This window comes from Streptomyces sp. NPDC031554 (genome assembly GCF_055580685.1).
On sequence record NZ_JBVIKX010000001.1, the window covers coordinates 321,616 to 436,958 of the forward strand.

92 protein-coding genes and 2 pseudogenes are annotated in these 115,343 nt (G+C 72.3%); 42 read left to right on the forward strand and 52 right to left on the reverse strand.

The features are described from left to right. Window positions 1–415: 415 nt before the first annotated feature. From ACZ5FU_RS01375 to ACZ5FU_RS01415, 9 genes and pseudogenes are all read left to right on the forward strand, one after another. On the forward strand, window positions 416–1,183 hold the full coding sequence (locus ACZ5FU_RS01375) for an enoyl-CoA hydratase/isomerase family protein (RefSeq protein ID WP_451526167.1): 768 nt from the start codon (window positions 416–418) through the stop codon (window positions 1,181–1,183). A 430-nt stretch (window positions 1,184–1,613) separates the two neighbouring features. Beyond that, on the forward strand, window positions 1,614–2,117 hold the full coding sequence (locus tag ACZ5FU_RS01380) for an ATP-binding protein (protein ID WP_451526166.1): 504 nt from the start codon (window positions 1,614–1,616) through the stop codon (window positions 2,115–2,117). Window positions 2,118–2,362: 245 nt separating this feature from the next. Continuing rightward, window positions 2,363–4,288 (forward strand): ABC transporter ATP-binding protein, encoded by a 1,926-nt coding sequence (locus ACZ5FU_RS01385; RefSeq protein WP_469044089.1) that lies wholly within the window; start codon window positions 2,363–2,365, stop codon window positions 4,286–4,288. After that, window positions 4,285–6,144, forward strand: coding sequence for an ABC transporter ATP-binding protein (locus tag ACZ5FU_RS01390; protein ID WP_469044090.1), 1,860 nt, complete (start codon window positions 4,285–4,287; stop codon window positions 6,142–6,144). The genes ACZ5FU_RS01385 and ACZ5FU_RS01390 overlap by 4 nt, the downstream gene beginning before the upstream one ends. 146 nt (window positions 6,145–6,290) lie before the next feature. After that, window positions 6,291–7,883, forward strand: a pseudogene (locus ACZ5FU_RS01395) (ABC transporter ATP-binding protein); the annotation flags it as partial. Window positions 7,884–8,374: 491 nt separating this feature from the next. Next, window positions 8,375–10,192, forward strand: a complete 1,818-nt coding sequence (locus ACZ5FU_RS01400; RefSeq protein ID WP_468646852.1) for an ABC transporter ATP-binding protein — start codon at window positions 8,375–8,377, stop codon at window positions 10,190–10,192. Between the two features lie 261 nt (window positions 10,193–10,453). Then, complete coding sequence (locus tag ACZ5FU_RS01405; protein WP_468646850.1) at window positions 10,454–12,499, forward strand: M4 family metallopeptidase; 2,046 nt, start codon at window positions 10,454–10,456, stop codon at window positions 12,497–12,499. A gap of 310 nt (window positions 12,500–12,809) precedes the next feature. Next, on the forward strand, window positions 12,810–14,474 hold the full coding sequence (locus ACZ5FU_RS01410; protein WP_451526161.1) for a M4 family metallopeptidase: 1,665 nt from the start codon (window positions 12,810–12,812) through the stop codon (window positions 14,472–14,474). Window positions 14,475–14,556: 82 nt separating this feature from the next. After that, entirely contained in the window at window positions 14,557–15,075 is a 519-nt protein-coding gene (locus ACZ5FU_RS01415) for a DUF1990 domain-containing protein (protein WP_469044092.1), read from the forward strand. A gap of 94 nt (window positions 15,076–15,169) precedes the next feature. Here the strand turns inward: ACZ5FU_RS01415 and ACZ5FU_RS01420 are convergent, their stop codons facing one another. Both ACZ5FU_RS01420 and ACZ5FU_RS01425 read right to left on the reverse strand, forming a co-directional pair. Next, a complete protein-coding gene (locus tag ACZ5FU_RS01420; RefSeq protein ID WP_469044717.1) occupies window positions 15,170–16,768 on the reverse strand; it encodes an alpha-1,2-mannosidase in 1,599 nt (532 codons plus the stop codon). 189 nt (window positions 16,769–16,957) lie between these two features. After that, window positions 16,958–17,059, reverse strand: a pseudogene (locus ACZ5FU_RS01425) (IS5/IS1182 family transposase); the annotation flags it as partial. Between the two features lie 90 nt (window positions 17,060–17,149). Between ACZ5FU_RS01425 and ACZ5FU_RS01430 the strand changes: the two are divergent. Continuing rightward, complete coding sequence (locus ACZ5FU_RS01430) at window positions 17,150–17,911, forward strand: maleylpyruvate isomerase family mycothiol-dependent enzyme (protein WP_451777487.1); 762 nt, start codon at window positions 17,150–17,152, stop codon at window positions 17,909–17,911. Between the two features lie 336 nt (window positions 17,912–18,247). After that, window positions 18,248–18,856, forward strand: coding sequence for a YdeI/OmpD-associated family protein (locus tag ACZ5FU_RS01435; protein WP_451777489.1), 609 nt, complete (start codon window positions 18,248–18,250; stop codon window positions 18,854–18,856). 173 nt (window positions 18,857–19,029) lie between these two features. On the opposite strand, the gene ACZ5FU_RS01440 is transcribed toward ACZ5FU_RS01435, so the two are convergent. From ACZ5FU_RS01440 to ACZ5FU_RS01450, 3 genes are all read right to left on the reverse strand, one after another. Next, the gene (locus tag ACZ5FU_RS01440; RefSeq protein ID WP_451526153.1) at window positions 19,030–19,488 is read right to left on the reverse strand and encodes a PIN domain-containing protein; all 459 of its coding nucleotides are present in this window, start codon (window positions 19,486–19,488) and stop codon (window positions 19,030–19,032) included. Continuing rightward, complete coding sequence (locus tag ACZ5FU_RS01445; protein ID WP_451526152.1) at window positions 19,481–19,780, reverse strand: type II toxin-antitoxin system Phd/YefM family antitoxin; 300 nt, start codon at window positions 19,778–19,780, stop codon at window positions 19,481–19,483. The genes ACZ5FU_RS01440 and ACZ5FU_RS01445 overlap by 8 nt, the downstream gene beginning before the upstream one ends. Before the next feature lie 240 nt (window positions 19,781–20,020). After that, window positions 20,021–22,639 carry a glycosyltransferase family 1 protein gene (locus ACZ5FU_RS01450; protein WP_451526151.1) on the reverse strand — a complete coding sequence of 873 codons (2,619 nt, stop codon included), beginning with the start codon at window positions 22,637–22,639 and terminating at the stop codon, window positions 20,021–20,023. A 983-nt stretch (window positions 22,640–23,622) separates the two neighbouring features. On the opposite strand from ACZ5FU_RS01450, the gene ACZ5FU_RS01455 reads away from it, so the two are divergent. From ACZ5FU_RS01455 to glgB, 4 genes are all read left to right on the forward strand, one after another. Then, on the forward strand, window positions 23,623–25,740 hold the full coding sequence (locus tag ACZ5FU_RS01455) for an alpha-1,4-glucan--maltose-1-phosphate maltosyltransferase (protein WP_469044094.1): 2,118 nt from the start codon (window positions 23,623–23,625) through the stop codon (window positions 25,738–25,740). Next, a complete protein-coding gene (gene treS / locus ACZ5FU_RS01460; RefSeq protein WP_451775655.1) occupies window positions 25,737–27,437 on the forward strand; it encodes a maltose alpha-D-glucosyltransferase in 1,701 nt (566 codons plus the stop codon). Before ACZ5FU_RS01455 ends, treS begins: the two co-directional genes overlap by 4 nt. Before the next feature lie 84 nt (window positions 27,438–27,521). Then, complete coding sequence (locus ACZ5FU_RS01465) at window positions 27,522–28,901, forward strand: maltokinase N-terminal cap-like domain-containing protein (protein ID WP_468837866.1); 1,380 nt, start codon at window positions 27,522–27,524, stop codon at window positions 28,899–28,901. Between the two features lie 13 nt (window positions 28,902–28,914). After that, entirely contained in the window at window positions 28,915–31,749 is a 2,835-nt protein-coding gene (gene glgB, locus ACZ5FU_RS01470) for a 1,4-alpha-glucan branching enzyme (RefSeq protein ID WP_469044095.1), read from the forward strand. 60 nt (window positions 31,750–31,809) lie between these two features. Here glgB and ACZ5FU_RS01475 read toward each other — a convergent pair whose 3' ends face one another. The 4 genes from ACZ5FU_RS01475 to ACZ5FU_RS01490 all read right to left on the reverse strand — a co-directional run bounded on the left by ACZ5FU_RS01475 (window position 31,810) and on the right by ACZ5FU_RS01490 (window position 36,920). Next, on the reverse strand, window positions 31,810–34,041 hold the full coding sequence (locus tag ACZ5FU_RS01475) for a HelD family protein (protein ID WP_451525672.1): 2,232 nt from the start codon (window positions 34,039–34,041) through the stop codon (window positions 31,810–31,812). Window positions 34,042–34,296: 255 nt separating this feature from the next. Further along, window positions 34,297–34,629 carry a thioredoxin family protein gene (locus ACZ5FU_RS01480; RefSeq protein WP_451525633.1) on the reverse strand — a complete coding sequence of 111 codons (333 nt, stop codon included), beginning with the start codon at window positions 34,627–34,629 and terminating at the stop codon, window positions 34,297–34,299. Further along, window positions 34,626–35,054 (reverse strand): MerR family transcriptional regulator, encoded by a 429-nt coding sequence (locus tag ACZ5FU_RS01485; RefSeq protein WP_451525632.1) that lies wholly within the window; start codon window positions 35,052–35,054, stop codon window positions 34,626–34,628. Before ACZ5FU_RS01485 ends, ACZ5FU_RS01480 begins: the two co-directional genes overlap by 4 nt. Window positions 35,055–35,180: 126 nt before the next feature. Further along, on the reverse strand, window positions 35,181–36,920 hold the full coding sequence (locus tag ACZ5FU_RS01490) for an MFS transporter (protein ID WP_469044097.1): 1,740 nt from the start codon (window positions 36,918–36,920) through the stop codon (window positions 35,181–35,183). A 153-nt stretch (window positions 36,921–37,073) separates the two neighbouring features. Here ACZ5FU_RS01490 and ACZ5FU_RS01495 point away from each other — a divergent pair, with 153 nt between their 5' ends. Beyond that, window positions 37,074–37,706, forward strand: a complete 633-nt coding sequence (locus tag ACZ5FU_RS01495) for a TetR/AcrR family transcriptional regulator (RefSeq protein WP_451525630.1) — start codon at window positions 37,074–37,076, stop codon at window positions 37,704–37,706. Window positions 37,707–38,143: 437 nt separating this feature from the next. Here the strand turns inward: ACZ5FU_RS01495 and ACZ5FU_RS01500 are convergent, their stop codons facing one another. After that, window positions 38,144–39,577 carry a cation:dicarboxylate symporter family transporter gene (locus ACZ5FU_RS01500; RefSeq protein WP_451775705.1) on the reverse strand — a complete coding sequence of 478 codons (1,434 nt, stop codon included), beginning with the start codon at window positions 39,575–39,577 and terminating at the stop codon, window positions 38,144–38,146. A gap of 121 nt (window positions 39,578–39,698) precedes the next feature. On the opposite strand from ACZ5FU_RS01500, the gene ACZ5FU_RS01505 reads away from it, so the two are divergent. Both ACZ5FU_RS01505 and ACZ5FU_RS01510 read left to right on the forward strand, forming a co-directional pair. Further along, a complete protein-coding gene (locus tag ACZ5FU_RS01505; RefSeq protein WP_451525629.1) occupies window positions 39,699–41,345 on the forward strand; it encodes a sensor histidine kinase in 1,647 nt (548 codons plus the stop codon). Then, window positions 41,342–42,037, forward strand: a complete 696-nt coding sequence (locus tag ACZ5FU_RS01510) for a response regulator (RefSeq protein WP_451525628.1) — start codon at window positions 41,342–41,344, stop codon at window positions 42,035–42,037. The genes ACZ5FU_RS01505 and ACZ5FU_RS01510 overlap by 4 nt, the downstream gene beginning before the upstream one ends. A 392-nt stretch (window positions 42,038–42,429) precedes the next feature. Here ACZ5FU_RS01510 and ACZ5FU_RS01515 read toward each other — a convergent pair whose 3' ends face one another. Further along, complete coding sequence (locus ACZ5FU_RS01515; protein ID WP_451525627.1) at window positions 42,430–43,455, reverse strand: ATP-dependent 6-phosphofructokinase; 1,026 nt, start codon at window positions 43,453–43,455, stop codon at window positions 42,430–42,432. Window positions 43,456–43,666: 211 nt separating this feature from the next. Between ACZ5FU_RS01515 and pta the strand changes: the two genes are divergently transcribed. From pta to pyk, 3 genes are all read left to right on the forward strand, one after another. Further along, window positions 43,667–45,757 carry a phosphate acetyltransferase gene (gene pta, locus ACZ5FU_RS01520; RefSeq protein WP_469044099.1) on the forward strand — a complete coding sequence of 697 codons (2,091 nt, stop codon included), beginning with the start codon at window positions 43,667–43,669 and terminating at the stop codon, window positions 45,755–45,757. Next, entirely contained in the window at window positions 45,754–46,986 is a 1,233-nt protein-coding gene (locus ACZ5FU_RS01525; protein WP_451525625.1) for an acetate kinase, read from the forward strand. The genes pta and ACZ5FU_RS01525 overlap by 4 nt, the downstream gene beginning before the upstream one ends. An 89-nt stretch (window positions 46,987–47,075) precedes the next feature. Beyond that, window positions 47,076–48,506, forward strand: coding sequence for a pyruvate kinase (pyk, locus tag ACZ5FU_RS01530; protein WP_451525624.1), 1,431 nt, complete (start codon window positions 47,076–47,078; stop codon window positions 48,504–48,506). Between the two features lie 125 nt (window positions 48,507–48,631). Here the strand turns inward: pyk and ACZ5FU_RS01535 are convergent, their stop codons facing one another. The 4 genes from ACZ5FU_RS01535 to ACZ5FU_RS01550 all read right to left on the reverse strand — a co-directional run bounded on the left by ACZ5FU_RS01535 (window position 48,632) and on the right by ACZ5FU_RS01550 (window position 53,038). Beyond that, entirely contained in the window at window positions 48,632–50,038 is a 1,407-nt protein-coding gene (locus ACZ5FU_RS01535) for a hypothetical protein (protein WP_469044101.1), read from the reverse strand. Then, window positions 50,028–50,639: a DUF6114 domain-containing protein gene (locus ACZ5FU_RS01540; protein WP_469044102.1), complete on the reverse strand. Its 612-nt coding sequence runs from the start codon at window positions 50,637–50,639 to the stop codon at window positions 50,028–50,030. Before ACZ5FU_RS01540 ends, ACZ5FU_RS01535 begins: the two co-directional genes overlap by 11 nt. Window positions 50,640–50,784: 145 nt before the next feature. Beyond that, entirely contained in the window at window positions 50,785–51,366 is a 582-nt protein-coding gene (locus ACZ5FU_RS01545; protein ID WP_451525621.1) for a DUF6230 family protein, read from the reverse strand. A 697-nt stretch (window positions 51,367–52,063) separates the two neighbouring features. Beyond that, window positions 52,064–53,038: a tetratricopeptide repeat protein gene (locus ACZ5FU_RS01550; RefSeq protein WP_451525620.1), complete on the reverse strand. Its 975-nt coding sequence runs from the start codon at window positions 53,036–53,038 to the stop codon at window positions 52,064–52,066. A gap of 223 nt (window positions 53,039–53,261) precedes the next feature. Between ACZ5FU_RS01550 and ACZ5FU_RS01555 the strand changes: the two genes are divergently transcribed. Beyond that, window positions 53,262–53,903, forward strand: a complete 642-nt coding sequence (locus ACZ5FU_RS01555) for a TetR/AcrR family transcriptional regulator (protein ID WP_451525619.1) — start codon at window positions 53,262–53,264, stop codon at window positions 53,901–53,903. A 132-nt stretch (window positions 53,904–54,035) separates the two neighbouring features. Here ACZ5FU_RS01555 and ACZ5FU_RS01560 read toward each other — a convergent pair whose 3' ends face one another. The 3 genes from ACZ5FU_RS01560 to ACZ5FU_RS01570 form a co-directional block, all read right to left on the reverse strand. After that, on the reverse strand, window positions 54,036–55,736 hold the full coding sequence (locus ACZ5FU_RS01560; RefSeq protein WP_451525618.1) for an acyl-CoA mutase large subunit family protein: 1,701 nt from the start codon (window positions 55,734–55,736) through the stop codon (window positions 54,036–54,038). A gap of 75 nt (window positions 55,737–55,811) precedes the next feature. Then, on the reverse strand, window positions 55,812–56,150 hold the full coding sequence (locus ACZ5FU_RS01565) for a DUF3817 domain-containing protein (RefSeq protein WP_451525617.1): 339 nt from the start codon (window positions 56,148–56,150) through the stop codon (window positions 55,812–55,814). Between the two features lie 66 nt (window positions 56,151–56,216). Beyond that, window positions 56,217–56,726: a MarR family winged helix-turn-helix transcriptional regulator gene (locus ACZ5FU_RS01570; protein WP_451525616.1), complete on the reverse strand. Its 510-nt coding sequence runs from the start codon at window positions 56,724–56,726 to the stop codon at window positions 56,217–56,219. A 362-nt stretch (window positions 56,727–57,088) separates the two neighbouring features. Here ACZ5FU_RS01570 and ACZ5FU_RS01575 point away from each other — a divergent pair, with 362 nt between their 5' ends. From ACZ5FU_RS01575 to ACZ5FU_RS01585, 3 genes are read left to right on the forward strand one after another with little or no spacing between them, the layout of a single operon-like run. Next, window positions 57,089–57,841, forward strand: a complete 753-nt coding sequence (locus ACZ5FU_RS01575) for a hypothetical protein (protein ID WP_469044171.1) — start codon at window positions 57,089–57,091, stop codon at window positions 57,839–57,841. Next, on the forward strand, window positions 57,838–58,518 hold the full coding sequence (locus ACZ5FU_RS01580; protein WP_451525614.1) for a DUF4166 domain-containing protein: 681 nt from the start codon (window positions 57,838–57,840) through the stop codon (window positions 58,516–58,518). Before ACZ5FU_RS01575 ends, ACZ5FU_RS01580 begins: the two co-directional genes overlap by 4 nt. Continuing rightward, window positions 58,515–59,186, forward strand: a complete 672-nt coding sequence (locus tag ACZ5FU_RS01585) for a TetR/AcrR family transcriptional regulator (RefSeq protein ID WP_451775619.1) — start codon at window positions 58,515–58,517, stop codon at window positions 59,184–59,186. The genes ACZ5FU_RS01580 and ACZ5FU_RS01585 overlap by 4 nt, the downstream gene beginning before the upstream one ends. A 27-nt stretch (window positions 59,187–59,213) precedes the next feature. Here the strand turns inward: ACZ5FU_RS01585 and ACZ5FU_RS01590 are convergent, their stop codons facing one another. After that, complete coding sequence (locus ACZ5FU_RS01590; RefSeq protein WP_468646602.1) at window positions 59,214–59,516, reverse strand: MTH1187 family thiamine-binding protein; 303 nt, start codon at window positions 59,514–59,516, stop codon at window positions 59,214–59,216. Continuing rightward, window positions 59,513–59,860, reverse strand: a complete 348-nt coding sequence (locus ACZ5FU_RS01595) for a DUF3817 domain-containing protein (RefSeq protein ID WP_451775617.1) — start codon at window positions 59,858–59,860, stop codon at window positions 59,513–59,515. Before ACZ5FU_RS01595 ends, ACZ5FU_RS01590 begins: the two co-directional genes overlap by 4 nt. 345 nt (window positions 59,861–60,205) lie before the next feature. On the opposite strand from ACZ5FU_RS01595, the gene ACZ5FU_RS01600 reads away from it, so the two are divergent. From ACZ5FU_RS01600 to ACZ5FU_RS01615, 4 genes are all read left to right on the forward strand, one after another. Then, entirely contained in the window at window positions 60,206–60,838 is a 633-nt protein-coding gene (locus ACZ5FU_RS01600; protein WP_451525670.1) for an AIM24 family protein, read from the forward strand. Window position 60,839: 1 nt separating this feature from the next. After that, window positions 60,840–61,490 carry an AIM24 family protein gene (locus tag ACZ5FU_RS01605; RefSeq protein ID WP_451525610.1) on the forward strand — a complete coding sequence of 217 codons (651 nt, stop codon included), beginning with the start codon at window positions 60,840–60,842 and terminating at the stop codon, window positions 61,488–61,490. Window positions 61,491–61,528: 38 nt separating this feature from the next. Further along, a complete protein-coding gene (locus ACZ5FU_RS01610; RefSeq protein ID WP_451525669.1) occupies window positions 61,529–62,281 on the forward strand; it encodes an AIM24 family protein in 753 nt (250 codons plus the stop codon). A gap of 92 nt (window positions 62,282–62,373) precedes the next feature. Beyond that, window positions 62,374–62,850 carry a MarR family winged helix-turn-helix transcriptional regulator gene (locus ACZ5FU_RS01615; protein ID WP_451525609.1) on the forward strand — a complete coding sequence of 159 codons (477 nt, stop codon included), beginning with the start codon at window positions 62,374–62,376 and terminating at the stop codon, window positions 62,848–62,850. 391 nt (window positions 62,851–63,241) lie between these two features. On the opposite strand, the gene meaB is transcribed toward ACZ5FU_RS01615, so the two are convergent. Together meaB and ACZ5FU_RS01625 are read right to left on the reverse strand one after the other, a co-directional pair. Next, on the reverse strand, window positions 63,242–64,201 hold the full coding sequence (gene meaB / locus ACZ5FU_RS01620) for a methylmalonyl Co-A mutase-associated GTPase MeaB (protein WP_451525608.1): 960 nt from the start codon (window positions 64,199–64,201) through the stop codon (window positions 63,242–63,244). Between the two features lie 46 nt (window positions 64,202–64,247). Then, on the reverse strand, window positions 64,248–65,450 hold the full coding sequence (locus ACZ5FU_RS01625; RefSeq protein ID WP_451525607.1) for an acetyl-CoA C-acetyltransferase: 1,203 nt from the start codon (window positions 65,448–65,450) through the stop codon (window positions 64,248–64,250). Window positions 65,451–65,600: 150 nt separating this feature from the next. On the opposite strand from ACZ5FU_RS01625, the gene mce reads away from it, so the two are divergent. The 7 genes from mce to ACZ5FU_RS01660 all read left to right on the forward strand — a co-directional run bounded on the left by mce (window position 65,601) and on the right by ACZ5FU_RS01660 (window position 75,442). Further along, a complete protein-coding gene (gene mce / locus ACZ5FU_RS01630) occupies window positions 65,601–66,041 on the forward strand; it encodes a methylmalonyl-CoA epimerase (RefSeq protein ID WP_366057064.1) in 441 nt (146 codons plus the stop codon). A gap of 236 nt (window positions 66,042–66,277) precedes the next feature. Continuing rightward, window positions 66,278–70,159, forward strand: coding sequence for a polarized growth protein Scy (gene scy, locus ACZ5FU_RS01635; RefSeq protein ID WP_451775614.1), 3,882 nt, complete (start codon window positions 66,278–66,280; stop codon window positions 70,157–70,159). 242 nt (window positions 70,160–70,401) lie between these two features. Further along, window positions 70,402–71,337, forward strand: a complete 936-nt coding sequence (locus tag ACZ5FU_RS01640; RefSeq protein WP_451525605.1) for a coiled-coil domain-containing protein — start codon at window positions 70,402–70,404, stop codon at window positions 71,335–71,337. A gap of 118 nt (window positions 71,338–71,455) precedes the next feature. Then, on the forward strand, window positions 71,456–72,409 hold the full coding sequence (locus tag ACZ5FU_RS01645; RefSeq protein ID WP_451525604.1) for an ABC transporter ATP-binding protein: 954 nt from the start codon (window positions 71,456–71,458) through the stop codon (window positions 72,407–72,409). Between the two features lies 1 nt (window position 72,410). Next, entirely contained in the window at window positions 72,411–73,181 is a 771-nt protein-coding gene (locus ACZ5FU_RS01650; protein WP_451525603.1) for an ABC transporter permease, read from the forward strand. A gap of 111 nt (window positions 73,182–73,292) precedes the next feature. Then, a complete protein-coding gene (locus tag ACZ5FU_RS01655; protein WP_469044173.1) occupies window positions 73,293–74,576 on the forward strand; it encodes an ABC transporter ATP-binding protein in 1,284 nt (427 codons plus the stop codon). After that, window positions 74,573–75,442, forward strand: coding sequence for an ABC transporter permease (locus tag ACZ5FU_RS01660; protein WP_469044175.1), 870 nt, complete (start codon window positions 74,573–74,575; stop codon window positions 75,440–75,442). The genes ACZ5FU_RS01655 and ACZ5FU_RS01660 overlap by 4 nt, the downstream gene beginning before the upstream one ends. Before the next feature lie 115 nt (window positions 75,443–75,557). On the opposite strand, the gene ACZ5FU_RS01665 is transcribed toward ACZ5FU_RS01660, so the two are convergent. Next, window positions 75,558–75,890: an ATP/GTP-binding protein gene (locus ACZ5FU_RS01665; protein WP_451525600.1), complete on the reverse strand. Its 333-nt coding sequence runs from the start codon at window positions 75,888–75,890 to the stop codon at window positions 75,558–75,560. 219 nt (window positions 75,891–76,109) lie between these two features. Between ACZ5FU_RS01665 and ACZ5FU_RS01670 the strand changes: the two genes are divergently transcribed. Beyond that, window positions 76,110–77,138: an LLM class flavin-dependent oxidoreductase gene (locus ACZ5FU_RS01670; protein WP_468837845.1), complete on the forward strand. Its 1,029-nt coding sequence runs from the start codon at window positions 76,110–76,112 to the stop codon at window positions 77,136–77,138. A 71-nt stretch (window positions 77,139–77,209) separates the two neighbouring features. Here the strand turns inward: ACZ5FU_RS01670 and ACZ5FU_RS01675 are convergent, their stop codons facing one another. Next, window positions 77,210–77,602: an SCO5389 family protein gene (locus tag ACZ5FU_RS01675; protein ID WP_366057073.1), complete on the reverse strand. Its 393-nt coding sequence runs from the start codon at window positions 77,600–77,602 to the stop codon at window positions 77,210–77,212. 319 nt (window positions 77,603–77,921) lie between these two features. On the opposite strand from ACZ5FU_RS01675, the gene nucS reads away from it, so the two are divergent. Further along, window positions 77,922–78,593: an endonuclease NucS gene (nucS, locus tag ACZ5FU_RS01680; protein WP_363090937.1), complete on the forward strand. Its 672-nt coding sequence runs from the start codon at window positions 77,922–77,924 to the stop codon at window positions 78,591–78,593. Window positions 78,594–78,654: 61 nt separating this feature from the next. Here the strand turns inward: nucS and ACZ5FU_RS01685 are convergent, their stop codons facing one another. Continuing rightward, on the reverse strand, window positions 78,655–81,240 hold the full coding sequence (locus ACZ5FU_RS01685) for an ATP-binding protein (protein WP_469044177.1): 2,586 nt from the start codon (window positions 81,238–81,240) through the stop codon (window positions 78,655–78,657). Window positions 81,241–81,511: 271 nt separating this feature from the next. After that, the gene (locus ACZ5FU_RS01690; RefSeq protein ID WP_086770578.1) at window positions 81,512–81,835 is read right to left on the reverse strand and encodes an STAS domain-containing protein; all 324 of its coding nucleotides are present in this window, start codon (window positions 81,833–81,835) and stop codon (window positions 81,512–81,514) included. Between the two features lie 447 nt (window positions 81,836–82,282). On the opposite strand from ACZ5FU_RS01690, the gene ACZ5FU_RS01695 reads away from it, so the two are divergent. Then, window positions 82,283–82,855 (forward strand): cob(I)yrinic acid a,c-diamide adenosyltransferase, encoded by a 573-nt coding sequence (locus ACZ5FU_RS01695; protein ID WP_451525597.1) that lies wholly within the window; start codon window positions 82,283–82,285, stop codon window positions 82,853–82,855. Between the two features lie 121 nt (window positions 82,856–82,976). On the opposite strand, the gene ACZ5FU_RS01700 is transcribed toward ACZ5FU_RS01695, so the two are convergent. Next, window positions 82,977–83,579: a hypothetical protein gene (locus ACZ5FU_RS01700; RefSeq protein ID WP_469044179.1), complete on the reverse strand. Its 603-nt coding sequence runs from the start codon at window positions 83,577–83,579 to the stop codon at window positions 82,977–82,979. Window positions 83,580–83,731: 152 nt separating this feature from the next. Here ACZ5FU_RS01700 and ACZ5FU_RS01705 point away from each other — a divergent pair, with 152 nt between their 5' ends. The 3 genes from ACZ5FU_RS01705 (at window position 83,732) to ACZ5FU_RS01715 (ending at window position 87,611) form a co-directional block, all read left to right on the forward strand. Then, complete coding sequence (locus ACZ5FU_RS01705) at window positions 83,732–84,907, forward strand: sensor histidine kinase (RefSeq protein ID WP_469044181.1); 1,176 nt, start codon at window positions 83,732–83,734, stop codon at window positions 84,905–84,907. 103 nt (window positions 84,908–85,010) lie between these two features. Next, window positions 85,011–85,652, forward strand: coding sequence for a response regulator (locus tag ACZ5FU_RS01710; RefSeq protein WP_451775598.1), 642 nt, complete (start codon window positions 85,011–85,013; stop codon window positions 85,650–85,652). Window positions 85,653–85,790: 138 nt separating this feature from the next. Then, a complete protein-coding gene (locus ACZ5FU_RS01715; protein WP_469044183.1) occupies window positions 85,791–87,611 on the forward strand; it encodes a glycosyl hydrolase family 18 protein in 1,821 nt (606 codons plus the stop codon). Window positions 87,612–87,843: 232 nt separating this feature from the next. Here ACZ5FU_RS01715 and ACZ5FU_RS01720 read toward each other — a convergent pair whose 3' ends face one another. The 25 genes from ACZ5FU_RS01720 to nrtL all read right to left on the reverse strand — a co-directional run bounded on the left by ACZ5FU_RS01720 (window position 87,844) and on the right by nrtL (window position 115,249). Continuing rightward, on the reverse strand, window positions 87,844–88,290 hold the full coding sequence (locus tag ACZ5FU_RS01720; protein WP_451525592.1) for a DUF2550 domain-containing protein: 447 nt from the start codon (window positions 88,288–88,290) through the stop codon (window positions 87,844–87,846). A gap of 142 nt (window positions 88,291–88,432) precedes the next feature. Continuing rightward, window positions 88,433–88,807, reverse strand: coding sequence for a F0F1 ATP synthase subunit epsilon (locus ACZ5FU_RS01725; RefSeq protein ID WP_451525591.1), 375 nt, complete (start codon window positions 88,805–88,807; stop codon window positions 88,433–88,435). 133 nt (window positions 88,808–88,940) lie between these two features. Further along, a complete protein-coding gene (atpD, locus tag ACZ5FU_RS01730) occupies window positions 88,941–90,377 on the reverse strand; it encodes a F0F1 ATP synthase subunit beta (RefSeq protein WP_451525590.1) in 1,437 nt (478 codons plus the stop codon). After that, a complete protein-coding gene (locus tag ACZ5FU_RS01735; RefSeq protein ID WP_451525589.1) occupies window positions 90,377–91,294 on the reverse strand; it encodes a F0F1 ATP synthase subunit gamma in 918 nt (305 codons plus the stop codon). Before ACZ5FU_RS01735 ends, atpD begins: the two co-directional genes overlap by 1 nt. 20 nt (window positions 91,295–91,314) lie before the next feature. Then, window positions 91,315–92,904, reverse strand: coding sequence for a F0F1 ATP synthase subunit alpha (gene atpA, locus ACZ5FU_RS01740; protein ID WP_451525588.1), 1,590 nt, complete (start codon window positions 92,902–92,904; stop codon window positions 91,315–91,317). Between the two features lie 126 nt (window positions 92,905–93,030). Further along, window positions 93,031–93,846 carry a F0F1 ATP synthase subunit delta gene (locus tag ACZ5FU_RS01745; RefSeq protein WP_469044184.1) on the reverse strand — a complete coding sequence of 272 codons (816 nt, stop codon included), beginning with the start codon at window positions 93,844–93,846 and terminating at the stop codon, window positions 93,031–93,033. Beyond that, entirely contained in the window at window positions 93,843–94,391 is a 549-nt protein-coding gene (locus ACZ5FU_RS01750; protein WP_403573705.1) for a F0F1 ATP synthase subunit B, read from the reverse strand. The genes ACZ5FU_RS01745 and ACZ5FU_RS01750 overlap by 4 nt, the downstream gene beginning before the upstream one ends. 38 nt (window positions 94,392–94,429) lie before the next feature. Then, the gene (locus ACZ5FU_RS01755) at window positions 94,430–94,666 is read right to left on the reverse strand and encodes an ATP synthase subunit c family protein (RefSeq protein ID WP_015657805.1); all 237 of its coding nucleotides are present in this window, start codon (window positions 94,664–94,666) and stop codon (window positions 94,430–94,432) included. Window positions 94,667–94,735: 69 nt separating this feature from the next. Then, entirely contained in the window at window positions 94,736–95,503 is a 768-nt protein-coding gene (gene atpB, locus ACZ5FU_RS01760) for a F0F1 ATP synthase subunit A (protein ID WP_398097108.1), read from the reverse strand. A gap of 273 nt (window positions 95,504–95,776) precedes the next feature. After that, window positions 95,777–96,214 (reverse strand): hypothetical protein, encoded by a 438-nt coding sequence (locus ACZ5FU_RS01765; RefSeq protein WP_403573708.1) that lies wholly within the window; start codon window positions 96,212–96,214, stop codon window positions 95,777–95,779. A 311-nt stretch (window positions 96,215–96,525) separates the two neighbouring features. Then, a complete protein-coding gene (locus tag ACZ5FU_RS01770; RefSeq protein ID WP_451525586.1) occupies window positions 96,526–97,857 on the reverse strand; it encodes an MraY family glycosyltransferase in 1,332 nt (443 codons plus the stop codon). A 129-nt stretch (window positions 97,858–97,986) separates the two neighbouring features. Further along, the gene (locus tag ACZ5FU_RS01775) at window positions 97,987–99,225 is read right to left on the reverse strand and encodes a serine hydroxymethyltransferase (RefSeq protein WP_451525585.1); all 1,239 of its coding nucleotides are present in this window, start codon (window positions 99,223–99,225) and stop codon (window positions 97,987–97,989) included. Window positions 99,226–99,304: 79 nt separating this feature from the next. After that, window positions 99,305–99,982, reverse strand: a complete 678-nt coding sequence (locus ACZ5FU_RS01780; RefSeq protein WP_451525584.1) for an arsenate reductase/protein-tyrosine-phosphatase family protein — start codon at window positions 99,980–99,982, stop codon at window positions 99,305–99,307. Next, window positions 99,979–100,626 (reverse strand): L-threonylcarbamoyladenylate synthase, encoded by a 648-nt coding sequence (locus tag ACZ5FU_RS01785; protein ID WP_451525583.1) that lies wholly within the window; start codon window positions 100,624–100,626, stop codon window positions 99,979–99,981. The genes ACZ5FU_RS01780 and ACZ5FU_RS01785 overlap by 4 nt, the downstream gene beginning before the upstream one ends. A 79-nt stretch (window positions 100,627–100,705) precedes the next feature. Beyond that, window positions 100,706–101,545 carry a peptide chain release factor N(5)-glutamine methyltransferase gene (prmC, locus tag ACZ5FU_RS01790; protein ID WP_451525668.1) on the reverse strand — a complete coding sequence of 280 codons (840 nt, stop codon included), beginning with the start codon at window positions 101,543–101,545 and terminating at the stop codon, window positions 100,706–100,708. An 81-nt stretch (window positions 101,546–101,626) separates the two neighbouring features. Beyond that, window positions 101,627–102,703: a peptide chain release factor 1 gene (gene prfA / locus ACZ5FU_RS01795; protein WP_451525582.1), complete on the reverse strand. Its 1,077-nt coding sequence runs from the start codon at window positions 102,701–102,703 to the stop codon at window positions 101,627–101,629. Window positions 102,704–102,811: 108 nt separating this feature from the next. Beyond that, on the reverse strand, window positions 102,812–103,033 hold the full coding sequence (rpmE, locus tag ACZ5FU_RS01800) for a 50S ribosomal protein L31 (protein WP_451525581.1): 222 nt from the start codon (window positions 103,031–103,033) through the stop codon (window positions 102,812–102,814). Between the two features lie 251 nt (window positions 103,034–103,284). After that, window positions 103,285–104,439: an LCP family protein gene (locus ACZ5FU_RS01805; RefSeq protein WP_469044185.1), complete on the reverse strand. Its 1,155-nt coding sequence runs from the start codon at window positions 104,437–104,439 to the stop codon at window positions 103,285–103,287. 156 nt (window positions 104,440–104,595) lie between these two features. Beyond that, a complete protein-coding gene (locus ACZ5FU_RS01810; RefSeq protein WP_469044186.1) occupies window positions 104,596–106,371 on the reverse strand; it encodes a trypsin-like serine protease in 1,776 nt (591 codons plus the stop codon). Window positions 106,372–106,508: 137 nt separating this feature from the next. Beyond that, window positions 106,509–108,518: a transcription termination factor Rho gene (gene rho, locus ACZ5FU_RS01815; protein ID WP_469044188.1), complete on the reverse strand. Its 2,010-nt coding sequence runs from the start codon at window positions 108,516–108,518 to the stop codon at window positions 106,509–106,511. A 405-nt stretch (window positions 108,519–108,923) separates the two neighbouring features. Next, window positions 108,924–109,853 (reverse strand): homoserine kinase, encoded by a 930-nt coding sequence (gene thrB / locus ACZ5FU_RS01820; protein WP_469044190.1) that lies wholly within the window; start codon window positions 109,851–109,853, stop codon window positions 108,924–108,926. Window positions 109,854–110,197: 344 nt separating this feature from the next. Further along, on the reverse strand, window positions 110,198–111,256 hold the full coding sequence (gene thrC, locus ACZ5FU_RS01825; protein ID WP_451525576.1) for a threonine synthase: 1,059 nt from the start codon (window positions 111,254–111,256) through the stop codon (window positions 110,198–110,200). Window positions 111,257–111,262: 6 nt separating this feature from the next. Further along, entirely contained in the window at window positions 111,263–112,561 is a 1,299-nt protein-coding gene (locus ACZ5FU_RS01830) for a homoserine dehydrogenase (RefSeq protein ID WP_451525667.1), read from the reverse strand. 147 nt (window positions 112,562–112,708) lie between these two features. After that, the gene (gene lysA, locus ACZ5FU_RS01835; RefSeq protein ID WP_451525575.1) at window positions 112,709–114,100 is read right to left on the reverse strand and encodes a diaminopimelate decarboxylase; all 1,392 of its coding nucleotides are present in this window, start codon (window positions 114,098–114,100) and stop codon (window positions 112,709–112,711) included. A gap of 15 nt (window positions 114,101–114,115) precedes the next feature. Continuing rightward, complete coding sequence (gene nrtL, locus ACZ5FU_RS01840) at window positions 114,116–115,249, reverse strand: ArgS-related anticodon-binding protein NrtL (protein ID WP_469044192.1); 1,134 nt, start codon at window positions 115,247–115,249, stop codon at window positions 114,116–114,118. Window positions 115,250–115,343 lie beyond the last annotated feature (94 nt).

The following is a 115,343-nucleotide window of genomic DNA, read 5'->3' on the forward strand; positions in this document are numbered from 1 at the left end:
AGGACCCCCGGCCGCACCCGTGTGACCCACGGCACCGGCCCCGCCCCCGTCAGTGCCCGTGCAGCACCCGCCCGGGGGACGACCCCCGGACCCCCAGCCACACCCGTGTGACCCACGGCACCGACCCCGCCCCCGTCAGTGCCCGTGCAGCACCCGCCCGGGGGACGACCCCCGGCCCTCAGCCACACCCGTGTGACCCACGGCACCGACCCCGCCCCCGTCAGTGCCCGTGCAGCACCCGCCCGGGGGACGACCCCCGGCCCCCAGCCACACCCGTGTGACCCACGGCACCGACCCCGCCCCCGTTAGTGCCCGTGCAGCACCCGCCCGGGGGACGACCCCCGGACCCCCAGCCACACCCGTGTGACCCACGGCACCGACCCCGCCCCCGTTAGTGCCCGTTAACCTGCTGGGCATGACCGTGAATCTCGAAGTCTCCGAGGGCGTCGGCACGCTGCGCCTGGACCGCCCGCCCATGAACGCGCTGAACGTCGCCACGCAGGACCGGCTCAAGGAGCTCGCCGAGGAGGCGGGCCGTCGTGACGACGTACGGGCCGTCGTCGTGTACGGCGGCGAGAAGGTGTTCGCGGCGGGCGCGGACATCAAGGAGATGCAGCTCATGGACCACACGGCGATGGTCCTGCGCGCCCGCGCGCTGCAGGACGCCTTCACGGCGGTGGCCCGCATCCCCAAGCCGGTGGTCGCGGCCGTGACCGGATACGCGCTGGGCGGCGGCTGCGAGCTGGCGCTGTGCGCGGACTTCCGGATCGCCGCGGACAACGCGAAGCTGGGCCAGCCGGAGATCCTGCTCGGCCTGATCCCGGGCGCGGGAGGCACCCAGCGGCTGTCCCGGCTGGTCGGCCCGTCCAAGGCGAAGGACCTGATCTTCACCGGCCGCATGGTGAAGGCGGACGAGGCGCTGACGCTGGGGCTGGTGGACCGGGTGGTCCCGGCCGACGAGGTGTACGCGCAGGCGCACGCGTGGGCGGCGAAGCTGGCCCAGGGCCCGGCGCTCGCGCTGCGGGCGGCCAAGGAGTCGATCGACACCGGTCTGGAGACGGACATCGAGACCGGTCTCGCGGTGGAGCGGAACTGGTTCGCGGGTCTGTTCGCCACCCCCGACCGGGAGACGGGCATGCGCAGCTTCGTGGAGGAGGGGCCGGGCAAGGCGAAGTTCCGGTGAGACCGTTCCGCCGGCCCCGAGGGCGGGGCCGGACGCGGGAACGATGTGAGACGCGTCTCGCCCGAGGTCTTTGAAAGCCCTTGCAATTGACGGAGTGTCTCATCCGGGTCGCGGCAGGTCCCTCGCGCGGAAAGCCCCGTCCGGGACCCGGCCTGGCCCCGGCCGGGCTCTCTCCGGGGCTCGCCGGGAGGTCTCTCCGGGGCCCTCGACGGGGCGCTCCGTCGGGGCCGCGCGGCGGCGTCGGGGCGTCTCGCCGGGGAAGCGCGAAAGCACTTCTCGGCGAGGCGTCACCGCAGGTCGGACGGCGTTCACCCCTCATCCGAGCGCCCCTGGCGCACACCGGCCGGCGCGCGCGGAACGGGGGGCTTCCGGGGGGCGCATTCCCCCGGAACGGCCCCCGGCGGGGAGACGGGCCGCCATGATGGGGGGCATGGCGGGGCTGGAGGGTGACGAACAGCCGCGGGGGCACGGGCGTGTGGACGCGGCACGCTGGTCGCCCGCGGTCGAGGACGAACAGGCGCTCAAAGCACTGGAGTTGTTCGGCGACCCCACGGAGGCGGAGGTCCAGCTGGCGTCCCGCCCCGAATCCGCCGCCACGGCCCGGCGCCTCACCCAGGTCGTCCTCCTCCGCCACTGGCAGCTCACCCCCGCAATGACCGAGGACGCCGTCCTGCTCGTCTCGGAACTCGTCGGCAACGCCGTACGCCACACCGGTGCCCGTGTCTTCGGACTGCGCCTGCGCAGGCGGCGCGGCTGGATCCGCGTCGAGGTCCGGGACCCCTCGCGGGGGCTGCCCTGTCTGATGCCGGTCCAGGAGACGGACGTCAGCGGCCGGGGGCTGTTCCTCGTCGACGAGCTGTCCGACCGCTGGGGCGTCGACCTGCTGCCGCGCGGCAAGACGACGTGGTTCGAGATGCGCGTCACCGACCGCTGACCGGCCGGCCCCTCTCCGCCGGCGCCCCGGGTGCCGGTGCCCCGGGTGCCGGTGCCCCCGGGTATCGAGCCGGCCCGGGAGCGGCTCCGCGCCGCGTCGGCCGATCGGATGACACCGGCCCGTCGCCGGACCCCGGCCCGACCGGTTCGAGGGCCCGAACGCGCAGGTCGTAGCTCCGAGGGCGGAGCCCGGCCCGGCCGAAACTCGGTGGGCGTCGTCAGTGGCGTTCCGTAGGCTCGCTCCTGATGCCCACGACACCTGCCCCCACCAAGGATCGTTCCGCCGTGCGGACGTTGCTGCGCCTGTGGCCGTACGTACGGCCCGTCCGGGCGCGGTTGTTCACCGCCGCGGCCGTCGCGGTCATCGCCTCCTGCACGGGGCTGGTGATCCCGCTCGTCCTCAAGTGGCTGGTGGACGGGCCGGTCGCGGAGCGGGACACGACGGGCGTCTGGCTGGGCGCGCTGTACCTGCTGCTGCTCGGGATCGCGGAGGCGCTGCTGTTCGGGCTGCGGCGCTGGCTGGTGGCACGGCCGCTGTCGCACGTCGAGGCGGAGATGCGGGCCGGTCTGTACCGGCACCTCCAGCGGCTGCCGGTGGCCTTCCACGACCGGTGGGCGTCGGGGCAGCTGCTGTCCCGGGGCACCACCGATCTGATGCTGCTGCGCATGTTCCTCGCCTTCCCGCTGACGTTCCTCCTGGTCAACGGGGTGACGATCCTCGTCGGCGTGACCATCATGCTGCTCCAGGACTGGGCGCTGGGGCTGATCATCCTCGGGCCCGCGATCCCCGTGGTCGTCATGTGCGTGGTCTTCGAGAACCGGTACGCGCGCGTGGCGCGACGCGCCCAGGACCAGGTCGGCGACCTGACGACGGTCGTCGAGGAGAGCGTCCTCGGCATCCGCGTCGTCAAGGGCTTCGGCCGGCACCGCAGTCAGGCGCGGGTCTTCCACGAGCTGTCGTCGACCCTGCGCGGGACGGAACTGCACAAGGCGCGGCTGCTGGCGACGATCTGGGCGGTCATCGTGACCCTGCCCGAGCTGGCGATCGGCGCGGCGCTGGTGCTGGGGACGGTGCGGGTCGCGGACGGCGAGCTGTCCGCGGGCACGCTGGTCGCCTTCCTCTCCACGGCCCTCGCCCTGCGGTGGCCGGTGGACTCCATCGGCTTCCTGCTGGCGATGAGCCAGGAGGCGGCGACGGCCACGGAACGGTACTTCGAGGTGCTGGACGCGGAACCGGAGGACGACGGGCCCCCCGGCGGGCGGGCACCGGCCCCCGGCCCGGCCCCGGCCTCCGCTCCGGCCGCCGTCACGGAGGCTCCGGCTCCGGCTCCGGCTCCGGTCACGAAGGGCCCGCCGTCGGGCGCCGTCACGGACGGCCCGCGGCCGGTCCCGGTGGTCCCCGGCGGGTACGGGCCGCTCCCCGAGGGGGGCCTGCGGTTCCACGGGGTCACCTTCCGCTACCCCGACGCCGACCCCGGTTCCCCGCCCGTCCTCGACCGGGTCGACCTGCACGTCCGGCCCGGCGAGTCCATGGCGCTGGTGGGCGCCACCGGCAGCGGGAAGACCACGCTCACCGCGCTCGTGCCGCGGCTGCACGAGGTGACCTCCGGGTGGATCACCCTCGACGGGGAGGACATCACCGCGATGCCCCGCGAGGAACTGCGCGCGAAGGTGGCCGTCGCCTTCGAGGAGCCGACGCTGTTCTCGGCGAGCGTCGGGGAGAACGTGCTGATGGGCGCCGGCGACGGCGCGGACGACGGCGACCTGGAGCGGGCCCTGGCCGTCGCCCGGGCCGAGTTCGTGCACGCGCTGCCGCAGGGCACCCGCACCCAGGTCGGTGAGCAGGGGCTGAGCCTGTCCGGCGGGCAGCGGCAGCGCCTCGCGCTGGCGCGGGCCGTCGTGGGCCGGCCCCGGTTCCTCGTGCTCGACGACCCGCTGTCCGCGCTGGACGTCCACACGGAGGCCGCCGTGGAGGCCGCCCTGCGCCGCGTCCTCGCCGACACGACCGCGCTGATCGTCGCGCACCGGCCGTCCACCGTGCTGCTCGCCGACCGGGTCGCCCTGCTGTCGGGCGGCCGCGTCACCGCCGTGGGCACCCACCACGAACTGCTCCGCACCCACGCCGAGTACGCCCGTCTGATGTCCGGGGACCAGGAGGCCGACCGCCGATGACCGCGCCCACGACCGCCTCCCCCACCGCCGACGACGAGCGGGACCTGACGGCCGCCCCGGAGGACGCCGACGCCTTCGACCGGGACGTCCTGCCCAGCCCGCCGGGTGCCACCGGCACCCTGCTGCGCTCGCTGCTCGCCCCGATGAAGGCACGCGTCGCCCTCACCACGTTCCTGCTGCTGCTCCAGCAGGCGGCCGTGCAGGCGGGTCCGCTGCTGGTGGCGTACGCCATCGACCGGGCCGTGCCGGCGTTCCGGGAGGACGACCTGGGGCCGCTGGTCGCGGTGGGCGTCGGCTACCTGGGGTGCGCGCTGGCCGGCGGCGGACTCCAGTACGCGTTCCTGATCGCCTCCGCCCGCGTCAACCAGGACGTGCTGCTGGACCTGCGCGGCCGGATCTTCCGGCACGCGCAGGCGCTGAGCGTCGACTTCCACGAGCGCTACACCTCGGGCCGGCTCATCTCCCGCTCCACCACCGACGTGGAGTCGCTGCGCGAACTGCTCAGCGAGGGCCTGCAGGAGCTGGTGACGGTCGTCCTGTCCTTCCTCTACATCTCGGCGATGCTGCTCTGGCTGGACCTGGGCCTCGGCGCGGTGGCGGTGGCCTCGTTCGGGCCGCTCTACCTCCTCGTCCGGGTCTACCAGCGGCGCGCGGGCGAGGTGTTCACCGCCAGGTCCACGGCCATCGCGGCCGTGATCGTGAAGTTCGTGGAGACGGTGAACGGCATCCGGCCGGTGCGCGCGTTCCGCCGGGAGGCCGTCAACGAGGCCGGCTTCCGGGTCCTCAACCAGCGGCACGAGCGGAGCAACGGCGACGCGCTGCTGGAGATGGCCCGGTACGTCGTCGGTTCCCGGCTGGTCGCCAACACCGCCGTCGCGCTGATCGTGCTGTGGGGCGCCCGGCGGGTGGCGGACGGTTCGCTGGCGCTGGGCGTGCTGGCCGCGGCGGTGCTGTACCTGCGGCGACTGTACGACCCGATCGACCGGCTCGGCATGTTCCTCAACTCCTACCAGTCGGCGGCCGCCTCCCTGGAGAAGATCGCGGGGCTGCTGGCCCAGGAGCCGTCCGTGCCCGAGCCGGCCGCGCCGCGGGAGCTGCCGGCCCGCCGGTCGGGCCTGCCCGGCCGCGAGGTCGTCTTCGACGGCGTCGGCTTCGGCTACCGCACCGGCGGGGAGGTCCTGCCCCGCTTCGACCTCACCCTGCCCGCCGGACAGACCGTCGCGGTGGTCGGCTCGACCGGCGCCGGGAAGTCCACCCTGGCCAAGCTCCTCGCCCGCTTCTACGACCCGACGGCGGGCCGGGTGCTGCTCGACGGCGTCGACCTGCGCGAGCTGGCGACGGCCGAGCTGCGGCGCGGGGTGGTCATGGTGACGCAGGAGGCGTTCCTGTTCTCCGGGACGGTCGCCGAGAACATCGCGCTCGGGCGGCCGGACGCGAGCCGGGAGGACATCGAGCGGGCGGCGAGGGCCATCGGCGCGCACGAGTTCATCAGCGCCCTGCCCGACGGCTACGACACGGACGTGCGCAGGCGCGGCGGCCGCATCTCCGCCGGTCAGCGCCAGCTCGTCTCGTTCGCGCGGGCGCTGCTCGCCGACCCGGCGGTGCTGATCCTGGACGAGGCGACCAGTTCGCTCGACGTGCCCGGCGAGCGGGCCGTGCAGGCGGCGATGGCGACGGTCCTGAAGGGCCGTACGGCGGTGGTGATCGCGCACCGGCTGTCGACGGTGGAGATCGCCGACCGGGTGCTCGTCATGGAGCACGGCCGGATCGTCGAGGACGGCACCCCGGACGAGCTCGTCGCGGGCACCGGCCGGTTCGCGGACCTGCACCGCGCCTGGCGGGACAGCCTCGCGTGAGGGAGCGACGGGCGGGACGCCGGCCGATCGACGCCCACGCCGACCCCGGCACGCCCGACTGCCGCGGCGGCTGGTGGTACCTGTGGTGGCTGACCCGCCGCCAGCCGGGGCGGGCGGTGGCGGGAGCGGTGCTGTCCAGCGTCTGGATGGTGCTGATGGCGGTCGCGCCGTACCTGATGTCCCGGGCGGTCGACGACGGGCTGGAGCGGGGTGACACGGCCGCGCTGGCGGGCTGGACGACCGCGCTGGTGCTGGTGGGGGCGTTCAACTCGTGGGTGAGCATCATGCGGCACCGCACCATGACCCGGGTGCGCATGGACGCCAACTTCCGCACGGTGAAGGTGGTCGTCGGGCACATGGTCCGGCTGGGCGCCGCGCTGCCGCGCCGGGTCGGGGCCGGGGAGGTGGTCACGATCGGCGTCGGCGACGTGCAGCCCATCGCCACGGCCCTGACGGTGATCGGGCCGGGCGTCGGCTCGGTCGTCGTCTACGTCGTCGTCGCCGGGGTGCTGCTGTCGGTCTCGCCGCTGCTCGCGTCCGTCGTGGTGCTGGGGATGCCGGTGATCGCCGTACTGGTCGGCCCCCTGATGGGCCGGCTCCAGGGCGCCGAGGGCGAGTACCGGGAGCGGCAGGGGGTGCTCACCGCGCGGATCGGCGACCTCGCGGGCGGCCTGCGGGTGCTCAACGGCCTCGGCGGCAAGGGCCTGTTCGCGGAGGCCTTCCACCGGGACTCGCAGCGGCTGCGCGCCCAGGGCTACCGGGTCGGCTCGGTCACCAGCTGGATGCAGGCCCTCGGGGTGGGGCTGCCGACGGTGTTCCTCGCCGTGGTGACCTGGCTGGCGGCCCGGCTCGCGGCGCAGGGCGAACTGACGGTCGGCGAGCTGGTGGCGGTGTACGGCTACGTGGCCGTCCTGGTCGGCCCGGTCGCGTTCATCGTGGACATGGGCTACCAGCTCAGCCGGGGCGTGGTCGCCGCCCGCCGGGTCGTACGGCTGCTGCGGCTGGAGCCGGATCCCGGGACCGGTACCGCCGAGGCGCCCGCCGGGCCGGAGGTGCTGTACGACCCGGCCTCCGGTGTGCGGATCGCGCCCGGCCGGCTGACGGCGCTGGCCGGGGCGCGGCCCGCCGACACGGCCGCCCTGATCGACCGGCTGGGCCGGTACGGGCCGACCGACGTCACCTGGGGCGGTGTGCGTCTCGACGAGGTGGACCCGGCACGGGTCAGGGAGCGGATCCTGGTCGCCGACAACGAGGCGGACCTGTTCGCCGGCAGCCTGCGCGAGCTGGTGGGCGGGCGGCGCGAGGCGTCCGCCGCGGAGACCGACCGGGCGTTGTGGGCGGCTGCCGCCGAGGACGTCGTGCAGGGCCTGCCGGAGGGACTCGACTCCCCCGTGGCGGCGGGGGGCCGCAGCCTGTCCGGCGGCCAGCGGCAGCGGGTGCGGCTGGCGCGGGCGCTGCTCGCCGATCCCGAGGTGCTGCTCGCCGTCGATCCGACGTCGGCGCTCGACGCGCACACCGAGGCGGTGATCGCGCGGCGGCTGCGCGAGGCGCGCGCCGGCCGGACGACCGTCGTGACGACCACCTCCCCGCTGCTGCTCGACCACGCGGACCGGGTGCTGTACCTGGTCGACGGGAAGCTCGCGGCGAGCGGCCGGCACCGGGTGCTGCTGGAGACGGAGCCGGGATACCAGGCGCTGGTGGCGCGAGACGCTGAGGAACCGGTGGAACCGGCGGAACCGAAGATCTCTGGGGCCTCTGGGGGCCCGGGGGCCACGCGGGACGCACAGGACGCGCAGGCCTCACGAGCCTCGCAGGTCTCACTGGACACGCAGGACGCACGGGCCTCGCAGGGCACGCAGGACGCACAGGTCTTGCAGGGCACGCCAGTCGCACGGGGCACACGGGTCGCACCCGTCGTGCGGGACCCGCAGAACGCATCGGGCACGCGGGACGCAGAGGGCTCACCGACCGCACCGGGCACGTGGGACGCACAGGGCCCACCGACCGCACAGGCCTCGCGGGACACGCAGGGCCCACAGGACTCGCAATCCGCGCAGTCCTCGCAGGACCCATCGGTCACACGGAAACCGCAGGACTCGCAGGGCGCACGGGAACCGCAGGACTCGCAGATCGCGCAGGACTCGCAGCCCGCGCAGGGGACACAGGACGACGTGCAGAGCCCGCGGGACGGCGGCGGGGCAGGCGGCGGGGCCGCGGAGGAGGCTGTGCGATGACGTCGGACGGGAAGGTCCCGGCCGGGAACGGCGGGGAGGCGGGGCGGCTTCCGGTGGCCTCGCCGGCCGAGGTGCGGCGGGCCACCGGGCGTCTCGTGCGGGCCGACGGGCGGGCCTTCGGCGCCGTCCTGGCGCTCAACGTGCTGGCCGCAGCGGCCGGTCTGGCCGGACCCTGGCTGCTCGGCCGGATCATCGACGAGGTGGGCTCCGGCGGCGGGGTCGCGGCGGTGGACCGCCTGGCCGCGGCCATCCTGGTGTGCGCGCTGGCGCAGTTGCTGCTGGCCCGCTGGGCCCGGTACGCGGGGCACCGGTTCGGGGAGCGGACGCTCGCGCGGGTGCGGGAGGGCTTCGTCGAGCGGACGTTGGCGCTGCCCGCGTCGGCCGTGGAACGGGCCGGCACCGGCGACCTCACCACCCGCGGCACCGCCGACGTGGCGGCCGTGGGCACGACGCTGCGGGACGCCGGGCCCGAGCTGCTGGTCTGCGGCGTGCAGGCGCTGTTGTTGCTGGGCGCGGTGTTCGCGATCGACCCGCTGCTCGGTGCGGTCGGGGTGCTCGGGCTCACGCCGATCTGGTGGGCGCTGCGCTGGTACCTGCGGCGGGCGCGCGCCGGGTACCTCGCCGAGGGGGCGGCCACCTCGGAGGTCGCCGGCGTCCTCGCGGAGACCGCGGGCGGGGCCCGCACGGTGGAGGCGTTCCGGCTCCAGGAGCGGCGGACGGCGGCGAGCCGGGACGCGCTGGAGGTCTCGCGCCGTGCGCGGTTCCACACGCTGTTCCTGCGGAGCGTGTTCTTCCCGGTGGTGGAGGTGTCGTACTCCCTGCCCGTCGCGGGGGTCCTGCTGGTGGGCGGGACGCTGCACGCGCGGGGCGCGCTGAGTCTCGGGACGGTGGTGGCGGCGGCCCTGTACCTGCGGCAGTTCACCGGGCCGCTCGACGAGATCCTGATGCGCGTGGAGCAACTCCAGAGCAGCGGCGCCTCGTTCGCGCGGGTGGAGGGGCTGGCCGCGGCCCCGCGGTCCGTGCCGGAGGGGGAGGCGCCGGTCCCGGCGGACGACCGGATCGACGTGACGGGCGTGCGGTACGCCTACGACCGCGGCGGCGAGGTGCTGCGCGGGGTGGACCTGACGGTGCGGCCCGGCGAGCGGCTCGCGGTGGTGGGCCCCTCGGGTGCGGGCAAGACGACGCTGAGCCGGCTGCTGGCGGGCGTGGACGCGCCGACGGCGGGTTCGGTCACGGTGGGCGGGGTCCCGGTCGCGGACCTGGCCCCGGAGGCGCTGCGCCGGCAGGTGGTCCTGGTGACGCAGGAGCACCACGTCTTCCTCGGCACGGTCCGCGAGAACCTGCTGATCGCCGAACCGGAGGCCACGGACGAGGAGTTGTGGGCGGCGCTGGCCGCGGTCGGCGCCGCCGACCTGGTGCGGGAGCTGCCCGGCGGCCTGGACGCGGAGGTGGGCGCGGGCCGGCACCGCACCGACGGTTCGCAGGCGCAGCAACTCGCCCTGGCGCGCGTGGTGCTGGCGGATCCGCACACGCTGATCCTGGACGAGGCGACGGCCCTGCTGGACCCGGCGACCGCCCGGCACACCGAGCGCGCGCTGGCCGCCGTGCTGCGCGGCCGTACGGTCATCGCCATCGCCCACCGGCTGCACACCGCGCACGACGCGGACCGGGTCGCCGTGATGGAGGACGGCCGGCTGACCGAACTCGGCACGCACGAGGAGCTGGTGCGGGCGGGCGGGGCGTACGCGGCGCTGTGGGCGACGTGGCACGGGGAGCCGCGGCACGGCGGCTCCCGGCGCGCGCAGGACGCCTGACGGCGGTGTGCCGGGCCGTCGGCCCCGGATGATCCCTCCGTATATCGAACATGAACTCCCGGACAACGAACCGTTTCCAGCCAACTTCCTGACGCGCTCCTGACAGATAGCGCTGTCGGCTGCCACTCTTCCCACTGCTACTGCACAGCAACCCCACAGCTTCAACCGTTCTGCGTACGGCCCTAGTTGTGCCCGCGCGGCCCACCCGCCGCGCGGTCTCCCCCGGCCGCGTGACCCGCGGCCGCGCAGAAGGAGTCAGTGTTGAGCAGCAGTCCCTCTCGCAGACGCACCTCCCACACCCCCTCCCGCAGGGTCGCGGCCTTCGCCCTGGTCGGCGTCTCCGCGCTCATCGCCGCCGCCGTGCAGTCCGGTGCCGCGACGGCCGCCCCCGAGCAGTCGCCGCGCGCGGCCGGCCAGGCGACGCCCGGCTCCGAGTCGGTCCGGCTCACCCCCGCCCAGCGCGCCGAGCTGATCCGCGACGCGAACGCCGGCAAGGCGCAGCAGGCGAAGGACCTGGGCCTCGGCGCCCAGGAGGCGCTCGTCGTCCGGGACGTCGTCAAGGACGCCGACGGCACGGTCCACACGCGCTACGAGCGCACCTACGCGGGCCTGCCGGTCCTCGGCGGCGACCTGGTGGTCGAGTCCACCCCGGCCGGCGCGACGCAGTCCGTCGTCAAGGCGACCCGCGCCGCCATCAAGCCGGCCACCACCACGGCCAAGGTGCCCGCGGCCAAGGCCGAGGCGCAGGCGCTGTCGGCGGCGAAGGCGGAGGACGCCAAGAGTCCCGACGTCAACCGCGCGCCCCGCAAGGTGATCTGGGCCGCGAACGGCACGCCGACCGTGGCCTACGAGACGGTCGTGGGCGGTTTCCAGCACGACGGCACCCCGCAGGAGCTGCACGTCGTCACGGACGCCACCACGGGTGCCGAGCTGTACAAGTGGGAGGCCGTCGAGACCGGCACCGGCAACACGGTGTACAGCGGTCAGGTGACCATCGGCAGCACGCAGTCCGGGTCGACGTACAACCTGACCGACGGCGCCCGCGGCGGCCACAAGACGTACAACCTCAACCGCGGCACCTCCGGCACCGGCACGCTCTTCTCCGGCCCCGACGACGTCTGGGGCAACGGCAGCGCGTCGAACCTGGAGTCGGCCGGCGCCGACGCCGCCTACGGCGCCCAGCTGACCTGGGACTACTACAAGAACGTGCACGGGCGTTCGGGCATCCGCGGCGACGGGGTCGGGGCCTACTCCCGCGTCCACTACGGCAACAACTACGTCAACGCGTTCTGGCAGGACGCCTGCTTCTGCATGACGTACGGCGACGGCTCCGGCAACGCCAACCCGCTGACGTCGATCGACGTGGCCGCGCACGAGATGACCCACGGGCTCACCTCCAACACGGCCGGCCTCAACTACAGCGGCGAGTCGGGCGGTCTGAACGAGGCGACCTCCGACATCTTCGGCTCGACCGTCGAGTTCTACGCCAACAACTCCTCCGACGTCGGTGACTACCTCATCGGCGAGGAGATCAACATCAACGGCGACGGCACGCCGCTGCGCTACATGGACAAGCCGAGCAAGGACGGCTCCTCCAAGGACAGCTGGTACTCCGGCATCGGCTCGGTCGACGTGCACTACTCCTCGGGCCCGGCCAACCACTTCTTCTACCTGCTGAGCGAGGGCAGCGGCACCAAGACCATCAACGGTGTCACCTACAACTCGCCCACCTCGGACGGGCTGCCGGTCACCGGCATCGGCCGGGACAAGGCGGAGAAGATCTGGTTCCGCGCGCTGACCACCAAGTTCACCTCCACCACCAACTACGCGGGCGCCCGTACCGGCACCCTCGCGGCGGCCGGTGAGCTGTACGGCACGACGAGCGCCGAGTACACCGCGGTGCAGAACGCGTGGGCGGGCATCGCGGTCGGTACGCGGCCCGGTGGCGGCGGTGGCGGCACCTCCTTCGAGTCCACCACCGACGTGTCGATTCCGGACAACGGCGCGGCGGTCAACTCGCCGATCACCGTCTCCGGCCGGACGGGCAACGCGCCGTCGAACCTCGCGGTGGCGGTCGACATCGTCCACACCTACGTCGGCGACCTCCGGGTGCAGCTGGTCGCCCCCGACGGCACGGTGTACACGCTGAAGGCGTACGGCACCGGCGGCAGCGCGGACAACCTGAACACCACCTACACGGTGAACGCGTCCTCCGAAGTCGCCAACGGTGTCTGGACGTTGCGCGTCCAGGACAACGCGGCCGCGGACACGGGCTACATCAGCGGCTGGAAGCTGACCTTCCCGTAGGTCGTCGCCGGGGGCCGCGCGGCGGCCCACCCCCCACCCACAGGACGCCGTTCCAGGGCTCGAAGCCCTGGAACGGCGTCCTCTTTTTGCCATCCGATTGCCCGCCTGCTGTTGGCCCTTGACCCAGGTCACGCCCGTTCACACAGCGGAAACGTTCACCGGTTGGTCGATTTTCAGCCAACATCACTTCAGGGTCATGACATGTACGCGACCTGGATGCCAGTCTTCCTGTCACCTGCCGCACAACTTCACAGCCGTCACGGCCGGACACCCCATGCCGGCCGGACACCCCCACACCCAAGGAGCTTGTGTGTCCTCCCTCTACGCGCGTCACAAGCGCACCACCCTGGCCATCGCCACCGCCGTCGCGGCCGGGGCCCTCGTCACCACCGGACTCACCTCCGGCAGCGCCGCCGCCCAGACCTCGGCGGACGTGACGGCCGCCAAGCCCCTCGCCGTCCCGACCGCGCTGGCTCCGGCCGCCCGCACCGCCCTGATCCAGGACAAGCAGGCCGACGCCCCCTCCACCGCGCAGGAGATAGGCCTCGGCGCCCAGGAGAAGCTGGTCGTCCGGGACGTCGTCAAGGACGCCGACGGCACGGTCCACACCCGCTACGAGCGCACCTACGCGGGCCTGCCGGTCCTCGGCGGCGACCTGGTCGTCCACGAGTCGGCGGCCGGCGCGAACAAGGGCGTCACCAAGGCGACGACGGCCACCATCAAGGTCGCCTCGACCACCCCGGCCGTGGGCGCCGCCAAGGCCGAGAGCCAGGCGCTGTCGCTGGCGAAGGCGGCGGGTTCCGAGGACACCGAGGCCTCGCAGGCGCCCCGCAAGGTGATCTGGGCCGGCAACGGCAGCAAGCCCGTCCTGGCCTACGAGACCGTCGTGGGCGGCCTCCAGGACGACGGCACCCCCAACGAGCTGCACGTCATCACCGACGCGGCGACCGGGGCGAAGCTGTACGAGTACCAGGGCATCGAGACCGGCACCGGCAAGAGCCTGTACTCCGGCACGGTCACCATCGGCTCGACGCTGTCGGGTTCGACGTACCAGCTGTACGACACCTCGCGCGGCGGCCACAAGACGTACAACAAGGCGCGCAGCACCACCAGCGCGGCCGGCACGCTCTTCACGGACGCCGACAACACCTGGGGCACCGGCGTGGCCTCCAGCTCCTCCACGGACCAGACGGCGGCGGTCGACGCGGCCTACGGCGCCCAGACCACCTGGGACTTCTACAAGAACACCTTCGGCCGCAACGGCATCAAGAACAACGGCGTCGCCGCCTACTCCCGCGTCCACTACGGCAACGCGTACGTCAACGCGTTCTGGGACGACAGCTGCTTCTGCATGACGTACGGCGACGGCTCCGGCAACACCAAGCCGCTGACCTCGCTGGACGTGGCCGGCCACGAGATGAGCCACGGCGTCACCTCCAACACCGCGGGCCTGAACTACTCGGGCGAGTCCGGCGGCCTGAACGAGGCGACCTCCGACATCTTCGGCACGGCCGTCGAGTTCTACGCGGCGAACTCCTCCGACGTCGGCGACTACCTCATCGGCGAGAAGATCAACATCAACGGCAACGGCACGCCGCTGCGCTACATGGACCAGCCGAGCAAGGACGGCGCCTCGGCCAACTACTGGTCGTCGTCGCTGAAGAACCTGGACGTGCACTACTCGTCCGGCCCGGCGAACCACTTCTTCTTCCTGCTGTCCGAGGGCAGCGGTTCGAGGACGATCAACGGGGTCAGCTACAACTCCCCGACGTACAACGGCTCCACGGTCACCGGCATCGGCCGCGCCAAGGCGGCGCAGATCTGGTACAAGGCGCTGACCACGTACATGACCTCGACGACCAACTACGCGGGCGCCCGCACGGCGACCCTGAACGCGGCGTCGGCCCTGTACGGCTCCACCAGCACCGAGTACAAGACGGTCGCGGCCGCCTGGACCGCGGTCAACGTCGCCTGACGTACGCCACCGGCGTGAGTGACTGAGACGGGGCGGCACCCGGGAGGAGGACTCCCCGGGTGCCGCCCTACTCTTGGGTCCCATGTCAGTTGGGGACTTCACGTACGAGGACGTCGGCGCCACCCGCGAGCCCGGCTTCTGCCCGCCCGGCTTCCACGCCCTGCACGTGCGCACGCGGCTCGGCGAGGGCGAGGAGGTCTTCCGCCGCGCCGCCGAGGCGGTCCTCACCTGGGAGATGCACCGCGCCCTCGGCGTCGGCATCGTCACCGGCGCCGACCGCGCGGCCCCCGGCGTGGACGTCACGGTCACCCTGGCCGGCGTCGTCAAGGCCCCCTGCCGCGTCGTCTGGACGGCCGAGGAACGCCGCCGCGCCGGCTGGGCCTACGGCACGCTCCCCGGCCACCCGGAGTCCGGCGAGGAGTCCTTCGTCGTCGACCGCACCGGCGACGGCACGGTCTGGCTGACGGTCTCGGCCTTCAGCCGCCCCGCCAAGTGGTACGCCCGCGCGGGCGGCCCGGCGACCCGCCAACTGCAGCAGGCGTACGCCCGCAGGTGCGGGACGGTGCTGCGGGGGCTGGCGACGGCGGGGGTGAAGGAGTAGCCGGGACGGGCGTCCGGCGCACCGCACGTGCACCGCGGGCGGCCGTCCCGCACGCCGCCCCCCGACCCGCCCGTCACGGCGGGCCGCCGTGGCCTCAGGAGTTCTTCAGGTACGCCGCCAGCTTGCCGATGAGGCGGGCGGCGTCGTCCAGGCCGCGGGCCGTGTCGCCGAGGTCTCCGGCGAGCAGCTTCCGCAGGGCCTGCCCCGCTTCCTCGCCCCCCTCCTGGCCGGGGGCGTCGGACCAGGGGCCGGGAACGGCCGTGCCCCGGTAGCCGACGGGGTCGCCCCCGCGCGGCGTCCGGTGGCCGGTGAAGTCGGCGGCCCGCCGGGCCGTCCCGGCGGCCGGGGTCTCGCCCGCGAGGAACTGGACCCGGGAGAGCTGGGTCTGGTCGGAGCCCTGGTTGCAGGTGATGCTCAGGCGATAGTGGGTGTAGGACGCGGGTGAGGCGACGGCGTACTCCTTCGTCTCGTGGCGCTGCCGGAAACGCTCCCCGGTGCGGGAGTCCACGGTCGTCCAGTGGCCGCCGTCGTGCGACCCCTGGAGCTCCCAGTCCCGCGGGTCCCGCTCGGGGGCGTCGTTCGCCGAGGTCAGCCGGTACACGGCGACGGCGGCGGGACGTTCGAGGGTGAAGTCCAGCTCGGCGGTCTCGTCGTTGGCCAGCCACTTGCTCCAGGACTTGGTGAGCAGGTTCTCCGCGACCTCGCCCACCAGGTCGAACTCGTCGCTCGCCTCGACGTCGACGACCGTACGGGTGATGTCCCGCAGCTCACCGACGGGCTCCCGCGCGTCGGGCTGGCCGGCGGGGCCGAGGACGACCGAGGCGGTGGTGCCCCGCCGGTCGGTCCAGGACACGCGCCGCACGGGAGCCCCGCCGTCGTCGAGCAGCAGCCGCAGCTCGCCGGAGGGGGACCAGGTGCCGTCGTGCCCCTCCTCGGTGGAGAACCGGTGCAGGGGGGCGCCGGCCGTGCCCTCGGGATAGGCCCGGCGGTCGGCGAGGGTGCCGCGGTACTCGACGACCGCGCCGTCGGCGGTCGTGCGGTGTCCCAGGAAACCGGACAGGTCCGCGCGCAGCCCGATCGACGCCTCCGAGCCGTCCGCCCCGCGCCAGGCGAGATGCGCGGGCACGGCCCGCTCGCCGCTGTCGCCGTCGTCGATGCTGTCGACGTGGAGGAGCAGCCGGGGGCCGGCCTGCCAGGCGGCGCTGCCGGGGGCGCGGACCTCGGTGGTGAAGGCGACGACCGACCGCCCGGCCGTCCGGGCCGCCCTGGCGCGCTCCGACCGCTCCCGGTCGTGCGCGGGGTCCACGGTCACGGCCCGCAGCCGCAGCAGCCCTTGCGCGCCCTCGGGGTTGCGTATCTCGAGCAGGTTGTCCCCGGCCGCCAGGAGCTCCCCGGGCACGCTGAGGACGGTGACCCGGGGGTCGCCGTGCCCCCCGTCCTTTGGTGCGGCCAGCTCTTCCGCGAGGGCCTTGCCGTTGAGCAGGACGTCCATCGGGGCGCCCGCCCCGAGCACGGTCACCGCGACGACGGCCTCGGCGATCTCCTCCCGCTCCCCCACCGTGAAGTCCAGCCTGATGTGCCCGCCCGCACCCAGCGCGAGGTGCGAGGGGGCGATCCCGCAGCGGTGGTGGGCGACCACGGCGTTCGACAGCTGGGCCGGGTCGGTGGAGAAGTCGGCGAATACGGGTTCCATGGGTGTCCCTACGTCGTCCGGGGCATGCCGGTCGTACCGGCGCACGAGGTGCGCGCCGCGGCTGCGCGAGCCGCGACGCATGCAGAACGTATCGGGGACCACTGACAACAAGCCGCTCAAGTCACCTCGCGTACAAGGTAGTTGCCTTTCCGGTGACCGAAGGTGCTCAGTCTTCTCCACGCGTTCGGCCAGGGTGACGGCGAGCGGGGTGCCGCCTGCGTCGGTGACGACGTGGTGCTTCGAGCCGGGGCGGGCACGGCCGACCGGGCTCGGCCCGGTTCCTGGTGCGGCCGGTCCCCCACCCCTGCCTCGTGCCGGTCCCGCAGCCGGCGGTCCGAAAACGGGGTGCGGTCGGCCGAACTGGGGTGGTAGGCAAACGAGGTGACAGAGAGTCTTGAGTATTCCGCCCTGCTGCGACTGATCGACGAGCGGTCGGCCGCGTTTCGGAGTGCGGTTGCCGCCGCGCCCGCCCTTGACGCGCCGGTGCCGTCCTGCCCCGAGTGGACGTTGTTCGATCTGGTGCGGCACCTGGGTACGGGCCAGCGCTGGTGGGCCGCGATCGTCGCCGCGGGCCCGGCCGAGGCTCCGCCGGCCAAGGACGCCGTGGAGGCGCCGCGTGAACTCGAGGCGCTGCTGGCCTGGTACGCCGAGTCGAACGAGCTGCTGCTGAGTGCGCTGCGCGAGGCCGGCCCGGAGCGCGCGTGCTGGACGTGGTGGAGCGCCGGCGTGTCGCCGGCGAACGCCCGGGGCGTCGCCCGGCGCCGGGTGCACGAGGTGCTGGTGCACACCTACGACGCCCAGCTCGCCGCAGGCGCCGTGCGGCCGATGCCGGCGGACGTCGCGATCGACGGCGTGGCCGAGTTCCTCGACACCTGCAACTCCACCCCGGCGGCCTGGCCGCACGAGCCCGCCACCATCCACTACCACGCCACCGAGGGCCGCTCCTGGCTCCTCACGCTGGACGGCACCGGCGCCTGGCCCGCACCTCTCACGGCCGACGCCGCGCCCGCCTCCGCTTCGGCCACGGGCACGGCCGAGCAGCTGCTCCTCTTCGTCTGGGGCCGCCTCACGCTGAGCGACCTGAAGATCGAGGGCGACCGGCGGGTGTTCGAGCGGCTGATCGCCTGGGAACCCGAGGAGTAGCCGGTCGACACCGCCGGCGGACGACCGGTGCGGCCTCGTACGGCTCGGGCCCGAGCGTCTCCCGCAGCACTGCCGACTCGGCCGGGAAGGGGTGCGGCCACGACCGGGCTTCCCGTCAGGTGCTCCTGGTCGTCGAGGCCACACCCCGTCCCGCGCAGGGTCGCGCCGGTCTCCTCGTTCGTGGCGGCGGGCAGGTCGAGGCCGGGCAACACCCGGGATCGGTCGGCTGTTCCGCGACCCTGCCGGACCGGCCGAACGCCCGGAGCGGTTCGCCTTCGGACCGACTCGGGTCTGCGGCCGCGCCCGGAACGCACTACGGCGTCACCCGAATGCGTCATGCCGACCGGCCTCGTGTGGTTCGCTGCCGGGGTGACTCAGGACTTGGAGATCCTCGCGTTCGCATCAGCCGAGGCGTTCGAGGCGTGGCTCGGCGAGAACCACGCCGCCTCGCCCGGCATCTGGCTCAAGCTGCGCAAGAAGGGCCCCGGAATCGTCGCGCTGGACTACGCCCAGGCGCTCGACGTGGCGCTCTGCCACGGCTGGATCGACGGCCAGAAGGCGAAGTTCGACGACCAGTGGTGGCTTCAGCGGTTCACCCCGCGCACGCCGCGCAGCAAGTGGTCCAAGGTCAACCGGGACAAGGTGGCCGCCCTGATCGAGCAGGGCCGGATGCGCCCGCCGGGGCAGGCCGAGATCGACCGCGCCAAGGCGGACGGCCGCTGGGAGGCGGCCTACGACAGCGCGAGGACCGCCACGGTGCCCGACGACCTCGCGGCGGCCCTGGCCGCCGACCCGGCCGCGGCGGAGGCCTTCGGGACGCTGGACCGGCAGAACCGCTACGCGATCCTGTACCGGATCCAGGACGCCAAGAAGCCCGAGACCCGGGCGCGCCGGATCGAGAAGTACGTGGCGATGCTGGCGAAGGGCGAGAAGCCGTACCCGTAGTCGAAGACCGGAGCGTGCCCGCGTCGCCGCCTCCCCACCGGAACCGTCCACCTCTGCGAGACCGGTGAGCCGGACGTCGTCCTCACCACAGCGGCACCTGGCTCGTACACCCGGAAACACAGCCTTGAGGACCACCCAGGGCTGCGCGGACACCGAAGACGCCCCGTGACGCGTCAGCCGTCGAGATCGTCGGGCAAGAGCCGAAACGCGTCGTGTCGGGTCAGGGGGCGTACGACGCGGAAGTGTTTGTCCGTGGTGAGGACGGCGTCGGTCCGGTAGGCGGCGGCGAGGGCGGCGTTCATGGCGTCCGTCAGACCCACGCCCTTGCCGCCCCCGAGATCCTGATAGGCCTGAGACACGCTGACGGCCGTACGGAAGTGGGGGCCGACATCCGGAATCTCGAATCGCTGGAGATCCGCCTGCTTGCCGATGAAGTCGAGGGCGATGCCGGCCGCACGGCTCCCGCTCTTCTCGCTGATGAGGTAGTCCAGTTCGGCGAGGACGAGGGGCGAGATCACCAAGTGGCCGATACGGGCGAGCGCGGCGACGTGCTCGGCGTGACGCGGATCCTTCTTCGCGAGGACGCGGTAGAGGCCGTTGGTGTCGGCGATGGCGACCGGCACACTAGTCATCGAGGCCGCCTCCCATCCCGCGCAGGGTGACGCCGATCTCCTCGTCCGTGACGGCGGGCAGGTCGAGGTCGGGGATGTCCAGGTCCCCCATGGGGTCGGTGCGGAATTGATGGACAGGCTCGTCCAGACGCTCTATCGGGACGATGCCCATGATCGGCCGGCCGTTCCGGGTGACGATCAGGGTCGCCCCCGCTTCGACCTGCTCCGCGATCTTGCTGGGCTGGTTGAGCGCCCGGAGCGGTACGACTTCGGACTGCGGTACGACTTCGGACTGACTCGGGTCTGCGGCCATGACGCGAACGTACCACGACGTACCACGCAAGGGTGGGCGCCCTTCGAGCGGCCGCTTCCCAGCGCCGTTCCATGAAGGATCGACGGGTGTCGGCCGGCATGCTCGTCCGCCGGGCACGTCGGATGCGCCAAGGACACCGTGCCGATCGTGGACGGCAGCCTGCTGTCCGAAAGCGGCGGCGAACGGCCGTCGCCAGGGCTCCCCCGAGCCCCGGCGACGAAGAGACGGAGAGCCGGGCCCCTACCGCATCAGCACCCCCGCCCCCTCCACCAGTTCCTCCGACGGACCCGCCACCAGGCCCAGTTCCGCGCGGGAGGCGATCAGCGGGTGGTCGGGCAGGATGCGGACCGTGTAGCCGTACGGGCCGGTGCGGTCCAGCGAGAGAGGACCCTCGTAGGCCCAGCGGCCCTCCAGGTCGGGGCCGCCCAGCGGTTTCAGGGGGACCACCGTGGCGTCCGTGATGCGGTCCTCCGCGTCGACGCGGCCGGAGACGGCCTGGACCTCGACGTCGTCGGGGGTGAGGTCGCCCAGGGTCAGGCGGACCCGCAGGGCGAGGGTCGTGCCGAGTTCGGCGGTCGGGGCGGCCGCGGAGGTCTCGACGTGGTCGACGGCGACCGCGGGCCAGGCGGCGCGCACCTTCGCCTTCCAGGCGGCGAGGTCGCGGGCCGCGTCGGGGTCCAGGGCCCGGTGGGCCTGGGCGGCGGGGGTGTAGAGCCGTTCGACGTACTCGCGGACCATGCGGCCGGCCAGCACCTTGGGGCCGAGATGGGCGATGGTGCGGCGGACCATCTCGATCCAGCGGTCGGGCAGCCCGCCCGCGCCGCGCTCGTAGAAGCGCGGGGTGACGCGCTGCTCCAGGAGGTCGTAGAGCGCCGCCGCCTCGATGTCGTCGCGGTGGTCGGCGTCGGTGCCGGAGCCGTCGGCGGTGGGGACGGCCCAGCCGAAGTCGGGCTGGAACCACTCGTCCCACCAGCCGTCCAGGACGGAGAGGTTGAGGCAGCCGTTGAGGGCCGCCTTCATGCCGGAGGTGCCGCAGGCCTCCAGCGGGCGCAGCGGGTTGTTCAGCCAGATGTCGCAGCCGGGGTACAGCTTCTGCGCCATCCCCATGCCGTAGTCGGGGAGGAAGACGATGCGGTGGCGCACGCGCGGGTCGTCCGCGAAGCGCACCAGTTCCTGGATGAGCCGCTTGCCGCCGTCGTCCGCCGGGTGCGCCTTGCCGGCGACGACGATCTGGACGGGCCGCTCGGGGTGCAGGAGCAGTTCCGTCAGCCGGTCGCGGTCCCGCAGCATCAGCGTGAGCCGCTTGTACGACGGGACGCGGCGGGCGAACCCGATGGTGAGGACGTCGGGGTCGAGCACGTCGTCGATCCAGCCCAGCTCGGCCGTGCCGGCGCCGCGCTGCCGCCAGGAGGCGCGGAGCCGGTCCCGCACCTCCGCGACGAGCTGCCCGCGCAGGTCGCGGCGGAGGTTCCAGACCTCCTCGTCGGGGATGTCGGCGACGGAGTCCCAGCGGTCGGAGCCGCCGACGCTCAGCGCGTCCTCGGCCCGGCGGCCGCCGATCTGCCGGGCGCCGAGGCGCAGCACCTCGGGCGCGACCCAGGTGGGGGCGTGCACGCCGTTGGTGACGGAGGTGATGGGCACCTCCTCGGGGTCGAACCCGGGCCACAGGCCGGCGAACATCTCCCGGCTGACCTGGCCGTGCAGCAGCGAGACGCCGTTGGCGCGCTGGGCCAGGCGCAGACCCATCACGGCCATGTTGAAGAGGTTCGGTTCGCCGCCCGGATAGGTCTCCCGGCCCAGGGAGAGGACGCGGCCCACGTCGATGCGGGGCAGTTCCGCGCCGGGGCCGAAGTGGCGGGCGACCAGTTCGCGGTCGAAGCGGTCGATGCCGGCCGGGACGGGGGTGTGCGTGGTGAAGACGGTCCCGGCCCGGACCGCCTCCAGGGCGGAGTCGAAGTCGAGCCCCTCGTCGCACAGCTCGGCGATCCGCTCCAGGCCGAGGAACCCGGCGTGCCCCTCGTTGGTGTGGAACACCTCGGGCGGGGCGTGCCCGGTCAGCCGGCAGTACGTGCGCACCGCGCGGACACCCCCTATGCCGAGCAGCATCTCCTGGAGCAGCCGGTGCTCGCTGCCGCCGCCGTAGAGCCGGTCGGTCACCCCGCGCTCGCCGAAGTCGTTGTCCTCGGTGTCGGAGTCGAGCATCAGCAGCGGCACCCGGCCGACCTGGGCCAGCCAGATCCCGGCGTGCAGCTGTTTTCCGCCGGGGAGGGCGAGGGAGACCCGGGCGGGGGTGCCGTCGTGCTCCTCGAGCCGGGTCACCGGCAGTTCGTTGGGGTCGAGGACGGGATAGTGCTCCTGCTGCCAGCCGTCGCGGGAGAGGGTCTGGCGGAAGTAGCCGTGCCGGTAGAGCAGCCCGACCCCGACGAGGGGGACGCCCAGGTCGCTGGCGGCCTTGAGGTGGTCGCCGGCGAGGATGCCGAGGCCGCCGGAGTACTGGGGCAGGGCGGCCGTGACGCCGAACTCCGGGGAGAAGTAGGCGACGGCGGCGGGCAGCTCGGCGGACTGCCGCTGGTACCAGCGGTCGCCGGTCAGGTAGGCGTGCAGGTCGTCGGCGGCGGCGGTCAGCCGGCCCAGGAAGCGGTCGTCGGCGGCCAGCTCCTGCAGGCGTGCCGCGTGCACGCCCCCGAGCAGCCGCACGGGGTCGCCGCCCGAGGCCGCCCAGTGGTCGGGGTCGACCTGCCGGAAGAGGTCACGGGTTTCCGCGTGCCATGACCAGCGCAGGTTGCGCGCGAGGTCGCTGAGCGGCCGGAGGGGTTCGGGGAGAAGGGGTCGGACAGTGAATCGACGGATCGCCTTCACATTCCACCTCGGCGTGCGTGAGGAAGTGGCGCACGGCAGTGTGCGCCGACGTCTCTGACGACGGTACCGGCGTCGGCGCCGGACTTGCTGGAGGCCACTGCCTCCGGACCCGTACTTTCGGCCGTCGACGGGCCTTTTCGCGCCACGCCGGACGACGGCGTCCGGCATCGGCCGACGTCGGGGAGGCCCGGCCGGGCCGGCCGGGTCCCGCCGCCGCCCTGCCCGGCGCCCTGCCGCCCCCGAGTGCGCCCCTTTATGGCCGGTTACACACCCACGGGCCACCTTGTGACACTTCGCGCCGCACGAGAGGCTGCGGGGGCGCACCCGCCACCGCCGTCACCCACCGAGCCGAGGAGGGGAACCGGACCATGGATCGGCGCTCGTTCCGTTCGTCCCGGGGCGCCCCGGAGTGTTCACCGGCGCGACGGGCACACGAGCGACACGGGACGCGCGACCCGTTCCGGTACGGCGGCTCCACCCCCGTGGGTCGCGGACGCGACCGCGCCGGCTTCGGCCGTGTGTCCGGGGGCACCTCGGCGCCGACGGAAAAGGCCTGGCCACAGGGGTCGCGGACGACAAGGTGTCCGGCCGGGTCGCCGTCCCACCGGACGAACTCCGGCGGGCGTCGCGCTCGCCGGAACCACCGCACGGAAGAGGCAGGACGTGATGAATACATGCGCGCGACTAGTTAACAACGTGCCGGATTGCTCACCCGAATAGGGTGGGAAGGCTCCTCCGGTACAGAACCCGTGCGACCCGTACGACGCCGTACAGGTCGTCCGCCCCGCACACCCGGAGCACGCCGTGCGACGAGAGCGCGCCGTGCGACGTGCCCGACCCCGGCAGCCGGCTGCCGGACCGCGCCCCGGCGCGCCCGGTTCCGGCACACCCCCGCACCACCCGGCACCACCCCGTACGCATGTCGCAGGACCCACCTCCCCACATCCATCCGCCCACCCTCGTTGATGCGGACAGGAGCGGTCATGCCCGCCACGCACCACTCGTCAGCACCCCCGACACCCCCGCGCACCGCGGCACCGCCCCCCGTGCGTCCCGCGACCGCCGGACCGCCGGCCCCGGAGCGGTCCTCCGCGGGTGACGGGACGGCCGTGGGGCGGATACCCGTCCTCGACGTCCGGCCGGTCGTCCAGCGCGGCCGCCGCCCGGCCAAGGCGGTCACCGGGGAGACGTTCCAGGTCTCGGCCACCGTGTTCCGCGAGGGCCACGACGCCGTCGCCGCCAACGTCGTGCTGCGCGGCCCCGACGGCCGTCCCGGCCCGTGGACGCCGATGCGCGAGCTGGCTCCCGGCACCGACCGGTGGGGCGCCGACGTCACCCCGGACGAGCCGGGCCACTGGACGTACACCGTGGAGGCCTGGAGCGATCCGGTGAGCACCTGGCGCCGGCACGCGCGCATCAAGATCCCCGCGGGCATCGACACCGACCTGGTCCTGGAGGAGGGCGCCCGGCTGCACGAGCGCGCCGCCGCCGGGGTGCCCGAGGCGGACGCGGACGCCCGGGCGGAGCGGGAGGTCCTGCTCGCCGCGGTCGCCGCCCTGCGCGACGAGGCCCGTCCGGCGGCCTCCCGGCTGGCGGCGGCGCTGACCCCCGAGGTGGACGCGGTCCTGGCCCGCCGTCCGGTGCGGGAGCTGGTCACCGAGTCGGAGACGCTGCCGTTGCTGGTGGAGCGGGAGCGGGCGTTGTACGGGTCGTGGTACGAGTTCTTCCCGCGGTCGGAGGGGACGGCCGAGCGGCCGCACGGGACGTTGCGGACGGCGGCGCGGCGGTTGCCGGCGATCGCGGCGATGGGGTTCGACGTGGTCTATCTGCCGCCGGTCCATCCGATCGGGACGACGTTTCGCAAGGGCCGCAACAACAGTCTCGATCCCGGGCCCGAGGACGTGGGGGTGCCGTGGGCGATCGGTTCGCCGGAGGGCGGGCACGACGCGGTGCACCCGGAGCTGGGCACGCTCGAGGACTTCGACTGGTTCGTGCAGCGGGCCCGGGAGGAGGGCCTGGAGGTGGCCCTGGACTTCGCGCTGCAGTGCTCGCCGGACCATCCCTGGGTGCACAAGCACCCGGAGTGGTTCCACCACCGCCCCGACGGCACGATCGCCTACGCGGAGAACCCGCCGAAGAAGTACCAGGACATCTACCCCATCGCCTTCGACGCGGACATGGACGGCATCGTCGCCGAGACGCTGCGGGTGCTGCGGCACTGGATGGACCACGGGGTGCGGATCTTCCGGGTGGACAACCCGCACACCAAACCGGTCGTGTTCTGGGAACGGGTGATCGGGGAGATCAACGGGTCCGACCCGGACGTGATCTTCCTGGCCGAGGCGTTCACCCGGCCCGCGATGATGCACACCCTGGCCCAGATCGGCTTCCAGCAGTCCTACACCTACTTCACCTGGCGCACCACCAAGGAAGAGCTGACGGAGTACCTGACGGAGCTGTCGGGCGAGGCGGCGAGCTACATGCGGCCCAACTTCTTCCCCAGCACCCCCGACATCCTGCACGCCTTTCTCCAGCACGGCGGACGCCCCGCCTTCGAGGCCCGCGCGGTACTGGCCGCCACCCTCTCCCCCACCTGGGGCCTCTACAGCGGCTACGAACTGTGCGAGAACACCCCCCTCACACCCGGCAGCGAGGAGTACCTCGACTCCGAGAAGTACCAGCTGCGCCCCCGCGACTGGGACGCCGCCGCCCGCGAGGGCCGCACCATCGCCCCCCTCATCACCCGCCTCAACGAGATCCGCCGCACCCACCCGGCGCTTCGGCAACTGCGGAACCTGCACTTCCACCACGCCGACCAGGAGGCGGTGATCGTCTACTCGAAGAGGAGCGGTTCGAACACGGTTCTGGTGGTCGTCAACCTCGACCCCCACCACACCCAGGAGGCCACGGTCTCGTTGGACATGCCGCAACTCGGCCTGGACTGGCACGAGTCCGTGCCGGTGCGCGACGAACTCACCGGCGAGACCTACCACTGGGGCAGGGCCAACTACGTGCGTCTCGAACCGGGCACCCGGCCCGCGCACGTCCTGACCGTCCTGCGACCGTCCACCCCGCAGATCGGAGGGTCACCCACACGATGATCGTCAACGAGCCCGTTCACGACACCTTCGAGGACACCCCGGCCAAGGACCGCGATCCCGACTGGTTCAAGCGTGCCGTCTTCTACGAGGTCCTCGTCCGCTCCTTCCAGGACAGCAACGGCGACGGCGTCGGCGACCTCAAGGGCCTCACCGCCAAACTCGACTACCTCCAATGGCTCGGCGTCGACTGCCTGTGGCTGCCGCCCTTCTTCAAGTCCCCCCTGAGGGACGGCGGTTACGACGTCTCCGACTACACCGCCGTGCTGCCCGAGTTCGGCGACCTCGCCGACTTCGTGGAGTTCGTCGACGCCGCCCACCAACGCGGCATGCGCGTCATCATCGACTTCGTCATGAACCACACCAGCGACCAGCACCCGTGGTTCCAGGAGTCCAGGAAGGACCCCGACGGGCCCTACGGCGACTACTACATGTGGGCCGACGACGACAAGCAGTACGCCGACGCCCGCATCATCTTCGTCGACACCGAGGTCTCCAACTGGACCTTCGACCCGGTGCGCAAGCAGTACTTCTTCCACCGCTTCTTCTCCCACCAGCCCGACCTCAACTACGAGAACCCCGCCGTGCAGGAGGAGATGATCTCCGCGCTGCGGTTCTGGCTGGACCTGGGGATCGACGGCTTCCGGCTCGACGCGGTGCCCTACCTCTACGCCGAGGAGGGCACCAACTGCGAGAACCTCCCGGCCTCGCACGCCTTCCTCAAGCGGGTCCGCAAGGAGATCGACGCCCAGTACCCGGACACCGTGATCCTGGCGGAGGCCAACCAGTGGCCCGAGGACGTCGTCGACTACTTCGGCGACTACGCCTCCGGCGGCGACGAGTGCCACATGGCGTTCCACTTCCCCGTCATGCCCCGCATCTTCATGGCCGTCCGCCGCGAGTCGCGGTATCCGGTGTCGGAGATCCTCGCCAAGACGCCGGCGATCCCGTCCGGCTGTCAGTGGGGCATCTTCCTGCGCAACCACGACGAGCTGACCCTGGAGATGGTCACCGACGAGGAACGCGACTACATGTACGCGGAGTACGCCAAGGACCCGCGCATGCGCGCCAACATCGGCATCCGCCGCCGCCTCGCCCCCCTCCTCGACAACGACCGCAACCAGATCGAGCTCTTCACCGCCCTGCTGCTCTCCCTGCCCGGCTCGCCGATCCTCTACTACGGCGACGAGATCGGCATGGGCGACAACATCTGGCTCGGCGACCGCGACGCCGTCCGCACCCCCATGCAGTGGACACCGGACCGCAACGCGGGTTTTTCGTCCTGCGACCCCGGCCGGCTCTTCCTGCCGACCATCATGGACCCCGTCCACGGCTACCAGGTCACCAACGTGGAGGCGTCGATGGCGTCGCCCTCCTCGCTGCTGCACTGGACCCGCCGCATGATCGAGATCCGCAAGCAGAACCCCGCCTTCGGCCTAGGCTCGTACACCGAACTGCCCTCCTCCAACCCGGCCGTCCTCGCTTTTCTCCGCGAGTACGAGGACGACCTGGTGCTGTGCGTCCACAACTTCTCCCGCTTCGCCCAGCCCACCGAGCTGGACCTGAGCCGGTTCGGCGGCCGCCATCCCGTCGAGCTGTTCGGCGGGGTCCGTTTTCCGGCCGTGGGCGACCTGCCATATCTGCTCACCCTCGGGGGACACGGCTTCTATTGGTTCCGACTGCGCAGGGAGACCGTCTGAGAACCCGGGCGGGGCGGTTTCTCCCGCCCCGCCCGGGGCACGCATCAGTAACACCCCGACCCCCCGGGGAAAGGACGTGACGCCATGGCGGAAACGGTCACACTCTCCGGCACGACCAGCCCCGGCCTCCTCACGTCACTGGCCCCCCTGCTGCGCGAGTGGCTGCCACGGCAGCGCTGGTTCGCCGGCAAGGGGAGTCCGGTCACGGGATTCTCGCTGGTGGCGGGCACCGAACTGGTACCCGCCACGTCCAGGCTGGGCCTCTACCACCTGCTGGTCCGCGCGCACCAGGGCGCGGTGCCGGGCGACTGCTACCAGCTCCTGATAGGAGCCCGCGAGGCGCTGCCGCCCCGGCTGGCGCCCGCGCTGATCGGGCACGTACCGGACGGACCGCTCGGCGGCCGGACCGTCTACGACGCCCTGTACGACACCCGGCCCGCCGAGGTCCTCCTGGAGGCGCTGCGCACCGAGGCCCGGATCGGCGTCCTGCGCTGCGAGCGGGACCCCACGCAGGAGATACGCGCGGGTCTGGTGCCGCGCCGGCTGACCGCCGAGCAGTCGAATTCGTCGGTCGTCTTTGGAGATACGTTCATTCTCAAGCTGCTGCGCCGGGTCGTCCCCGGCGTCAACCCCGACCTGGAGCTGCCGCTGGCCCTGGCCCGCGAGGGGTCCTCCCGGGTGCCCGCGCCGACGGCGTGGCTGCACGCGGACCTGGAGGACGGCACCGGCGAGTCGTACGTCCTCGGCGTCCTCCAGCCGTTCGTGCGGGGCGCGACGGACGGCTGGGAGCTGGCGCTGCGGGAGCTGGCCAAGGGCGAGGACTTCGGCGCCGAGGCCCGGGCGCTGGGCCGGGCCACCGCCGAGGTGCACACCGCGCTGGCCCGGGCGCTGCCCACCGCCACCCTCGGCCACGCCCAGCTCGGACCGCTGGTCGACGGCATGACCGAGCGGCTGGAGGCGGCGGCCCAGGCCGTGCCCGCCCTGCGCCCCTACGCCCCCGGTCTGCGCACCGCCTTCTCGGCGCTGGCCGACCTCGCGGCCGAGGGGCGGACCTGGACCGCCCAGCGCGTCCACGGCGACCTGCACCTCGGGCAGTGCCTGCGGGCGCCCTCCGGCGCGTGGTCGCTGATCGACTTCGAGGGCGAGCCGGCCCGCCCGCTCGCCGAGCGCCGGATGCCCCAGCCGGCCGTCCGGGACGTGGCGGGCATGCTGCGCTCCTTCGACTACGCCGCCCTCTCGGCCGTCCCCGCGGCGCCCGGCTGGGCCGAGGTGTGCCGGGCGGCGTACTGCTCCGGCTACGCCGAGGCGTCCGGCACCGACCCCCGCACCGATCCCGTACTGCTGCGGGCCTACGAGACGGACAAGGCCGTCTACGAGGTCGTCTACGAGGCCCGGCACCGTCCCGACTGGCTCTCCGTCCCGCTGTCCGCGATACGTCGGCTCGCCGCATCCGACCCGTCCTGAGGAGGCTTTCCCCGTGACTCCCAGCCCCCCGTCCCCCCACGGTTCTGACCCCGGGGACCCGAAGGACCCGAAGAAGGCCCCGGTCCCGAAGACCGCGACCGAGAAAACGGTGGCCGAGAAGACGGTGGCCGAGAAGACGGTGGCCGAGAAGACGGCGGGAAAGAAGGCGGCGGGCAGGAGGACGGCGGCCGCCGTGAAGGCCTCCGGGCCGGGGGGAGCCCTCCAGGAGGCCGCCGGGGGGAAGGGCACCGCCGAGGAGACCCCGGCGCGGAAGGCCGTCTCGAAGAAGGCCGTCACCAAGAAGGCCGCGGCCGGGAAAGCTGTGGCCAAGAAGGCCGTGACCAAGAAGGCGGTCGCGGCGAAGGCGGTCACGAAGAAGGCCGTGGCGAAGAAGACCGCGGTCGCGGCGGAGACGGCCGGGGTGGAGGCGGCCGTCGCGAAGAAGGCCGTCGCCAAGAAGGCCGCTTCGAAGAAGGCCGTCCCGGTGAGGGGCACCGCGAAGGGCACGGCCGGGGAGAGCGCCGCGAAGAAGGCTCCCGCCTCCGTGTCCGACCCCTCGAAGGACCGCGCGCCCCGGCCCTCGGCCCCGCCCCCGGCCGGGCCCGCGGCAGCCGGACCCCTGCGGGACGGCCCCCTGCGGGCCGGGTCCGTGGAGGCCGCCCTCTCCCCCGCGCTGGACGGCGGCGACCGTGAGCGGCTGCTGCACGGCACCCATCACGACCCGCACGCCGTGCTCGGCGCGCACCCGGCGCCCGGCGGGATCGTCTTCCGGGCCTTCCGCCCCCACGCCCTGTCGGTCACCGTCGTCACCGGCGACCTGCGGGCCGGGCTGCACGACGACGGCGACGGCTTCTTCTCCGGCCTGCTCCCCCTGGGCGAGGTTCCGGCCTACCGTCTGGTCGTCGCGTACGAGGGGACGGTCCAGGAGACCGAGGACCCGTACCGTTTCCTGCCCACGCTCGGCGACCTCGACCTGCACCTGATCGGGGAGGGCCGGCACGAGGAACTGTGGAAGGTGCTCGGCGCGCACCCGATGGTCCACGAGGGGGTGGGCGGCACCCGGTTCACCGTGTGGGCGCCCAACGCGCGCGCGGTGCGGCTCGCGGGCACCTTCAACTTCTGGGACGGCATCGGGCACCCGATGCGGTCGCTGGGTTCCTCCGGGATCTGGGAGCTGTTCGTGCCCGCGATCGGTGAGGGCGAGCTGTACAAGTTCGACATCACCCGGCCCGACGGTTCCCGCACCCTGCGCGCCGACCCGATGGCCCGCCGCACGGAGACGCCGCCGGCCACCTCGTCGGTGGTGGAGGCCTCGCACTACGAGTGGGGCGACGCGGAGTGGCTGGCGGGCCGCGGGGAACGCCCGGCCCACGAGGCGCCCTTGTCGATCTACGAGGTCCATCTGCCGTCCTGGCGGCCGGGGCTGACCTACCGTCAGCTAGCGGAGCAGCTCCCGGCGTACGTCAAGGAGCTGGGCTTCACGCACGTGGAGCTGATGCCGGTCGCCGAGCATCCCTTCGGCGGCTCGTGGGGCTACCAGGTCACCGGGTTCTACGCGCCCACGGCCCGGCTCGGCACGCCCGACGACTTCCGCTTCCTGGTGGACTCCCTGCACCGGGCGGGCATCGGCGTCGTCATGGACTGGGTGCCGGCGCACTTCCCGCGCGACGCGTGGGCGCTGGCGGAGTTCGACGGGCGGCCCCTCTACGAGCACGAGGACCCGCTGCGGGCCGCGCACCCCGACTGGGGGACGCTGGAGTTCGACTACGGGCGGCGCGAGGTGCGCAACTTCCTCGTGGCCAACGCCGTGTACTGGTGCGAGGAGTTCCACATCGACGGGCTGCGGGTCGACGCCGTCGCCTCCATGCTCTACCTCGACTACTCGCGGGATGCCGGGCAGTGGACGCCGAACGAGCACGGCGGCCGGGAGAACCTCGACGCGGTGGCCTTCCTCCAGGAGATGAACGCCACCGTGTACCGGCGCGTCCCCGGTGTCGTGACCATCGCGGAGGAGTCCACGGCCTGGGACGGCGTGACGCGCGCGACGCACCACCGGGGGCCGAGCGGCTTCGGCGGCCTCGGCTTCGGCCTGAAGTGGAACATGGGGTGGATGCACGACTCGCTCCAGTACATGAGCCACGAGCCCGTCCACCGCAGGTACCACCACGGCGAGATGACTTTCTCCATGGTGTACGCCTACAGCGAGAACTACGTGCTGCCCCTCTCGCACGACGAGGTCGTGCACGGCAAGAAGTCGCTGGTGTCGAAGATGCCGGGCGACTGGTGGCAGCAGCGCGCGAGCCTGCGGGCCTACCTCGCCTTCATGTGGGCCCACCCCGGCAAGCAGCTCCTCTTCATGGGGCAGGAGTTCGCGCAGGGCGCCGAGTGGTCCGAGGAGCGCGGGCCCGACTGGTGGCTGCTCGACCCCGCCTACGGGGCGGAGGCCGACCACCGGGGCGTGCGGGAACTGGTCCGCGACCTGAACTCCGTGTACCGGTCGACGCCCGCGCTGTGGGAGCGCGACACCGTCGCCGACGGCTTCCGGTGGGTGGTCGGGGACGCCGCCGACGACAACGTCCTGGCGTTCCTGCGGTACGACGCCGACGGCACGCCGCTGCTGGCGGTCTCGCACTTCTCGCCGGTCGTCCGCGAGGACTACCGGCTGGGGGTGCCGGACGACATACCCGCCTGGTTCGAGGTGCTCAACACCGACGCCGGACGGTACGGCGGCGGCGACGTGTTCCACTCCGACCCGGTGAAGCCGGAACACCAGCCGTGGCACGGCCATCCGGCGTCCGTCCGTCTGACGCTGCCCCCGCTGTCGACGGTGTGGCTGCGCCCGGCGTAGAGGTGGTCCGCCCGGGGAGCCCGGGTCCGTCCGGGCTCCCCGCCCCGGTCGGGCCCGGGGCTACCCGAGGGACTCCGCGAGGGACGGCGGCAGGGTCCCCGTGTGCAGGACGCCCAGGCGCTGGGTGGCCCGGGTCAGGGCGACGTACAGGTCGCTCGTGCCGTAGCGGGACGGCTCCACCACCAGGACCGAGTCGAACTCCAGGCCCTTGGACTGGCGGGGGTCCAGCAGGACGACCCGGCGGGTGAGGTCGGGCTCCGCGTCCGCGGTGACCCCGTCGAGGCGGGCCGCCAGCCGGCGGTGCAGGTCACGCGGGGCGATCACGGCGAGCCGGCCCTGCGCGGGGGTCAGCTCGGCCACCGCCCCGGCGATCGCGCCGGGCAGGTCGTCGACGGCCCGCGCCCAGGGCCGGGCGCCGGTGGCCCGTACCGAACTCGGCGGCACGAAGTCCGGCCGCTCCGCGCGGACGACGGCCGCCGCCACGTCCATGATCTCCGCGGGGGTGCGGTAGTTGACGCCCAGCCGGGTGTGCTCCCACCGGTCCCCGACGTACGGTCCGAGGATGTCCGACCAGGAGCCGACGCCCGCCGCCTCCGCGGTCTGCGCCGGATCGCCGACCAGGGTCATGGAACGGGTCGGGACGCGCCGCATCAGCAGCCGCCACGCCATCGGCGACAGCTCCTGCGCCTCGTCGACGATGACGTGCCCGAACGCCCAGGTCCGGTCGGCCGCCGCCCGCTCGGCGGCGCTGCGGTGGTCGTCCTCCTCGTGGCGTTCGGCGAAGCGTTCGGCGTCGATGACGTCGTGGGCCGACAGGACCTCGCCGGCCTCGGGGTCGTCGTCCTCCTTGTCCTCGAACTCGAACGTCCGGGAGGCGTAGGAGACGTCGAGGACGCCCTGCGCGTAGGCGATCCGCCGTTCCCGTTCGCGCTCGGCGCTCTCGCGCACCGCCCGGTCGTCCTCGCCGAGGAGTTCGGCGGCCTCGTCGAGCAGCGGCACGTCCGCGACCGTCCAGGCCCGGGTGACCGGGCGGCGGACCGCGGCGGCGTCCTCGTCGGGGAGGTACCCCTCGGGGGCGGCGAGGAAGTCGGCGACCACCCGTCGCGGGGAGAGCACCGGCCACAGCCGGTCGACGGCCGACCACACCTCGGGGTTCTCGGCCAGCTCGTCGCGGATCTGGGTGAGGTCGCCGGCGTCGAGGAGGCTGGAGCCGTCGTAGGGGTCGGTGCCGACGCGTTCGGCGTACAGCTCGGTGAGGGTGTTGAGGATGTGGCCCTCGAAGTGCTCGCGGGCGACGTTGTGCGGCAGCCCGGTGGCGCGGGTGCGGTCGCGGGCGACCCCCACCAGCCCCTCGTCGAGCATGAGAACCTCCCGGTCGTGCTCGATCGCGATCACCGGGTCGGGCAGCGCCTGCCGGTCGCGTACGACGGCGGCGAGGACGTCGGCCATGTCGGCGCGGCCCTTGACGACGGCCGCCTCCGGGGTGTCGCCGGCCGTCGCCCGCACGCCCGGGTACAGCTCGCCGACCGTCGCCAGCAGCACGCCGGTCTCACCGAGGGCGGGCAGCACCTCGCCGATGTAGCCGAGGAAGGCGGGGTTGGGGCCGACGATCAGCACGGCCCGCTTGGCGAGCAGTTCGCGGTGTTCGTAGAGGAGGTAGGCGGCGCGGTGCAGGGCGACGGCCGTCTTGCCGGTGCCGGGGCCGCCCTCGACGACCAGCACCCCGCGGTGCGGGGCGCGGATGATCTCGTCCTGCTCGGCCTGGATGGTCTGCACGATGTCGTGCATGCGGCCCGTGCGGGCGGAGTCCAGGGCGGCGAGCAGGACGGCGTCGCCCGCGGGGTCCTCGTGGCCGGTGCGGGTGGCGTCGCCGAGGTCGAGGAACTCGTCGTGCAGGGCGGTGACCCGCCGGCCGTCGGTGCTGATGTGCCGGCGGCGGCGCAGGCCCATCGGGGTGTGGCCGGTGGCCAGGTAGAAGGGGCGGGCGACGTCGGCCCGCCAGTCGACGAGGACGGGGGTGCGCTCGGGGTCGTCGCGGCGCAGGCCGATCCGGCCGATGTGGTGGCCGGCGCCGGAGGACAGGTCGATCCGGCCGAAGCAGAGCGAGCCGTCCACGGCGTTCAGCGCGGCGAGCAGTCCGGAGCGTTCGGCGACGAGGACGTCCCGCTCCAGGCGGGCCTGCATGGGGGTGTGGCCCTGGGCGAGGGCGCCGGTGACGGCGGCCTCGGTGGCGCCGCGCAGCGCGTCCACGCGCGCGTACAGCCCGTCGATGAATTCCTGTTCCTCGCGCATTTCACCGTCGGTGAATCCGGTGTTCACCTCGGTGCTCTCATCGATGTCCACGTCATTGCCCGTGTCGATACTGGCATGAGTGCTTGCGCCGGTGTTTGACAATTCCGCTCCCGCCCGGATATACTGCGTTCATCGAACTTCTCCGCGATTTGATTTCCAGAATCGCGAATCATCGAATATACGCCGCGAAAACCCCCGGACGCAATTGCCCGGGGGTTTTTCCGTGGAGCCCGCGGAAAGCGGGCGGGGCAGGCGTCAGATGACGTCCGAGAGTTCCTCCAGCAGCCGCCGCTTCGGCCGGGCCCCCACCATCGCCTTCACCGGCTCGCCGGCCCGGAACACCATGAAGGTCGGCATCGACAGCACCTTGTAGTGGTTCGTCGTCTCCGGATTGCGGTCCACGTTCAGCTGCACCACCTTCAACCGCTCGCCCTCCTCCGCGGCGAGCGCCCCGAGCACCGGTGCCATCTGGCGGCACGGCGGGCACCAGTCGGCGGTGAACTCCACCAGCACCGGCAGATCCGCCGCGAGCACCTCCGACCCGAAGTCCGCGTCGGTCACCTCGTCCACTCCGGCCACCTCGGTCATGACTGTTGCCCTCCCAGTTCGCACACGGGCTCCGGACCCCCCGGAGCCAGCGCCTCGGCGGCCAGCTCGTCACGTGCCCGCTCGGCCCGCACGAGCTGTCCGGCGACCTTCTCGCGGACCGCCGTCAGCTCCCCGAGGAGCGCGTCCAGCTCGTCCAGCTTGCGCCGGTACACCGCGAGCGAGGCCGGGCACGCGTCGCCCTCCGGGTGCCCGGCCCGCAGGCACTCCACGAAGGGCCGGGTCTCCTCCAGCTCGAAACCGAAGTCCCGCAACGTCCTGATCTGCCGCAACGCCCGCAGGTCACGCTCGTCGTAGGCGCGGTGCCCCAGCTCGTCGCGCCGCGCGGGCAGCAGCCCCCGCGACTCGTAGTACCGCAGCGTCCGCGTCGTGGTCCCGGCCCGTGCGGCCAGCTCGCCGATTCGCATGCCCACGAACGTACGGCTTGACCCCGACGTCAAGGCAAGGGGCGGCGGAGGTCGCCGACGGCGGGTGCCACCGACGGCGGGTGCCGCCGACGCGCTCCGGCACGTCGGCGGCGCCCCTTCCGGGGTTCAGCGTCCCCGGCCGGACACCCGCTCCCCGCCCTTCGCCTTCTCCGTCTGTTCCGTCTGCTCGGTCTGCTCGGTCTGCTCGGCCTGTCCCGTCCGCTCCGGTGCGGTCGGCAGCGGCTCGCCCTTGCCCTTGCCCGGCAGCAGTGCCGCCACCAGGACGGTGCCGACGCCGAGGACGGCCGCGCCGACCAGGCTGGTGTGGGCCACCGCGTCGGCGAAGGAGGAGCCGACCGAGTCGGCCGTCCGCCGGGCGCTCTCGGCGAGTTCGGCGGCCTGTGCCTTGAGCTGCGCGGCCTGCTGCGGGTCGCCGGCCCGTGCGGCCTGCGCGGCGAGCCGGCCGGCCCTGTCGGCGACGCCCTGCGCGACGGCGTACCCGGCGCCGACCGAGTCCTGGGCGGTGGCGAGGACGCCGGCCGGGAGACCGCTGCCCGACGCCGCGTCCCCGAGGCGGTCCGCGTACGACGTGCCCAGCAGCGAGCCGAGGATCGCGATGCCGAGGGAGCCGCCCAGTTCCAGCGAGGTGTCGTTCACCGCGCCGCCCACGCCCAGCTCGGACTCGGGGAACGCCCCCATGATGGCGTCCGTGCAGGGTGACAGCGCGAGTCCGATCGCCGCGCCGAGCACGACGAGGGGCGCCACGAAGTCGCCGTACGACGACGTGGCGTCGATCCGGGTGAGGAGGGCGAGGGCGGCCGTGCCGCCGGCCATGCCCGCGGTGACCGTCCACCTCATGCCGACCCGCGGGGTGAGCCAGGCCGTCAGGGCCGAGCCGGCGAAGACCGCGCCGGCCAGGGGCAGCATGCGCAGACCGGTGTCGAGGGCGTCGAGGCCGAGGACGAACTGGAGGTGCTGGGTGAGGTAGTAGAAGGCGCCGAAGACGGCCAGGAAGAACAGGGCCACGGCGAGGTTGGACCCGGCGAAGCGGCGGTCGGAGAAGCGGCGCACGTCCAGCACCGGGTGCGGGTGGCGCAGTTCCCACAGCACGAAGGCGAGCAGGGCCGCGGCGGCGACGGCGGCCGCGCCGATCGCCTTGGGGCCCCAGCCGAAGTGCGGCCCCTCGATGATCATGTAGACGAGCGCGCCGATCCAGACCACCGACAGCAGTCCGCCGACGTGGTCGACGCGGTCGTGGTGCCCGGCCCTGGACGGCGGCACGAGCACGAGGGCGCCGACGAACGCGACGGCGGCGACGGGCACGTTGATGAGGAACGTCGACGACCAGCCGTGGTTCTCCAGCAGGGCGCCGGCGACGAGCGGACCGGCCGCGATGGCGAGGCCCGCGGTCGCCGTCCACAGGGTGATCGCCTTGGCGCGTTCGGCGCGCGGGAAGGTCGCGGCGAGCAGCGACAGCGTCGCGGGCATGATGAGCGCCGCGCCCACGCCCATCACGGCGCGGCCCGCGATCACGGTGCCGGCGCTGTCGGCGAGGTAGCCGGAGACCGCGCCGGCGGCGAACACCACGAGTCCGAGCAGGAGCGCCCCGCGCCGGCTGTACTTGTCGCCGACGGCGCCGAGCAGCAGCATCAGCGCCGCGTACGGCACCGTGTAGCCGTCGATGACCCACTGGAGGTCGGCGCTGGTCAGGCCCAGGTCGTCGGTCATGGCGGGCGCGGCGACCGTGAGGGCGGTGTTCGCCATCACGATGATCAGCAGGCTCAGGCACAGGACGAGGAGCGCCCACCAGCGTCGGTGGTAGGGCCCCGCCGTCCGTTCCACCGGTTCGGTCATGACGAGTCGCATACGGGGATCGCCTTCCTCGGGACGTGTCCGGCGGCGCCCAGGACTCGGTCGCACGACGCCGGAGCAATTGCACAACGATGTGCAATGTAGGTCCGCTGCACAGTCATGTGCAAATCAGGGGAGCGGAACGCGCCACGCCCGAAGGCAGGCACAATGGCCGCCATGACCACGGGTAACAGCAGTCGCGCGGAGGCAAACCGACGCCGCATCCTCGATGTGGCCCTCGCCGAGCTGTTGCGCGACCCGGACGCGTCCATGAACCACATCGCCCGCGCCGCCGGTGTCGTACGGCGCACGGTGTACGGGCACTTCCCCAGCCGTGAGGCGCTGATCAGCACGCTGGTCGACGAGGCGGTGGAGGTGCTGGCCGCCGCCCACGAGTGGGAGGCCGAGGGCGGCGGGGACCCGGCGGAGGAACTGGCCCGTTCCGTGCTGGCCGTGTGGCGGATCGCCGACCGCTACCGCCTGCTGGTCGCGCTGGCCCAGCGCACGGTCACCGTGCAGGGCATCCGGGAGCGGCTCACCCCGGTGCGCCAGGACGCGATCCGGCTCCTCCGGCGCGGCCTGGAGGAGGGGACGTTCACCTCACCGCTGCCGGCGCCGGCGCTGGCGTACGTGCACGAGCAGATCGTGTTCGCGCTGATGGAGGCCGTCAACGACGGGCTGCTGAGCACGCACGAGGCGGGCCGCTCGGCCGCCGTCACCGCGCTGGCCGCGGCCGGCGTGCCCGCCACCCTGGCCACCGCCCTGGTGACGAAGGTGAGCGGATCCGGCGAGCCCGGCTGACGGGCGCGCCCGGCGGACCGGCGCGTGCGGCGGAACGGCGCGCCAGGCGGACCGGCGCGTGCGGCCGGACGGCGCGTGCGCCCGATGAGCCCGGCTGACCTGCGCGTCGGTCCGGTCGATGCGCCGACCGACACCCCGGGCCCATCCAGCCGGTGCGCCCGCCCGGCCGGTGCGTCCGACCGGCCTCCGAGCCCGCCCGACCGGTGCGCCCGCCCGACCGGTGCGCCGGGCGGACCGGCGCGACCGGCCGGCCTGCGCGTCACCGCAGGGGAAACGTCGCGGGCCCCCGGTGCGGGGAGCACCGGGGGCCTGCCGGGGAAAAGCGAGGACCGGGCGGCCGAGCCATGGGTGAGTGGTCGGCCGCCCGGCGTTCGGGGGGGGTACCGGGTGCCCGGCCCGGGTTCAGGCGGGGCCGGGCACCCGGAGCACAGGGGGTGTCAGGCCTTGGCGAGTTCCTTCTCGCCCTCCTCGCGTCGCTCGGGCACGTCCACCACCGGGGCGTCCTGGGCGGCGGCGTGGCCGTCGTCGAGCAGGGTCTTCTCGTCGAAGGGCACCTCGCCCGCGAGCACCCGGTCCACGCGCTCCTTGTCGATCTCCTTGGTCCAGGTGCCGATCAGGACCGTGGCGACGGCGTTGCCCGCGAAGTTCGTCAGGGCGCGGGCCTCGCTCATGAAGCGGTCGATGCCGACGATGAGGCCGATGCCGTCCACCAGGGCCGGCTTGTGCGACTGGAGGCCGCCGGCCAGCGTCGCCAGACCGGCGCCGGTGACACCGGCCGCGCCCTTGGAGGCGATCAGCAGGAACAGCAGCAGCGGGATCTGCTCGCCGACCGACATCGGCGTCCCCATGGCGTCGGCGATGTAGAGGGAGGCCATGGTCATGTAGATCATGGTGCCGTCGAGGTTGAAGGAGTAGCCGGTCGGGACGGTGATGCCGACGACGGGCTTGCTGACGCCCAGGTGCTCCATCTTCGCGATGAGGCGCGGCAGCGCCGACTCGGAGGAGGAGGTGGACAGGATCAGCAGGAACTCGCGGCCCAGGTACTTGCACAGGGCGAAGATGTTCAGCCCCGCGACGATCCGCAGCAGCGCGCCGAGCACGATGAAGACGAACAGGAAGCAGGTGACGTAGAAGCCGAGCATCAGGACGGCGAGGCTCTTGAGGGCGTCGACGCCGGCCGAGCCGGTGACCGCGGCGATGGCGCCGAAGGCACCGATCGGGGCGGCCCACATCACCATCGCCAGGATGCGGAAGACCAGCCGCTGGATGTGCTCGACACCGCGCAGCACCGGCTGTCCGGCCGGGCCCATGGCCTGGAGGGCGAAGCCCGCGAGCAGCGCGACGAGCAGCGTCTGGAGCACCTCGCCGCCGGTGAAGGCGGAGACGATCGTGGTCGGGATGACGCCCAGCAGGAACTCGGTGGTGTCCTTGGCCTCCGCCGACACCTGCGCCTGACCGGTCTCCTTGACCGCGTCGGTGAGCGCGAGGCCGGTGCCCGGCTCCAGGACGTTGCCGACGACGAGGCCGATGGCGAGGGCGACCAGCGACATGACCGTGAAGTAGGCCAGGGCGATGCCGCCGACGGCGCCGACCTTGGCTGCCTTGCGGACCGATCCGATGCCGAGCACGATCGTGCAGAAGATGATCGGCGAGATCATCATCTTGATCAGGTTCACGAAGCCGGTACCGATCGGCTTCAGCTCGACCGCGAAGTCGGGAGCGATCAGGCCGACGGCGATACCGATGGCCACCGCGACGATCACCGCGATGTACAGATAGTGCGTGCGGTCCCGCTTGGCGGCGGGTACGGCGGATGCCGTATCGGGGGTGCTGGCGGCCACGGCTGCCCTCCTTGACGTCTTCGTCGGCATCACCGGCGTGCGGCTCACGTCCGGGGGTTCGGGGGATGCCGTGACTATCCCCCCGCGCTGTGAGGGCGGTCACCCTTGCGTTCATTTAGTTCACGTCCGGGGCGGGAGGCACACTGACGGCATGCGCATCCCCGTCCCGAGACCCCGCAGCCTGGCCGGCCAGCTGTTCGCCATGCAGGCCGTCCTGATAGCGGTGGTCGTCGCGGGATACGCGCTGTTCACCTACCTCAGCGACCGCAGCCAGGCCGAGGAGGCCGCGAGCCGGCAGGCCGCGGCGGTGGCCCGCTCGGTCGCCGACTCCCCCTCGGTGCGGGAGGCGATCGCCACCCCGGACCCGACCGCGGAACTCCAGCCGTACGCGCTGCGGATCATGCACGACACCGAGGTCGACTTCGTCACGATCATGAATCCGGCGGGGATCCGCTGGACCCACCCGGACGAGAGGCAGATCGGGCTGCACTTCCAGGGCAACACCGCGCGGGCCCTGGAGGGCGAGACCTTCACCGAGACCTACACCGGCACCCTCGGCCCGTCCGTCCGCGCGGTCGCCCCCGTCGAGGCCGCCGACGGCCGGGTCGTCGGCCTGGTCAGCGCGGGCATCAAGGTCGAGGCGATCACCAAGCGGGTGCAGGACCAGGTGACGGCGCTGTTCGGCGTCGCGACGGCCGCGCTCGCCCTGGGCGCGATCGGCACCTACGTCGTCAACGCCCGGCTGCGCCGCCACACGCACGGCATGAACGCGGCCGAGCTGAGCCGGATGCACGACTACCACCAGGCGGCCCTGCACGCGGTGCGCGAAGGGCTGCTGATGCTGGACGGCCAGTACCGGGTGGCGCTGATCAACGACGGCGGCCGTGAACTGCTGGGCGTCTCGGGGGAGGTGGTGGGCCGCTCCGTCGCCGACCTCGGCCTGCCCGCCCCGCTGACGGGCGCCCTGCTGTCCTCCGAACCGCGCGTGGACGAGGTGCACCTGACCGCGGACCGGGTGGTGGCGGTGAACACCTCGCCGGTGTCCGGCGGAGAGCGCCGGGGCACCGTGGTCACCCTCCGCGACGTCACCGAACTCCAGTCCCTGATGGGCGAGCTGGACTCGGAGCGCGGCTTCACCCAGGCCCTGCGCTCGCAGGCCCACGAGGCGGCGAACCGCCTGCACACCGTCGTCTCGCTCATCGAACTGGGCCGCGCCGAGGAGGCCGTGGACTTCGCGACCGCCGAACTGGAGCTGGCCCAGGCGCTGACCGACCAGGTGGTGGCGGCGGTCAGCGAGCCGGTGCTGGCGGCGCTGCTGCTGGGCAAGACGGCACAGGCCAACGAGCGGGGCGTGGAACTGGTGGTGTCGCGCGACAGCGGGCTCGACGACGGGCTGCTCCCCGAGTCGCTGCCCGCCCGGGACCTGGTCACCATCCTCGGCAACCTCATCGACAACGCCGTGGACGCGGCGCAGGGCAGCGTGCGGGCGCGGGTCACGGTGACCGCGTCCACCGGGCACCGCGCGCGGGGCGGCGGCGAACTGGTGCTGCGGGTGGCGGACACCGGCGCCGGGGTGGAGCCGGCCCTCGTCGATCAGGTCTTCGAGCGGGGCTTCTCCACGAAGCCGTCCGGCCCCGGCGGGCGCGGTCTCGGTCTGGCCCTCGTCCGGCAGGCCGTGCACCGCCACGGCGGGACGCTGTCGGTCGCGGAGGCCGAGGGCGGCGGGGCCCAGTTCACGGTACGGCTCCCCCTGCGCACGGCGGTCGCCGCCGTGCCGGCGTCGGGAGGCGGGCGATGACGGGCGCGGGAGGCGGGCCGATCCGGGTCCTGGTGGTCGAGGACGACCCCGTGGCGGCCGACGCGCACGTCCTGTACGTCGGCCGGGTGCCGGGGTTCACGGCGGTGGGCAAGGCGCACACCGGCGCGGAGGCGCGGCGGATGCTGGACCGCACACCGGTGGACCTGCTCCTGCTCGACCTGCACCTGCCGGACGGGCACGGGCTCCAGCTCGCCCGTTCGCTGCGGGCGGCGGGGTACCACGCGGACGTGATAGCGGTGACCTCGGCGCGCGACCTGACGGTGGTGCGGGAGGGCGTGTCGCTGGGCGTCGTCCAGTACGTGCTGAAACCGTTCACCTTCGCGACCCTGCGGGACCGCCTCGTGCGGTACGCGGAGTTCCGCGGGGCGGCCGGCGAGGCGAGCGGCCAGGACGAGGTCGACCGCGCCCTGGCCGCCCTGCGCGCGCCGGGTCCCGCCGCGCTGCCCAAGGGGCTGAGCGGCCCGACCCTGGAACGGGTGACGGGGGCCGTGCGGGAGGCGGCGGAGGGACTGACCGCCGCGGGGGTGGCCGAGGCGGTGGGGATCTCCCGCATCACCGCCCGCCGCTATCTGGAGCACCTGGTGGAGGCGGGAAGGGCGGAACGCAAGCCGCTGTACGGGCAGGTGGGCAGGCCCGAGCTGATGTACCGGTGGGTGCCGGCCGGCCGGTGAGACGCCCGCGGGCGCCGCACGCGGAGCCGCCGGCCTCCCGGCACGGCCGCGCGGACGTGCCCCGCGCCACCGGCCACGGCGTCCCGGCCCACCCGCTCCCGGAGCGGACCGGCCGGCCGGCCGCGCAGGGGGCCGACGGACCCGGAGCCCGTGGATCGACGAACGGAACGCACGACCCGGTGGACGCGCGCCCCGACGACCGGGGGACCCGCGGCCCGGCAGACCCGCGGGCCGACGGCCCGAACGGACCCGGAGCCCGGCGGTCGGCGGTCGGCGGTCGGCGGTCGGCGGACCCGAAGCCGGCGGACCCGAAGCCGGTGGACCGGCCCTCGGGTGGACCGAAGCCCGTGAACCGGTGGCCCAGACGGGCCCGGAGCCCGTGGGGCGGTCGGCTAGAAGACCGACTCCGCCTCGTCCATGCGGTTCTTCGGCACCGTCTTCAGCTCGGTCACCGCGTCCGCGAGCGGCACCATCCTGATGTCGGTGCCGCGCAGCGCGGTCATCATGCCGAACTCGCCCCGGTGCGCGGCCTCCACCGCGTGCCAGCCGAAGCGGGTGGCCAGGACGCGGTCGTACGCCGTCGGCACGCCGCCGCGCTGGACGTGGCCGAGGATGACCGGGCGGGCCTCCTTGCCGAGCCGCTTCTCCAGCTCGTACGCCAGCGCGGTGCCGATGCCCTGGAAGCGCTCGTGGCCGAACTGGTCGATGGCGCCCTTGCTGTAGTCCATCGTGCCCTCGGCGGGGTGGGCGCCCTCGGCCACGCAGACCACGGCGAACTTCTTGCCGCGCGCGAACCGTTCCTCGACCATCTTCACGAGGTCGGCCGGGTCGAAGGGGCGCTCGGGCAGGCAGATGCCGTGGGCACCGGCCGCCATGCCGGACTCCAGGGCGATCCAGCCCGCGTGCCGGCCCATGACCTCGACGACCATCACCCGCTGGTGGGACTCCGCCGTCGTCTTCAGGCGGTCCATGGCCTCCGTGGCGACGCCGACGGCCGTGTCGAAGCCGAAGGTGCGGTCCGTGGAGGAGATGTCGTTGTCGATGGTCTTCGGGACGCCGACGACCGGCAGACCCGCGTCGGACAGCATGCGGGCGGCCGTCAGCGTGCCCTCGCCGCCGATCGGGATCAGCGCGTCGATGCCGAACTGGTGGATCATGTCCGAGGCGTTGTCGCAGGCCTCGCGCAGACGGTCGCGCTCCAGCCGTGAGGAGCCGAGGATCGTGCCGCCCCGGGCGAGGATGCCGCTCACGGCGTTCAGGTCGAGGGGCCGGTGGTTGCCGTCGAGAAGACCCGCGTATCCGTCGATGAAGCCGATGACCTCGTCGCCGTAGTTGTCGACCGCGCGGTGCACGACCGATCGGATCACTGCGTTCAGGCCGGGGCAGTCGCCGCCTGCGGTGAGGACTCCGATGCGCATCCTGCTCTGTCTCCTGCTCGCTGTGGGTACCGGTGAGCCAGAGCCGATTGTTCCATGCCCCCGGGGGGACTGTCTCCTGACGGGCGCCTTAACCGCGGGCAGGGGTACTGTCAAGAGGGCTTGGCTCACCCCGGTGGGCGATTTTCACGAGCCCGGCGGAAGCCGGGTACCCGATCGCCGAACGGCCTCACAGAAGGAACGGAGAGCACGCGTGACGCGCAGCGTGTACGTGACCGGGATCGACCGCGGCGACGGCCGCCAGGTCGTCGAACTGGGGGTGATGGAGCTCCTGACCCGCCAGGTCGACCGGGTGGGCGTCTTCCGCCCCCTGGTCCACGACGGGCCGGACCGCCTGTTCGACCTGCTGCGGGCCCGCTACCGGCTGTCGCAGGACCCGGGGACCGTGTACGGCATGGACTACCACGAGGCGTCCGCCCTGCAGGCCGAACGGGGCGTCGACGAGCTGGTGTCCACGCTCGTGGACCGCTTCCACCACGTCGCCCGCGACTACGACGTCGTCCTGGTCCTCGGCACCGACTACGCCGACACGCAGTTCCCGGACGAGCTGTCCCTGAACGCGCGGCTGGCGAACGAGTTCGGCGCCTCCGTGATCCCCGTCGTCGGCGGCCGCGGGCAGAGCGCGGAGTCGGTGCGCGCCGAGACCCGCAACGCCTACCGCGCCTACGACCGCCTGGGCTGCGACGTCCTCGCCATGATCGCCAACCGGGTCGCCCGCGAGGACCGCGAGGAGATCGCCGCCAAGCTCGTCTCCCGACTGCCGGTGCCCTGTTACGTGCTGCCCGACGAGCCCGCCCTGTCGGCGCCGACGATCGCCCAGGTCAGCGCCGCGCTGGGCGCGAAGGTGCTGCTGGGCGACGACTCGGGCCTGGCCCGCGACGCCCTCGGCTTCGTCTTCGGCGGCGCGATGCTGCCGAACTTCCTGCACGCGCTGACGCCGGGCTGCCTGGTCGTCACCCCCGGCGACCGGTCCGACCTGGTCGTCGGCTCGCTCGCCGCGCACAGCGCCGGCACCCCGCCGATAGCGGGCGTGCTGCTCACCCTGGGCGAGGTGCCGAGCCAGGAGGTCCTCACGCTCGCCGCCCGCCTGGCGCCCGGCACGCCCGTGCTGTCGGTGACCGGCAACAGCTTCCCCACGGCCGAGCAGCTGTTCTCCCTGGAGGGCAGGCTCAACGCGGCCACCCCGCGCAAGGCGGAGACCGCGCTCGGCCTCTTCGAGCGGCACGTCGACACCGCCGGCCTGCTGACGCGGGTCTCCGCACCGAGCAGCGACCGCGTCACGCCGATGATGTTCGAGCACAAGCTGCTGGAGCAGGCCCGCTCCGACCGCCGCCGGGTCGTCCTGCCGGAGGGCACCGAGGAGCGGGTGCTGCACGCGGCCGAGGTCCTGCTGCGCCGCGGGGTGTGCGACCTGACCCTGCTCGGCCCGGTCGAGCAGATCCGCAAGAAGGCCGCCGACCTCGGCATCGACCTCGGCGACTGCCAGCTGATCGACCCGGCCACCAGCGAGCTGCGCGACTCCTTCGCCGAGAAGTACGCGGGCCTGCGCGCCCACAAGGGCGTCACGGTGGAGCTGGCGTACGACGTCGTCTCCGACGTGAACTACTTCGGCACGCTGATGGTCCAGGAGGGCCTCGCCGACGGCATGGTGTCGGGCTCCGTGCACTCCACGGCCGCGACGATCCGGCCCGCCTTCGAGATCATCAAGACGAAGCCGGACGCCGGCATCGTCTCGTCCGTGTTCTTCATGTGCCTCGCCGACAAGGTCCTCGTCTACGGCGACTGCGCGGTGAACCCCGACCCGGACGCCGAGCAGCTCGCCGACATCGCCGTCCAGGCGGCCGCGACCGCGGCGCAGTTCGGCGTGGAGCCGCGGATCGCCATGCTGTCGTACTCCACGGGCACCTCCGGCTCGGGCGCCGACGTCGACAAGGTGCGCGAGGCGACGGAGCTGGTGCGGCGGCGGCGTCCCGACCTGAGGATCGAGGGGCCGATCCAGTACGACGCGGCCGTGGAGCCGACGGTCGCGGCGACCAAGCTGCCGGGCTCCGAGGTGGCGGGCCAGGCCAGCGTGCTGATCTTCCCCGACCTCAACACCGGCAACAACACCTACAAGGCGGTGCAGCGGTCGGCCGGCGCGATCGCGGTCGGCCCGGTGCTCCAGGGGCTGCGCAAGCCGGTCAACGACCTGTCCCGCGGCGCCCTCGTCCAGGACATCGTGAACACCGTCGCCATCACGGCGATCCAGGCCCAGTCCTCCGAGCAGAAGGTCTCCCAGCAGTGAGCGGCACGCGCGTCCTCGTCCTGAACTCCGGGTCCTCCTCGGTGAAGTACCAGCTGCTCGACATGAGCGACCGCAGCCGGCTGGCGCAGGGGCTCGTCGAGCGCATCGGCGAGCAGAGCTCGCGGCTGCGGCACACGCCGCTCGCGACGGGCGTCTCCCGCGAGCGCGGCGGGCCCGTCGCCGACCACGACGCGGCCCTCAAGGCCGTCGCCGAGGAACTGGCCAAGGACGGACTGGGTCTGGACTCGCCGGAGTTGGCGGCGATCGGGCACCGGGTGGTGCACGGCGGCAAGCACTTCACCGAGCCGACCGTGATCGACGAGAGGGTCCTCGCGGAGATCGAGCGGCTGATCCCGGTGGCGCCGCTGCACAACCCGGCCAACCTGACCGGGATCCGCACGGCGCGGGCGCTGCGCCCGGACCTGCCGCAGATCGCCGTCTTCGACACCGCCTTCCACACCACGATGCCGGAGTCGGCGGCGCGCTACGCGATCGACGTGCGGACCGCGGACGAGCACCGCGTCCGCCGCTACGGCTTCCACGGCACCTCGCACGCGTACGTCTCCCGCGCCGCCGCGGAGCTGCTGGGCCGGGCGCCGGAGGAGGTGAACGTCATCGTGCTGCACCTCGGCAACGGCGCGTCCGCCTCCGCCGTGCGCGGCGGCAGGTGCGTCGACACCTCGATGGGCCTCACCCCGCTCGAGGGCCTCGTCATGGGCACCCGTTCCGGAGACACCGATCCGGCCGTCATCTTCCATTTGGCACGTGTTGGCGGAATGTCCATCGACGAAATCGACACTCTCCTCAACAAGAAGAGCGGCCTGATCGGCCTGTGCGGCGACAACGACATGCGGGAGATCAGGCGGCGGGTCGACGAGGGCGACGAACAGGCGAAGCTCGCCTTCGACATCTACATTCACCGTCTCAAGAAGTACATCGGCGCCTATTACGCCGTGCTAGGCCGGGTGGACGCGGTGGTGTTCACCGCCGGGGTCGGCGAGAACGCGGCGCCGGTGCGCGCGGCCGCGGTCGCGGGCCTGGAGACCCTGGGCCTGGCCGTGGACGACGCGCTGAACGCCGTACGGAGCGACCGGCCGCGGCTGATCTCGCCCGCGGACGCGCGGGTGAAGGTCGCCGTGGTGCCCACGGACGAGGAACTGGAGATCGCCACGCAGACCTACGCGCTGGTCGAGCGGAATCGATATGCGGCCCCGCCGCAAGGTGACTGAGCAGGAAAGCAACTGAGCGCGTTCCCGCCCATTTGTATCTTCCGCCAGACGGAATATTCCGTAGCGAAACAAACCGATAGGATCGCCCCATGCGCCGTTCGAAAATCGTCTGTACTCTCGGCCCCGCGGTCGACTCCCACGACATGCTCGTGTCGCTGATCGAGGCCGGCATGAACGTGGCCCGCTTCAATTTCAGCCACGGCTCGCACGCCGAGCACCAGGGCCGGTACGACCGGGTCCGGGCCGCCGCCAAGGAGACCGGCCGGTCCATCGGTGTCCTCGCCGACCTCCAGGGCCCGAAGATCCGCCTCGAGACCTTCGCCGAGGGCCCGGTCGAGCTGGTGCGCGGTGACGAGTTCACCATCACCACCGACGACGTGCCCGGCGACAAGACGATCTGCGGCACCACCTACAAGGGGCTGCCCGGCGACGTCTCGCGCGGCGACCAGGTCCTCATCAACGACGGCAACGTCGAGCTGAAGGTCCTCGACGTCGAGGGCCCGCGGGTGCGGACGATCGTCATCGAGGGCGGTGTCATCTCCGACCACAAGGGCATCAACCTCCCCGGCACGGCCGTCAACGTGCCCGCGCTGAGCGAGAAGGACATCGAGGACCTGCGGTTCGCGCTGCGCATGGGCGCCGACCTGGTCGCACTGTCCTTCGTCCGCGACGCCAAGGACGTCCAGGACGTGCACCGCGTCATGGACGAGGAGGGCCGTCGCGTCCCCGTCATCGCCAAGGTGGAGAAGCCCCAGGCGGTGGAGAACATGGAGGACGTCGTGATGGCGTTCGACGGCGTGATGGTCGCCCGTGGCGACCTGGCCGTCGAGTACCCGCTCGAGAAGGTCCCCATGGTGCAGAAGCGGCTCATCGAGCTGTGCCGCCGCAACGCCAAGCCGGTGATCGTGGCGACCCAGATGATGGAGTCGATGATCACCAACTCCCGTCCGACCCGCGCCGAGGCCTCCGACGTGGCCAACGCGATCCTGGACGGCGCGGACGCGGTCATGCTGTCCGCCGAGTCGAGCGTGGGCGCGTACCCGATCGAGACCGTGAAGACGATGTCGAAGATCGTCGCCGCGGCCGAGACGGAGCTGCTCTCCAAGGGCCTCCAGCCGCTCGTGCCGGGCAAGAAGCCGCGCACGCAGGGCGGTTCGATCGCGCGTGCCGCGTGCGAGATCGCCGACTTCCTCGGCGGCCGGGGCCTGGTGGCGTTCACCCAGTCCGGCGACACCGCCCGCCGTCTCTCGCGCTACCGCGCGACCCAGCCGATCATCGCCTTCACCACCGACGAGGGCACCCGCAACCAGCTGGCGCTCAGCTGGGGCGTCGAGTCGCACATCGTGCCGTTCGTGAACAGCACCGACGAGATGGTCGAGCTGGTGGACCAGGAGATCCTCAAGCTCAACCGCTTCAACCCGGGTGAGGTCGTCGTCATCACCGCCGGCTCGCCCCCCGGCGTCCCCGGCACCACCAACATGGTGCGCGTCCACCACCTGGGCCAGGGCTCCCGCGACTGACCCGGTCCGGCCCGCGGCCGGCCGCCGTGCGAACGGCCACCGTGTGAACGGCGCTGAGGGCGCCCCCTGGTGCAGGGGGCGCCCTCAGGCGTTGTGCGGCTCCCGGAAGGGACTGCGGGGGACGGTTACTTCGTGTTGAAGAGGTGCATCCCCGGTATGTGGAGGTCTCCGCCGAACTGGCCGGCCTGGACGACCTTGACCTTGGTGAAGTAGATCAGCGGGATGTTCAGCGGAGGCGGGTTCTCCGGGTCGAACGTCACCGGGATCAGACCGAACAGGTTCCCCGAGATGCTCTCGGTGTACATGATCGTGTCACCGTTGCGGATGGTCGACATCGTGCCCGGGCCGGCCTGGACGTGGTAGGTCACGCCCGCCTGCTCGTCGGTGACCGTCTGATGCAGGTCGCCGATGTCGGTGCCCTCGGAGATGACGTACTTCAGGACCTTCTTCCTGGTCCCGTTGGCCGTCTTCACCTCGACGATGCCCTGGTAGTCGGCGCCCTTGAGGAGCAGCGAGCTGGCGTTGAGGTACCACGGGTCGTCCGGCAGCGGCGTCTTGTTGTCGATGCCGCTCTCGTCCTCGGTGGCGACCGGGCAGTCGTCCACGTCGGTCGTGGCGCTCTCGGACGGGCTCGGCGAGGCGGTGGCGTCGGCCGCCTCGGCGGCGTCCTCGGCCTTCTCCTCCGCCTTCTTCCCGGTGTCCGCCGTCGCGTCGCCCGCCTCGTCGGCGGTGTCCTTCGCGGTGTCGCCGGCGGCGTCGGTGGTGTCCTTGCCGGAGCCGGCCGAGCCGGAACCGGAGCCAGAGCCGGAGCCGGAGTCCGAGCCGGAGCCCGTCTCCGTCCCCGTGTCGCCGGTGCCCGGGGAGGCGGACGCGGAGGCCGACGGGGTCGGGCTCGCGGTGGCGGTTCCGGCGGCGTCCTTGCCGTCGAGCAGATCGGTGAGCGTGTCGCCGATCTTCTCCAGCAGGTCCTTGTCGGTCTCCGACGGCGAGGGGGCGGCCGTCGCGGTGTCGCCGGAGGTCTCGGCCTTCTGCGGCGCGGAGGCCGCGGGCGAGGCCGCCGGGGCGGGCTCGGTCACGTCGTCGGAACCTGAATCCGGCGAAGTGGAGCCGCCCGAACCGCCCGTGCCGCCGGAGGAGCCCGACGTGCCGTCCGTGTCCTCGTCCGGGGAACCGGCCGCGGAGTCGTCCTTCGCGTCGTCCTTCGCGTCGTCCGCGGACTCGTCCGCGCTCTGCGAGGCGGACGGCGAGGGGGACGCGGAGGCGTCCTGCGCGTCCTCCAGGGCCGCGACGCAGTCCTTGTACTCGTCGATGGTGAGGCTCTTGGACGCCGGCTGGTCCTCGGCGTTGGCGAGGGTCGGTGTGAACCCCATGCCCATGAGGACCGCGGTCGGCATGGCCGCCAGGGCTATCGCCTTGCCGGCCGGCATGTGGAGCCTGGTGAGCAGCGGCTTCTTGGGCGCCGCGTGGCGTGGCCCGGTTCTCACGCGGGCAGCGTCCACACCGCTCCCGGTGGTCACCTCGTCAGCCGGCACTGTGCCTCCCGTTCGCCCCGTTCGCCGGGCTCGTTCCTGACAGTTCGTTCGGCTCGTCCGTGCCGCCGGCGTCCTTGGTGAAGGCCGGGCCCGTGCTGTACGGGTTCACGGTGGGGTCCGCCGGGGCGGCTCCCGTCCCCTGCGGGAAGGCGGCCGCGGGCGTGGTGCCCGTGTGCGGGCCGCTGCCCGGCGCCTGCTCCGCCGGCGGTGCGCCCGGCGCCCAGGAGATGGCCATCGCTCCGCCGATCAGGGCGAAGAGGAAACCGATGAGGAAGCCGCCGAGGTTGGACACCGGGATGGAGACCAGTCCCAGCAGGATCGCCGCGACGCCCGCGAAGACCCGTACGTGCTTCTGGAACCACAGGCTGACGCCCAGCACCACCAGCAGCACACCGATGATCAGCGAGCCGGCGCCGGCGGTGGTGGCCATCGCCAGCGTCAGGTGACCGATCTGGAGATGCGCGTACGGGAAGTAGGCGATGGGGAGCCCGCTGATGAGAACGAACAGGCCGGCCCAGAACGGCCTCGTGCCCCGCCAGGCGCGGAACTGCTGCCTCCCGTGGTCGAACCGGCCGGGGGCGACAGGGGTCTCGGCGCTCATGGAAAACAGCTCCCTGGTGCGGCGTTGCTGTGGTGGTTGTCCTGCGGGTGCGACCGGCGCTCACGACGGGGCGGGCCCTCCGGTCCGGACGGGTGGGACTGGACGGGCGGGGGCGCCACCGGCTCCCCCGCCCGTCAGAGAGTGCTTAGTAGCACTCCTTGACACCCGTCGACAGCGACATCTTCAGGCCGCTGAGCTTGAAGGTTCCGGCGGTGGTGGCCCACGCCGTCTGCTTCACGTCGGTCAGGACGGCCGACTCGGCCTCCTGCGCGAACCCGAACGGGTTCGCGGTGTCGCCGTCCTTGATGCCGGGACCCTTCTTCAGGTCCTTGGCGGCCACACCGATGTCGATGTTCTTGAACGTCGCGTCGGCCGCGAGGTCCTCGACGTCGATGAAGAGGTTCTCGGCCTGGACCGGGGTGTCGCCACCGCCGGCCTTCAGCGTGAGGCTGACCGAGCCGAGCAGCGGGATGTTCGGCGTGACCACGGACTGGCACATGTTCGTGATCGACGCGCTCTTGAACCCGGAGACGGCGACGGGGTGAGCCGTCTTCTTGCCGTCGAGGGTGTAGCCCGAGTCGATCGCGCCGTACTGCGAGAAGCCCGTACCGACGAGCTTGTCCGCGGTGACCTTGAACGACTGACCCGACACGCTGAACGACGCGGCGAGCGCACCCTGCGCGAGGGCGACGCCTATGCACGCCGTGGCGGCGACGCTGGGCACCATGACCACAGCGAACCGCTTCCATCTGGTCCCGCCACGCACCTGGGACTCCATATTTCCTCCTTCTCGGACGTACATCTCCTGGCCCTGACTAGCCCCCGAACGGCGGCTCAGCCGGGCAGGGATGGGAGAAGTGCTACGTCCTCGGGAAGGGGAGCGCCTGCACTCGGTGGCGCGAACCGCGCCCGAATCACCGGCGATCACCCCCGAGCGACAACCACTGGCCGCGCCTGACACACATCACGCACGGCCTTGCTGGACAGGCTTCGCCGCGGCGAAGACCCCCCTGCCCAAGAGCCGACGCCACTGCCGTCGTCTCTGCTCGGTGGGGACCCAGGAAAACCCGTTGACCCGACCGGCTGTCGGGGTACGGGAACGGACCGAGCGTGGCCGATCGTGGTGCATTCCGGCCGCCCGCACAAGGGGGTTCGTTACTCGCTAGTAACGGCGGGATAACCGAACAACGACCCGCCGGTCTCGACCGGCGACGCTCGGTGGCAGCCATGCCCAGAACAAAACTGTTGATCGCTGGACATAATCCGACAGAACAACGGCCCTGACTTACTGCCAGTAACAGCGGCCGCGATTGCCAAGATTTGGCAAAGCGCGGCCGCGGCGAAACCGTGTCGGCTGAACTTCCCCTCCCGGGTGCCCCCGGTTCCGATGTTTAGCGACTGGTCAGAACCGGGCGCCCACCCCGCTAGAAGAGGGCGCGCGCCAGCGCCCTGCGCGCCGCCGCCACCCGCGGGTCGTCGGGACCGACCACCTCGAACAGCTCGATCAGCCGCAGTCGCGCGGCGTCCCGTTCGTCACCGGCCGTGCGGGCCACGGTGTCGATGAGCCGCCCGAAGGCGTCCTCGACGTGTCCACCCACCAGGTCGAGGTCGGCGGCGGCGATCTGCGCCCGCGCGTCGCCCGGCTTGTCGGCGGCCTCCCGGCGCACCCGCTGCGGGTCCATCTCCTGCACCCGGTGCAGCAACTCCGCCTGCGCGAGGCCGAGTTTGGCCTCGGTGTTGCCGGGGTCGTCGGTCAGCACGTTCTGGTACGCGCGCACCGCCCCGCCGAAGTCCCCCGCGTCCAGCGCCTGTACGGCGGCCTCCAGCAGGGCGTCGTGGGGGCCGGCCGGCGTCTCGGCGGCCTCCGCCCGCTCGCCCGGCCGGGCCTCGGGGTCGACGGTGAGGCCGGTCAGGCCGAAGCGCTGCTCGGCGACCTGTACGAGCTGGTCGAGCGTCTGGCGGATCTGCGTCTCGTCGGCGGCCCCCTGGAAGAGCGGCAGCGCCTGCCCCGCGACGACGGCGAAGACGGCCGGGATGCCCTGCACCCCGAACTGCTGCATCAGCATCTGGTTGGCGTCGACGTCGATCTTGGCGAGCAGGAACCGCCCGTCGTACTCGACGGCGAGCCGCTCCAGCACCGGGCTGAGCTGCTTGCAGGGCTGGCACCACTCGGCCCAGAAGTCGATGACGACCGGGACCTCGGCGGACCGCTGGAGGACGTCCCGCTCGAACCCGGCCTCGTCGACGTCGATGACGAGGTCCGCGGGCGACACCGCCCCCGTCCCGCCCTGCCGGGCGGCCTCGGCCCGGGTCTGCTCCGCCTTCGCCTTGGCCTCCTGGGCCGCCTTCACCGCGGCGAGGTCGACGACTCCGCTCATGGACATGTTCCGTGGCTGCATGCGTCTATCCTCCCCCGTCCGCGGGTGTGCGTGAAAAGCGGTCGGACACGAACGCCGGGGTCCCCACCCCGCGCCGTCCGGCCGCGACTCGCGTACGTCCGTTCACGAGTTTTCGCTACGGGTCGTAGCGTAATGCCGCGGGGGCCCTTCCCGCCGCCCCGTCCCGGTGATCTCCCTCACGACCGCACGGAACCGGCCGGAGGGGGCCGGATATGGTCGGAGGATGCAGAGCCGCACGCCAGCCAGCCGTACCGGACGTCCGCGCAGCGCCGCCGCCGACACCGCGATCCTGTCGGCGACCCGGCAGGCGCTGGTCGAACTCGGCTGGTCCAAGCTCACGCTGGGGGACGTGGCGACCCGGGCCGGGGTGGCCAAGACGACGCTCTACCGCCGCTGGTCGGGCAAGAACGAACTGGTCGTGGACGCGGTCGCGGAGCTCTTCGACGAACTCGAACTCCCCGACCGGGGCAGTCTGGCCGCCGACGTCGAGGGCGTGGTCCTGCAGTTCGCGGCGATCCTCGCCCGCCCGGAGGCCAGGAGCGGCCTGATGGCGGTGGTCGCGGAGTCCACCCGCGACGACGCCCTGCGCGAACGCATCCGGGCCTCCGTCGTCGACCCGCAGAAGGTCCTGGTCCTGGAGGGCCGGGCCCGCGCGCAGGCCAGGGGGGAGCTCCCGCCGGAGACGGACCCGGCGGAGGCGGCCCGCACGATCGACCTGATCTTCGACGTGGTCGCGGGTGCGGTGGTCCACCGCACCCTGGTCAGCGCGGAGCCGGCGGACGAGGAATGGGTGCGGGCCTTCACCCGGCTGCTGCTGCACGGCCTGGCGGGGTCCCTCGCCGGCGCCGGCCCGTCCGGCGACTGAGGACGCCCCTTCTCCTTGCCCGGAGTCCGGAAGTCCCGAGGAGTCCGCGGGAGTCCCCGGAGAGCCGTCGGCAAAGGAAAAGGGGCGGCCGGCCAGGAGCAACCCCCCGCCGACCGCCCCCGGAAAGCCGTCCTAGAACCCCGGGGGTTCCGTGTACACCCCCCACTCCTCCCGCAGCACCCCGCAGATCTCCCCCAGCGTCGCCTCCGCCCGCACCGCGTCCAGCATCGGCCCGATCATGTTGGACCCGTCCCGCGCGGCCGCCAGCATGGCGTCCAGCGCGGTCCGCACGGCCGGCTCGTCACGGCCGGCGCGGCGGGCGCCCAGCGTCCGCACCTGCTCCCGCTCCACCTCGTGGCTGACCCGCAGGATCTCCAGGTCCCCGGTCACCGATCCGGTGTGCGCGTTGACGCCGACGACCCGCTTCTCGCCCTTCTCCAGCGCCTGCTGGTACCGGAACGCGGACTCCGCGATCTCCCCGGTGAACCAGCCGTCCTCGATGCCCCGCAGGATCCCGGAGGTGACGGGCCCGATCGGGTGCCGTCCGTCGGGGTGCGCCCGCAGTCCCCGCTCCTTGATCCGCTCGAAGATCTTCTCGGCGTCGGCCTCGATGCGGTCGGTCAGCTGCTCGACGTACCAGGAACCGCCCAGGGGGTCCGCGACGTTGGCGACGCCGGTCTCCTCCATCAGCACCTGCTGGGTGCGCAGCGCGATCTCGGCCGCCTGCTCCGAGGGCAGCGCGAGGGTCTCGTCCAGGGCGTTGGTGTGCAGCGAGTTGGTGCCCCCGAGCACGGCGGCGAGCGCCTCCACGGCCGTACGCACCACGTTGTTGTACGGCTGCTGGGCGGTCAGGGAGACGCCGGCGGTCTGCGTGTGGAACCGCAGCCACTGCGCCTTCTCCGACTTCGCCCCGTAGACGTCCCGCATCCACCGGGCCCAGATCCTGCGCGCGGCCCGGAACTTGGCGATCTCCTCGAAGAAGTCGAGGTGCGCGTCGAAGAAGAAGGACAGGCCGGGAGCGAACACGTCGACGTCCAGCCCGCGGCTCAGCCCCAGTTCGACGTACCCGAAGCCGTCCGCCAGCGTGTACGCCAGCTCCTGCGCGGCCGTCGAGCCGGCCTCGCGGATGTGGTAGCCGGAGACGGAGAGCGGCTTGTAGGCGGGGATGCCGGCGGCGCAGTGCTCCATGAGGTCGCCGATGAGGCGCAGGTGGGGCTCGGGCTGGAAGAGCCACTCCTTCTGCGCGATGTACTCCTTGAAGATGTCCGTCTGGAGGGTGCCGTTGAGGACGGCCGGGTCGACGCCCTGCCGTTCGGCGGCGACCAGGTACATGCAGAAGACCGGCACGGCCGGCCCGCTGATGGTCATCGAGGTGGTGACGTCCCCGAGGGGGATGTCCTTGAACAGCACCTCCATGTCGGCCGCGGAGTCGATGGCGACCCCGCAGTGCCCGACCTCGCCGAGCGAGCGCGGGTCGTCGGAGTCGCGGCCCATCAGCGTCGGCATGTCGAAGGCCACGGAGAGGCCCCCGCCGCCGTTGGCGAGGATCATCTTGTAGCGCTCGTTGGTCTGCTCGGCGTTCCCGAACCCGGCGAACTGCCGGATGGTCCAGGTGCGCCCCCGGTAGCCGGTCGGGTACAGCCCGCGGGTGTAGGGGTACTCCCCGGGCCAGCCGATCCGCTCGAAGCCCTCGTAGGCGTCGCCGGGCCGGGGCCCGTACACCGGCTCCACGGGATCGCCGGAGAGCGTGGTGAAGTCTGCGTCGCGCTTGCGCGCGGCGTCGTACCGGGCCTGCCAGCGTCGGCGGCCTTCCTCGATGGCGTCAGCGTCCATGCGATCGAATTTACTAGGACGTCCTAGTACATGTCGATGGGAGACGGCCGTACGCCCGCGTACGGCCGTTCCGGCTTACGCCCGGGCGGCCGCCGGCGTCTCCTCGGCGGCCCTGGCCTCCAGCTCGCGCGTGATGTTCCGCTCGACGAAGAAGGCGGCCGTCGGGACGGTCCCGGCCAGCAGCACCCAGAGCTGCTTGCGGACCGGCCACCTGGCCTTGGAGCCCAGGTCGAAGGCGAAGACGAGGTAGACGACGTAGAGCCAGCCGTGCGCGATGGAGACGACACGGGTGGCGTCCGCGGCACCGCTCAGGTCCAGGACGTACTTGCCGATCATGCACAGGCACAGCAGGACCAGGAGCACACCGGTGACGTAGGCCATGACGCGGTAGCGGGTCAACACGCTCTTCTTCATGCCGTCGAGCGTAACCAGGCTTTCCGGGCGATCTTGCCCCGGGGCACCCCCGCGCCCGGCCCCGTCTCAGTCCTCGTCGAAGTCGTGGGCCGCGACGCGCAGGGGGCGCAGCATCGCGAAGATCTCCGCGCACTCCTCGGCGTCGTACACGCCGAGGCCGAAGTCCATGGCCATCAGGTCGCGGGTGGCCGCCTCGACGACCTCGCGGCCCTTGTCGGTGATGGTGGCGAGGGTGCCGCGACCGTCGTTGGGGTTGGGGCGCTTGGCGACGAGACCGGATCTCACCAGGCGGTCGACGGTGTTCGTCACGGAGGTGGGGTGCACCTGGAGCCGTTCGCCGATCTTCGACATCGTCAGCTCCCCCTCCTTGGAGAAGGTGAGCAGCACCAGGGCCTCGTAGCGCGCGAAGGTCAGCCCGTACGGCTTGACGACCGCGTCGACCTCGGCGAGGAGGATCTGGTGGGCGCGCATGATCGAGGTGATCGCGGCCATGGACGGGACGCTTCCCCAGCGCCGCTTCCAGAGCTCGTCGGCGCGGGCGATGGGGTCGAAGGAAAGGCTGGACGGCTTCGGCACGGCACCAGACCCTACCCGTCGGTCATATCGCGGTCAGCCCCGTCTCGACCCTCGGTCCACCGGGGCCGGGCCGCGCCGCGCCGCGGGGGGCCGTGCCGGCGGCGGCCACCGCCGGGGGAGCCGCACGGAGGCCGCACAGGGAGCCGCCCCCGCCCGCCCGCTCCCGCCGCCCCACCCCTTCACCCCGCGCGCCCGCCCGTCCCCGGGAGGGGACTCGATCGCCCCCGGGGAGGGCCGGCCGTCCACGGAGACCCGCAACTCCCGTGCGCCACCACCTGTTTGAGCGACCGCTCAAACAGGTGTACCTTCACCCGGGAGTGTTGAGCGTTCGCTCAACACCGTCCCGATCCGGGGGGATTCGCATGGGGCTCTACGTCGAGGCACGCGTCCGCGCCGATCTGGACGACCTGTGGGCACGCACCCAGGACCCGGCGCTCCACCAGCGCTGGGACCTGCGTTTCACCGAGATCGCCCACCTCCCGCGCGCGGAGGGCGAGCCACAACGGTTCCGGTACGCCACGCGCGTGCTGCCGTTCCTGACCGTCGCGGGCACGGGCGTCTCGGCGGGCGAACGCGAGCGCCCCGACGGCACCCGCACCTCCGCCCTGCGCTTCGCCTCCCCGCACCCGCTCTCCCCGCTCGCCGAGGGCAGCGGCTACTGGCGCTACGTCCCCGACGGCGACGGCGTCCGCTTCCTCACCGGCTACGACTACCGCCCCCGGTGGGGCGCCTTCGGCGCGCTCGCCGACCGGCTGGTGTTCCGTCCGCTGATGGGCTGGGCGACGGCGTGGTCCTTCGACCGGCTGCGGCTGTGGCTGGAGCGGGGCGTCACACCGGAGCGCGCCCTGCGCAACTGGCTCGCGGAGCTGACCGTCCGCGCCCTCGCCGTCACCGTCGCCTGCACGGGCCTGGGGTGGGAGTCCTTCCTGCGCCTCCTGGGGCCGTTCGCCGCGTCGGCGGCGTACCTGCTCCCCCTGCTGCTGAGCGTCGTGGTCTGCCTCGCCCTGTTCACCCCGCCCCTCGCCCGCACCCCGGCCGCCCGCCGCTGCCTGCGCACCCCACCGGCACGCGCGCGTGCGCCCCGTCTCCTGCGCACCCTGGAGGAACCGCGATGACCTCGATCTTCCGCACCGCGATGGGAGCCGGCTTCGACCGTCTGCACCCGCAGCTGCGACGCCGCTTCTCGGTGGGGCTGGCGAGCGGGGAGGCCTGCACGGGCCGGGGCGTGATGGACCGCATCTGGCACGGCGGGGTGTTCGTGAAGCCGTTCCTGGCGCTGGGCGGCACCCGCAACATCCTCGTCCCGCGCACGGGACGCGCGGTGCCGTTCGTCATCGAGAACGTGCCGTACACCGATTCCTTCGGACGTGAGACGGTGAGCTTCGTGCGCACCTTCGACCTGCCCGGCCGGGCCCGCCGCTTCGACGCCCAGATGGTGCTCGGCCCGAGGGGCGACCGCGTCCTCGACTACCTGGGCACCCATCAGCACCTCGCCACCGACCTGCACTTCCACGCCGAACCGGACGGCTCCCTGCTGATCCGCTCGGGCACCCACCGGTTCCGGGAGGGCCTGGTCGACGCGCGCGTACCGGAACTGATCGGGGCGCGGGCGGAGGTGCGGGAGTCGTACGACGACACGACGGACCGGTTCCGGATCCGCGTGCGGGTGGTGAACCGGTACGCCGGCCCGCTGTTCGGGTACGAGGGCTCCTTCACCGCCACGTACACGGACGTCCGCGCCCACGGCGTGCGGCCCGGACTGCGACCGGTGCGCGAGGAGGCCCGCGCGTGACCCCGGAGACCGCCAGGTCCGCGGAGACCGCCAGGTCCCTGGAGACGAGGACGAAGCTGCTGGACGGGACGCTGCGCACGCTCACCGAGCAGGGCATCGCGAAGACGTCGGCCCGTACGGTCGCGGCGGCCGCCGGGGTCAACCAGGCCTTGGTCTTCTACCACTTCGGCTCGGTGGACGAACTGCTCGCGGCGGCCTGCCGGTACGGCGCGGAGCGGTCGGTGGCGCGTTACCGGGACCGTTTCGCGGCGGTCGGCTCGCTGGCCGAACTGCTCGCCCTCGGGAGGGAGATCCACGAGGGGGAGCGGACGGGGGGCCGGGTGATGCTGCTGGGCCAGTTGCTGGCCGGCGCGCAGACCCACGCCGCGCTCGGCCCGGCCACGGCGGCGGGACTCGACCTGTGGATCGTGGAGATCGAGAGGGTGCTGGAGCGGGTGCTGGCGGGAACCCCGTTCCGCGAGTTCACGGACCCCGCCGGGCTGGCCCGCGCGGTCGCCGCCTCGTTCGTCGGCATCGAGCTGTACGAGGGGGCGGACGGCGCGGGCGCCGCGTCGGCGCTGGACGCGCTGGAGCGGCTCGGGCTGCTGGTGGGCGCGCTGGAGGAGCTGGGGCCGGTGGCCCAGCGGGCGGTGCGGCAGTATCTGCGGCGGGCGTCCGGGAAGCGGTGAGACCGGCCCGCGCGGGCCGGCCCCCGGCTACTCCCCCCGCGGGGCGAGGTGCCGCTCGACGGTCTCCACCTTCGACGTGAGGCCGTCCGTCACGCCGGGGCGGATGTCGGCCTTGAGGACCAGGGAGACGCGCGGCGCCCGCGCCTCGACCGCCGCGACGGCCCGCTTGACGACGTCCATGACCTCGTCCCACTCGCCCTCGACAGACGTGAACATGGCGTCAGTGCGGTGGGGCAGACCAGACTCGCGGACCACCCGGACGGCGTCGGCGACGTACTCCCCGACGTCCTCGCCGACGCCGAGCGGGGTGACGGAGAAGGCGACGATCACGACGCCTCCACCACGCCCTCGCGCCGGGCGCGGGAGGCGATGACCGCGTCCTCGGCCTCGCGGCGGAGCCTGCGCTCGGCGAAGAAGCCGCCGGTCGGCAGGACCGAGAGGACGAAGTAGAGGGCGGCGGTGCCCAGGGGCCACCTGGCTCGGTTCCAGGCGTCCGCCCAGAAGATCACGTACAGCACGAACAGCAGGCCGTGGAGCGCGCCCATCACCGGCACCGCGTTGAAGTCGGTGGTGCGCTTGAGCACCGAGCAGACGAGCAGCAGCAGGAACGAGACCGCCTCGGGCCCGGAGACCAGACGGAGTCGACGGAGGGCGGAGGCTGTCTTGAGGTCCACGGGTCACCTTCGGTGGGAGATGCGGCGCTGATCCGGTCGCTTGTGAACGCACGCACAAGCGTGCGCCCATTGTGGCAAACGGACGCGACGGAGAGCCGGGCGGGGTACGGCGGGGGCCGGGCGGGGTACGGCGGGGCGCGGCCGACGGCGCCCGGGGCTCGTGCGCGGCGGCTCGCGGCGGTTCGGCGCCGGACGGACTGCGGGCGACCTCCCCCGGGGACCGGGCCGGCCCCCCGCGCGCCCTGCGCGATCCGCACGACGGACCCTAAGGGTCCATTCAGGGACGATCTCCACCCGGAGACCCTGTCGGCACGGCGCCCCAGGGGCTACCTTCGCAGCGTGGCGATGTTTCGACTCCAAGGCAGCAAGGTGCTCGCCGTCGACATGACCGGGGACGCCGTCAAGGCGAAGAACGGCTCGATGGTCGCGTACGACGGGCAGATGGCCTTCAAGAAGATGAGCGGCGGCGGCGAGGGGCTGCGGGGGATGGTGACCCGGCGACTCACCGGCGAGCAGATGACCGTGATGGAGGTGCGGGGACAGGGGACCTGCTGGTTCGCGGACCGCGCCTCCGAGATCAACCTCGTGAGCCTCCAGGGGGACAAGCTGTACGTGGAGTCGAGCAATCTGCTCGCGACGGACGCGGGGCTGAGGACGGGCACGTCCTTCACCGGCCTGCGCGGCGCCTCGCAGGGCAACGGACTGTTCACGACGACCGTCGAGGGACACGGCCAGGCGGCGATCACCTCGGACGGTCCGGCGGTGGTGCTCCGGGTGAGCCCGCAGTTCCCGCTGACCGTCGACCCGGGGGCGTACGTCGCCCATCAGGGCGACGTCCGGCAGTCCTTCCAGTCCGGTGTGACGTTCCGCACCATGATGGGCGAGGGCGGCGGCGAGGCCTTCCAGATCCGCTTCGAGGGGAACGGCCTGGTGTACGTCCAGCCCAGCGAGCGGAACACGATCGCGGGGGACGTGTGACATGTCCTTCCGCGAGATCAACTCCAAGATGGTCGAGGCGACCGTGGTGCCCGGCCGGCGCCTGTTCAGTCAGCGCGGCGCGATGCTCGCCTACCGGGGCGAGGTGTCCTTCACCCCGAACACGCAGGGCGGTCAGGGCGGTGTGATGTCGATGATCGGCCGCCGCCTGGCGAACGAGGACACGCCCCTGATGTCCGTCGAGGGCAGCGGCACGGTCCTGTTCGGACACGGCGGCCACCACGTCCAGATCGTCCACCTCACCGGTGAGACGCTCCACGTCGAGGCGGACCGCCTCCTCGCCTTCGAGGGCACCCTGCGGCAGGGCACCGTGTTCCTGGGTTCCCAGGGCGGCGTCATGGGCATGGTCCGCGGCCAGGTCAGCGGCCAGGGCCTGTTCACCACGACGCTGGCGGGCCACGGCTCGGTCGCCGTGATGGCCCACGGCGGCGTCTTCGAGGTCCCCATCACCCCCCAGCGCCCGGTCCACGTCGACCCGCAGGCCTACGTCGCCCACCACGGCGACGTGCGCAACAAGCTGTCGACCGCCCTGGGCTGGCGGGACATGGTGGGCCGCGGTTCTGGTGAGGCGTTCCAGCTGGAGCTGAGCGGCAGCGGCACGGTGTACGTCCAGGCGTCGGAGGAGAAGCTGTGACCACCCACCCGGGCGCCGGCCCCACCGTCTTCGACCCCATGACCCTGCCGGCCGACGACAACGTGAACGCGTACACCTTCTGCGTGGAACTGAAGGGGAGTCAGTGGTTCCTGCAGAAGGGGAAGATGATCGCCTACTACGGCTCGATCGACTTCAACGGCGTCGGGCACGGCCGGCTGGACCGTCTGATGCGCACGTCGTTCCATTCGCCTCTGCACGCGAGCGACTGGGTCGTGGCGGAGGGCTCGGGCAAGATGCTCCTCGCCGACCGGGCCTTCGACGTGAATTCGTACGACCTCGAAGACGGCAACCTGACCATTCGCTCGGGCAATCTGCTCGCTTTTCAGCCAACTCTCGCACTCAAGCAGTCGATCGTTCCGGGTTTTCTGACACTGATCGGAACCGGCAAGTTCGTCGCCGCGTCCAACGGCCCGGTGGTGTTCATGGAACCCCCGATCCGGGTGGACCCGCAGGCACTCGTCGGCTGGGCCGACTGCCCGTCCCCGTGCCACCACTACGACCACGGGTACATGACGGGCGTGATGGGCGGCCTACGTGCGCTGACGGGCCTGGGCGGGGCCTCCGGGGAGGAGCACCAGTTCGAGTTCGTGGGCGCCGGCACGGTGCTGCTGCAGTCCACCGAGACCCTCATGGCCGAGCAGGCCACGGGAGCGGTCCCATCCGAGCCGGGGGTGCCCGGCGGTGGCGGGCCGGGCGGCTTCGGAGGTCAAGCGGGCGCACCGCGCCTTCCCGGACAGCTGGGTGACCTCCAACGTCGCTTCGGGCTGTGAGCGGTAGTCTGCGGAGTGTGACGTCGAACGCGTGCGCACTGTCACACCACCCTTACTAGTTCGCATTTCAACATTTTAGGTAGACTTCACTTATGGAGACCGACACGGCCACGCGCTGGCTGACCGAGGCGGAGCAGTGCGCCTGGCGCACCCATCTGGAGGTCAACAGGCTGTTGACGTACCAGCTCGAAAAGGATCTTCAGCCGTTCGGGCTGACCATGAACGACTACGAGATCCTGGTGAATCTGTCCGAGTCGGAGGACGTCCGGATGAGGATGAGCGACCTCGCGTCCGCGACCCTCCAGTCCAAGAGCCGGCTCTCGCACCAGATCACCCGTATGGAGAACGCCCAGCTGGTGCGCCGCGAGAACTGCGAGTCCGACCGCCGAGGTCTGTTCGCCGTCCTCACCGACCACGGCATGGAGACGATGCGGAAGGTGGCGCCCCACCACGTGGCGTCCGTGCGCCGGCACTTCATCGACCTGCTCTCCCCCGAGGCCCTGGCGGAGCTCGACAAGGCCCTGACACCCATCGCGGGTCACCTCCGCGAGCAGCGGGGACGCCCCTGAGCGGGGCCGGACGGACGGAGGGCGGAACCCGAACGGGGTTCCGCCCTCCGTCCGTCCGGGACTTTCGAGGGGGACCGACGGCGCACCGGCGAGGCCGGGGCGGTACGTCCGCCGGCCCGGCCGCCGCTCCTCGCGGGCCGGGCCCGAGGAGGGGGCGCGCAGGCCCCGGCGGGCGCGGCGGGCGCGCCGGACACCACGGGCCGTGCTCCAGGGCGCCGGGCCGCGGCGAGAGGCGGGCGCGGAGGCGGACACATCGGGCACGACAGCGGCGGGCACGACGGGCACGGCGGGGTCCGGCGCGGTGTACAGGGCGGGTCACGGGCGCAGGGCGCCGCGAAGGCCGCGGACGGGCCGCCGGGCCGCCCGTGGGGCGCGCCGGCGCCCCTGGGCCTCACCGCGCCTGGGTCAGTCCCGTCACCAGTTCGTCGGCCGCCCGGTACGGGTCCAGTTCGCCGGCGACGATCCGCTCCGCGAGCGCGTCGAGACGGCGGTCGCCGTGCAGGTCGCCGATGCGCTCGCGCAGCGCCGTCACGGCGATCGTCTCCACCTCGCGGGCCGCGCGGGCCCGGCGGCGCTCGGCGAGGACGCCGTGCTCCTCCATCCACGCGCGGTGCTTCTCCAGCGCCTCGACGACCTCGTCGACGCCCTCGGCGCGGGCGGCGACCGTCTTCACGATCGGCGGGCGCCAGTCGCCGGGGGCGCGGGACTCGCCGAGGCCCAGCATGTGGTTCAGCTCGCGGGCGGTGGCGTCGGCCCCGTCGCGGTCGGCCTTGTTGACGACGTACACGTCGCCGATCTCCAGGATTCCCGCCTTGGCGGCCTGGATGCCGTCGCCCATGCCGGGGGCCAGCAGGACCACGCTGGTGTCGGCCTGGGAGGCGATCTCGACCTCGGACTGGCCGACGCCGACCGTCTCCACGAGGATCACCTCGCAGCCCGCCGCGTCGAGCACGCGGATGGCCTGCGGGGCCGCCCAGGCCAGACCGCCGAGGTGCCCGCGGGTGGCCATGGAGCGGATGTAGACGCCGGGGTCGGAGGCGTGCTCCGACATCCGGACGCGGTCGCCGAGCAGGGCGCCGCCGGAGAACGGCGAGGACGGGTCGACCGCCAGGACGCCGACTCGTCTGCCCTGCTTGCGGTACGCCGTGACCAGCGCGGAGGTGGACGTCGACTTGCCGACGCCGGGCGAGCCGGTCAGGCCCACCACGAAGGCGTTGCCGGTCAGCGGGGCCAGCGCCGCCATGACCTCCCTGAGCTGCGGCGACGCCCCCTCCACCAGGGAGATCAGCCGGGCCACGGCCCGGGGTCGGCCTTCCCTGGCCTGGGCGACCAGCGAGGAGACGTCCTGCATCACAACTCCGTTCGGGTAATGACGTACGTGAGGCCGTACAGGGAACTCAGGCCTTGGGTACCCGCACGATCAGTGCGTCCCCCTGGCCTCCGCCGCCGCACAGCGCGGCCGCGCCGACGCCGCCGCCCCGCCGCTTCAGCTCCAGGGCCAGGTGCAGCACGAGCCGGGCGCCGGACATGCCGATGGGGTGGCCGAGGGCGATGGCGCCGCCGTTGACGTTCACCTTGTCCGTGGACACCCCGAGGTCCTTCATCGACTGCACCGCCACGGCGGCGAAGGCCTCGTTGATCTCGACGAGGTCGAGGTCGGAGACCTCCAGGCCGTCCTTCTTCAGGGCGTGCAGGATGGCGTTGGACGGCTGCGACTGGAGCGAGTTGTCCGGACCGGCCACATTGCCGTGGGCGCCGATCTCGGCGATCCACTCCAGGCCCAGTTCCTGCGCCTTGGCCTTGCTCATGACGACCACGGCCGCGGCGCCGTCGGAGATCTGCGAGGCGGAGCCGGCGGTGATGGTGCCGTCCTCGGCGAAGGCGGGACGCAGCTTGCCGAGCGACTCGGCGGTGGTCTCGGGGCGGATGCCCTCGTCCTTGCTGAAGACGACCGGCTCACCCTTGCGCTGCGGGATCTCCACCGGCGTGATCTCGGCCTCGAACAGGCCGTTCTTCTGCGCGGCGGCGGCCCGCTGGTGGGACAGGGCGGCGATCTCGTCCTGCTCGGGACGGGCGATGCCGAGGCGCGTGTTGTGCTTCTCGGTGGACTCGCCCATGGCGATGTTCTCGAAGGCGTCGGTCAGCCCGTCGTGGGCCATCGCGTCGAGCATCTCGATCGCCCCGTACTTGAAGCCCTCGCGCGACTTCGGCAGCAGGTGGGGGGCGTTGGTCATGGACTCCTGGCCGCCCGCCACGACGATGTCGAACTCACCCGCGCGGATCAGCTGGTCGGCCAGCGCGATCGCGTCGAGACCCGACAGGCACACCTTGTTGACGGTGAGCGCCGGGACGTTCATGGGGATGCCGGCCTTGACCGCGGCCTGCCGGGCCGGGATCTGGCCCGCGCCGGCCTGGAGCACCTGGCCCATGATCACGTACTGCACCTGGTCGCCGCCGATCCCCGCACGGTCGAGGGCGGCCTTGATCGCGAAGCCGCCGAGGTCGGCTCCGGAGAAGGACTTCAGCGAGCCCAGCAACCGTCCCATGGGCGTACGGGCACCCGCGACGATCACCGAGGTCGTGCTGTTGGTTCCAGTCATGAGCTGCGATCCCCTTACCGGCCTTGCACGGGCCGAGGAGTGAACGAGGGTTTACTTCGAATGTACTGACCGGTACTTCACCCGTCATCGGGCCGTCGGTGTGATCGCGCGCACGTTGCGTAACCACCTCCGCCGCGTTGCACTGACACCATGCTGACGCGAATCGACCACATCGGGATCGCCTGCCACGACCTCGACGCCACCGTCGAGTTCTACCGGGCGACGTACGGCTTCGAGGTGTTCCACTCCGAGATCAACGAGGAGCAGGGCGTCCGCGAGGCCATGCTCAAGATCAACGATACGTCCGACGGCGGCGCCTCGTACCTCCAGCTCCTGGAACCGACCCGGGAGGACTCCACCGTCGCGAAGTGGCTCGCCAAGAACGGCGAGGGCGTCCACCACATCGCCTTCGGCACGGCGGACGTCGACGCGGACTCCGCGGACATCCGCGACAAGGGCGTACGGGTGCTGTACGAAGAGCCCCGGCGCGGCTCCATGGGGTCACGAATCACCTTCCTCCACCCGAAGGATTGCCACGGAGTCCTGACAGAACTGGTCACATCGGCCCCCGTTGAGTCACCTGAGCACTGACCCTCGTACATATGGGCCGGTAGGGTTGGGGTCGGTCGCCGCTCCAGCCAGGGCGACCGGTGTCCTGCCGTCATGTCGGCAGGACCCGTCCGGGGTCCGGGTTTCGGGGGACGAGCGTCGGGGCGCCAGCCCGTGCTCCGCCGTTGATCTGACACCATTCCCCGGGGGCCCCGTCCGGCGGATGGACGGAGCTCGTACGGAGAAGCTTGCGACCAGGGGACGGATGGGACCGCGCAGTGCGGGGCTACGAGAGCCAGGAGCGGGAGCCGGCGGCTGACGTCGACCACCTCACTCGGTTCGAAGCCGAGATGAAACGGCTGAAGACCGAGCGGGAAAAGGCGATCCAGCACGCCGAGGATCTCGGCTACCAGGTCGAGGTGCTGCGCGCCAAGTTGCACGAGGCGCGGCGCACCATCATGTCCCGGCCCTCCTTCGACGGCGGGGACCTCGGCTATCAGGCCGAACAGTTGCTGCGCAACGCGCAGATGCAGGCCGACCAGTTGCGCGCGGACGCCGAGCGGGAGCTGAGCCAGGCCCGTTCGCAGACCCAGCGCATCCTCCAGGAGCACGCCGAACAGGCGGCCCGGCTCCAGGCGGAGCTGCACCAGGAGGCGGTGACCCGGCGCCAGCAGCTCGACCAGGAGCTGGCCGAGCGCCGGCAGACCGTCGAGTCGCACGTCAACGAGAACGTGGCGTGGGCCGAGCAGCTGCGGGCCCGCAGCGAGTCCCAGGCCCGCCGTCTCCTGGAGGAGTCGCGCGCCGAGGCCGAGCAGGCGATGGCCGCCGCGCGCGCCGAGGCCGAACGGGTCACCGCGGAGGCCCGCCAGCGGCTCCAGAGCGAGGCCGAGTCGGCCCGCGCCGAGGCCGAGCAGCTGCTGCGCCGCGCCCGCACGGACGCCGAGCGCCTGCTGAACGCCGCCTCCACCCAGGCCCAGGAGGCCACCGAGCACGCCGAGGCGCTGCGCAGCTCCACGGCCACCGAGGCCGACGCGGCCCGCCGCCACGCGACCGAGCTGAGCCGGACCGCCGAGCAGCGCATGGCCGAGGCGGAGGAGGCGCTGCGCAAGGCGCAGTCCGAGGCCGAGAAGGTCGTCGCGGAGGCCAGGAGCACCGCCGAGAAGGCCCTGGCCGGCGCCGAGTCGACCAACGAGCAGCGCACCCGTACGGCCAAGGAGCAGGTCGCCCGGCTGGTCAGCGAGGCCACCAAGGAGGCGGAGGCCACCAAGGCGGACGCCGAGCAGCTCGTCGCCGACGCCCGCGCCGAGGCCGAGAAGGTCCTCGCCGAGGCCGCCGAGAAGGCCCGCACGCTCACCGCCGAGGAGAGCGCCACCCAGCTGTCGAAGGCAGCCAAGACCGCCGAGGACGTCCTCAACAAGGCGCAGGAGGACGCGCGGCGCACCACGAAGGCCGCCGCCGAGGAGGCCGAGCGGATCCGCCGGGAGGCGGAGACCGAGGCCGACCGGCTGCGCGCGGAGGCGCACGACATCGCCGCGGAGCTCAAGGGCGCGGCGAAGGACGACACCAAGGAGTACCGGGCCAAGACGGTCGAGCTCCAGGAGGAGGCCCGCCGGCTGCGCGGCGAGGCCGAGCAGCTGCGCGCCGACGCGGTCGCCGAGGGCGAGAAGATCCGCGCGGAGGCCCGCAAGGAGGCCGTCCAGCAGATCGAGGAGGCGGCCAGGACCGCCGAGGAACTGCTGGCGAAGGCCCGTCAGGACGCCGACGAGCTGCGTCAGAAGGCCACCGCGGACAGCGAGAAGGTCCGCACGGAGGCCATCGAACGGGCCACCACGCTGCGCCGGCAGGCCGAGGAGACCCTGGAGCGCACCCGCCAGGAGGCCGAACGGCACCGGGCCGAGGCCACCGAGCAGGCCGAGGGCATCACGGCCGACGCCGAGCGGGCCGCGCTCGCCCTGCGCGAGGAGGCCGAACGCGCCGTCGAGGCGCGGCAGGCGGAGGCCGCCGAGGAACTGACCCGGCTGCACACCGAGGCGGAGACCCGGCTCGCCGCCGCCGAGGAGGCGCTCGGCGACGCCCGTGAGGAGGCCGCGCGGATCCGCCGCGAGGCCGCCGAGGAGACCGAACGGCTGCGCGGCGAGGCCGCCGAACGGATCCGTACCCTCCAGCAGCAGGCCGAGACCGAGGCCGAGCGGCTGCGCACCGAGGCCGCCGCGGACGCGGCCGCCTCGCGGGCCGAGGGCGAGTCCGTCGCCGTACGGCTGCGGTCGGAGGCCGCCGCGGAGGCGGAGCGGCTGCGGACCGAGGCGCAGGAGACCGCCGACCGGATGCGCGCGGAGGCGCAGGCCGCCGCCGAGCGGCTGGCCGCCGAGGCGTCCGAGACGCTGGCCGCCGCCCAGGAGGAGGCCGCCCGGCGCCGCCGCGAGGCCGAGGACTATCTCGGCACCGCCCGCCAGGAGGCCGACCAGGAGCGGGAGCGGACCCGCGAGCAGAGCGAGGAACTGCTGGCGTCGGCGCGCAAGCGCGTGGAGGACGCCCAGGCGGAGGCCGTACGGCTGGTGGAGGAGGCCGACCGGCGGGCCACCGAGACGGTGTCGGCGGCCGAGCAGCACGCGCAGCAGGTACGGGACTCCGTGGCCGGGCTGCACGAGCAGGCGCAGGACGAGATCACCGGGCTGCGCTCGGCCGCCGAGCACGCGGCGGACCGTACCCGCAGGGAGGCCGAGGAGGAGGCGGACCGGGTCCGCGCCGACGCCTACTCCGAGCGGGAGCGGGCCGCGGAGGACGCGAGCCGGCTGCGGCGCGAGGCGGGCGAGGAGAGCGAGGCCGCCCGCGCGCTGGCCGAGCGGACCGTCGGCGACGCCGTCGCGGAGGCCGAGCGGCTGCGTTCGGAGGCGTCCGCGCACGCCCAGCGGGTGCGCACGGAGGCCTCCGACACCATCGCGCAGGCCGAGCAGGACGCGTCGCGCACCCGGGCGGACGCCCGTGACGACGCCAACCGCATCCGGTCGGACGCGGCGACGCAGGCCGACACCCTCATCACGGAGGCCCGTTCCGAGGCGGAGCGGCTCCAGACCGAGACCATCGCCGAGGCCGAGCGGCTCCAGACGGAGACGGCCGCGGAGGCCGAGCGGCTGCGCGCCGAGTCGGTGGCGAAGGCGGAGAAGCTCATCGGGGACGCCTCCGGCGACGCGGAGCGGCTGCGCGCCGAGGCCGCCGAGGCGGTGGGCTCCGCGCGCCAGCACGCCGAGCGGGTGCGTGTCGAGGCCGAGCGGGTCAAGCGGGAGGCGGCGGCGGAGGCCGACCGCATGCTGAGCGTGGCCCGCGACGAGGCGGACTCGACGCTCGACGAGGCCCGCAAGGAGGCCAACAAGCGGCGTTCCGAGGCCGCCGAGCAGGTCGACACGCTCATCACGGAGACCGCCGCCGAGGCGGACAAGCTGCTCGCCGAGGCGCAGCAGCAGGCGCTGAAGACCACCGCGGAGGCGGAGGCGCAGGCGGACACGATGGTCGGCGCGGCCCGTTCCGAGGCCGAGCGGCTCGTCTCCGAGGCGACGATCGAGGGCAACTCGCGGGTGGAGAAGGCCCGTACGGACGCGGACGAGCTGCTCGTCGGTGCCCGCCGGGACGCGACCGCCATCAGGGAGCGGGCGGAGGAGCTGCGCGACCGCATCACCTCCGAGATCGAGGAGCTGCACGAGCGGGCCCGCCGTGAGGCCGCCGAGACGATGCGGTCGACCGGCGACCGCTGCGACGCGCTCATCAAGGCGGCCGAGGAGCAGCTCGGCAAGGCCCAGGCGAAGGCCAAGGAACTGGTGTCGGAGGCGAACTCGGAGGCCGGCAAGGTCCGGATCGCCGCCGTGAAGAAGGCCGAGGGGCTGCTCAAGGAGGCCGAGCAGAAGAAGGCCACGCTGGTCCGCGAGGCCGAGGAGCTGAAGGCCGAGGCGATCCGCGAGGCGCGGCGCACGGTCGAGGAGGGCAAGCGCGAGCTGGAGGTCCTGGTGCGGCGGCGCGAGGACATCAACGCCGAGATCTCGCGCGTCCAGGACGTGCTGGAGGCGCTGGAGTCCTTCGAGGCCCCGCCGGGGAACAAGGACGGCGGCGTCAGGGCGGGTGCGACGGTGGGTGCTCCCCGGTCGGGCGGCAAGTCCTCGGACCACTAGGACCTGGCCGGTGGGTCACACCGGACAGGCCCTGGCCGAGCGGTACCGGACAGGCCCCGGCCGAGCGGGGTGTTGCGTGGAGGTCCGGGGCATTTGCCCCGGTCTTCCGCAAGGCCCCTGCCGCTCAGCCACCCGAAAGGGGTCTCATTCTCCGTATCAAACGCGCATCCGCTCGATGACACACCGCTTCGGCCCCTAGGATTCCCCTTATCACCTCACCGGTCTCATTCGACAGGAACCCCATGAGCGACACTTCCCCCTACGGCTTCGAGCTTGTGCGGCGTGGATACGACCGCGCTCAGGTGGACGAACGCATCTCGAAGCTCGTCTCCGACCGTGACAGCGCTCTGGCCCGTATCACTGCTCTGGAAAAGCGCATCGAGGAGCTCCACCTCGAGACCCAGAACGCCCAGGCCCAGGTGAGCGACGCCGAGCCGTCGTACGCCGGTCTCGGCGCGCGTGTCGAGAAGATCCTCCGCCTCGCCGAGGAGGAGGCCAAGGACCTGCGCGACGAGGCCCGCCGCGCGGCCGAGCAGCACCGTGAGCTGGCCGAGTCCGCGGCCCAGCAGGTCCGCAACGACGCGGAGACGTTCGCCGCGGAGCGCAAGGCCAAGGCCGAGGACGAGGGTGTCCGGGTCATCGAGAAGGCCAAGAGCGACGCGGTGCAGCTGCGTTCCGAGGCCCAGAAGGACGCGCAGTCCAAGCGCGAGGAGGCCGACGCCCTCTTCGAGGAGACCCGCGCCAAGGCCGCGCAGGCCGCCGCCGACTTCGAGACGAACCTCGCCAAGCGCCGCGAGCAGTCCGAGCGCGACCTGGCCTCGCGCCAGCAGAAGGCGGAGAAGCGCCTCGCGGAGATCGAGCACCGCGCGGAGCAGCTGCGTCTGGAGGCGGAGAAGCTGCGCACGGACGCCGAGCGCCGGGCCCGTCAGACCGTCGAGACGGCGCAGCGCCAGGCCGAGGACATCGTGGCCGACGCGAACGCCAAGGCCGACCGCATCCGTTCGGAATCGGAGCGCGAGCTGGCGGCTCTCACCAACCGCCGCGACTCGATCAACGCCCAGCTGACGAACGTGCGCGAGATGCTCGCCACCCTCACGGGCGCCGCGGTGGCCGCGGCCGGCTCCCCGGCCGAGGACGAGCCGATCTCCCGCGGTGTGCCGGCGCAGCAGACCCGGTAGTCGCCGAAGGTGAGGGGGGACGGTGGGACCGGGTCCCACCGTCCCTTTCACGTCGGCTCGGGCCGCCGTTCGCCCGCCGGGGTTGGCACCGGCCCCGCGCCGGCCCTAGCGTGGCCGCATGATCGAGCTCGAGGGCCTGACCAAGCGGTACGGCGAGAAAGTGGCGGTCAACAACCTGACCTTCACGGTCAGACCGGGCATCGTCACGGGCTTCCTCGGTCCCAACGGTGCCGGGAAGTCCACCACCATGCGGATGATGCTCGGCCTCGACCGGCCGACCGCCGGGGACGTCCGCATCGACGGACAGCGCTACGACCGGCTCAGGGACCCGCTGAAGTACATCGGCGCCCTCCTCGACGCCAAGGCGATGCACGGCGGGCGCAGCGCCTTCCACCACCTGCTCTGCCTGGCGCAGAGCAACGGCATCCCCACCGGCCGGGTGCACGAGGTGCTGGAGACCGTCGGTCTGACGTCGGTGGCGAGGAAGAAGGCCAAGGGGTTCTCGCTGGGCATGGGGCAGCGGCTGGGCATCGCGGGCGCGTTGCTCGGCGATCCGCGGATCCTCATGTTCGACGAGCCGGTCAACGGCCTCGACCCCGAGGGCATCCACTGGATCCGCAACCTGATGAAATCGCTCGCCGCGCAGGGCCGGACGGTGTTCGTCTCCTCCCATCTGATGAGCGAGATGGCGCTGACCGCCGACCACCTCGTCGTCATCGGTCAGGGCCGGCTGCTCGCCGACACCTCGATGGCCGACTTCATCGCCCAGAACTCACGCGCGTACGTCCGTGTCCGCACCCCGCAGCGGGAGCGGCTGCTGGACGTGCTGCACGAGGCCGGGATCACCGTCGTGGAGAGCGGCGGCGAGGTGCTGGAGGTGGACGGGGACAAGTCGGAGCGCATCGGTGAGCTGGCCGCGCGGCACCAGCTCGTGCTGCACGAGCTGAGTCCCCAGCGGGCCTCCCTGGAGGAGGCGTTCATGCAGCTGACCGCGGAGTCGGTCGAGTACCACGCGCACAGCGGCGCCCCCCTGGAGCAGCAGCCGTGGGGCGCCGGACGGAGGAAGGACTGAGATGGCGGCGACCCAGGTCATCCGTTCGGAGTGGACGAAGATCCGTTCCGTGGCGTCCACCGTGTGGACGCTGTCCCTCGCCGTGGTGGTCACCATCGCCCTCGGCATGCTGATCTCGGCGCTGTCGAACAACCAGTTCGACGACATGAGCCGGGGCGACCGGCTCTCCTTCGACCCGACGTTCATCAGTTTCGCCGGGATGAGTCTCGGCCAGCTCGCGATGATCGTGTTCGGGGTGCTCGTGGTCTCCAACGAGTACAGCACGGGCATGATCCGCACCTCGCTGGCGGCGGTGCCGCAGCGGGGCACCTTCCTGTTCGGCAAGATCGCGGTGGCGACCGGGCTCGCGCTGGTCGTCGGGATGGCGACCAGCTTCGCCGCGTTCTTCCTCGGGCAGGCCATGCTCGGCGACCTCAAGGCGTCGATCGGCGACAGCGGTGTGCTGCGGGCGGTGATCGGCGGCGGCCTCTACATGACGCTGATCGCGATGTTCTCGATGGGCGTGGCCGTGATGCTGCGCTCGCCGATGCTGTCGCTGGGCATCCTGATGCCGTTCTTCTTCCTGATCTCGCAGATCCTGGGCAACGTCGACGCGACGAAGAAGGTCGGCCAGTACCTGCCCGACCAGGCCGGCAGCAGGATCATGCAGGTGGTCACCCCGCTCGACGACGACACCCCGTACGGTCCCTGGGGCGGGCTGGCGATCATGGCGGCCTGGGTGGCGGCGGCGCTCGCGGGCGGGTACCTGCTGCTGAGGAAACGCGATGCGTGAAGCTCTGGGCTTTACTTTGATTTGAGCGGAACCGTCAGCGCCTCGATATCCTCCTAAGCCTTACGGGGGGCGTGTGCCCCGCTGTCCTGAACCTGTCGATGGGTGCGGAGCATGATCGAGGCAGTCGGCCTGACCAAGCGCTACGGCGACAAGACCGCTGTGTACAACCTTTCCTTCCAGGTACGGCCCGGCGCCGTCACCGGCTTCCTCGGGCCCAACGGCTCGGGCAAGTCGACGACGATGCGCATGATCCTCGGCCTGGACAATCCGACCGCGGGCTCGGTGACGATCGGCGGCTACCCCTACCGCAAGCTGCCGAACGCCCCCCGCCAGGTCGGCGCCCTGCTGGACGCCAAGGCCGTGCACGGCGGCCGGCACGCCCGCAACCACCTGCTGAGCCTGGCGCAGCTCTCGGGCATCCCGGCCCGGCGGGTCGACGAGGTGCTCGGCGTGGTCGGCCTCCAGGGCGTGGCGACCAGGCGGTCCAAGGGCTTCTCCCTCGGCATGGGCCAGCGGCTCGGCATCGCCGCCGCCCTCCTCGGCGACCCCCAGGTCCTGCTGTTCGACGAGCCGGTCAACGGCCTCGACCCCGAGGGCATCCTCTGGGTGCGCAACCTGATGAAGTCCCTCGCGGCGGAGGGGCGGACCGTGTTCGTCTCCTCCCACCTCATGAGCGAGATGGCGCTGACCGCGGACCACCTGATCGTCATCGGGCGCGGACAGCTCCTCGCCGACATGAGCGTGACCGACTTCATCTCGGCCAACTCCGCGGACTTCGCGCGGGTGCGCACCCCGCACACCGAGCCGCAGCAGCGCGAGAAGCTCGCCGGGGCGCTCACCGAGGCGGGCGGCCACGTCCTGCCCGAGCAGGACGGCGCGCTGCGCGTGACCGGTCTGCCGCTCCCCCGCATCAGCGACATCGCCCACGACGCGGACGTACGCCTGTGGGAGCTTTCGCCGCACCAGGCCTCGCTGGAGGAGGCCTACATGCGGATGACGCAGGGGGCCGTCGACTACCGGTCGACCACCGACCAGAAGGCCGGGCTCCAGCAGCCGCTGCCGCCGGGGGCCCAGCCTCCGATGCCGGTGCCCGGCCAGGGCCAGCCCGGCTGGTACGCCCCGGCGCCCCCGCAGCAGGGCTACGCGCCCCCGCAGCCGGCGCCGGGAGCCGCTCCGGGTCCGTACGGCGCCGGGGCGCCCGGCACGCCCAATCCGTACGCCCAGCCGGTCCCGCCGGCGGCCCCCGCGCAGCCGCCCGCCGCGCAGCCGCCCGCCGCGCAGCCGTCCGCAACGCAGCCGCCCGCCGCGGCCCCGGCCGCCGCTCCGCAGGCGCCGGAGCGGCCCGCCGTCGCGCCGCAGGCATCCGCCCCGACCACGACCGAGGACGCCCGATGAGCACGCCCCAGACCCCGGCCCCGCAGGCCGCACCCGCCTGGCAGGCGGCGCCCGGCCCCTCGTACCCCGGCTACACCTCGCCGATCCCCGTGGTGCGCACGCATCTGGGGCACGCCATCGCCTCGGAGTGGACGAAGATCCGGTCGGTGCGCTCCACGATGTGGACGCTGGGCGTGTTCTTCCTGCTGGTCGTCGGCATCGGAGTGCTGACCGCGGCGGTCGTCTCCGCGAGCGCGTCCGAGGGTGACATCGCCGGCGAGAACCCGCTGTCGTTCGGCTTCTTCGGGCTGCTCCTGGGCAGCATGTGCATCATCACGCTCGGCGTGCTGACCACCGCCTCGGAGTACGGCACCGGCATGATCCGCACCACGATGGTGGCCTGCCCGTCCCGCGGCCGCGTGCTCGGCGCCAAGGCCGTCGTGTTCTTCCTGGTCGCCTTCACGGTGACGCTGCTCTCGTCCCTCCTGGTCGCACTGGTGGACGTGGCGTTGCTGCCGGACGCCGGGGACCCCTCCACCGGCGAATGGCTGAAGGGCACCGTCGGCGTCTCCCTCTACATCGCGCTGCTCGGCCTGCTCTCGCTGGCGGTGGGCTCGGTCATCCGCCACTCGGCGGGTGCCATCACCATCATGATCGGCCTCGTTCTCGCGCCGCTGGTGATCGCGCTGTTCATGTTCTCGTCGTCCCTGGAGGACCTGCGTCAGGCCCTGTTCGAGTACTCGATCCCGAACCAGCTCAGCGTGTTCTACTCCGCCTCGCTGACCGAGACCGGACCGTCCGACTGGGACCCGCTGTGGATCGCGCTCGGCGTGACGGCCGCGGCCCTCGGCGGCGCCTTCGCCCTGCTGAACAAGCGCGACGTCTGATCCGGCACGGGCCGGTCCGGTCCGGTCGGGTCCGGGCCGGGCCCGGCCTGCCGGATCAGGTCCGATCGGTTCCGGTCCGGTCCGGTCGGATCAGGTCCGATCCGGGCGGGAGGCCTCAGAACCTCGGCGCGTTACGGGACCGCCGCACCCCCGGGGTGCGGCGGTCCCGTGCGTTCCAGCACGCCTTGTGCCAGTGTCGGCGGTCGTCGACGCCCGCGTGCTCGGGCCACGCGACGACGTGCGGCATGCCGCCGGGGATCATCTGGTCGCAGCCGGGACAGCGGTACGTCTTGCCCTGCGCGCTCGCCCCCGCCACATGGCGTACGCTCCACTCCTCGCCGGCCCAGCTGGTGCTGGACTGCCAGCCGCCGTACCGGCTCGCGCGATCGTCCTCGGCGCTCCGGCCGGACGATTCGTCACCCTTGGGGCGGTTGCGACGCGGGGACAAGGGACACCTCACGGGGCTGTACAGGGTGCAGGGTTGCCGACCAGCCTACGCGGAGCCGGCCCGGGCACCCGGGCGATCCGGCCTCACGGGGCCCCACCCGACGGCGCATTCTGCAGACAATCCGCAAATCTCCCCATCGGACCGTGACCTCGGCACGTGTCGGGCGGTTATGCCGGGTGGGGGAGCTCCGTGTCGGAGCCGAGGAAGCAGGAAAGTCCCATGCGTGTTGGAAGTTTCGTTGTGGCGGCCCAGTTCCCGGGGCAGGGCCAGGGGGAGGCGCTGCACCGCGCCGTCCGCTCCGCGGAGGTCGCCGAGGAGGCCGGGCTCGACTCGGTCTGGCTGGCCGAGCACCACTTCGTGCCGTACGGCACCTGCCCGTCCGCGGTCACCCTGGCGGCCCTGCTGCTCGGCCGCACCCGGCGCCTGCGGGTGGGCACGGCCGTGAGCGTGCTGCCCACCGTGCACCCCGTGGCCCTGGGCGAGCAGGCCGCGCTGCTCCATCTGACGAGCGGCGGCCGCTTCTCGCTGGGCGTGGGGCGCGGCGGCCCCTGGGTCGACCTGGAGGTCTTCGGCTCGGGCCTGCAGGCGTACGAGTCGGGGTTCCCCGAATCACTCGATCTGCTGGTGCGCTGGCTGCGCGAACCGTCGGTGGGGGCGGCCGGCGAGCGTTTCCGCTTCCGCGAGGTGCCCGTCGTGCCGCGGCCCTCGGAGGCCCTGACGGACGTGCCGGGCCCGGAGGTGGTCGTCGCCTGCACCTCCCCGGCGAGTGTGCGGCTGGCCGCCGAGCGGGGTCTGCCGATGCTGCTCGGCATGCACGTCGGGGACGAGGAGAAGGCCGAGATGGTCGCCCTGTGGCGGCGGCACGCGCGGGCGGCCGGCCGCCCGTCCGCGGAGATCCGGGACGCCGGCCACGTCTCGGCGGGCGTGTGCCAGATCGCGGACCGCCGCACCGACGCCGTGGAGACGCTGGTGAAGGCGATGCCGGGCTGGCTGAAGCAGGGCCTCGACGCCCATGTGACGGTGGACGGCCGGGCCCGCGGCATGCGGGACCCGGTGGCGTACACCGAACTCCTCTGCGGACTGCACCCGGTGGGCACCCCCCGGCTGTGCGCGGACCGCCTCGCGGCGACCGGCGAGCGAACCGGCATCTCGCGCTTCGCCCTGCTCGTCGAGGGCTCCGGCGACCTCGCGGCCACGGAGGAGAACGTACGACGGCTGGGCTCGGAGGTCCTCCCCCACCTCCGGTGAGCGGCCCCGCCGCCGGGAAGCTTGCCGCTCCGTGCCGAGTCCTCCCCGGTCGGGAGCGGCAAGCGAGAGCTTCAGCAGTCCCGGAACTCCGGGGACTGGTTGAGCACCTGGCTGCGGACCGACGTGAAGCGGGACAGCGACTCGTCGACCGACGTGTCCAACGGGAACACCGCCACCCGGTGGCAGTTCTGGAAGGCCAGCCGGACACCGAAGTGCCGCTGCAGGGCACCGCGTATCGCGTCACTCGCCAGCGCTCGCAGCAACTGCCCGCGTGCCTGCTCGTCCGGCGGGGGCGTCTGGTTGTCGGCGAACTGTCCGCCGTCCACCTTCAGCTGGGCCACCAGGGAACTGATCATCTCCCATGCGTAGGGCAGGGAGGTCCGGACGCAGTCGACGAATTCTGCTTCGTCGACCTCGCCTCGCTCGGCCTGCTCGAGTAGGGCCGGTGAGACGTCGAGCGACATGGATACTCCTCTCGCACCCCCGAGGCGCAGGGGTTGCCGGACAGATAGGGGGAGTCCGCCGCGCACAGACACCGGGCACGCTGCGTACACGCGCCGCGACCTCCCGTTCTCTACGGTAGGCAACGGACCGTGACCGCACCAGGAGAACGGGCACATAGGGAGCCGCGGTGGGGCGCAGTATCGGCCACTGTCGAACGCGTGTTTTCCAGGTGAAATCGTGCGGCTCGCGGGGCCGTCGCGCAGGGTGGTGACACGGTGGCGAGGGGAGACGGGTGGGCGAATCGCGTGGCGCGCGGGGCGTCGAGTAGCGTTGCCGACCATGCGCCTCGTCATCGCCCGGTGCTCCGTGGACTACGCGGGCCGGCTCACCGCCCACCTTCCCTCCGCCCCCCGTCTGATCCTGGTGAAGGCGGACGGCAGCGTCTCCATCCACGCGGACGACCGGGCCTACAAGCCCCTGAACTGGATGTCGCCGCCCTGCACGCTGAAGGAGGGCACGGACGCGGAGGACGGCGTCTGGACCGTCGTCAACAAAGCGGGCGAGAAGCTCATCATCACGATGGAGGAGGTCCTGCACGACTCCTCGCACGAACTCGGCGTCGACCCCGGCCTGATCAAGGACGGCGTGGAGGCACACCTCCAGGAACTCCTCGCCGACCGCATCGAGATCCTCGGCGAGGGCTACACGCTGATCCGCCGCGAGTACATGACGGCCATCGGCCCGGTCGACATCCTCTGCCGTGACGCCGAGGGCCGGACCGTCGCGGTCGAGATCAAGCGGCGCGGTGAGATCGACGGTGTCGAGCAACTCACGCGCTACCTGGAGCTGTTGAACCGCGATCCCCATCTGGCGCCGGTGCGGGGCGTGTTCGCCGCGCAGGAGATCAAGCCACAGGCCCGGGTGCTGGCCACGGACCGCGGCATCGGCTGCCAGGTCCTCGACTACGACGCCATGCGCGGCATCGAGGACGACAAGCTCCGGCTGTTCTGAGGCGGGCGCACGACGAAGGGGCGGGTCCCGCGAGGACCCGCCCCTTCGTCGTGCCGTGCGGTCAGATCAGCGGGTCCGCGGTGCTCGGTCCGACGAGGGTGCCGGCCGGGTCGGCGGGGGTGCCGGAGGCGGAACCACTGGCCGAGGTCGACGTCGACGGGTCGGTGCTGGCCGAGGGGGACGGGTCGGCGGTCTCGGTCGGCGTCGTCGAGGGCGGAGTCGTCGCGGGGGTGGAGGGGGGCGTCGAGGGGGAGGCCGGCGGGCTGGACGAGGGCCTGGAGCTCGAACTCGACGAGGACGGCTTCGGCGACCCGGAGGGCTCGCCGCCACCTTGCGCGTCGCTCCCCGAGGGCGAGGGCTCCGCCGTGCCCGTGGGCGTCGGGTCGTCCGACGTCCCCATCGTCCCGTCCGGCCCCGGGTCCGTGGGCGCGGCGGCGGCCTCCCCGGGGTCACCGGCGCCCGTGTCGGCGCCCGGGGTGTCGCCGCCGAGGTCGTCGTCGCCGGGATCCGTGGCGGCGGTGGGGTTGACGCGCCCGGTGTCGGAGGGGACGTTCGGGTCGTTGTCCGAGGTGGCGCCGAGGGTCACCACCGTGCCGAGGACGGCGACGAGCAGGGCGCCCGCTCCGGCCGCGACGAGGTTGCGCCTGGCCAGGCCCCGCAGGCCGCCCCGGCCCCGGTGGGCCGGGGGCGCGACGGCCGGCCGGCCGGCGACGACGGTGGGGCCCGTGAGTCCGGTGGGTCCGGTGAGTCCGGTGAGTCCGGTGAGTCCGGTGGACGGAGCCGGAGGCGGGGCCGTGACGATGCCGAAGGGCGGGGGCACCGGCTCCTCGCGGCGGGCGTCGGGCGTCTCCTCGTCCGGCGCGAACGCCATCAGGCCGGGTACGTCGCCCGAGCGGTCGGCGACCAGGGCGAGGGCACGCCGGCCGGCCGTGGTGCCCCGCTTGTCGGCGAGGGAGCCGCGCAGTCCGACGGAGGCCTCCAGCTCGGAGCGGGCCCGGTCGAGCTGTCCGGTGCACAGGGCGAGGACGCCCAGTTCGTGGTGGAAGTAGGCCCGCTCGGCGGGCTCCCCCGCGAGGCGGGCCGCTTCGGCCCCCTCGTGCAGGGTCTGTTCCCAGGCGCCCCAGTGGAGTCCGGCGGCGAAGGCGGGCGCCGCGGTGCGGGCCAGCTCGACCGCGGTGGCCTGCTCGCCCTCGGCGGGCCGCTCGGTCTCCGGGACGGTGACGGCCAGGGCGGCGAGGACGGCGTCGGCCTCCGCGCACACCCGCGCCGGGCCGACCGAGGGGTGTCCGGCCCACCAGGCGTAGTGCCGGGCGGCGGTGCGGGCGCGGGCGGTGACGTCATCGGCGTATCCGGCGGCCTCCAGCTGGGTCCGCACGCCGGCGGCGAGACGGTAGCGGGCGCCGACCGGGGTGACGAGGCCGCAGGCGACCAGTTCGCCAAGGGCGGCGTCGGCGTGGGTGTCGCCGACCAGGGCGGGCAGGTGGGCCTGGTGCGGGACCTCGCCGCCGAGGGCGACGGCGAAGCGCAGGGCGGCGCGGGCGGAGGCGCTGAGCCGGGCGGCGAGCAGCGGGGCGGGCGCGGCGGCCTCGCCCAGCGAGGGCAGGGGTATCTCCTCGGCCTCGCCGGGCGGGGTGTCGGCGGGGGCCGCGGCGGTGAACGGCCGGGCGTCCTCGAAGACGCCGAACTCGTCGACCGCGGCGGTCTCGGCCCGCAGCCGGTCGCGCTGCCGCAGCAGGGCGCCGGCCTGGACGAACCGCAGCGGCAGGCCCTCGGACTCGAACCAGAGGTCGCCGGCCCAGTTGGCCTCCTCCTCGGTGAGGACGCGGCCGACGGCCCGTTCGATCACCTCGACGCCGCCCGCGCGGTCGAGGCCGCTCAGGGCGACCTCCGCGACGGCCGAGTCGGCGGTGGGCGACGGCACGTCGGGGGTGGCGCCGAACAGGAAGGCGCACTCGGGGGTGGCCTCCAGCAGCCCGTCGAGGTCGGCGCCGCCGAACTCCAGGTCGTCGACCACGACGACCGCGCCGATCTCGCCCACGAGGGCGCGGAGTTCCTCGTCGTCGAGGCGGCGCAGCGGGGCGTCGTAGACGGTGTGGAAGAGGTCGTGGAGGAGGTCGGCGGTGGTGCGGCGGTGGCCGGTGAGACGGACCACGCCGTCGGGCGCGAGGTCCTCGCAGTCCTCGGCGACGAGGTCGAGCAGGCTGGTGCGGCCGGAGCCGGCGGGGCCCGTGAGGCGGACGGAACGGCCGCGGGCCAGCAGCCGGACGAGCTGTTCGCGCTCCTCCTGGCGGCCGAGGAGGGGTTGTTCGGACCGGGCGGGTCCGGCGGGGGCGGGCGGCCGGGCCGCCTCGTCGACCTCGGCGCGCTCCTCGGGGGTGCGCCTGGCGGGGCGCCCGGGCCGCTCGGTGGGCGGGGAGAGTTCGATCTCGCTGCCGTCGACCGGATTGACGGTGAGGAGGTGTTCGCCGGCGACGAGTCGCACGGTGCGGGCGAGAGTCGGCGCGTGCTGTCCGAGATCGGGCGTGAGGTGGTCCCTGGAGGAGCGCGGGCGCGGCGCGTGGCCTCCCCCGGTCTCGAACGCGCTCGACGGGGAGCGGCCCCCGTCCTCGCGGTCGTACTCCTCGGGTCCGCGGTGCGTCGGGTCCATAGGTCAAGCCCCCCAAGAGCGTGGTGTGGAGACAGCCCCTCCCGGCCTCGCTGCACGCTGCGCTGTCGCTTGTGGTCCGGTGCCCGCTCGAGGGCTGCGGGCGCGGGCAGACGAACCGTAAACCTTCGCACAGTGTCCACGACAGCCCGGGGGGCCGCACCGTCCGAGACGTCACGGTCCGGTGAGGATTGCGCGCGCCGCACATGTGAGGTTTGCGCGCCTCGGGCGACCGCCGGGGTTCACGCGCCCCGGGTGCCCGCCGTCGGCGGTCTCACACGCGCGGGAGGGACTCCACGCCGATGCCGCCCTCGATGGCGAGGATCCGGTGCAGCCGGGTGGCCACCAGGAGGCGCTGCATCTGGGGCGGCACGTCCCGCAGCACCAGGCGCCGGCCGCAGCGGCCCGCCCGGCGGTGGGCGCCCATGATGACGCCGAGTCCGGTGGCGTCCCAGGAGTCGAGTTCGGACAGGTCGAGCACCAGGTCGCCGACGCCGTCGTCGACCGCCGTGTGCAGGACCGTACGGGCGTCCGCCGCGCTGCGGACGTCGAGGCGGCCCCCGACGGCCAGCTCGACGTGGTCGCCCCTGATGTGCATAGCGCTCCCCTAAGCGTGCGTCTCGTGCTCCGCGGTGGTGAATGTCCGGTGTTGCCTCTTCTGACTTCGTCGAGCGGTCAGAGGTTGCCGTCTGTGAGCGAACCGATACCGAATTCACCCGCAGGGGTGAGGCCCATGGGGCCTGTGCGGTTTCGGTGCTTTCAGAAGCCCTGCCCGCTCCGGCACCCGATGTCACCGGCGTCAACCATCCGGCGCATTCCGCACCGGCGGAGCGAACTGCCCTCCGTATGGCTCTCGGCCGGACACTAGCGGGCGTGAGGCGCTGTGTGACCGGTTAGTAACGCGTTTCACGTCTCAGGGCGTGAGACGCCGGTCACGTCCTCAATTCCTGCCGGATTCGCACCGATTGACCCCCCGCCGGAGGCCCTCCGGCCGCCGTGACGGACGGCACTCCGTACAGCGTCGGGGACGGTCTAGATTGGCGGCATGGTCAATCTCACGCGCATCTACACCAGGACCGGCGACCAGGGCACCACCGCCCTCGGCGACATGAGCCGGGTCGCCAAGACCGACCTGCGCATCGCGGCGTACGCGGACGCGAACGAGGCGAACGCGGTCATCGGCACGGCGATCGCGCTGGGCGGGCTCGACGAGGCGGTCGTCGCGGTCCTCACCCGCGTGCAGAACGACCTGTTCGACGTGGGCGCGGACCTGTCGACGCCGGTGGCGGAGAACCCGGAGTTCCCGCCGCTGCGGGTCGAGCAGTTCTACGTCGACAGGCTGGAGGCCGACTGCGACCGCTTCAACGAGGAGTTGGAGAAGCTGCGGTCCTTCATCCTCCCCGGCGGCACGCCCGGCGCGGCCCTGCTGCACCAGGCGTGCACGGTGGTCCGCCGCGCCGAGCGCTCGACCTGGGCGGCGCTGGAGGTGCACGGCGAGGTGATGAACCCCCTGACGGCGACCTACCTCAACCGGCTGTCGGACCTGCTGTTCATCCTGGCGCGGACCGCGAACAGGGCGGCGGGCGACGTCCTGTGGGTCCCCGGCGGGGAGCGCTGACGGGACCCGCCCCCGGCCGCCCGTTCCGGGGCCCCCGGAACGGGCGGCATTCCGGCGCGGACCGCGAACAGGGCGGCGGGCGACGTCCCGTGGGTTCCCGGCGGGGAGCGCCGGGGGACCGCTAGCGGTCGCCGGCGGAGGCGCGGGCCGGCCGGTCCTTCCCGGGCCCGTCCCCCTCCGCCCGGTCGTCCGCCGGGGCCCTGCGGGGCCAGACCGTGTACGACAGGGCGATCAGACCGTGGATGCCGACCACGCGCATGGTCGTCCACTGGAACCCGCGCAGCGAGCTGACGTCGCCGGAGTCGCCGACGTAGCGGACGGCGCCCTCGAGCAGGGCCAGGGCGACGGCTCCGCCGAACACGGTCCGCAGCCACAGCCCGGCCTCGTGGCGGGCACGGGCGCGGCCGTGGCGGGGCGGCCGGGGCGGCGGCGGGCCGCCCCCGAGGCGGTGGGCGGCATGGCCGTCGAGCCAGCGGATCGTGTAGTGGCCGAAGGCGACGGTGTAGCCGATGTAGAGCGCCGCCAGGCCGTGTTCCCAGCCCGGTTCGGCGCCGTCGCGCAGGTCGATCGCCGTGACGGCGAACAGGACCAGTTCCAGCACCGGCTCGCACAGCAGCAGCGCCACCCCGGTGCGCCGCCACCCGAGCAGGTAGCGGACGGCCAGCCCCAGGGCCAGCAGCACCCAGAAGCCGATCTCACAGGCGGCGATCAACCAGACGACCACGGTTCGCTCCTCTCGCTCACCTCCTCAGGCTCCCGCGCGGAGCGGCCCGGTGCGTCGTCGCCGGTGACGAACCCGCGGTACATCGAAAGATGCAGTGCGGAACCGTTCCCCGGCACAAGGCGGCGCGGGGGCGGGCCGTGTTGGATGGGGACATGGCCGTCCGACTCCCCCGCCCGCACCGGTTCGACGTGGTCGCCGCCGCCGGCGGGCTGCTCGGCGGAGTGCTGCTGCTGGCCATCGGCCTGGGCGTCCGCCCGGCCGGAGAGCCGGTCGTGCTGTTCGCCGGCCCCTGGCCGGTCCTGCTGCCGCTGCTGGTGACGGCCGGCTGCGAGCTGCTGCGCCGGGCCGCCCCGCGCACCGCGCTGCTGACCGGTACGGCCGCCCTGGCCCTGGACACGGTCACCCAGGGCAGCGTCGCCACGCTGATCATGTTCACCGACCTCGTGTACGCGGCCGTGCTGTACGGCACGCCCGCCTCGGCCCGGCGCGTCCCGTGGGTGACCGGGCTGCTGACGGTGGCGGCGACGGTGGTGCCGTTCGCCGTCTGGCGGGTGCCCGAGGCACTGCTGATCGGGCTGGCCGTCGGGGTGGTGTCCTTCGCGCCCGCCTCCACCGGTCTGATCGTGCGCAACCACCGCGACGCCGCCCTGGCCGCCCGGTTGCGGGCCGAACAGACCGCGCTGCTCGCGGAGATGGACCGCGCCCAGGCGGTGACCGCGGAACGCGCCCGGATGGCCCGCGAACTGCACGACATGGTCGCCAACCACCTCTCCGCGATCGCCATCCACTCCACGGCCGCGCTCTCCCTGGACGACCCGGGCACCTCCCGGCAGGCGCTGTCGGTGATCCGGGAGAACAGCGTGGACGGACTGGCCGAGATGCGGCGGCTGATCGGGATCCTGCGGGACGGCAGCGGGGACCACGGACCGGCCGTCGCCCCCACCCTCGACGGACTCGGCGACCTGGTGGAGGGCGCGCGCGCCAACGGGCTGGACGTCACCCTGCGCGCCGACCACGGCACGGTGCCCACGCCGGTCGAACTGGCCGCCTACCGCATCGTCCAGGAGTCCCTGACCAACGCCCTCAAGCACGCCTCGGCGGGCCCGGTCTCCGTCACGCTCGCCCGGCGGGACGGGGCGCTCGACGTGCGGGTGACCAGCCCCCGCGGCCGGCGGGACGGTCCTCGTGCCCCCGGCTCCGGGGCCGGGCTGGTCGGGATGCGGGAGCGGGCCACGCTGTTGGGCGGCACCTTCACGGCCGGTCCCGAGGACACGTCCTGGACCGTCCGCGCCTCGCTGCCGATCGCCGAGGGGGAGCCTCCCGAGTGACCCGCGCCCCCGGACCCACCACCGCCACCACGGCCACCGCCGCTGTCACTGCCACTGCCGTCACCTCCACCTCCACCTCCACCGCCACCGAAGGAGTCACCGCATGATCCGCGTCCTCGTCGCCGAGGACCAGTCCGCCGTCCGCGCCGGTCTGGTCCTCATCCTGCGCAGCGCCCCCGGCCTGGAGGTGGTCGGCGAGGCGGCCGACGGGGAGCAGGCGGTGGCACTGGCCCGGGAGCTGCGGCCGGACGTGGTGCTGATGGACGTGCAGATGCCGCGGCTGGACGGGGTGTCGGCGACCCGGAAGGTGGTCGAGGAGGGGCTCGCGGACGTGCTGGTGCTGACCACCTTCGACCTCGACGCGTACGTGTTCGGGGCGTTGCGGGCGGGTGCGGCCGGGTTCCTGCTGAAGGACACCGAGGCGAGGGACCTGATCGAGGCGGTCCGCACCGTCGCGCGCGGCGAGGGCGTGGTGGCGCCCGCCGTGACGCGGCGCCTCATCGCGGAGTTCGCCGCGAGCCCGGCGCCGGGGCCGAAGGCCGATCCGGCGGTGCTGGACGCGCTGACCCGGCGCGAGCGGGAGGTACTGGTCTGCCTCGGCGAGGGGCTGTCCAACGCGGGCATCGCGGAGCGCCTGGACATGGCCGAGGCGACGGTGAAGACGCACGTCAGCCGCCTGCTGGGCAAGCTGGAACTGCGCAGCCGGGTGCAAGCGGCCGTACTGGCGCAGGAGTTGGGGATCTAGAACCGGGCGGGAAACGGGCACCGCAAAGTGGTCCAGACCTATTGACCCGTGGTCCAGACCTTTCTATTCTCGCGGCACCGTGGGTGTGAAGGCTCAGTCACACCCCCCACCCCCGCTCTTTCACAGAGGAGGCGCTGCATGCGCTTCGGACACAGAGCCGTGGCAGGTCTGGCGACCCTGCTGCTCCCGCTGGCCGGTCTGGTCGGTCTCGCGAGCCCGGCCCAGGCCGCGACGTCCGCCACCGCCACCTACGCCAAGCCCTCCGACTGGGGCACCGGCTTCGAGGGCAAGTGGACGGTGAAGAACACCGGCACCACGACCATCAGCTCCTGGACCGTCGAGTGGGACTTCCCCTCCGGCACGTCCGTCACCTCCGCCTGGGACGCCGACGTCACCTCCGCCGGCACCCACTGGACCGCCAAGAACAAGTCCTGGAACGGCTCCCTCGCCCCCGGCGCCTCCGTCTCCTTCGGCTTCAACGGCACCGGCACCGGCTCCCCGTCCAACTGCAGGCTCAACGGCGGCAGCTGTGACGGCACCTCGGTCCCCGGCGACGCGGCCCCCTCCGCACCGGGCACCCCCACCGCCTCCGACATCACCGACACCTCGGTGAAGCTGGCCTGGAGCCCGGCCACCGACGACAAGGGCGTCAAGAACTACGACGTCCTGCGCGACGGCGCCAAGGTCGCCACGGTGACGACGACCTCGTACACCGACACCGGCCTGACCGCCGGTACCGACTACTCCTACACCGTGCGGGCCCGTGACACCGCCGACCAGACCGGCCCGGCCGGCGGTGCCCGCGCCGTGCGCACCACCGGCGGCACCACCGAGCCCCCGCCCACCGGCGGCAAGGTCAAGCTCGGCTACTTCACCGAGTGGGGCGTCTACGGCCGCAACTACCACGTCAAGAACCTGGTGACCTCCGGCTCCGCCGCGAAGATCACCCACATCAACTACGCGTTCGGCAACGTCAAGAACGGTCAGTGCACCGTCGACGACACCTACGCCGCCTACGACAAGGCCTACACCGCCGACCAGTCCGTCAGCGGCACCGCCGACACCTGGGACCAGCCGCTGCGCGGCAACTTCAACCAGCTCCGCCAGCTCAAGGCGAAGTACCCGCACATCAAGGTGCTGTACTCCTTCGGCGGCTGGACCTACTCCGGCGGCTTCGGCCAGGCCGCGGCCAACGCCGCCGCCTTCGCCAAGTCCTGCAAGGCCGTCGTGGAGGACCCGCGCTGGGCCGACGTCTTCGACGGCATCGACATCGACTGGGAGTACCCGAACGCCTGCGGCCTGACCTGCGACACCAGCGGCCCGGCCGCCTTCAGGACCCTCACGCAGGCCCTGCGCACCGAGTTCGGCCCGAACTACCTGGTCACCGCGGCCATCACCGCCGACGGCTCCTCCGGCGGCAAGATCGACGCGGCCGACTACGGCGGCGCCGCCCAGTACCTCGACTGGTACAACGTGATGACCTACGACTACTTCGGCGCCTTCAACGCGCAGGGCCCGACCGCCCCGCACTCGCCGCTCACCTCGTACGCCGGCATCCCGCAGGCGGGCTTCAACTCCGCCGACGCCATCGCCAAGCTGAAGGCGAAGGGCGTCCCGTCCGCCAAGCTGCTGCTCGGCATCGGCTTCTACGGCCGCGGCTGGACCGGCGTCACCCAGGCCGCCCCCGGCGGCACGGCCACCGGAGCGGCCCCCGGCACCTACGAGGCGGGCATCGAGGACTACAAGGTCCTCAAGACGTCCTGCCCCGCCACCGGCACCGTCGCCGGCACGGCCTACGCGTACTGCGGCACCAACTGGTGGTCCTACGACACCCCGTCGACGATCGCCGGAAAGATGGCCTGGGCCAAGAACCAGGGCCTGGGCGGCGCCTTCTTCTGGGAGTTCAGCGGCGACACCACCAACGGTGAGCTGGTGAGCGCCATCAACAGCGGCCTGTAGGAACAGCCGCCGGCTCGTCCTTCCCCTTCCCCCGCACCGACACACCGCGGGCGGGCCCTCAGGGCCCGCCCGCGGTGTTCTCGTCCGTGCTCTTCTCGTCCGTGGTGTTCTTCCCCGCGCGTACCGGTGTGCCGGCGCGTCGACCCGGGCCCCGGCCTCAGGCGACGTCCACCCTCCCCCACCAGCTCCGCAGCCGGGGGCACCCCCACCCAGCGGGCCCCCGAACGTCGCTCTACGCGACGTTCACCCGCTGGCCGGGCGGTGCCGCCTCCAGCCACGCGAGGAACCCGGTCAGCGCGTCCTCGCTCATCGCCAGCTCCAGACGCGTGCCCCGGTGCACGCAGGCGAGGACGACCGCGTCGGACAGCAGCGCCAGCTCCTCCTCGCCCTCGGGCAGCCGGCGGCCGGCCACCTCGATCGAGGCACGCTCCAGCACGCGGCGCGGACGGTAGGCGTAGGAGAAGACGCGGTACCACGCGATGCGGTCGCCGTTGTAGCGGGCGACGCCGTAGCTCCAGCCCTTCCCGCTCGTGTCCGCGGTCTCGGGGACGTCCCAGCGCAGGGAACAGTCGAAGGTCCCGCCGGAACGCTGGATGAGCCTGCGGCGCAGGCCGAAGACGAACAGCCCCAGCACCACCAGGGCCACGACAATTCCGCACACAGTCAGAGCGAGGACCATCGACACCGACCTCCTCGTCTCCTGGGTACCGAAAATAGGTAACGGAACGGAAAAAACATCCAGATCTGCCTCAGCCGCGGTCGGCTCCGGATCGCTCCGGTGCCGGCCGCGGCTGAGTGACGTCGTCACACGGCGAGCCGGGTCAGTGGACCGCCGCCGCACGCAGTCGTACGTCGGCCCGACGCTGGGCGGCCGCGTCGGCGTCCGCCTGCGCGCGCTCCAGCGCCCGCTCCGCACGCTGGACGTCGATCTCCTCCGACAGCTCGGCGATCTCGGCCAGCAGGGACAGCTTGTTGTCCGCGAACGAGATGAAACCGCCGTGCACCGCGGCGACGACCGTCCCACCGTCACTCGTACGGATGGTCACCGGGCCCGACTCCAGCACACCGAGCAGCGGCTGGTGACCGGGCATGACGCCGATGTCGCCGGACGTGGTGCGCGCGACGACCAGGGTGGCCTCGCCGGACCAGACCTCTCGGTCGGCCGCGACCAGCGCGACGTGCAGCTCAGCAGCCAAGGTGGCTCCTCGGGTCACCACCCGGCGGGTCTGCCGGGTGTTGGTTACAAGTCTAATAGGCGTGGAAGAGGGGGCGGGACGCCCCCGCCCCCTCACACGAACTCACAGCTCAGGAATCAGCTGCTCCCGGGATTCAGGAGACGCCGAGCTCCTTCGCGTTCTTCTTGAGGTCCTCGAGACCACCGCACATGAAGAACGCCTGCTCCGGGAAGTGGTCGTACTCGCCGTCGCAGATCGCGTTGAAGGCCCTGATGGACTCCTCCAGCGGCACGTCCGAGCCGTCGACGCCGGTGAACTGCTTGGCGACGTGGGTGTTCTGGGACAGGAAGCGCTCCACGCGACGGGCGCGGTGGACGACGAGCTTGTCCTCTTCGCCCAGCTCGTCGATACCGAGGATCGCGATGATGTCCTGGAGGTCCTTGTACTTCTGCAGGATCGTCTTGACGCGCATGGCGGCGTCGTAGTGGTCCTGCGCGATGTACCGCGGGTCCAGGATGCGGGACGTGGAGTCCAGCGGGTCCACGGCCGGGTAGATGCCCTTCTCGGAGATCGGACGGGACAGAACCGTCGTCGCGTCGAGGTGGGCGAAGGTGGTGGCCGGGGCCGGGTCGGTCAGGTCGTCCGCGGGGACGTAGATCGCCTGCATCGAGGTGATCGAGTGACCACGGGTCGAGGTGATGCGCTCCTGGAGGAGACCCATCTCGTCGGCCAGGTTCGGCTGGTAACCCACCGCGGAGGGCATACGGCCGAGCAGGGTCGACACCTCGGAACCGGCCTGCGTGAAGCGGAAGATGTTGTCGATGAAGAACAGCACGTCCTGCTTCTGCACATCGCGGAAGTACTCCGCCATGGTCAGACCCGCGAGGGCCACGCGCAGACGGGTGCCCGGGGGCTCGTCCATCTGGCCGAAGACGAGGGCGGTCTTGTCGATGACGCCCGAGTCCGACATCTCCTCGATGAGGTCGTTGCCCTCACGGGTGCGCTCGCCGACACCGGCGAACACGGAGACACCGTCGTGGTTGTTGGCGACGCGGTAGATCATCTCCTGGATGAGCACCGTCTTGCCGACGCCGGCACCGCCGAACAGACCGATCTTTCCACCCTTGACGTACGGGGTGAGGAGGTCGATGACCTTGACGCCGGTCTCGAACATCTCGGTCTTCGACTCGAGCTCGTCGAAGTTGGGGGCCTTGCGGTGGATGGACCAGCGCTCGCCCTCGTACTGCTCGTCGACGTTCAGCACCTCACCGAGGGTGTTGAACACCTTGCCCTTGGTGAAGTCGCCGACCGGGACGGTGATGCCCGTACCGGTGTCGGTGACGGCGGCCTGGCGGACCAGGCCGTCGGTCGGCTGCATGGAGATGGTGCGGACCATGCCGTCACCCAGGTGCTGGGCGACCTCCAGGGTCAGGATCTTCTTCTCGCCGGCGTTGGCCGGGTCGGCGACCTCGACGTGGAGGGCGTTGTAGATCTCCGGCATCGCGTCGACGGGGAACTCCACGTCGACGACCGGGCCGATGACCCGGGCGACGCGGCCCGTGGCCGTCGCGGTCTCAACAGTGGTGGTCATTAGCGGTCACTCCCCGCGGTCGCGTCGGCCAGGGCGCTGGCGCCACCGACGATCTCGCTGATTTCCTGGGTGATTTCGGCCTGGCGGGCCGCGTTGGCAAGCCGGGAGAGCGTCTCGATCAGCTCTCCGGCGTTGTCGGTGGCCGACTTCATCGCGCGCCGCGTGGCGGCGTGCTTGGAGGCGGCCGACTGGAGAAGCGCGTTGTAGATGCGGCTCTCCACGTAGCGGGGCAGCAGCGCGTCGAGGACGTCCTCCGCCGACGGCTCGAAGTCGTACAGCGGAAGGATCTCGTCCTTCGCCTTCGACTCCTGGGCCACCTCGTCGAGGCTGAGCGGCAGCAGACGGTCGTCGAGCGCCGTCTGCGTCATCATCGACACGAACTCGGTGAACACGATGTGGATCTCGTCCACACCGCCGTCCGCCGTCTCCTTCTCGATGGCCTCGATCAGGGGCGCCGCGACCTTCTTGGCGTCCGCGTACGTCGGCTCGTCGGTGAAGCCCGTCCACGACTCCGCGACCTTGCGCTCACGGAAGTTGTAGTGGGCCAGACCACGCCGGCCGACGATGTACGTGTCGACCTGCCTGCCCTCGGACTCGAGGCGCGCCGTCAGCTGCTCCGCGGCCTTGATGGCGTTGGCGTTGAAGGCGCCCGCGAGACCGCGGTCGCTCGTCAGGAGCAGCACCGCGGACCGCACGACCTTGTCGGCCTGCGTGGTCAGCGGGTGCCGCGTGTTCGAGCCGGTGCCGACCGCCGTGACCGCGCGGGTCAGCTCGGTCGCGTAGGGCGTGGAGGCCGCCACCTTGCGCTGCGCCTTGACGACACGCGAGGCGGCGATCATCTCCATCGCCTTGGTGATCTTCTTGGTCGCGGTGACGGATCGGATGCGACGCTTGTAGACCCGGAGCTGGGCTCCCATGAGTCAGGTCCCTTCCTACGTCACTTGGCGGCGGACGGGGCGTCCTCGCCGAGCAGCTTGCCGTCCGAGGTCTCGAACTGCTTCTTGAACTCGGCGATGGCGTCCGCGACGGCGGTCAGGGTGTCGTCCGACATCTTGGCGCCCTCACGGATGGAGGTCATGAGGCCCTGCTCCTTGCGGTGCAGGTGCTCCAGGAGCTCCTTCTCGAAGCGGCGCACGTCGTTGACCGGCACGTCGTCCATCTTGCCGGTGGTGCCGGCCCAGATGGAGACGACCTGGTCCTCGGTGGCCATCGGCTGGTACTGAGCCTGCTTGAGCAGCTCGACCATGCGCGAACCACGCTCCAGCTGCGCCTTCGACGCGGAGTCCAGGTCGGAACCGAAGGCGGCGAACGCCTCCAGCTCGCGGAACTGGGCCAGGTCGACGCGGAGACGGCCGGACACCTGTCGCATCGCCTTGTGCTGCGCGGAACCACCGACTCGGGAGACGGAGATACCGACGTTCAGCGCGGGGCGCTGACCGGCGTTGAACAGGTCCGACTCCAGGAAGCACTGGCCGTCGGTGATGGAGATGACGTTGGTCGGGATGAACGCCGAGACGTCGTTGGCCTTCGTCTCGACGATCGGCAGACCGGTCATCGAACCCGCGCCCATCTCGTCGGAGAGCTTCGCGCAGCGCTCCAGCAGACGGGAGTGCAGGTAGAAGACGTCACCCGGGTAGGCCTCACGGCCCGGCGGGCGGCGCAGCAGCAGGGACACGGCGCGGTAGGCGTCGGCCTGCTTCGACAGGTCGTCGAAGATGATGAGGACGTGCTTGCCCTCGTACATCCACTGCTGACCGATGGCCGAACCGGTGTACGGCGCCAGGTACTTGAAGCCGGCCGGGTCGGACGCCGGGGCGGCGACGATGGTCGTGTACTCCAGCGCGCCGTTCTCCTCCAGCGCGCGGCGGACCGACGCGATGGTCGAGCCCTTCTGACCGATGGCGACGTAGATGCAACGGACCTGCTTGTTCACGTCGCCGCTGCGCCAGTTGTCGCGCTGGTTGATGATCGTGTCGACGGCCAGAGCGGTCTTGCCGGTCTGACGGTCACCGATGATCAGCTGACGCTGACCACGGCCGATCGGGGTCATCGCGTCGACGGCCTTGTAGCCCGTCTCCATCGGCTCGTGCACCGACTTGCGGACCATGACGCCCGGCGCCTGAAGCTCCAGGGCGCGTCGGCCGGACGTCTCGATCTCGCCGAGGCCGTCGATCGGGTTGCCGAGGGGGTCGACGACGCGGCCGAGGTAGCCCTCGCCCACCGCGACCGAGAGGACCTCACCGGTACGCGTGACCGGCTGACCCTCCTCGATGCCGCTGAACTCGCCGAGGACGACGCAGCCGATCTCGCGCTCCTCGAGGTTGAGGGCGAGACCGAGGGTGCCGTCCTCGAACTTCAGCAGTTCGTTGGCCATGGCCGAGGGGAGGCCCTCGACCTTCGCGATGCCGTCGCCGGCAAGGCTGACCGTACCGACCTCCTCGCGCGAGGCCGCGTCCGGCTTGTACGACTGGACGAAGTTCTCCAGTGCGTCCCGGATCTCCTCCGGCCGGATCGTGAGCTCCGCCATCTGGGTTCCCTGCTCTCCTTGTTGGGCCCGAAGTTTCTTTGGGGGATCTGGGGACTCCCCCAGAAACTTTGCATCCTCTGCACGGCCCAACCAGGGCCGTAAGTACTGCTACGTGTTGAGTTGCTGCTAGCTCGCCATGCGGCGGGCGGCGTCCTCGATGCGGTCCGCGAGCGAGCCGTTGATCACCTCGTCGCCGACCTGCACCCGGATCCCGCCGAGGACCTCGGGGTCCACGTCGAGGTTGAGGTGCATCGTGCGGCCGTAGAGCTTCGCGAGGGCGGCGCCCAGGCGCTGCCTCTGCGGGGCGCTCAGCGGTACCGCCGAGGTGACGACGGCGACCATGCGGTCCCGGCGCTCGGCGGCGAGCTTGGACAGGGACTCGAGTCCCGCTTCCAGGCTACGGCCTCGCGGCGCGGTCACGAGGCGTGTCACCAGACGCTCGGTGGCCGCGTCCGCCCGACCGCCGAGCAGGCTGCGCAGCAGCTCGCCCTTGGCCGACGCGGTGGCCTTCCGGTTGGTCAGTGCGGCGCGCAGCTCCACGTTCGAGGTGACGATCCGCCCGAAGCGGAACAGCTCGTCCTCGACGTCGTCGAGCGTGCTGGTCCGCTGCGCGGCGGTGAGGTCCGCGACGTCCGCCAGCTGCTCCAGCGCGTCCACCAGGTCGCGCGACTGCGACCAGCGGGAACGCACCAGGCCGGCGACCAGGTCGGCGGCGGTGCCGCTGATCTGGGTGCCGAGCAGGCGCTGGGCCAGCTCGGCCTTGGCCTCGCCGGACTGCGCCGGGTCGGTCAGGACCCGACGCAGCGACACCTCGCGGTCGAGCAGCGCGGTGACGGCCGCCAGCTCGGCGGCGAGCCGCGCCGCGTCCACGGACGTGTTGTCCGTCAGCGCGTCGAGACGCTCGCGTGCGGCTGCCAGGGCCTCGCGGCTCGCTCCGTTCATCGCGACGCCTCGGCCTTCTCCTCGAGCTCGTCGAGGAAGCGGTCGATGACGCGGCTCTGGCGGGCGTGGTCCTCGAGGGACTCGCCGACGAGCTTGCCGGCCAGTTCGGTGGCGAGCTTGCCGACGTCCTGGCGCAGCGCGGACGCGGCGGCCTTGCGGTCGGCCGCGATCTGCGTGTGCCCGGCGGCGACGATCTCCTCGCGCTGCCGCTGGCCTTCCGCGCGCATCTCGGCGATGAGCGTGGCACCCTGCTCCTGCGCCTCCTGGCGCAGACGCGCGGCCTCGTGCCGAGCCTCGGCGAGCTGAGCCTTGTACTGCTCAAGCACGCTCTTGGCCTCGACCTTCATGGCGTCGGCCTCTTCGATACCGCCTTCGATCGCCGCTCGGCGCTCCTCCAGAACCTTGTTGATGTTCGGAAGCAGCTTCTTCCAGAAGAAGAAGAACACGATGGCGAAGGCGATGGTGCCGACGAGCAGCTCGGGGCCCGGAGGCAGGAGCGGGTTCTGCTCCTCCTCGGCCGCCAGCTGAACCAGGTTGGCGATCACATCAGTGCCTTTCGTCGATGCGTGTCAGTAAGGGGTGATTACTTACCGAACACGAACGGCATAACGATGCCGATGAGGGCGAGCGCCTCACAGAAGGCGAAGCCCAGGATCTGGTTGGCACGGATCAGGCCGGCGGCCTCGGGCTGACGGGCCAGGGCCTGGGTGCCGTTACCGAAGATGATGCCGACGCCGACGCCGGGGCCGATCGCGGCGAGGCCGTAGCCGATGGAGCCGAGCGAACCGGAGACGGCGGCGAGGGTCTCAGTGGCAGCCATGCTGATTCTTCCTTCTCTTTACGGACCGGTGGGGGTTGGACCACCGGACGATCAGGGGGTGGGTGAGGCTCAGTGGTGCTCGGCGAGAGCGCCCTGAATGTACGAGCAGGCCAGGAGAACGAAGACGTATGCCTGGACGGCCTGCACGAAAAGCTCGAAGAGGATCATGACCATGGTCATGATGAAGGAGACGCCGGCCGCGGGGACCATCCAGCTGTTCAGCAGGTACCAGGAGGCAACGGTGAACATGACCAGCATCAGGTGACCGGCGAACATGTTGGCGAAGAGCCGGACCGCGTGCGTGAAGGGGCGGACGATCAGGTTCGAGAAGAACTCGATGACCATCACGAGCGGCAGCACGGCGCCCAGCGACTTGTCGTAGCCGGTGACGTTCTTGAAGAAGCCGACGAAGCCGTGACGCTTGAAGGTCACCGAGACCCACACGACGTACACGATGGCCGCCAGCACCGCGGGGAAGGCGATGATCGACGAGACCGGGAACTGCGCCAGCGGGATCACGGACCAGATGTTCATGATCCAGATGAAGAAGAACAGGGAGACCATGAGCGGGACGTACTTCTCGCCCTCCCGCTTCCCGAGGGTCTCGTAGACGATGCCCCGGCGCACGAAGTCGTAGCCGGCCTCACCGACCATCTGGAGCTTGCCCGGCACCACCTTGGCCTTGCCGAAGGCCGCCCAGAAGAAGCCGATGACGAGAACGGTGGTGATCAGCGCGAGCAGCATCACCTTGTTGAACTCGAACCCTCCCACCGTGGCGATCGGCTGGAAGAGGAACGAGTGCAGGCCCGGGGCCGGAAAACCACACCCGTCGGACATGATCCGACAGCTCCAGTCAAAGGCGAGCTGGGTCTGGTCAGCACTCACCGCGGGCTCCTTCGGCATGACGCATGGGTACGGCAACCTCGTTGTGTCGGCGCGGCGCGAAGCCGCGGGTCGGCACCGGACTGGTGATACGGATGTGGGGGCGGCTGGGGGGCGATGAGCCTCGCGATGGAGCAGGCGTCAGCTCGAATGCCCGCGCCCGCGATGCCGCAGTTGGCACCGGACGATAGCAGGAGATCTCCCTCGCCTTTATCCCGCCCCTACCCCTCACGACGAAGGCCCCGTCTTCTCGGGCTTCTCGGTCTTCACGGAGTCCGGATCGATGTAGAAGATCTTGGCCTTAAGGTACGCACGCGCCTGCGCGGCCATCCACACCACTGTCGCGGCGACGAGCGTGGCCGCGAACGCCTTCGCGTTGAAGAGCGAGGTGTCCTGGAAGAGAGCGACGAAGATCAGGAGCAGCAGGAGCTGGGCGACGTAGAGCATGAGCCCCATCGCCTGGAACAACTGCGGGAGCGACTTCGCCGTCCACTGCAGGACGTAGAGGCCGATCCCCATGAAGAGGATGGCCACCGCCGCTCCGACGGCCGCTCCGAGCGCTCCCTTGCCGCCGGCCACCGCAGCGCTGACGGCGACGGCAACCACACCGGCAGCCGCTGTGGGCACAGCGCACTGCAGAAGGTTCCGGACGTCGTTGGACGGCATGGCGGCAACTCCGCTTTCAAAGGGGGGCAGGGTGTCGTCATGGACGAGCGTAGTCCCCGTCCGAGGGGCGAAATACCGCACGCCGACCTCGCGACCGAAGGACCGTCGATCGCGGTCCTTCGTTCCATCCGGGGTTCTCGTGAACCGTATCACAAACTATTTGATGAGGTCTTTACCTGGATGGTGTGCCCGGTGTCACACATGAGAGTGAGACTGCGCGTCTGTGCGAGAACGGCGACCACTTGTCTGATATTGGGCCTCTTTGCCCACCCGTGCTTTCCCCACGAGTTGGCAATGCTCTAGTCAGATTCTTACCTTGCCGCGCGCGAGCGCGAGCCGACCGCGGTCGCCCCGTTGGCCCCCGAGACCCCCGCCGCCACGGGGGTACGGTGCGTGCGTTCCTCGTCCTCGTCGCCGTCCGCCGGCTCCTCCCCGGCCTCCGCCGCCGGGGCCTGCGCCGGCTCCGGCAGGACCTTGCGGCGCCGGTAGCGGGGCGGCACGAAGGACTCGGCCCAGCGCGGGGCGCGCGGCGTGAAGCGCGGCAGCAGGAGCAGGCCCAGGCCGATCGCGCTCAGGATCACGACACCGAGGACGATCCACATGGACGCGGAGTTGACCGAGTAGGTCAGGGCGCCGAAGGCGATCAGCGCCGACCAGAAGTACATGATCAGCACCGCGCGGCTGTGCGAGTGGCCGATCTCCAGCAGCCGGTGGTGCAGGTGCCCGCGGTCCGCGGCGAACGGCGACTGGCCGCGCCAGGTGCGGCGCACGATCGCCAGGATCAGGTCGGCGGCCGGGATCGCGATGATGGTCAGCGGCAGCAGCAGCGGGATGTAGACGGGGACCGTCTGGTGGACCGTCGCGCGCTCCGAACCGGAGAACAGGTTCATCACGTCCGGGTCGACCTGACCCGTGACGGAGATCGCGCCCGCCGCCAGCACCAGCCCGATCAGCATCGACCCGGAGTCGCCCATGAAGATGCGGGCGGGGTGCATGTTGTGCGGCAGGAAGCCCAGGCACATGCCCATCAGGATCGCGGCGAACAAGGTGGCCGGGGCCGCGGCCTCGATGCCGTACGAGTACCAGATGCGGTAGGCGTACATGAAGAACGCGGCGGAGGCGATGCACACCATGCCGGCGGCGAGGCCGTCCAGGCCGTCGACGAAGTTGACCGCGTTGATGGTGATGACGACCAGCGCGACCGTCAGCAGGGTCCCCTGCCACGGGGTCAGCGCGACCGTGCCCACGCCGGGGACCGGCAGCCACAGGATGGTCAGACCCTGCATGACCATCACGCCGGCGGCGATCATCTGGCCGCCCAGCTTGATCAGGGCGTCGATCTCGAACTTGTCGTCGAGCACGCCGATCAGCCAGATCAGCGCCGCGCCGGAGAGCAGGGCGCGCGGCTCGTTCGACTTCTCGAAGACCTGGTTGAGGTTGGTCAGGTGGTCGGCGACCAGCAGGCCCGCGCACAGGCCGAAGAACATGGCGATCCCGCCGAGGCGCGGAGTGGGTTCCCGGTGCACGTCACGGGCCCGGATCTCCGGCATCGCTCCCGCGACGATCGCGAACTTCCGCACCGGCCCTGTCAGCAGATACGTCACCGCGGCCGTCACGCAGAGCGTCAGCAGGTATTCACGCACAGGCTTCCCCACAGGTCTCGCTGGCCATCTCAGCCCCACACCCTAGCGATGCGCGCATACGGTTGGGGACTTCCGGGTAGCGTCGATGGTTGCACGTGCGGCTGTGCACGGTTCGGCGCGTCCCCCTCTTCACCCCGGATACGGCGGGAATCCCGCGGTCAGTTCCCGCACGTCCTCCCGCACCTGCCGGCCCTCGGCCTCGCCCCGCAGCACGCCCGCCATCAGCTTGGCGATCCGCGCCATCTCCGTCTCCCCCATGCCCTGCGTGGTCACCGCGGCCGTGCCCAGGCGCAGCCCGCGGACGTGGGCGTGCGGGAGGGCGCAGCAGTCCAGGACCATCCCGGCCGCCGCGAGCAGGCCGCGGGCGGTGCGTCCGTCGACGCCGAGCGGCGCCGGGTCGGCGGTGATGAGGTGGGTGTCCGTGCCGCCGGTGGTGACGCTCAGCCCCTCCGCCTCCAGGCGGGCCGCCAGCACCTTGGCGTTGGCGACCGTCCGACGGGCGTACCGGGCGAACGCCGGCGTCGCCGCCTCGCCGAACGCGACCGCCTTCGCGGCGACGGTGTGCATCTGCGCACCGCCCTGGGTGAACGGGAACACGGCCCGGTCCACCCGCTCCGCCAGCTCGGCGCCGCACAGGATCATGCCGCCGCGCGGCCCGCGCAGCACCTTGTGCGTGGTGGCGCACACCACGTCGGCGTACGGCACCGGGTTCGGGGCCGCTCCCCCGGCGACCAGGCCGATGGGGTGGGCGGCGTCGGCGATGAGGTAGGCGCCGACCTCGTCGGCCACCTCGCGGAAGAAGGCGTGGTCGATGTGGCGGGGGTAGGCGATGGAGCCGCAGACGATCGCCTTGGGGCGGTGGCTGCGGGCCAGCGCGCGGACCTGCTCGTGGTCGACGAGCCCGGTCTCCGCGTCCACGCCGTAGGGCACGAAGTCGAACCAGCGGCCGGAGAAGTTCGCCGGCGAGCCGTGCGTGAGGTGGCCGCCGTGGGCCAGGCCCAGGGCCAGGACGGTGTCACCGGGGCGCAGGAGGGCGGCGTAGGCCGCGAGGACGGCCGAGGAGCCGGAGTGCGGCTGGACGTTGACGTGGTCGGCCCCGAACAGCGCCTTGGCCCGTTCCACGGCGAGGCGTTCGGCCATGTCCACGATCTCGCAGCCGCCGTGGTGCCGGGCGCCGGGGTAGCCCTCGGCGTACTTGTTGGCCAGCGGTGAGCCGAGCGCGGCCAGCACGGCGGGCGAGGTGAAGTTCTCGGCGGCGATCAGCTGCAGCGACGACGCCTGCCGCTCGCGCTCGCCGAGGAGGATCTCGGCGAGGGCGGGGTCCTGCCGTTGCAGGACGTCGGCCTCGATGGCAGGGGTGACCGGCATGGTGGGCTCCGGGGCGTCGACGGTGACGTACGTCCAATGTAGGACGCCACCGCCCCGGCCGCCCGGCGCTCCGGGCGCGTCAGGCGCGTGCCGGAACCCCCGTCAGCGCCGTCACCACCGGGTCCAGCGCCTGGTGTATCTCGTCGCCGATCGAGCGGAAGAAGGGCAGGGGTGCGCCGTACGGGTCGTACACCTCGTCCGCCTCCGCCGTGGGGGCCAGCAGCCAGCCGCGGAGCGCGGCGGCGGCGCGGACCAGGGCGCGGGCCCGCATCACCACGCCCTCCTCCAGCGGGGGGAGGGTGACCGGGTCGATCGCGTCGACCAGGCGGGTGAACTCCTTCAGCGTGAAGGTGCGCAGGCCCGCCGAGTGGCCCATGGAGATGACCTGGGCCCGGTGGTCACGGGTGGCGGTCAGCACCAGGTCGGCCATGATGACGTGCTCGTCGAGCAGCTCACGGCCGGTGAAGCCGGAGGCGTCCGCGCCGAAGTCGGCCAGCACGGTCTCCGCGTTGGCCTCCATCGGCGCGCCCTCGTGGCCCCAGGTGCCCGCGCTCTCCACGATCAGCCCACCGCCGAGCACCCCGAGCCGCTGGGACACGAAATGCCGGGTCAGCCGCTCGGTGATCGGCGAGCGGCAGACGTTGCCGGTGCTGACGTGGAGGATGCGGAAGCTGTCGCGCGGGAACCCGAACGTCGTCGTCTGTTCCGCGGGACGCTCCCCGTTGCCTATGCCACGCCCCGCGTCAGGGGCTGTCAATTCGCCACCTCGAGGTCGGGTACGACCTTGCGCAGCTCTTCCTCGGAGATCGCGCCGGCCCGCAGCAGCAGCGGCACCTCGCGGCTGACGTCGACGATGGACGACGGGACGTTGCCGGGGGTGGGACCGCCGTCCAGGTAGACGGAGACGGAGTCGCCGAGCATCTCCTGGGCGTAGTCGCAGTTCTCCGGCGCCGGGTGGCCGGTGAGGTTGGCGGAGGAGACCGCCATCGGGCCGAACTCGGTCAGCAGCTCGATGGCGACCGGGTGCAGCGGCATCCGGACGGCGACGGTGCCGCGGGTGTCCCCGAGGTCCCACTGCAGGGACGGCTGGTGCTTGGCGACGAGGGTGAGCGCACCCGGCCAGAAGGCGTCGACCAGCTCCCAGGCCAGCTCGGAGAAGTCCGTGACGAGACCGTGCAGCGTGTTCGGGGAGCCGATGAGGACGGGCGTGGGCATGTTGCGGCCCCGGCCCTTGGCCTCCAGCAGGTCGCCGACGGCCTCCTTGGAGAACGCGTCGGCGCCGATGCCGTACACCGTGTCGGTCGGGAGGACGACCAGTTCGCCACGGCGGACGGCGGACGCCGCCTCGCGCAGACCCGTCACGCGGTCGGTCGCGTCGTTGGTGTCGTATCGCCGTGCCATGTCTAGCGGGCCTCCTCGTGCACGTGACTCACGGATGAATCGAAGGAATCGGGTGAAGCGGGTGGAGCAGGGGGGAGGGTCACGGCAGCGCCTTGCGGGCGGTGGCGAAGCGCGGCCGGTTGTTGAGGTCGGGGTGGTCGGCCGCGTCGGCCCAGCCCCGCTCCTCGGTGAAGATCCACGGCACCTGGCCGCCCTGGGTGTCGGCGTGCTCGATGACGACGACACCGCCGGGCCGCAGCAGACGGTGCGCGGTGCGTTCGATGCCCCGGATCAGGTCGAGGCCGTCCTCGCCGGAGAACAGGGCCAGCTCGGGGTCGTAGTCGCGGGCCTCGGGGGCGACGTACTCCCACTCGGTGAGGGGGATGTACGGCGGGTTGGAGACCACCAGGTCGACCTGGCCGTCGAGGTCGGGGAAGGCGTCCAGGGCGTTGCCCTGCCGCAGGTCGACCCGGGAGCCCTGCATGTTCTTGCGGGTCCACACCAGGGCGTCCTCGGACAGCTCGACGGCGTGCACCCGCGAGCGCGGGACCTCCTGGGCGAGGGCGAGCGCGATGGCGCCGGAGCCCGTGCACAGGTCGACGATCAGCGGCTCGACCACGTCCATGGCGCGCACGGCGTCTATGGCCCAGCCGACCACCGACTCGGTCTCGGGACGCGGCACGAAGACACCGGGCCCGACCTGGAGCTCCAGGTACCGGAAGTAGGCGCGCCCGGTGATGTGCTGGAGCGGCTCGCGCTGCTCGCGGCGGGCGATGACCTCCCAGTACCGGGCGTCGAAGTCGGAGTCCCGCACGGAGTGGAGCGCCCCCCGTTTCACCCCGTGCACGAAGGCGGCGAGCTCCTCCGCGTCGTTGCGCGGCGAGGGCACGCCGGCGTCGGCCAGCCGCTGGGTGGCCTGAGCTACCTCAGCGAGCAGCAGACTGCGGGGGCTCGGGGTGCGTCCCCCAGATGATCGCTGCACGCAAGTCCTCCGTGTCGTCCTCGGTCGTGCGTACGTGCCTCACGCCGCTGCCAGCTTCGCCGCCGAGTCCGCGTCGACGCAGGCCTGGATCACCGCGTCGAGGTCGCCGTCCAGGACCTGGTCCAGGTTGTACGACTTGAAGCCGACCCGGTGGTCGGAGATGCGGTTCTCCGGGTAGTTGTAGGTGCGGATCTTCTCGGAGCGGTCGACGGTGCGGACCTGGCTGCGGCGGGCGTCGGCGGCTTCCCGCTCCGCTTCCTCCTGCGCGGCGGCGAGCAGCCTGGAGCGCAGGATACGCATCGCCTGCTCCTTGTTCTGCAGCTGGCTCTTCTCGTTCTGGCAGGAGGCGACGACTCCGGTGGGAATGTGCGTGATGCGCACCGCGGAGTCGGTGGTGTTGACGGACTGCCCGCCGGGCCCGGAGGACCGGTAGACGTCGATGCGGAGGTCGTTGGGGTTGATCTCGACGTCGACCTCCTCCGCCTCGGGCGTGACGAGGACACCGGCCGCGGAGGTGTGGATGCGGCCCTGGGACTCGGTCGCCGGGACGCGCTGGACGCGGTGCACGCCGCCCTCGTACTTGAGGCGGGCCCACACGCCCTGGCCGGGCTCCGTGGCGCCCTGGCCGCCCTTGGTCTTCACGGCGACCTGGACGTCCTTGTAGCCGCCCAGCTCGGACTCGGTGGCGTCGATGATCTCGGTCTTCCAGCCGACGCGCTCGGCGTAGCGCAGGTACATGCGCAGCAGGTCGCCGGCGAACAGCGCGGACTCGTCGCCGCCCGCGCCCGCCTTGATCTCCAGCAGGACGTCCTTGTCGTCGCTGGGGTCGCGCGGGACGAGCAGCAGCCGCAGCTTCTCCGTCAGTTCCTCGCGCTGCTTCTCCAGCACCTTGGCCTCGGCGGCGAAGTCCGGGTCGTCGGCGATGAACTCGCGCGCGGTCTCGATGTCGTCGCCGGTCTGCTTCCAGGAGCGGTACGTGGCGACGATCGGGGTCAGCTCGGCGTAGCGCTTGTTCAGCTTGCGCGCGTTGGCCTGGTCGGAGTGGACCGACGGGTCGGCGAGCTTCTTCTCCAGGTCGGCGTGTTCCGCGACGAGTTCCTCGACGGCCTCGAACATCTCTGGCTCCTGTACTGCGAACGAAAGGGAAGGCGGACGACCAAAAACGCCGGTCCCGGCGCGCGCCCCGGGCGGGAGCGCGGCCGTGGACCGGCGGAATGGGGCTCGCTACTTCTGGGAGCCGGCGGCCTTGCCGAAGCGGGCCTCGAAGCGGGCCACACGGCCACCGGTGTCGAGGATCTTCTGCTTGCCCGTGTAGAACGGGTGGCACTCGGAGCACACGTCGGCACGGATGGAACCGGAGTCGATGGTGCTGCGGGTGGTGAACGACGCGCCACAGGTGCAGCTGACCTGCGTCTCGACGTACTCGGGGTGGATGTCGCGCTTCAAGGTGTCTCCTAGGTTTCGGGAGGGTGCCGGGTCGCCGTCCGCGGGGTGCGGAAGCGTGAACCGGGACCGACGTACCAGTCTGCCAGGACTGGCCGCATCCCCCAAAACCGGGGGGTGGGGCGATCTATTCCCGGCGGTTCCCGCGGCGGGGCCCGCGCCGGTTTCCGCGGCGGGTCCCGGCACGGCTCCCGCGGCGGCTCCCGCGGCGGGTCTCCCGGCCGGCGCCGCGGCCGGCGGCGGCCCCCGGCCGCTCAGGACGCGGACACGACGTCCGCGGCCTCGCCCGTGGCGTTGCCCTCGGTGGCGGACTTCGGGACGGGGAGGTCCTTCTTCAGGGCCGTCCACACCTGCCGGGCCCTCACCTCCTCGACGACGACCCGGTCGGGGTCCGCGGGGTCGTACCGCACCGGCATCGTGATCATGGTCATGTCGTGCGCGTCGATGTCCCTGAGGCCGCCGGCGAAGGACACCAGGGAGTTCAGGGAGCCGAGGCCGGAGTCGGTGGTGACGGCCTTGGTGGCGGTGTCGGCGAGGTCGTACAGCTTCGTGCCGCCGGTCAGGAGGCCGATGTCCTGGACCCGGTCGACCAGGGCCTTGACGAAGGCCTGCTGGAGCTGGATGCGGCCGAGGTCGGAGCCGTCGCCGACGCCGTGCCGGGTGCGGACCAGGCCGAGGGCCTGTTCGCCGTCGAGGGTGTGCGTGCCGGCCTTCAGGTCCAGGTGGCTGTCGGGGTCCTCGATGTCCTTGGTCGTGGTGATGTCGACCCCGCCCAGCTCGTCGATCAGCTTCTCGAAGCCGGAGAAGTCGACCTCCAGGTAGTGGTCCATCCGGATGCCGGTGAGCGCCTCGACGGTCTTGACCGCGCAGGCCGCGCCGCCCGTGGCGTACGCAGAGTTGAACATCACGCCGCTCGCGGCGTCGTGGGTGCCGCCCCCGGTGCCGGCGCAGGCGGGGCGGTCGACGAGGGTGTCGCGCGGGACGGAGACCACGCTCGCCTTCCGGTGGCCCTCGTGCAGGTGGACGATCATCGCCGTGTCGGAGCGGGCGCTGCCGTCGTCGGCGCCGCCGCCGAGCTTCCCGTTGGCGCCGGAGCGGGTGTCGGAGCCGAGGACGAGGATGTTCTCCGAGCCGTTGTCGGTCCTCGCGGGCCGGTCGGTGCCCAGCAGGCGGTCGATGTCGACGCTCTCGATGTTGCCGTTGAGCCTGACGTACACGTACCCGAGGCCGGTGCCGCCGAGGACGACGACTGCCGCCGCGGTCCACGCCGCGACCAGCAGGCCCCTGCGCCGGGCGCGGGTCATGCGGCGCCGCTCCCCGGGCGGCCGCCGCGGCTTTCCCGCGCCGGGGCCGTCCGGTGTGCCGGACTCCCCCGGCGTGCCGGGCCCCGGCGTGCTCTCGGCGGACATGTGCTCCTCACGTCCCGTGTCACCCTCACCATCGTCCTCCGCCACGCCGGACGGAGAAACTCGGCACGGGACGGCACGACGCTCCGTGTCCGGATCCGGAAGGATCGGACACGGAGCGTCACCGGGCGGGCGGGGTGGCCCCGCTCACCCGCGGTGTCAGCCGAGAATGTCGTACTGCTTGAAGGTGGTCCCGAGCGAGAGCCGTGCGGAGAAGACCGCGCTTCCGTTGCTCCCGGTGCCCCGGTACAGGTAGAGCGTGCCGGCGGGGGTGCGGGCCAGGAGGTCGGCCTTGCCGTCCCCGTTGACGTCGCCGACGGTGACGAGGGCGTTGTACGTGGTGGTGCTCCAGGTGGCGACCTTGACGCCGGCCGCGAAGGTGCCGTTGCCGCGCCCCTTGTACAGGTACACCGCGCCGCCGGTCTTCTTGCGGGCGATCAGGTCGGCCAGGCCGTCGCCGTTGAAGTCGCCGTGGCCGCGGACGGCGTTGAACGAGTTCCAGCCGACGCCGGCCTTGACACGGGAGGCGAAGGAGCCGTTGCCCTTGCCCGGGTAGACCCACAGGACGCCGGCGGAGTCGACGGAGACCAGGTCGGGCAGCCGGTCGCCGGTGACGTCACCGGGGGCGACGACGCTCAGCCGGGTCCTCCAGTTGTCGCCGACCAGCTTGGTGGCCCAGGTGCCGCTGGAGGGCACGTAGTGCTTCCAGAAGACGTCGCCGTCGGAGGCGCGGCGCACCAGCAGGTCCTGGAAGTCGTCCCGGTCGAGGTCGGTCTGCAGGACCAGGTCGACCCCGCTCCAGCTGCCCCAGGACTCGCGCGCCCCGAGCGAGGTGCCCTTGGAGTCGCGCTCGTAGCCGGTCTTGTCTGCGGCGTTGCGCATCCACAGGTCGGCGTAGTGGTCGTTGCTGAGGTTGGTGTCGTCGACGCGCGCGGAGACGGCGCCGACGTACGTGGAGACCTTGCTGAAGACGCTGTACGCGCCGCGTTCCACGCAGTCCTTCACGCCCCAGGAGACGACGCCGACGATGCGGTTGTTCACCACGAGCGGCCCGCCGGAGTCGCCGTTGCACGCGGAGGTGGTGCCCTCGTCGGCGCCGGTGGCGGGGGTGCCCGCGCACACCATGTGGCCCTTGACGAAGTCGGCGCCGTAGAAGTCCGCGCAGGTGGCGTCGGTCCGGATCGGCAGCGTGGCCGTCTTCAGCGTGGGGGAGATGTCCTGGGTGGTGGAGGTGGTCCGCCCCCAGCCGTAGAGCCTGGCGTTCGTCCCGGCCTTGTACGACGTGGTGTCGGCGGCCGTCGTCGTCCGGATCGGCGTGGCCCTGACCGGGTTCGCCAGGGTGAGGACGGCGATGTCGTTGTCGATGGTCGCCGCGCTGTACGACGGGTGGTTCCACTGGCGCCAGACGCCCGTCACGGTCCCGCCGTACAGGTCGGTGCCGGTGGCGAGCCGGGTGGCGCCGGTGACGACGGCGCCGTGGGCGTGCCAGTCGTAGCCCTTGACGCAGTGCGCCGCGGTGAGGATCTTCGTCGGCGCGATGACGGCGCCGCCGCAGAAGAAGCCGATGTCGTCGGCGGTGGTGGCGGTCCCCCGGTCGTCGCCGTACCAGAGCTGCGTCATCCAGGGCGCGGTGGTGACGGTCGTCGTCGTGCCACCGATGATCTTCGGATCGATCGTGGTGGCGGTGCCGGCGCTCAGGGAGGCCTTCGTGGTCCGTCCGGGCAGGTCGTCACCGGTGACGGCGGTCGCGAGGCGCTGGCGCAGTTCCTCGGCCGACGGGCCGCTGTGGGCGGGCGACGGTGGTGTCTCGGCGGCCTGTGCGCTCGACATGAACAGCGCGCCGGCCACGGCGGTGGCGACACCGGCCGCGACGACGGGCAGGGCGATGCGGATCCGGCGTCTGTGCCGTCCGCCCCCGGACGTGGGTGTACCCACTCAAGTCCCCCCTCGGGATCAGAAGTTCGCAAAGATCTCGGTCGAACGGACGACCGAAGGGCGTGATCGTATCCCTCCCCCGGACAGCGAGAAGGGCCGCCCCCGGTGAAGGGGCGGCCCTCTTGCGAAGACGGGCGTCAGTCGTTGTTGCCCGGCGCCGGCGTCGTCTTCTGGATCTGCATCAGGAACTCGGCGTTCGACTTCGTCTGCTTCATCTTGTCGAGGAGCAGTTCGACCGCCTGCTGCTGGTCGAGGGCGTGCAGCACCCGGCGCAGCTTCCAGACGATGCCGAGCTCGTCGGGGGCGAGCAGGATCTCTTCCTTGCGGGTGCCGGACGCGTCCACGTCCACCGCCGGGAAGATCCGCTTGTCGGCGAGCTTGCGGTCGAGCTTGAGCTCCATGTTGCCGGTGCCCTTGAACTCCTCGAAGATCACCTCGTCCATGCGGGACCCGGTGTCGACGAGCGCGGTCGCCAGGATGGTGAGCGAGCCGCCGTCCTCGATGTTGCGCGCGGCACCGAAGAAGCGCTTCGGCGGGTACAGCGCGGTCGAGTCGACACCACCGGACAGGATGCGGCCGGAGGCCGGGGCCGCGAGGTTGTACGCACGGCCCAGACGGGTGATCGAGTCGAGCAGGACGACCACGTCGTGACCCAGTTCCACCAGGCGCTTGGCGCGCTCGATGGCCAGTTCGGCGACCGTGGTGTGGTCCTCGGCCGGACGGTCGAAGGTCGAGGAGATGACCTCGCCCTTGACCGACCGCTGCATGTCGGTGACCTCTTCCGGACGCTCGTCGACCAGGACGACCATCAGGTGGCACTCGGGGTTGTTGTGCGTGATCGCGTTGGCGATCGCCTGCATGATCATGGTCTTGCCGGTCTTCGGCGGGGCCACGATCAGACCGCGCTGGCCCTTGCCGATCGGCGACACCAGGTCGATGATCCGGGTGGTGAGGACGCCCGGGTCCGTCTCCAGGCGGAGGCGGTCCTGCGGGTACAGCGGGGTGAGCTTGTTGAACTCCGGGCGGCCGCGGCCGTGTTCGGGCGCCATGCCGTTGACGGAGTCGAGACGCACGAGCGCGTTGAACTTCTCGCGGCGCTCGCCCTCCTTCGGCTGACGGACCGCGCCGGTGACGTGGTCGCCCTTGCGCAGGCCGTTCTTGCGGACCTGGGCGAGGGAGACGTACACGTCGTTGGGACCCGGCAGGTAGCCCGACGTGCGGATGAAGGCGTAGTTGTCGAGGATGTCCAGAATGCCCGCGACGGGAATCAGGACGTCGTCGTCGGCGACCTGCGGCTCGGCCGCGCCGATCTCGTCACGGCCACGACGGCCGCGGCGGTCCCGGTAGCGTCCGCGACGGCCGCGACGGCCGCCCTCGAAGTCGTCGTCGTCCTGCGGTCCGTTGTCCCGCTGGCGGTCCTGGCGGCCGCCGCTCTGCTGGCCCTGCTGCTGGCGCTGGCCGCCCTGGCCCTGCTGGTCGTCGCCCTTGCCGCGGCGGTCGCGGTCGCGGTCGCGGCCGCGCTCCCGGCGGTCGCGGCGGCGGCCCTCGGCGCCGTCGGCGTCGCCCTGCGGCGGGGCCTGCTCGGTCTGCGTGGCGACCGCGGTGTCGGTCTTCACGGCGCCCTTCGCCTCGGCCGTGACGGTCTCGGGGCTGCCCGCGTCGGCGGTGGCCCGGCGACGGCGGCGCTCGACGGGGGCGTCGTTCCCGCCGGCCGGCTGGCCGGGGATCTCGATCTGCTGCTGGGCCACGGCCTTCTCGGCGGGGGCCTCGACCGGGGCGGCGTCCGCCTTCTTCCCGGCGGTGTCGTCGCCCGTGCGGGCCTTGGAGGTGGCACGGCGCTTGGGCTTGGTCTCGCCGGCGTCCCCGGCGGGGGCCTTCGCGGCCGGCGCGCCGCCCGCGGCGGAGGCACCGCCGCCCGCCTGCGCCTCCTTGATGACCTCGATCAGCTGGCTCTTGCGCATCCGCGCGGTGCCCCTGATGCCGAGGCCGGATGCGACCTGCTGCAACTCGGCCAGCACCATGCCCTCGAGGCCGGTACCGCGGCGCCGCCGGGAGCCGGCACCGGTGGCAGGCGCGGAGGCGTCCGTGGCGGGCGCGGCAGCGGTCTCCTCGACACGTGCGCCCATCAGATCGGTGGTGTCGCTCACGAAGGGTCCTTCCCTGGAGCGGACGTCGGCCTGTCTGGCTCGGCGACCGGTTGTGCTGTCCGGCTTCGGACCTTGCTGTGGCGAAGCCGGGGCGGTGGTCCGCCTAAGCGGCGGAAGAGATTTCTGGTGATGGCGCTTCCTCGACGATGCGTGACATCTCGTGTCACGTGGCGTGGTCGCACCGATTCCGGAGCGTGCCCGTCGGACCGCTCAGCGTCGCTGCACGGCGTACTGCCCAGGTACGACGTACGGAACGCAGTGCGGCTTGGGGAGCTCCCGGAAGAATGTCTGTCCCGGAGGGGGACATGAAGCACCTCGCCATGGTGAGGTCGGGTGCAGACTTGAGGTTAACACTACCGGATCCAACAAACATTCCCCCTCTCGAAATCCGGCAACCGTGTGCTGTCACAAGGCGCCGGAGGGCGCGAGCGGCAGCACGCTCGCCCCCCGCAGGTCCAGGCTCAGCCGGTTGGCGGCCCATTCCTTACCCGCCAGCCGCTCGACCTTGTCGGCCGACTCCGCGTCGGCCAGGGCCATCACGGTCGGCCCGGCGCCGGAGATCACCGCGGGGACCCCGTCGGCGCGCAGCCGCTCCACCAGTGCGGCGCTCTCCGGCATGGCGGGGGCGCGGTACTCCTGGTGGAGACGGTCCTCGGTGGCGGGCAGCAGCAGCTCGGGGCGCCGGGTGAGGGCCTCGACGAGCAGGGCGGCACGGCCCGCGTTGGCGGCGGCGTCGACGTGCGGCACGGTGCGCGGGAGCAGTCCGCGCGCGGTCTCGGTCAGGACCGGCTTCCCGGGCACGAAAACCACCGGAACGATGGAATCCGAGGGCTCCATCCTGATCGCCCGCGCGGCGCCGGCCTCCATCCAGGAGAGCGTGAACCCGCCGAGCAGACAGGCCGCGACGTTGTCGGGGTGTCCCTCGATCTCGGTCGCCAGCTCCAGCAGGGCGGCGTCGTCGAGGCGGGTCTCGCCGCCTATCGTCACCGCGCGGGCGGCGACGATCCCGGCGCAGATGGCGGCGGAGGAGGAGCCCAGGCCGCGGCCGTGCGGGATGCGGTTGGCGCAGACGATCTCCAGTCCGCGCGGCTGGCCGCCCAGGACGTCGAAGGCGGTGCGCAGGGAGCGGACGAGGAGGTGCTTCTCGTCGCGCGGCAGCGTCTCGCTGCCCTCACCCGCGATGTCGATGTGCAGCCCGGAGTCGGCCACCCGGACGACGACGTCGTCGTAGAGCCCCAGCGCGAGGCCCAGGGCGTCGAAGCCCGGACCGAGATTGGCGCTGGTGGCGGGGACGCGCACCCGGACGGCGGCGGCGCGGAACGCTGGACCGGCCATCGCTCGTTGACTCTCCTTGAGCTGCGTGATGGTCGAATGACGTCGACCGGCTTCGGTCGACTTCGACGGCGTACGAAGACCCTCGGGCCGCTGATGACGGCGCGGCGCCGGTGCCCCCGCGAAATGCGGAGGCATATGCGGTGGGCTGGTTCGGTACAGCCTATCGAAGGAAGGTTCTGTGGCGACACAGGGCGCACAGGAGGCGCACGATGCGTGTCGCAAGCCCCCCGTGCATCCTCGCCAGGGAAAGCCCTCCGTGGAGGAACTTCCCCAGGTGAGGCACTCCATGCCTGCACGGGGGCGCCCACGTCGCAGGGCGGCGCCCCCGGCCCCCGCGGGGTCGCTCAGACGAGCCCGAGGCGCTCGGCGGCGGTCACCGCGTCGACGGGGACGGTCACCGGCTGCGGAGCCCCGGCCACCGCCCAGTCGGGGTCCTTCAGACCGTTGCCCGTGACGGTGCACACGATCGTCTGGCCCGGGTCGACCCTGCCCTGCTCGGCGGCCTTCAGCAGGCCGGCCACCGACGCGGCGGACGCGGGCTCCACGAAGACGCCCTCCTGGGCGGCCAACAGCCGGTAGGCGCGCAGGATCTCACGGTCCGTCACCTCGTCGATGAGGCCGCCGGACTCGTCCCGCGCCGCGAGCGCGTACTGCCAGGACGCCGGGTTGCCGATGCGGATCGCGGTGGCGACGGTCGAGGGGTCCTTGACGACCTCGCCGCGCACGATGGGCGCACTGCCGGAGGCCTGGAAGCCCCACATGCGCGGGGTGCGCGCGGCGATCTTGTCGGCGGCGTACTCCTTGTACCCCTTCCAGTACGCCGTGATGTTGCCCGCGTTGCCGACCGGCAGGACGTGGATGTCGGGGGCGTTCCCGAGCATGTCCACGATCTCGAAGGCGGCCGTCTTCTGCCCCTCGATACGCACCGGGTTGACCGAATTGACCAGCGCCACCGGGTAGTTGTCGCTCAGCGAGCGGGCCAGCGTGAGGCAGTCGTCGAAGTTGCCGTCGACCTGGAGGATCTTCGCGCCGTGCACGAGGGCCTGCCCCATCTTGCCTAGCGCGATCTTGCCCTGGGGGACGAGGACGGCCGAGACCATGCCGGCGCGCACGGCGTACGCGGCGGCGGACGCCGACGTGTTGCCGGTGGAGGCGCAGATGACCGCCTTCGCGCCCTCCTCCTTGGCCCGGGTGATCGCCATGGTCATCCCGCGGTCCTTGAAGGAGCCGGTGGGGTTCGCGCCCTCGACCTTCAGGTGCACCTCGCAGCCGGTGCGCTCGGAGAGCACCTGCGCGGGCACGAGGGGCGTGCCGCCCTCGCGGAGCGTCACGACCGGCGTGCTGTCGGAAACCGGCAGCCGGTCCCGGTACTCCTCGATGATTCCGCGCCACTGGTGGGTCATTGCTGGTTACTCTCCTTCAACCCGCATGATGCTGGCGACACCCCGCACGGTGTCGAGCTTGCGCAGCGCCTCGACGGTCCCGGTGAGGGAGGCGTCGGACGCGCGGTGGGTGACGACGACGAGGGAGGCCTCGCCGCCTCCGTCCTGTCGTCCCTGCTGGCGCACCGTGTCGATGGACACCCCGTGCTCCGCGAACACGGTGGCGACCTGCGCCAGGACGCCCGGTTTGTCGGCGACGTCGAGGCTGATGTGGTACCGGGTGACGACGTCACCCATCGGCGACACCGGCAGGGCGGCGTACGCCGACTCGCCGGGCCCCGTCGCCCCGCTGAGCCGATTGCGGCAGACGGCGACGAGGTCGCCGAGCACGGCGGAGGCGGTGGGAGCACCGCCGGCGCCGGGGCCGTAGAACATGAGCTGACCGGCCGCGTCCGACTCGACGAAGACGGCGTTGTAGGCGCCGCGCACGGAGGAGAGCGGGTGGGTCAGCGGGATCATGGCGGGGTGCACGCGCGCGGTGACGGATCCCCCGTCGGCGGCCCGCTCGCAGATGGCGAGCAGCTTGATGGTGCAGCCCATCTCCTTGGCGGAGGCGAAGTCGGCGGCGGTCACCTCGGCCATGCCCTCGCGGTAGACGTCGTCGAGGCGCACGCGCGTGTGGAAGGCGATCCCGGCGAGGATGGCGGCCTTGGCGGCGGCGTCGAAGCCCTCGACGTCGGCGGTGGGGTCGGCCTCGGCGTACCCGAGGGCGGTGGCCTCGTCGAGGGCCTCCTGGTAGCCGGCCCCGGTGGAGTCCATCTTGTCGAGGATGAAGTTGGTCGTCCCGTTGACGATGCCCATGACGCGGTTGATCTTGTCGCCGGCGAGCGACTCGCGCAGCGGGCGGATCAGCGGGATGGCGCCGGCGACGGCGGCCTCGTAGTAGAGGTCCTTGCCGTGTTCGCCGGCGGCGGCGTGCAGGGCGGCGCCGTCCTGGGCGAGCAGCGCCTTGTTGGCGGAGACGACGGACGCGCCGTGCTCGAAGGCGGTGGTGATGAGGGTGCGGGCGGGCTCGATCCCGCCGATGACCTCGACGACGACGTCGATGTCGCCCCGTTTGACCAGGGCGGTGGCGTCGGTGGTGACGAGCGCCGGGTCGATCCCCTCGCGCACCCGCGAGGGCCGCCGCACGGCCACCCCGGCCAGTTCCACCGGGGCCCCGATCCTGGCGGCGAGGTCGTCGGCGTGCGTCGTCATGATGCGCGCCACCTCTGAGCCGACCACTCCACAGCCCAGCAGCGCCACCTTCAGCGGACGCGTACGCATCATCCGACCTCGTTTCCTCATACCGTCTACGGTTGCTCCAGTCTCACTCACCGGACCGGGGTTTCTGCCCCTGGTCCGGATCGTGAGACGTCTATTTCATTTCCACGGGGTGGCTGACAGGAGATCTTCCACCCCGCCGGCCCGCGCCTATCCGACGTCGAGACGCAGGAGGTCCTCCTCCGTCTCGCGCCGCACGACGACGCGGGCCTCGCCCTCGCGCACGGCGACGACCGGCGGCCGCAGCACGTGGTTGTAGTTGCTGGCCATGGACCGGCAGTACGCCCCCGTGGCGGGCACGGCGATCAGGTCGCCCGGTGCCAGGTCGGCCGGCAGGAACGCGTCCTTGACCACGATGTCCCCGCTCTCGCAGTGCTTGCCCACGACGCGCGCGAGCATCGGCTCGGCGTCGGAGGAGCGGGAGACGAGCGCCACGCTGTACTCGGCGTCGTACAGGGCGGTGCGGATGTTGTCGGACATGCCGCCGTCGACGGAGACGTAGGTGCGCAGCCCGTCGAGCGGCTTGACGGTGCCGACCTCGTACAGCGTGAAGGCGGTGGGGCCCACGATGGCGCGGCCGGGCTCGACGGAGATGCGGGGCGTGCGGAGCCGGGCGGACTCGCACTCGCGGGTGACGATCTCCGTCAGCGCCTTGGCGATCTCGTGCGGCTCGCGGGGGTCGTCGTCGCTGGTGTAGGCGATGCCGAGCCCGCCGCCGAGGTCGATCTCGGGCAGTTCGACGCCGTGCTCGTCGCGGATGTCCTTCAGCAGTCCGACGACCCGGTGGGCGGCCACCTCGAAGCCGGACATGTCGAAGATCTGCGACCCGATGTGCGAGTGGATCCCGATCAGCTCCAGCCCGTCGAGCTTCAGCGCGCGCCGCACGGCCTCGGCGGCCTGTCCCCCGGCGAGCGGGATCCCGAACTTCTGGTCCTCGTGGGCGGTGGCGATGAACTCGTGCGTGTGCGCCTCGACGCCGACGGTGACGCGGATCTGCACCGGCTGCCGCCTGCCGAGCGACTGGGCGATGTGCGCGACGCGGACGATCTCCTGGAAGGAGTCCAGGACGATCCGCCCGACACCGGCCCTCACGGCCCGCTCGATCTCCTGCGCCGACTTGTTGTTGCCGTGGAAGGCGATGCGGTCGGCGGGCATGCCGGCGGAGAGCGCGGTGGCCAGCTCGCCGCCGGAGCAGACGTCGAGGTTGAGCCCCTCCTCGTGCAGCCACCGCACGACGGCGCGCGACAGGAACGCCTTCCCTGCGTAGAAGACGTCGGCGTCGGCCCCGAAGGCGGTGCGCCAGGCGCGGGCCCGGTCCCGGAAGTCGGCCTCGTCGAGGACGTAGGCCGGGGTGCCGTACTCCTCGGCGAGCGTCTTCACGTCGATCCCGCCGACGGTGACGACCCCGAGGGCGTCACGCGTGACGGTCCGCGACCACACCTTGGGGTCGAGGGAGTTGAGGTCGGCGGGCGGCGCCGAGTAATGCCCCTCCGGCAGGACGTCGGCGTGACGGGGCCCGGCGGGGTGTGCGGAACGGCTCATCGTGGGCGTGCTCTCTCAGAGGTGGTCGGGTGCGTCGATGCCGAGCAGGGACAGGCCACCGGCCAGCACCGTCCCGGCGGCTTCGGCGAGGGCGAGCCGGGACCGGTGGGCGGCCGAGGGTTTCTCGTCCCCACGGGGCAGAACGGCGGGCAGGTGCGCGAGGGTCGCGTCGGCGAGGGCCAGGAGGTGCCGGGTGAGCCGGGAGGGAGCGGCGAGGCCGTCGGGGTGCGGGAGCCTGCCGGCGGTGGCGAGGACGCGGGGGTGGTCGGCGAGCAGCGCGACGAGGCCGGGGGGCGGGACCGGGGCCGGGGCCGGGGCCGGAGCCGGGGTGCCGGGCGGGGTGGCCGCCGGTGCGTACGGTGCCGGTGCGTTCGATGCCGGTGCGTTCGGTGCCGGTGCGTCGGGTGCCGGTGCGTCCGTCCCGGGTTCGGTGGCCGTGGTGGCGGTGAATCCGAGGTCGGCGGCGTTGCGGCCGACGGCGCGGGTGCGGGCGTGGGCGTAACGGATCCGGAAGAGGGGGTTGCCCTCGCGCTGGACCAGGTGGTCGGCGGTGATGCGGGGCCGGTCGTGCGGGGCGGGGTGGAGCAGCGCCCAGCGGGCGGCGTCCGGCCCGAGCGGAGCGGGGTCCTCCGGCGCCGGCACGGGTCGCAGGTCCACCCCGTCGCTGTCGCCGTCGCCGTCGCCGTGGACGATCTCGACGCGCCCGCCCTGCGAGCCGACCATCCGCGCGAGCACGTCGGCCAGCACCTCGGCCCGGACCTCGTAGGGCACGCGCACCACGAACACCCGACCGGCGAGGGCGTCGGTACGGCCGTACCCCGCCCCCTCGTCGAGGATCCGCCGGACCAGCGCGGCGGACGTGACGGCCCGGTCGAGGCTGATGTTGAGGAATCCCGGCCCGGTGATCGCGACGCCGGTGACACCGGCTTCGCGCACGAGGTACGGCCGCAGCAGCGCGGCGACCCGCAACGGAGGCTGTCCGGCGGGGCGGGCCAGCTGGAGCGCGACGTTGGTGGCGTAGTCCCCGCACCCTCCCGCCCCCGGCGGCCCGACCACCACCCGCGAGGGGACGGCCACGCTCAGCGCCCCGTCGTCGACGGCACACCGCACCGCGTGCAGCACGGTGCGGGACAACTCGACGGGGGTCACGGGACCAGCGTAGGGGAGGAGGGGGGTGGGTATGCGACCCGGTTTGCGGGTGTCCGGGATGTGGACGGGGTGGGGGTGGGAGAAGGAGTCGCGA

Bases quoted from the DNA above. Each gene is read 5' to 3' on its own strand.
- ACZ5FU_RS01650 (WP_451525603.1), top strand. From the start codon at position 72,411: ATGGCGGCGACCCAGGTCATCCGTTCGGAGTGGACGAAGATCCGTTCC.
- ACZ5FU_RS01645 (WP_451525604.1), top strand. From the start codon at position 71,456: ATGATCGAGCTCGAGGGCCTGACCAAGCGGTACGGCGAGAAAGTGGCG.
- thrB (WP_469044190.1), bottom strand. From the start codon at position 109,853: ATGGCCGGTCCAGCGTTCCGCGCCGCCGCCGTCCGGGTGCGCGTCCCC.
- ACZ5FU_RS01390 (WP_469044090.1), top strand. From the start codon at position 4,285: ATGACCGCGCCCACGACCGCCTCCCCCACCGCCGACGACGAGCGGGAC.
- treS (WP_451775655.1), top strand. From the start codon at position 25,737: ATGATCGTCAACGAGCCCGTTCACGACACCTTCGAGGACACCCCGGCC.
- ACZ5FU_RS01575 (WP_469044171.1), top strand. From the start codon at position 57,089: ATGGGGCTCTACGTCGAGGCACGCGTCCGCGCCGATCTGGACGACCTG.
- ACZ5FU_RS01510 (WP_451525628.1), top strand. From the start codon at position 41,342: ATGACGGGCGCGGGAGGCGGGCCGATCCGGGTCCTGGTGGTCGAGGAC.
- ACZ5FU_RS01745 (WP_469044184.1), bottom strand. From the start codon at position 93,846: ATGAACGGAGCGAGCCGCGAGGCCCTGGCAGCCGCACGCGAGCGTCTC.
- nucS (WP_363090937.1), top strand. From the start codon at position 77,922: ATGCGCCTCGTCATCGCCCGGTGCTCCGTGGACTACGCGGGCCGGCTC.
- ACZ5FU_RS01690 (WP_086770578.1), bottom strand. From the start codon at position 81,835: ATGCACATCAGGGGCGACCACGTCGAGCTGGCCGTCGGGGGCCGCCTC.
- ACZ5FU_RS01715 (WP_469044183.1), top strand. From the start codon at position 85,791: ATGCGCTTCGGACACAGAGCCGTGGCAGGTCTGGCGACCCTGCTGCTC.
- ACZ5FU_RS01685 (WP_469044177.1), bottom strand. From the start codon at position 81,240: ATGGACCCGACGCACCGCGGACCCGAGGAGTACGACCGCGAGGACGGG.
- ACZ5FU_RS01605 (WP_451525610.1), top strand. From the start codon at position 60,840: ATGTCCTTCCGCGAGATCAACTCCAAGATGGTCGAGGCGACCGTGGTG.
- atpB (WP_398097108.1), bottom strand. From the start codon at position 95,503: ATGTCCGACGGGTGTGGTTTTCCGGCCCCGGGCCTGCACTCGTTCCTC.
- ACZ5FU_RS01735 (WP_451525589.1), bottom strand. From the start codon at position 91,294: ATGGGAGCCCAGCTCCGGGTCTACAAGCGTCGCATCCGATCCGTCACC.
- ACZ5FU_RS01670 (WP_468837845.1), top strand. From the start codon at position 76,110: ATGCGTGTTGGAAGTTTCGTTGTGGCGGCCCAGTTCCCGGGGCAGGGC.
- ACZ5FU_RS01785 (WP_451525583.1), bottom strand. From the start codon at position 100,626: ATGGCACGGCGATACGACACCAACGACGCGACCGACCGCGTGACGGGT.
- ACZ5FU_RS01435 (WP_451777489.1), top strand. From the start codon at position 18,248: ATGCCGACCGGCCTCGTGTGGTTCGCTGCCGGGGTGACTCAGGACTTG.
- ACZ5FU_RS01720 (WP_451525592.1), bottom strand. From the start codon at position 88,290: ATGGTCCTCGCTCTGACTGTGTGCGGAATTGTCGTGGCCCTGGTGGTG.
- ACZ5FU_RS01765 (WP_403573708.1), bottom strand. From the start codon at position 96,214: ATGCCGTCCAACGACGTCCGGAACCTTCTGCAGTGCGCTGTGCCCACA.
- ACZ5FU_RS01625 (WP_451525607.1), bottom strand. From the start codon at position 65,450: ATGACTGGAACCAACAGCACGACCTCGGTGATCGTCGCGGGTGCCCGT.
- thrC (WP_451525576.1), bottom strand. From the start codon at position 111,256: ATGACCCACCAGTGGCGCGGAATCATCGAGGAGTACCGGGACCGGCTG.
- ACZ5FU_RS01755 (WP_015657805.1), bottom strand. From the start codon at position 94,666: ATGGCTGCCACTGAGACCCTCGCCGCCGTCTCCGGTTCGCTCGGCTCC.
- ACZ5FU_RS01565 (WP_451525617.1), bottom strand. From the start codon at position 56,150: ATGAAGAAGAGCGTGTTGACCCGCTACCGCGTCATGGCCTACGTCACC.
- ACZ5FU_RS01675 (WP_366057073.1), bottom strand. From the start codon at position 77,602: ATGTCGCTCGACGTCTCACCGGCCCTACTCGAGCAGGCCGAGCGAGGC.
- lysA (WP_451525575.1), bottom strand. From the start codon at position 114,100: ATGAGCCGTTCCGCACACCCCGCCGGGCCCCGTCACGCCGACGTCCTG.
- ACZ5FU_RS01695 (WP_451525597.1), top strand. From the start codon at position 82,283: ATGGTCAATCTCACGCGCATCTACACCAGGACCGGCGACCAGGGCACC.
- atpA (WP_451525588.1), bottom strand. From the start codon at position 92,904: ATGGCGGAGCTCACGATCCGGCCGGAGGAGATCCGGGACGCACTGGAG.
- atpD (WP_451525590.1), bottom strand. From the start codon at position 90,377: ATGACCACCACTGTTGAGACCGCGACGGCCACGGGCCGCGTCGCCCGG.
- ACZ5FU_RS01655 (WP_469044173.1), top strand. From the start codon at position 73,293: ATGATCGAGGCAGTCGGCCTGACCAAGCGCTACGGCGACAAGACCGCT.
- ACZ5FU_RS01545 (WP_451525621.1), bottom strand. From the start codon at position 51,366: ATGGTGCCCAGCGTCGCCGCCACGGCGTGCATAGGCGTCGCCCTCGCG.
- ACZ5FU_RS01660 (WP_469044175.1), top strand. From the start codon at position 74,573: ATGAGCACGCCCCAGACCCCGGCCCCGCAGGCCGCACCCGCCTGGCAG.
- ACZ5FU_RS01705 (WP_469044181.1), top strand. From the start codon at position 83,732: ATGGCCGTCCGACTCCCCCGCCCGCACCGGTTCGACGTGGTCGCCGCC.
- ACZ5FU_RS01505 (WP_451525629.1), top strand. From the start codon at position 39,699: ATGCGCATCCCCGTCCCGAGACCCCGCAGCCTGGCCGGCCAGCTGTTC.
- ACZ5FU_RS01500 (WP_451775705.1), bottom strand. From the start codon at position 39,577: ATGCCGACGAAGACGTCAAGGAGGGCAGCCGTGGCCGCCAGCACCCCC.
- ACZ5FU_RS01610 (WP_451525669.1), top strand. From the start codon at position 61,529: ATGACCCTGCCGGCCGACGACAACGTGAACGCGTACACCTTCTGCGTG.
- ACZ5FU_RS01490 (WP_469044097.1), bottom strand. From the start codon at position 36,920: ATGCGACTCGTCATGACCGAACCGGTGGAACGGACGGCGGGGCCCTAC.
- ACZ5FU_RS01380 (WP_451526166.1), top strand. From the start codon at position 1,614: ATGGCGGGGCTGGAGGGTGACGAACAGCCGCGGGGGCACGGGCGTGTG.
- ACZ5FU_RS01560 (WP_451525618.1), bottom strand. From the start codon at position 55,736: ATGGACGCTGACGCCATCGAGGAAGGCCGCCGACGCTGGCAGGCCCGG.
- ACZ5FU_RS01475 (WP_451525672.1), bottom strand. From the start codon at position 34,041: ATGCGCGAGGAACAGGAATTCATCGACGGGCTGTACGCGCGCGTGGAC.
- ACZ5FU_RS01415 (WP_469044092.1), top strand. From the start codon at position 14,557: ATGTCAGTTGGGGACTTCACGTACGAGGACGTCGGCGCCACCCGCGAG.
- ACZ5FU_RS01615 (WP_451525609.1), top strand. From the start codon at position 62,374: ATGGAGACCGACACGGCCACGCGCTGGCTGACCGAGGCGGAGCAGTGC.
- ACZ5FU_RS01580 (WP_451525614.1), top strand. From the start codon at position 57,838: ATGACCTCGATCTTCCGCACCGCGATGGGAGCCGGCTTCGACCGTCTG.
- ACZ5FU_RS01805 (WP_469044185.1), bottom strand. From the start codon at position 104,439: ATGTCCGCCGAGAGCACGCCGGGGCCCGGCACGCCGGGGGAGTCCGGC.
- ACZ5FU_RS01710 (WP_451775598.1), top strand. From the start codon at position 85,011: ATGATCCGCGTCCTCGTCGCCGAGGACCAGTCCGCCGTCCGCGCCGGT.
- ACZ5FU_RS01420 (WP_469044717.1), bottom strand. From the start codon at position 16,768: ATGGAACCCGTATTCGCCGACTTCTCCACCGACCCGGCCCAGCTGTCG.
- mce (WP_366057064.1), top strand. From the start codon at position 65,601: ATGCTGACGCGAATCGACCACATCGGGATCGCCTGCCACGACCTCGAC.
- ACZ5FU_RS01555 (WP_451525619.1), top strand. From the start codon at position 53,262: ATGCAGAGCCGCACGCCAGCCAGCCGTACCGGACGTCCGCGCAGCGCC.
- ACZ5FU_RS01485 (WP_451525632.1), bottom strand. From the start codon at position 35,054: ATGCGAATCGGCGAGCTGGCCGCACGGGCCGGGACCACGACGCGGACG.
- ACZ5FU_RS01540 (WP_469044102.1), bottom strand. From the start codon at position 50,639: ATGAGCGCCGAGACCCCTGTCGCCCCCGGCCGGTTCGACCACGGGAGG.
- prfA (WP_451525582.1), bottom strand. From the start codon at position 102,703: ATGTTCGAGGCCGTCGAGGAACTCGTCGCGGAACACGCCGACCTGGAG.
- ACZ5FU_RS01775 (WP_451525585.1), bottom strand. From the start codon at position 99,225: ATGCCGGTCACCCCTGCCATCGAGGCCGACGTCCTGCAACGGCAGGAC.
- ACZ5FU_RS01550 (WP_451525620.1), bottom strand. From the start codon at position 53,038: ATGCAGCCACGGAACATGTCCATGAGCGGAGTCGTCGACCTCGCCGCG.
- ACZ5FU_RS01480 (WP_451525633.1), bottom strand. From the start codon at position 34,629: ATGACCGAGGTGGCCGGAGTGGACGAGGTGACCGACGCGGACTTCGGG.
- meaB (WP_451525608.1), bottom strand. From the start codon at position 64,201: ATGCAGGACGTCTCCTCGCTGGTCGCCCAGGCCAGGGAAGGCCGACCC.
- ACZ5FU_RS01385 (WP_469044089.1), top strand. From the start codon at position 2,363: ATGCCCACGACACCTGCCCCCACCAAGGATCGTTCCGCCGTGCGGACG.
- ACZ5FU_RS01445 (WP_451526152.1), bottom strand. From the start codon at position 19,780: ATGGCCGCAGACCCGAGTCAGTCCGAAGTCGTACCGCAGTCCGAAGTC.
- ACZ5FU_RS01495 (WP_451525630.1), top strand. From the start codon at position 37,074: ATGGCCGCCATGACCACGGGTAACAGCAGTCGCGCGGAGGCAAACCGA.
- ACZ5FU_RS01375 (WP_451526167.1), top strand. From the start codon at position 416: ATGACCGTGAATCTCGAAGTCTCCGAGGGCGTCGGCACGCTGCGCCTG.
- ACZ5FU_RS01640 (WP_451525605.1), top strand. From the start codon at position 70,402: ATGAGCGACACTTCCCCCTACGGCTTCGAGCTTGTGCGGCGTGGATAC.
- ACZ5FU_RS01440 (WP_451526153.1), bottom strand. From the start codon at position 19,488: ATGACTAGTGTGCCGGTCGCCATCGCCGACACCAACGGCCTCTACCGC.
- ACZ5FU_RS01600 (WP_451525670.1), top strand. From the start codon at position 60,206: ATGTTTCGACTCCAAGGCAGCAAGGTGCTCGCCGTCGACATGACCGGG.
- ACZ5FU_RS01465 (WP_468837866.1), top strand. From the start codon at position 27,522: ATGGCGGAAACGGTCACACTCTCCGGCACGACCAGCCCCGGCCTCCTC.
- ACZ5FU_RS01830 (WP_451525667.1), bottom strand. From the start codon at position 112,561: ATGCGTACGCGTCCGCTGAAGGTGGCGCTGCTGGGCTGTGGAGTGGTC.
- pyk (WP_451525624.1), top strand. From the start codon at position 47,076: ATGCGCCGTTCGAAAATCGTCTGTACTCTCGGCCCCGCGGTCGACTCC.
- ACZ5FU_RS01515 (WP_451525627.1), bottom strand. From the start codon at position 43,455: ATGCGCATCGGAGTCCTCACCGCAGGCGGCGACTGCCCCGGCCTGAAC.
- ACZ5FU_RS01400 (WP_468646852.1), top strand. From the start codon at position 8,375: ATGACGTCGGACGGGAAGGTCCCGGCCGGGAACGGCGGGGAGGCGGGG.
- ACZ5FU_RS01455 (WP_469044094.1), top strand. From the start codon at position 23,623: ATGCCCGCCACGCACCACTCGTCAGCACCCCCGACACCCCCGCGCACC.